The sequence below is a fragment of the Mesorhizobium sp. WSM2240 genome (genome assembly GCF_040438645.1).
Taxonomy (GTDB): Bacteria; Pseudomonadota; Alphaproteobacteria; order Rhizobiales; family Rhizobiaceae; genus Allomesorhizobium.
Window position 1 is genome coordinate 5,164,328 of sequence record NZ_CP159253.1, and the last position, 109,753, is coordinate 5,274,080.

General features: G+C 62.7%; 112 protein-coding genes, 2 tRNA genes and 1 pseudogene (2 of these 115 cut by a window edge). 45 read left to right on the forward strand and 70 right to left on the reverse strand.

Going from position 1 to position 109,753, the window contains the following annotated elements:
* Positions 1–209, reverse strand: partial view of a DNA mismatch repair protein MutS gene (gene mutS / locus ABVK50_RS25695; RefSeq protein WP_353645813.1) — the 5' end (the start) only. Its footprint begins 2,440 nt before the window's first position; 209 of the gene's 2,649 nt are visible here — the first part of the coding sequence; it begins with the start codon at positions 207–209; its stop codon lies off the left edge, out of view.
* Between the two features lie 189 nt (positions 210–398).
* Here mutS and ABVK50_RS25700 point away from each other — a divergent pair, with 189 nt between their 5' ends.
* Positions 399–2,678, forward strand: a complete 2,280-nt coding sequence (locus ABVK50_RS25700) for an NADP-dependent malic enzyme (RefSeq protein WP_353643888.1) — start codon at positions 399–401, stop codon at positions 2,676–2,678.
* Positions 2,679–2,702: 24 nt separating this feature from the next.
* Here the strand turns inward: ABVK50_RS25700 and ABVK50_RS25705 are convergent, their stop codons facing one another.
* Complete coding sequence (locus tag ABVK50_RS25705; protein ID WP_353643887.1) at positions 2,703–4,217, reverse strand: AAA-like domain-containing protein; 1,515 nt, start codon at positions 4,215–4,217, stop codon at positions 2,703–2,705.
* Complete coding sequence (locus ABVK50_RS25710; RefSeq protein ID WP_353643886.1) at positions 4,214–6,781, reverse strand: AAA family ATPase; 2,568 nt, start codon at positions 6,779–6,781, stop codon at positions 4,214–4,216. Before ABVK50_RS25710 ends, ABVK50_RS25705 begins: the two co-directional genes overlap by 4 nt.
* A 187-nt stretch (positions 6,782–6,968) precedes the next feature.
* Here ABVK50_RS25710 and ABVK50_RS25715 point away from each other — a divergent pair, with 187 nt between their 5' ends.
* From ABVK50_RS25715 to gndA, 3 genes are all read left to right on the forward strand, one after another.
* Positions 6,969–7,856, forward strand: a complete 888-nt coding sequence (locus tag ABVK50_RS25715; RefSeq protein ID WP_353643885.1) for a hypothetical protein — start codon at positions 6,969–6,971, stop codon at positions 7,854–7,856.
* 244 nt (positions 7,857–8,100) lie between these two features.
* Positions 8,101–8,532, forward strand: coding sequence for a Fur family transcriptional regulator (locus ABVK50_RS25720; protein ID WP_353643884.1), 432 nt, complete (start codon positions 8,101–8,103; stop codon positions 8,530–8,532).
* A 55-nt stretch (positions 8,533–8,587) separates the two neighbouring features.
* The gene (gene gndA, locus ABVK50_RS25725; RefSeq protein WP_353643883.1) at positions 8,588–10,009 is read left to right on the forward strand and encodes an NADP-dependent phosphogluconate dehydrogenase; all 1,422 of its coding nucleotides are present in this window, start codon (positions 8,588–8,590) and stop codon (positions 10,007–10,009) included.
* Here the strand turns inward: gndA and ABVK50_RS25730 are convergent.
* On the reverse strand, positions 10,006–11,055 hold the full coding sequence (locus tag ABVK50_RS25730; protein ID WP_353643882.1) for a LacI family transcriptional regulator: 1,050 nt from the start codon (positions 11,053–11,055) through the stop codon (positions 10,006–10,008). The two genes, gndA and ABVK50_RS25730, sit on opposite strands and share 4 nt — an antisense overlap.
* 353 nt (positions 11,056–11,408) lie before the next feature.
* Here ABVK50_RS25730 and ABVK50_RS25735 point away from each other — a divergent pair, with 353 nt between their 5' ends.
* The 7 genes from ABVK50_RS25735 to mgrA all read left to right on the forward strand — a co-directional run bounded on the left by ABVK50_RS25735 (position 11,409) and on the right by mgrA (position 18,700).
* Positions 11,409–12,647: an ABC transporter substrate-binding protein gene (locus ABVK50_RS25735; protein WP_353645812.1), complete on the forward strand. Its 1,239-nt coding sequence runs from the start codon at positions 11,409–11,411 to the stop codon at positions 12,645–12,647.
* A gap of 67 nt (positions 12,648–12,714) precedes the next feature.
* Positions 12,715–13,617: a sugar ABC transporter permease gene (locus ABVK50_RS25740; protein WP_353643881.1), complete on the forward strand. Its 903-nt coding sequence runs from the start codon at positions 12,715–12,717 to the stop codon at positions 13,615–13,617.
* Between the two features lies 1 nt (position 13,618).
* Positions 13,619–14,560 (forward strand): carbohydrate ABC transporter permease, encoded by a 942-nt coding sequence (locus ABVK50_RS25745; protein ID WP_353643880.1) that lies wholly within the window; start codon positions 13,619–13,621, stop codon positions 14,558–14,560.
* Positions 14,561–14,564: 4 nt separating this feature from the next.
* Positions 14,565–15,653: an ABC transporter ATP-binding protein gene (locus tag ABVK50_RS25750; protein ID WP_353643879.1), complete on the forward strand. Its 1,089-nt coding sequence runs from the start codon at positions 14,565–14,567 to the stop codon at positions 15,651–15,653.
* A 38-nt stretch (positions 15,654–15,691) separates the two neighbouring features.
* Entirely contained in the window at positions 15,692–16,438 is a 747-nt protein-coding gene (locus ABVK50_RS25755; protein WP_353643878.1) for a sugar phosphate isomerase/epimerase, read from the forward strand.
* Positions 16,439–16,450: 12 nt separating this feature from the next.
* Positions 16,451–17,593, forward strand: coding sequence for a Gfo/Idh/MocA family oxidoreductase (locus ABVK50_RS25760; RefSeq protein ID WP_353643877.1), 1,143 nt, complete (start codon positions 16,451–16,453; stop codon positions 17,591–17,593).
* Between the two features lie 60 nt (positions 17,594–17,653).
* On the forward strand, positions 17,654–18,700 hold the full coding sequence (gene mgrA, locus ABVK50_RS25765) for an L-glyceraldehyde 3-phosphate reductase (RefSeq protein WP_353643876.1): 1,047 nt from the start codon (positions 17,654–17,656) through the stop codon (positions 18,698–18,700).
* A gap of 16 nt (positions 18,701–18,716) precedes the next feature.
* On the opposite strand, the gene ABVK50_RS25770 is transcribed toward mgrA, so the two are convergent.
* From ABVK50_RS25770 to ABVK50_RS25785, 4 genes are read right to left on the reverse strand one after another with little or no spacing between them, the layout of a single operon-like run.
* Complete coding sequence (locus ABVK50_RS25770) at positions 18,717–19,691, reverse strand: NAD(P)-dependent oxidoreductase (RefSeq protein ID WP_353643875.1); 975 nt, start codon at positions 19,689–19,691, stop codon at positions 18,717–18,719.
* Between the two features lie 3 nt (positions 19,692–19,694).
* Positions 19,695–20,411, reverse strand: coding sequence for a FadR/GntR family transcriptional regulator (locus tag ABVK50_RS25775; protein ID WP_353643874.1), 717 nt, complete (start codon positions 20,409–20,411; stop codon positions 19,695–19,697).
* Entirely contained in the window at positions 20,408–21,583 is a 1,176-nt protein-coding gene (locus ABVK50_RS25780; RefSeq protein WP_353643873.1) for a mandelate racemase/muconate lactonizing enzyme family protein, read from the reverse strand. The genes ABVK50_RS25775 and ABVK50_RS25780 overlap by 4 nt, the downstream gene beginning before the upstream one ends.
* A 22-nt stretch (positions 21,584–21,605) precedes the next feature.
* On the reverse strand, positions 21,606–22,493 hold the full coding sequence (locus ABVK50_RS25785) for a sugar phosphate isomerase/epimerase family protein (protein WP_353643872.1): 888 nt from the start codon (positions 22,491–22,493) through the stop codon (positions 21,606–21,608).
* A gap of 384 nt (positions 22,494–22,877) precedes the next feature.
* On the opposite strand from ABVK50_RS25785, the gene ABVK50_RS25790 reads away from it, so the two are divergent.
* From ABVK50_RS25790 to ABVK50_RS25810, 5 genes are all read left to right on the forward strand, one after another.
* Positions 22,878–23,939: a sugar phosphate isomerase/epimerase gene (locus ABVK50_RS25790; protein WP_353643871.1), complete on the forward strand. Its 1,062-nt coding sequence runs from the start codon at positions 22,878–22,880 to the stop codon at positions 23,937–23,939.
* Between the two features lie 147 nt (positions 23,940–24,086).
* Positions 24,087–25,259, forward strand: coding sequence for a Gfo/Idh/MocA family oxidoreductase (locus ABVK50_RS25795; RefSeq protein WP_353643870.1), 1,173 nt, complete (start codon positions 24,087–24,089; stop codon positions 25,257–25,259).
* Between the two features lie 180 nt (positions 25,260–25,439).
* Positions 25,440–25,754, forward strand: a complete 315-nt coding sequence (locus tag ABVK50_RS25800) for a metalloregulator ArsR/SmtB family transcription factor (RefSeq protein WP_353643869.1) — start codon at positions 25,440–25,442, stop codon at positions 25,752–25,754.
* The gene (locus ABVK50_RS25805) at positions 25,751–26,137 is read left to right on the forward strand and encodes an SRPBCC domain-containing protein (RefSeq protein ID WP_353643868.1); all 387 of its coding nucleotides are present in this window, start codon (positions 25,751–25,753) and stop codon (positions 26,135–26,137) included. Before ABVK50_RS25800 ends, ABVK50_RS25805 begins: the two co-directional genes overlap by 4 nt.
* A 38-nt stretch (positions 26,138–26,175) precedes the next feature.
* Positions 26,176–26,793: an ATP-dependent Clp protease proteolytic subunit gene (locus ABVK50_RS25810; protein ID WP_353643867.1), complete on the forward strand. Its 618-nt coding sequence runs from the start codon at positions 26,176–26,178 to the stop codon at positions 26,791–26,793.
* A 5-nt stretch (positions 26,794–26,798) separates the two neighbouring features.
* On the opposite strand, the gene ABVK50_RS25815 is transcribed toward ABVK50_RS25810, so the two are convergent.
* A complete protein-coding gene (locus tag ABVK50_RS25815; RefSeq protein ID WP_353645811.1) occupies positions 26,799–28,388 on the reverse strand; it encodes a peptide chain release factor 3 in 1,590 nt (529 codons plus the stop codon).
* A 109-nt stretch (positions 28,389–28,497) separates the two neighbouring features.
* On the opposite strand from ABVK50_RS25815, the gene ABVK50_RS25820 reads away from it, so the two are divergent.
* The gene (locus ABVK50_RS25820) at positions 28,498–28,815 is read left to right on the forward strand and encodes a metalloregulator ArsR/SmtB family transcription factor (RefSeq protein WP_353643866.1); all 318 of its coding nucleotides are present in this window, start codon (positions 28,498–28,500) and stop codon (positions 28,813–28,815) included.
* On the forward strand, positions 28,812–29,297 hold the full coding sequence (locus tag ABVK50_RS25825; RefSeq protein ID WP_353643865.1) for an SRPBCC family protein: 486 nt from the start codon (positions 28,812–28,814) through the stop codon (positions 29,295–29,297). The genes ABVK50_RS25820 and ABVK50_RS25825 overlap by 4 nt, the downstream gene beginning before the upstream one ends.
* Before the next feature lie 32 nt (positions 29,298–29,329).
* Here the strand turns inward: ABVK50_RS25825 and ABVK50_RS25830 are convergent, their stop codons facing one another.
* Positions 29,330–30,430: a DNA alkylation repair protein gene (locus ABVK50_RS25830; RefSeq protein ID WP_353643864.1), complete on the reverse strand. Its 1,101-nt coding sequence runs from the start codon at positions 30,428–30,430 to the stop codon at positions 29,330–29,332.
* Positions 30,431–30,664: 234 nt separating this feature from the next.
* Between ABVK50_RS25830 and dut the strand changes: the two genes are divergently transcribed.
* The 3 genes from dut (at position 30,665) to ABVK50_RS25845 (ending at position 33,253) form a co-directional block, all read left to right on the forward strand.
* Positions 30,665–31,138, forward strand: coding sequence for a dUTP diphosphatase (gene dut, locus ABVK50_RS25835; protein WP_353643863.1), 474 nt, complete (start codon positions 30,665–30,667; stop codon positions 31,136–31,138).
* A 122-nt stretch (positions 31,139–31,260) separates the two neighbouring features.
* Entirely contained in the window at positions 31,261–32,067 is an 807-nt protein-coding gene (locus tag ABVK50_RS25840) for an isocitrate lyase/phosphoenolpyruvate mutase family protein (protein ID WP_353643862.1), read from the forward strand.
* Positions 32,068–32,251: 184 nt separating this feature from the next.
* On the forward strand, positions 32,252–33,253 hold the full coding sequence (locus ABVK50_RS25845) for a proline racemase family protein (RefSeq protein WP_353643861.1): 1,002 nt from the start codon (positions 32,252–32,254) through the stop codon (positions 33,251–33,253).
* A gap of 4 nt (positions 33,254–33,257) precedes the next feature.
* Here the strand turns inward: ABVK50_RS25845 and ABVK50_RS25850 are convergent, their stop codons facing one another.
* Entirely contained in the window at positions 33,258–34,001 is a 744-nt protein-coding gene (locus ABVK50_RS25850) for a sulfate transporter family protein (protein ID WP_353643860.1), read from the reverse strand.
* Between the two features lie 166 nt (positions 34,002–34,167).
* Here ABVK50_RS25850 and ABVK50_RS25855 point away from each other — a divergent pair, with 166 nt between their 5' ends.
* Together ABVK50_RS25855 and ABVK50_RS25860 are read left to right on the forward strand one after the other, a co-directional pair.
* A complete protein-coding gene (locus ABVK50_RS25855) occupies positions 34,168–35,160 on the forward strand; it encodes an adenosine kinase (RefSeq protein WP_353643859.1) in 993 nt (330 codons plus the stop codon).
* Between the two features lie 68 nt (positions 35,161–35,228).
* Positions 35,229–35,864: an HAD family phosphatase gene (locus tag ABVK50_RS25860; RefSeq protein WP_353643858.1), complete on the forward strand. Its 636-nt coding sequence runs from the start codon at positions 35,229–35,231 to the stop codon at positions 35,862–35,864.
* 23 nt (positions 35,865–35,887) lie between these two features.
* On the opposite strand, the gene ABVK50_RS25865 is transcribed toward ABVK50_RS25860, so the two are convergent.
* The 7 genes from ABVK50_RS25865 to ureC all read right to left on the reverse strand — a co-directional run bounded on the left by ABVK50_RS25865 (position 35,888) and on the right by ureC (position 41,249).
* Positions 35,888–36,652 (reverse strand): class II aldolase and adducin N-terminal domain-containing protein, encoded by a 765-nt coding sequence (locus tag ABVK50_RS25865; protein ID WP_353643857.1) that lies wholly within the window; start codon positions 36,650–36,652, stop codon positions 35,888–35,890.
* Positions 36,653–36,721: 69 nt separating this feature from the next.
* On the reverse strand, positions 36,722–37,360 hold the full coding sequence (ureG, locus tag ABVK50_RS25870) for an urease accessory protein UreG (protein ID WP_353645810.1): 639 nt from the start codon (positions 37,358–37,360) through the stop codon (positions 36,722–36,724).
* The gene (locus tag ABVK50_RS25875) at positions 37,354–38,025 is read right to left on the reverse strand and encodes an urease accessory protein UreF (RefSeq protein WP_353645809.1); all 672 of its coding nucleotides are present in this window, start codon (positions 38,023–38,025) and stop codon (positions 37,354–37,356) included. Before ABVK50_RS25875 ends, ureG begins: the two co-directional genes overlap by 7 nt.
* Positions 38,018–38,578 carry an urease accessory protein UreE gene (locus tag ABVK50_RS25880; protein ID WP_353643856.1) on the reverse strand — a complete coding sequence of 187 codons (561 nt, stop codon included), beginning with the start codon at positions 38,576–38,578 and terminating at the stop codon, positions 38,018–38,020. The genes ABVK50_RS25875 and ABVK50_RS25880 overlap by 8 nt, the downstream gene beginning before the upstream one ends.
* Positions 38,578–38,766 (reverse strand): hypothetical protein, encoded by a 189-nt coding sequence (locus tag ABVK50_RS25885; protein WP_353643855.1) that lies wholly within the window; start codon positions 38,764–38,766, stop codon positions 38,578–38,580. The genes ABVK50_RS25880 and ABVK50_RS25885 overlap by 1 nt, the downstream gene beginning before the upstream one ends.
* Positions 38,766–39,356: a hypothetical protein gene (locus ABVK50_RS25890; protein ID WP_353643854.1), complete on the reverse strand. Its 591-nt coding sequence runs from the start codon at positions 39,354–39,356 to the stop codon at positions 38,766–38,768. Before ABVK50_RS25890 ends, ABVK50_RS25885 begins: the two co-directional genes overlap by 1 nt.
* A gap of 180 nt (positions 39,357–39,536) precedes the next feature.
* Positions 39,537–41,249, reverse strand: a complete 1,713-nt coding sequence (ureC, locus tag ABVK50_RS25895) for an urease subunit alpha (RefSeq protein ID WP_353645808.1) — start codon at positions 41,247–41,249, stop codon at positions 39,537–39,539.
* Between the two features lie 176 nt (positions 41,250–41,425).
* Here ureC and ABVK50_RS25900 point away from each other — a divergent pair, with 176 nt between their 5' ends.
* Positions 41,426–41,800 (forward strand): hypothetical protein, encoded by a 375-nt coding sequence (locus ABVK50_RS25900; protein ID WP_353643853.1) that lies wholly within the window; start codon positions 41,426–41,428, stop codon positions 41,798–41,800.
* A 180-nt stretch (positions 41,801–41,980) separates the two neighbouring features.
* Positions 41,981–42,475 carry a hypothetical protein gene (locus tag ABVK50_RS25905; RefSeq protein ID WP_353643852.1) on the forward strand — a complete coding sequence of 165 codons (495 nt, stop codon included), beginning with the start codon at positions 41,981–41,983 and terminating at the stop codon, positions 42,473–42,475.
* Positions 42,476–42,523: 48 nt separating this feature from the next.
* Here ABVK50_RS25905 and ABVK50_RS25910 read toward each other — a convergent pair whose 3' ends face one another.
* From ABVK50_RS25910 to ABVK50_RS25930, 5 genes are read right to left on the reverse strand one after another with little or no spacing between them, the layout of a single operon-like run.
* Positions 42,524–42,829 (reverse strand): urease subunit beta, encoded by a 306-nt coding sequence (locus ABVK50_RS25910; RefSeq protein WP_353643851.1) that lies wholly within the window; start codon positions 42,827–42,829, stop codon positions 42,524–42,526.
* 5 nt (positions 42,830–42,834) lie between these two features.
* Complete coding sequence (locus ABVK50_RS25915) at positions 42,835–43,413, reverse strand: HupE/UreJ family protein (protein WP_353643850.1); 579 nt, start codon at positions 43,411–43,413, stop codon at positions 42,835–42,837.
* A gap of 29 nt (positions 43,414–43,442) precedes the next feature.
* The gene (locus ABVK50_RS25920) at positions 43,443–43,700 is read right to left on the reverse strand and encodes a DUF1272 domain-containing protein (protein WP_353643849.1); all 258 of its coding nucleotides are present in this window, start codon (positions 43,698–43,700) and stop codon (positions 43,443–43,445) included.
* 10 nt (positions 43,701–43,710) lie between these two features.
* Positions 43,711–44,013, reverse strand: a complete 303-nt coding sequence (locus tag ABVK50_RS25925; RefSeq protein WP_008834299.1) for an urease subunit gamma — start codon at positions 44,011–44,013, stop codon at positions 43,711–43,713.
* A gap of 15 nt (positions 44,014–44,028) precedes the next feature.
* Entirely contained in the window at positions 44,029–44,868 is an 840-nt protein-coding gene (locus ABVK50_RS25930) for an urease accessory protein UreD (RefSeq protein WP_353643848.1), read from the reverse strand.
* A 209-nt stretch (positions 44,869–45,077) separates the two neighbouring features.
* On the opposite strand from ABVK50_RS25930, the gene ABVK50_RS25935 reads away from it, so the two are divergent.
* From ABVK50_RS25935 to ABVK50_RS25945, 3 genes are all read left to right on the forward strand, one after another.
* Positions 45,078–45,332, forward strand: coding sequence for an acyl carrier protein (locus ABVK50_RS25935; protein ID WP_008834297.1), 255 nt, complete (start codon positions 45,078–45,080; stop codon positions 45,330–45,332).
* A 1-nt stretch (position 45,333) separates the two neighbouring features.
* Positions 45,334–46,557: a beta-ketoacyl-[acyl-carrier-protein] synthase family protein gene (locus tag ABVK50_RS25940; RefSeq protein WP_353643847.1), complete on the forward strand. Its 1,224-nt coding sequence runs from the start codon at positions 45,334–45,336 to the stop codon at positions 46,555–46,557.
* A gap of 116 nt (positions 46,558–46,673) precedes the next feature.
* Positions 46,674–47,378, forward strand: a complete 705-nt coding sequence (locus ABVK50_RS25945) for a glutathione S-transferase N-terminal domain-containing protein (RefSeq protein ID WP_353643846.1) — start codon at positions 46,674–46,676, stop codon at positions 47,376–47,378.
* Positions 47,379–47,392: 14 nt separating this feature from the next.
* Here ABVK50_RS25945 and ABVK50_RS25950 read toward each other — a convergent pair whose 3' ends face one another.
* From ABVK50_RS25950 to ABVK50_RS25960, 3 genes are all read right to left on the reverse strand, one after another.
* Positions 47,393–47,845, reverse strand: coding sequence for a hypothetical protein (locus ABVK50_RS25950; RefSeq protein ID WP_353643845.1), 453 nt, complete (start codon positions 47,843–47,845; stop codon positions 47,393–47,395).
* 82 nt (positions 47,846–47,927) lie between these two features.
* On the reverse strand, positions 47,928–48,536 hold the full coding sequence (locus tag ABVK50_RS25955; RefSeq protein ID WP_353643844.1) for a nucleoside triphosphate hydrolase: 609 nt from the start codon (positions 48,534–48,536) through the stop codon (positions 47,928–47,930).
* A 41-nt stretch (positions 48,537–48,577) separates the two neighbouring features.
* Positions 48,578–50,329: a methyl-accepting chemotaxis protein gene (locus tag ABVK50_RS25960; protein WP_353643843.1), complete on the reverse strand. Its 1,752-nt coding sequence runs from the start codon at positions 50,327–50,329 to the stop codon at positions 48,578–48,580.
* 264 nt (positions 50,330–50,593) lie between these two features.
* On the opposite strand from ABVK50_RS25960, the gene ABVK50_RS25965 reads away from it, so the two are divergent.
* The gene (locus tag ABVK50_RS25965; protein ID WP_353643842.1) at positions 50,594–51,406 is read left to right on the forward strand and encodes a D-alanyl-D-alanine carboxypeptidase family protein; all 813 of its coding nucleotides are present in this window, start codon (positions 50,594–50,596) and stop codon (positions 51,404–51,406) included.
* A 174-nt stretch (positions 51,407–51,580) separates the two neighbouring features.
* Positions 51,581–51,657, forward strand: a tRNA-Arg gene (locus ABVK50_RS25970).
* 87 nt (positions 51,658–51,744) lie between these two features.
* Here the strand turns inward: ABVK50_RS25970 and ABVK50_RS25975 are convergent.
* The 5 genes from ABVK50_RS25975 to ABVK50_RS25995 form a co-directional block, all read right to left on the reverse strand.
* Complete coding sequence (locus ABVK50_RS25975; RefSeq protein ID WP_353643841.1) at positions 51,745–51,936, reverse strand: hypothetical protein; 192 nt, start codon at positions 51,934–51,936, stop codon at positions 51,745–51,747.
* Between the two features lie 65 nt (positions 51,937–52,001).
* Complete coding sequence (gene minE, locus ABVK50_RS25980; protein WP_353643840.1) at positions 52,002–52,268, reverse strand: cell division topological specificity factor MinE; 267 nt, start codon at positions 52,266–52,268, stop codon at positions 52,002–52,004.
* On the reverse strand, positions 52,265–53,080 hold the full coding sequence (gene minD, locus ABVK50_RS25985; protein WP_353643839.1) for a septum site-determining protein MinD: 816 nt from the start codon (positions 53,078–53,080) through the stop codon (positions 52,265–52,267). The genes minE and minD overlap by 4 nt, the downstream gene beginning before the upstream one ends.
* A gap of 32 nt (positions 53,081–53,112) precedes the next feature.
* A complete protein-coding gene (minC, locus tag ABVK50_RS25990) occupies positions 53,113–53,856 on the reverse strand; it encodes a septum site-determining protein MinC (RefSeq protein ID WP_353643838.1) in 744 nt (247 codons plus the stop codon).
* A 133-nt stretch (positions 53,857–53,989) separates the two neighbouring features.
* Complete coding sequence (locus tag ABVK50_RS25995) at positions 53,990–55,138, reverse strand: acyltransferase family protein (RefSeq protein ID WP_353643837.1); 1,149 nt, start codon at positions 55,136–55,138, stop codon at positions 53,990–53,992.
* 198 nt (positions 55,139–55,336) lie between these two features.
* Between ABVK50_RS25995 and ABVK50_RS26000 the strand changes: the two genes are divergently transcribed.
* A complete protein-coding gene (locus ABVK50_RS26000) occupies positions 55,337–56,113 on the forward strand; it encodes a metallophosphoesterase (RefSeq protein ID WP_353643836.1) in 777 nt (258 codons plus the stop codon).
* 15 nt (positions 56,114–56,128) lie between these two features.
* Here ABVK50_RS26000 and ABVK50_RS26005 read toward each other — a convergent pair whose 3' ends face one another.
* The 9 genes and pseudogenes from ABVK50_RS26005 to ABVK50_RS26045 form a co-directional block, all read right to left on the reverse strand.
* A complete protein-coding gene (locus ABVK50_RS26005) occupies positions 56,129–58,417 on the reverse strand; it encodes a polysaccharide biosynthesis tyrosine autokinase (RefSeq protein ID WP_353643835.1) in 2,289 nt (762 codons plus the stop codon).
* Positions 58,418–58,632: 215 nt separating this feature from the next.
* The gene (locus ABVK50_RS26010) at positions 58,633–59,529 is read right to left on the reverse strand and encodes a UTP--glucose-1-phosphate uridylyltransferase (RefSeq protein WP_353643834.1); all 897 of its coding nucleotides are present in this window, start codon (positions 59,527–59,529) and stop codon (positions 58,633–58,635) included.
* Between the two features lie 49 nt (positions 59,530–59,578).
* Positions 59,579–60,541: a glycosyltransferase family 2 protein gene (locus ABVK50_RS26015; RefSeq protein ID WP_353643833.1), complete on the reverse strand. Its 963-nt coding sequence runs from the start codon at positions 60,539–60,541 to the stop codon at positions 59,579–59,581.
* Positions 60,531–61,481 (reverse strand): glycosyltransferase, encoded by a 951-nt coding sequence (locus ABVK50_RS26020; RefSeq protein WP_353643832.1) that lies wholly within the window; start codon positions 61,479–61,481, stop codon positions 60,531–60,533. The genes ABVK50_RS26015 and ABVK50_RS26020 overlap by 11 nt, the downstream gene beginning before the upstream one ends.
* On the reverse strand, positions 61,478–62,464 hold the full coding sequence (locus ABVK50_RS26025) for a glycosyltransferase family 2 protein (protein ID WP_353643831.1): 987 nt from the start codon (positions 62,462–62,464) through the stop codon (positions 61,478–61,480). Before ABVK50_RS26025 ends, ABVK50_RS26020 begins: the two co-directional genes overlap by 4 nt.
* 38 nt (positions 62,465–62,502) lie before the next feature.
* The gene (locus tag ABVK50_RS26030; protein ID WP_353643830.1) at positions 62,503–63,678 is read right to left on the reverse strand and encodes a glycosyl transferase family 1; all 1,176 of its coding nucleotides are present in this window, start codon (positions 63,676–63,678) and stop codon (positions 62,503–62,505) included.
* 23 nt (positions 63,679–63,701) lie between these two features.
* Positions 63,702–64,451, reverse strand: a complete 750-nt coding sequence (locus ABVK50_RS26035) for a glycoside hydrolase family 16 protein (RefSeq protein ID WP_353645807.1) — start codon at positions 64,449–64,451, stop codon at positions 63,702–63,704.
* 226 nt (positions 64,452–64,677) lie between these two features.
* Positions 64,678–64,980: a hypothetical protein gene (locus ABVK50_RS26040; protein ID WP_353643829.1), complete on the reverse strand. Its 303-nt coding sequence runs from the start codon at positions 64,978–64,980 to the stop codon at positions 64,678–64,680.
* A gap of 147 nt (positions 64,981–65,127) precedes the next feature.
* Positions 65,128–65,316 (reverse strand): annotated as a pseudogene (locus tag ABVK50_RS26045) (hypothetical protein); the annotation flags it as partial.
* Positions 65,317–65,392: 76 nt separating this feature from the next.
* Here ABVK50_RS26045 and ABVK50_RS26050 point away from each other — a divergent pair.
* Together ABVK50_RS26050 and ABVK50_RS26055 are read left to right on the forward strand one after the other, a co-directional pair.
* Positions 65,393–66,352: a glycosyltransferase family 2 protein gene (locus ABVK50_RS26050; protein WP_353643828.1), complete on the forward strand. Its 960-nt coding sequence runs from the start codon at positions 65,393–65,395 to the stop codon at positions 66,350–66,352.
* A gap of 12 nt (positions 66,353–66,364) precedes the next feature.
* A complete protein-coding gene (locus ABVK50_RS26055; protein WP_353643827.1) occupies positions 66,365–67,315 on the forward strand; it encodes a polysaccharide pyruvyl transferase family protein in 951 nt (316 codons plus the stop codon).
* Here the strand turns inward: ABVK50_RS26055 and ABVK50_RS26060 are convergent.
* Positions 67,306–68,307, reverse strand: coding sequence for a glycosyltransferase family 2 protein (locus ABVK50_RS26060; RefSeq protein ID WP_353643826.1), 1,002 nt, complete (start codon positions 68,305–68,307; stop codon positions 67,306–67,308). The two genes, ABVK50_RS26055 and ABVK50_RS26060, sit on opposite strands and share 10 nt — an antisense overlap.
* A gap of 145 nt (positions 68,308–68,452) precedes the next feature.
* Positions 68,453–68,749 (reverse strand): exopolysaccharide production repressor protein, encoded by a 297-nt coding sequence (locus ABVK50_RS26065; RefSeq protein WP_353643825.1) that lies wholly within the window; start codon positions 68,747–68,749, stop codon positions 68,453–68,455.
* Between the two features lie 611 nt (positions 68,750–69,360).
* Between ABVK50_RS26065 and ABVK50_RS26070 the strand changes: the two genes are divergently transcribed.
* The 4 genes from ABVK50_RS26070 to ABVK50_RS26085 are packed head-to-tail and all read left to right on the forward strand — an operon-like array spanning position 69,361 to position 73,676.
* The gene (locus ABVK50_RS26070; protein WP_353643824.1) at positions 69,361–70,041 is read left to right on the forward strand and encodes a sugar transferase; all 681 of its coding nucleotides are present in this window, start codon (positions 69,361–69,363) and stop codon (positions 70,039–70,041) included.
* Between the two features lie 24 nt (positions 70,042–70,065).
* Positions 70,066–71,340 carry a polysaccharide biosynthesis/export family protein gene (locus ABVK50_RS26075; protein WP_353643823.1) on the forward strand — a complete coding sequence of 425 codons (1,275 nt, stop codon included), beginning with the start codon at positions 70,066–70,068 and terminating at the stop codon, positions 71,338–71,340.
* Positions 71,341–71,367: 27 nt separating this feature from the next.
* Positions 71,368–72,645, forward strand: a complete 1,278-nt coding sequence (locus ABVK50_RS26080) for an O-antigen ligase (protein WP_353643822.1) — start codon at positions 71,368–71,370, stop codon at positions 72,643–72,645.
* Positions 72,642–73,676: an acyltransferase gene (locus ABVK50_RS26085; RefSeq protein WP_353643821.1), complete on the forward strand. Its 1,035-nt coding sequence runs from the start codon at positions 72,642–72,644 to the stop codon at positions 73,674–73,676. Before ABVK50_RS26080 ends, ABVK50_RS26085 begins: the two co-directional genes overlap by 4 nt.
* Here the strand turns inward: ABVK50_RS26085 and ABVK50_RS26090 are convergent.
* From ABVK50_RS26090 to ABVK50_RS26125, 8 genes are all read right to left on the reverse strand, one after another.
* Positions 73,565–75,403: an ABC transporter ATP-binding protein gene (locus ABVK50_RS26090; RefSeq protein WP_353643820.1), complete on the reverse strand. Its 1,839-nt coding sequence runs from the start codon at positions 75,401–75,403 to the stop codon at positions 73,565–73,567. The genes ABVK50_RS26085 and ABVK50_RS26090 overlap by 112 nt on opposite strands.
* A 52-nt stretch (positions 75,404–75,455) precedes the next feature.
* Complete coding sequence (locus ABVK50_RS26095) at positions 75,456–76,400, reverse strand: acetamidase/formamidase family protein (RefSeq protein WP_353645806.1); 945 nt, start codon at positions 76,398–76,400, stop codon at positions 75,456–75,458.
* Positions 76,390–78,015: an ABC transporter substrate-binding protein gene (locus ABVK50_RS26100; RefSeq protein WP_353643819.1), complete on the reverse strand. Its 1,626-nt coding sequence runs from the start codon at positions 78,013–78,015 to the stop codon at positions 76,390–76,392. Before ABVK50_RS26100 ends, ABVK50_RS26095 begins: the two co-directional genes overlap by 11 nt.
* Before the next feature lie 41 nt (positions 78,016–78,056).
* On the reverse strand, positions 78,057–78,977 hold the full coding sequence (locus ABVK50_RS26105; RefSeq protein WP_353645805.1) for an ABC transporter permease: 921 nt from the start codon (positions 78,975–78,977) through the stop codon (positions 78,057–78,059).
* Positions 78,974–79,864 carry an ABC transporter permease gene (locus ABVK50_RS26110; protein WP_353643818.1) on the reverse strand — a complete coding sequence of 297 codons (891 nt, stop codon included), beginning with the start codon at positions 79,862–79,864 and terminating at the stop codon, positions 78,974–78,976. The genes ABVK50_RS26105 and ABVK50_RS26110 overlap by 4 nt, the downstream gene beginning before the upstream one ends.
* Entirely contained in the window at positions 79,861–80,460 is a 600-nt protein-coding gene (locus ABVK50_RS26115) for an ANTAR domain-containing protein (protein ID WP_353643817.1), read from the reverse strand. Before ABVK50_RS26115 ends, ABVK50_RS26110 begins: the two co-directional genes overlap by 4 nt.
* On the reverse strand, positions 80,457–81,635 hold the full coding sequence (locus ABVK50_RS26120) for a transporter substrate-binding domain-containing protein (protein ID WP_353643816.1): 1,179 nt from the start codon (positions 81,633–81,635) through the stop codon (positions 80,457–80,459). Before ABVK50_RS26120 ends, ABVK50_RS26115 begins: the two co-directional genes overlap by 4 nt.
* 207 nt (positions 81,636–81,842) lie before the next feature.
* Positions 81,843–83,129, reverse strand: a complete 1,287-nt coding sequence (locus ABVK50_RS26125; RefSeq protein WP_353645804.1) for a Tm-1-like ATP-binding domain-containing protein — start codon at positions 83,127–83,129, stop codon at positions 81,843–81,845.
* A 359-nt stretch (positions 83,130–83,488) separates the two neighbouring features.
* Here ABVK50_RS26125 and ABVK50_RS26130 point away from each other — a divergent pair, with 359 nt between their 5' ends.
* Together ABVK50_RS26130 and ABVK50_RS26135 are read left to right on the forward strand one after the other, a co-directional pair.
* Positions 83,489–84,061 (forward strand): FecR domain-containing protein, encoded by a 573-nt coding sequence (locus ABVK50_RS26130; RefSeq protein ID WP_353643815.1) that lies wholly within the window; start codon positions 83,489–83,491, stop codon positions 84,059–84,061.
* 3 nt (positions 84,062–84,064) lie between these two features.
* A complete protein-coding gene (locus ABVK50_RS26135) occupies positions 84,065–85,963 on the forward strand; it encodes an adenylate/guanylate cyclase domain-containing protein (protein ID WP_353643814.1) in 1,899 nt (632 codons plus the stop codon).
* 70 nt (positions 85,964–86,033) lie between these two features.
* Here ABVK50_RS26135 and ABVK50_RS26140 read toward each other — a convergent pair.
* From ABVK50_RS26140 to ABVK50_RS26160, 5 genes are all read right to left on the reverse strand, one after another.
* A tRNA-Leu gene (locus ABVK50_RS26140) sits at positions 86,034–86,118 on the reverse strand.
* A gap of 102 nt (positions 86,119–86,220) precedes the next feature.
* Positions 86,221–86,841: a 2,3-bisphosphoglycerate-dependent phosphoglycerate mutase gene (locus ABVK50_RS26145; protein ID WP_353643813.1), complete on the reverse strand. Its 621-nt coding sequence runs from the start codon at positions 86,839–86,841 to the stop codon at positions 86,221–86,223.
* A gap of 47 nt (positions 86,842–86,888) precedes the next feature.
* Positions 86,889–87,701: a 4-hydroxy-tetrahydrodipicolinate reductase gene (gene dapB, locus ABVK50_RS26150; protein WP_353643812.1), complete on the reverse strand. Its 813-nt coding sequence runs from the start codon at positions 87,699–87,701 to the stop codon at positions 86,889–86,891.
* On the reverse strand, positions 87,698–89,614 hold the full coding sequence (locus ABVK50_RS26155; RefSeq protein WP_353643811.1) for an ABC transporter ATP-binding protein: 1,917 nt from the start codon (positions 89,612–89,614) through the stop codon (positions 87,698–87,700). Before ABVK50_RS26155 ends, dapB begins: the two co-directional genes overlap by 4 nt.
* Positions 89,615–89,697: 83 nt before the next feature.
* Complete coding sequence (locus ABVK50_RS26160) at positions 89,698–90,723, reverse strand: glucokinase (RefSeq protein ID WP_353643810.1); 1,026 nt, start codon at positions 90,721–90,723, stop codon at positions 89,698–89,700.
* A 256-nt stretch (positions 90,724–90,979) separates the two neighbouring features.
* Between ABVK50_RS26160 and ABVK50_RS26165 the strand changes: the two genes are divergently transcribed.
* On the forward strand, positions 90,980–91,243 hold the full coding sequence (locus tag ABVK50_RS26165) for a hypothetical protein (RefSeq protein ID WP_353643809.1): 264 nt from the start codon (positions 90,980–90,982) through the stop codon (positions 91,241–91,243).
* A 6-nt stretch (positions 91,244–91,249) separates the two neighbouring features.
* Here ABVK50_RS26165 and mepA read toward each other — a convergent pair whose 3' ends face one another.
* From mepA to ABVK50_RS26185, 4 genes are all read right to left on the reverse strand, one after another.
* Positions 91,250–92,329, reverse strand: a complete 1,080-nt coding sequence (gene mepA, locus ABVK50_RS26170) for a penicillin-insensitive murein endopeptidase (RefSeq protein ID WP_353643808.1) — start codon at positions 92,327–92,329, stop codon at positions 91,250–91,252.
* 110 nt (positions 92,330–92,439) lie between these two features.
* Positions 92,440–93,351, reverse strand: coding sequence for an SDR family oxidoreductase (locus tag ABVK50_RS26175; RefSeq protein ID WP_353643807.1), 912 nt, complete (start codon positions 93,349–93,351; stop codon positions 92,440–92,442).
* Complete coding sequence (queG, locus tag ABVK50_RS26180) at positions 93,348–94,526, reverse strand: tRNA epoxyqueuosine(34) reductase QueG (protein ID WP_353643805.1); 1,179 nt, start codon at positions 94,524–94,526, stop codon at positions 93,348–93,350. Before queG ends, ABVK50_RS26175 begins: the two co-directional genes overlap by 4 nt.
* The gene (locus ABVK50_RS26185; RefSeq protein WP_353643804.1) at positions 94,507–95,199 is read right to left on the reverse strand and encodes a glutathione S-transferase family protein; all 693 of its coding nucleotides are present in this window, start codon (positions 95,197–95,199) and stop codon (positions 94,507–94,509) included. Before ABVK50_RS26185 ends, queG begins: the two co-directional genes overlap by 20 nt.
* Positions 95,200–95,348: 149 nt before the next feature.
* Between ABVK50_RS26185 and ABVK50_RS26190 the strand changes: the two genes are divergently transcribed.
* Positions 95,349–96,155: an undecaprenyl-diphosphate phosphatase gene (locus ABVK50_RS26190; RefSeq protein ID WP_353643803.1), complete on the forward strand. Its 807-nt coding sequence runs from the start codon at positions 95,349–95,351 to the stop codon at positions 96,153–96,155.
* Between the two features lies 1 nt (position 96,156).
* Here ABVK50_RS26190 and ABVK50_RS26195 read toward each other — a convergent pair whose 3' ends face one another.
* From ABVK50_RS26195 to ABVK50_RS26205, 3 genes are all read right to left on the reverse strand, one after another.
* Positions 96,157–96,924 (reverse strand): sulfite exporter TauE/SafE family protein, encoded by a 768-nt coding sequence (locus tag ABVK50_RS26195; RefSeq protein WP_353643802.1) that lies wholly within the window; start codon positions 96,922–96,924, stop codon positions 96,157–96,159.
* Positions 96,925–96,939: 15 nt separating this feature from the next.
* Positions 96,940–97,914, reverse strand: coding sequence for a complex I NDUFA9 subunit family protein (locus ABVK50_RS26200; RefSeq protein WP_353643801.1), 975 nt, complete (start codon positions 97,912–97,914; stop codon positions 96,940–96,942).
* Between the two features lie 159 nt (positions 97,915–98,073).
* Complete coding sequence (locus tag ABVK50_RS26205; RefSeq protein ID WP_353643800.1) at positions 98,074–98,526, reverse strand: DoxX family protein; 453 nt, start codon at positions 98,524–98,526, stop codon at positions 98,074–98,076.
* Between the two features lie 179 nt (positions 98,527–98,705).
* Between ABVK50_RS26205 and ABVK50_RS26210 the strand changes: the two genes are divergently transcribed.
* Positions 98,706–98,903 (forward strand): CsbD family protein, encoded by a 198-nt coding sequence (locus ABVK50_RS26210; protein WP_353643799.1) that lies wholly within the window; start codon positions 98,706–98,708, stop codon positions 98,901–98,903.
* 36 nt (positions 98,904–98,939) lie between these two features.
* On the opposite strand, the gene ABVK50_RS26215 is transcribed toward ABVK50_RS26210, so the two are convergent.
* From ABVK50_RS26215 to ABVK50_RS26245, 7 genes are all read right to left on the reverse strand, one after another.
* The gene (locus tag ABVK50_RS26215) at positions 98,940–100,022 is read right to left on the reverse strand and encodes an ABC transporter ATP-binding protein (protein WP_353643798.1); all 1,083 of its coding nucleotides are present in this window, start codon (positions 100,020–100,022) and stop codon (positions 98,940–98,942) included.
* A gap of 78 nt (positions 100,023–100,100) precedes the next feature.
* Positions 100,101–101,207 carry an ABC transporter ATP-binding protein gene (locus ABVK50_RS26220; RefSeq protein WP_353643797.1) on the reverse strand — a complete coding sequence of 369 codons (1,107 nt, stop codon included), beginning with the start codon at positions 101,205–101,207 and terminating at the stop codon, positions 100,101–100,103.
* Positions 101,204–101,431, reverse strand: a complete 228-nt coding sequence (locus ABVK50_RS26225; protein WP_353643796.1) for a hypothetical protein — start codon at positions 101,429–101,431, stop codon at positions 101,204–101,206. The genes ABVK50_RS26220 and ABVK50_RS26225 overlap by 4 nt, the downstream gene beginning before the upstream one ends.
* Positions 101,428–102,387, reverse strand: coding sequence for a carbohydrate ABC transporter permease (locus ABVK50_RS26230; protein ID WP_165022628.1), 960 nt, complete (start codon positions 102,385–102,387; stop codon positions 101,428–101,430). Before ABVK50_RS26230 ends, ABVK50_RS26225 begins: the two co-directional genes overlap by 4 nt.
* A 1-nt stretch (position 102,388) precedes the next feature.
* Entirely contained in the window at positions 102,389–103,294 is a 906-nt protein-coding gene (locus ABVK50_RS26235; protein ID WP_353643795.1) for a sugar ABC transporter permease, read from the reverse strand.
* Positions 103,295–103,365: 71 nt separating this feature from the next.
* A complete protein-coding gene (locus ABVK50_RS26240) occupies positions 103,366–104,676 on the reverse strand; it encodes an extracellular solute-binding protein (RefSeq protein WP_353643794.1) in 1,311 nt (436 codons plus the stop codon).
* 348 nt (positions 104,677–105,024) lie between these two features.
* Complete coding sequence (locus tag ABVK50_RS26245; RefSeq protein WP_353643793.1) at positions 105,025–105,669, reverse strand: TetR/AcrR family transcriptional regulator; 645 nt, start codon at positions 105,667–105,669, stop codon at positions 105,025–105,027.
* Between the two features lie 89 nt (positions 105,670–105,758).
* On the opposite strand from ABVK50_RS26245, the gene ABVK50_RS26250 reads away from it, so the two are divergent.
* The 3 genes from ABVK50_RS26250 to ABVK50_RS26260 are packed head-to-tail and all read left to right on the forward strand — an operon-like array spanning position 105,759 to position 108,243.
* Entirely contained in the window at positions 105,759–106,955 is a 1,197-nt protein-coding gene (locus ABVK50_RS26250) for a Tm-1-like ATP-binding domain-containing protein (protein ID WP_353643792.1), read from the forward strand.
* A gap of 8 nt (positions 106,956–106,963) precedes the next feature.
* On the forward strand, positions 106,964–107,833 hold the full coding sequence (locus ABVK50_RS26255) for a phosphoenolpyruvate hydrolase family protein (RefSeq protein WP_353643791.1): 870 nt from the start codon (positions 106,964–106,966) through the stop codon (positions 107,831–107,833).
* Positions 107,830–108,243, forward strand: coding sequence for a cupin domain-containing protein (locus ABVK50_RS26260; RefSeq protein ID WP_353643790.1), 414 nt, complete (start codon positions 107,830–107,832; stop codon positions 108,241–108,243). Before ABVK50_RS26255 ends, ABVK50_RS26260 begins: the two co-directional genes overlap by 4 nt.
* A 615-nt stretch (positions 108,244–108,858) precedes the next feature.
* Here ABVK50_RS26260 and ABVK50_RS26265 read toward each other — a convergent pair.
* Positions 108,859–109,753, reverse strand: partial view of a Xaa-Pro peptidase family protein gene (locus tag ABVK50_RS26265; protein ID WP_353643789.1) — the 3' portion only. The gene runs 290 nt beyond the window's last position; only the last 895 of its 1,185 coding nucleotides appear in the window; its start codon lies off the right edge, out of view — the gene reads right to left on this strand; its stop codon occupies positions 108,859–108,861.

A 109,753-nucleotide genomic window follows, 5' to 3' on the forward strand; every position in this document is an offset into this window, starting at 1 on the left:
TTCTGCAGATAGTCGTCGGCCGCATGCACCGGCACGCCGCACATCGGTATGTCGTGGCCCTGGTGCTTGCCGCGCTTGGTCAATACGATGCCCAGCGCCCGGCTGGCGATCTCGGCGTCCTCGAAGAACATCTCATAGAAATCGCCCATGCGGTAGAACAGCAGGCAGTCCGGGTTCGCCGCCTTGATCTCGACGAACTGCTCCATCATCGGCGTCGCCGCGCCGACTGCCGCCGGCGCGCTGCCCTCGATGCGTATCGGCGTTTCGTCGTTCACCCTGTCCCCGAAAAAAGAAGCTTCCCCTGCTTGGCGCTTTACGGCGGCGAAGTGTAGCCTTAATCCCGAACGCTCCACAAAAAGAAACGAAAATACCCCAGGGGAAGGGACCTGCTCGAAACCATGGCCAAGAAAACCGAAAGTGCCGGTCCGTCCGTCAGCGCGCAGGAGGCGCTGGAATTCCACGCAATGGGCCGCCCCGGCAAGCTGGAAATCAACCCGACCAAGCCGATGGCCACGCAGCGCGACCTGTCGCTGGCCTATTCGCCGGGCGTCGCCGTGCCGGTCAAGGCGATCGCCGAGGACCCGTCCCGCGCCTTCGACTACACGGCGCGCGGCAACATGGTCGCCGTCATCTCCAACGGCACCGCCATTCTCGGCCTCGGCAATCTCGGCGCGCTCGCCGCCAAGCCGGTCATGGAGGGCAAGGCGGTGCTGTTCAAGCGCTTCGCCGACGTCGATTCCATCGACCTCGAGGTCGACACCGAGAATGTCGACGAGTTCATCAACTGCGTGAGGTATCTCGGCCCCTCCTTCGGCGGCATCAATCTCGAAGACATCAGGGCGCCCGACTGCTTCATCATCGAGCAGCGCCTGCGCGAATTGATGGACATCCCCGTCTTCCACGACGACCAGCACGGCACCGCCATCATCTCGGCCGCCGGCCTGATCAACGCGCTGCATCTGACCGGCCGCGACATGAAGACCGCGAAGCTCGTCTGCAACGGCGCCGGCTCGGCCGGCATAGCCTGCATCGAGCTCATCAAGTCCATGGGCTTCTCGCCCGAGAACGTCATCCTGTGCGACACCAAGGGCGTGGTCTACCAGGGCCGCGAGGAGGGCATGAACCAGTGGAAGTCGGCGCATGCGGTTAAGACCGACGCGCGCACCCTGGCCGAGGCGCTCGACGGCGCCGACATCGTCTTCGGCCTCTCCGCCAAGGGCGCGCTGACGCCCGCGATGATCCAGTCCATGGCGAAAAACCCGATCATCTTCGCCATGGCCAATCCCGATCCCGAGATCACGCCGGAGGAAGTCGCCGAGATCCGCACCGACGCCATCATGGCGACCGGCCGCTCCGACTATCCCAACCAGGTCAACAACGTTCTCGGCTTCCCCTACATCTTCAGGGGAGCACTTGATGTCCGCGCAACTACCATCAATGACGAGATGAAGGTCGCCGCGGCCCGCGCGCTGGCCGAGCTCGCCCGCCAGGACGTGCCGGACGACGTCGCCGCCGCCTATCAGGGCATGCGCCCGAAATTCGGTCCAAACTACATCATCCCGGTGCCGTTCGACCCGCGCCTCATCTCGGCCGTCCCGGTGGCCGTCGCCCGCGCCGCCATGGATTCGGGCGTCGCCCGCAGGCCGATCCTCGATCTCGACAAATACGCGCAGGAGCTTTCCGCCCGCCGCGATCCGATCGCCTCGACCCTGCAGCGCATCTACGACCGCGTGCGCCGCCAGCCCAAGCGCGTCGTCTTCGCCGAGGGCGAGGAGGAGCAGGTCATGCGCGCCGCCGTCTCCTACGCCAACCAGCGGCTCGGCACCGCCATCCTGGTCGGCCGCGAGGATCGCATCAAGGAGACAGCCGGCCATGCCGGCGTCGAGCTCGACCGGCCGGGCATCGAGATCATCAACGCCCGCCTGTCGCGGCGCAACGCCATCTATGCCGACTATCTCTACGAGCGCATGCAGCGCAAGGGCTTCCTGTTCCGCGACTGCCAGCGGCTGATCAACAACGACCGCAACCATTTCGCCGCCTGCATGCTGGCGCTGGGCGACGCCGACGCGGTCGTCACCGGCGTCACCCGCAACTATTCCACCGCGCTCGACGATATCCGTCGCGTCATCGAGGCCAAGCCCGGCCACCGGGTCATCGGCGTGTCGATCGCGCTCTGCCGCGGCCGCACGGTCATCGTCGCCGACACCGCCGTCCACGACATGCCGAATGCCGAGCAGATCGCCGACATAGCCGAGGAGGCGGCGGGTTTCGCGCGCCGCATGGGCTACGAGCCGCGCGTGGCCATGCTCGCCTATTCGACCTTCGGCCATCCGCCCGGCGAGCGCTCCGAGCGCGTTCAGGAAGCGGTAAAGATCCTCGACAAGCGCCGCGTCGATTTCGAATATGACGGCGAAATGGCGGCCGACGTCGCGCTCAACGCCAAGGCGATGCAGCAATATCCGTTCTGCCGCCTGTCCGGCCCGGCCAACGTCTTAGTCATGCCGGCTTTCCATTCGGCCAGCATCTCGACAAAAATGCTTCAGGAACTCGGCGGCTCGATGGTCATCGGCCCGCTTCTGGTGGGGCTCAACAAGCCGGTGCAGATCGTGTCGCTCAACGCCAAGGATTCCGACATCGTCAACATGGCGGCGATCGCTGCGTATTCGGCAGGGGCTTGAGGGAATACTGTGGGAGCAGCCCTGCTATGGAGACTGCATATCTCTTATGACGCTTTGAAGCAGACCTCCCGCGGCCAGCGCTTCGGGTTTAAGCTTCTCTTCCTCCAAATAGCTGGCCTTCATGAGTGCCGGGTGGACATAGTTTCTCATATTGCGAAGCGCCTCTGAGACTTCTAGCGGGCCTCTTACCCCGTTCATCTGTCGCGCAACCCTCATGAGATTGGCCAGTGACCACGAAGACGGATCCGTCTCGACCTCAAACCGGCTAAACGAAAGCGGAGGCCGTGCAGCCTTTGCCGCCGCAATAGCTGCCGCCAAATTGGGAGCTGGTTGTTTAGACAGCCAGAAGATTAGAAGCCCTTCAATTGCAATTCCGAACCCTACCAACGCAAGCCTAAAATGCCCGGCATTGGCCGCAGCCACGGCGCCGTCGTAAGCCCTAGTACAGATTTCTCGATCTTTTTCATCGGTTACAAACGACAGTCCGCTTCCGATCGGATAGAACAATTCGCTTTTGATCTCGGTCGAGGGAAGATCGGGTCGGAACTGCGGTGTCTGTGCGAGATACTCATACAAGGGATTGCGAAATACCAAGTGAGGCCCATCTCGACGTAAAAGACCTAGGACAATCAAATGTCTATAATCAGCGTTCGTCGGATCGTTTTGGATTTTCGATTCCGCCGCCGCCTTTGACGCGATTAAGGCGAGTGCCGGGTCGCCGATGACAGTTCGAAATAGCCAATTCGTATGCTCATTTCCGGTCACCTTTAACGCCGCACAGGCATCGAAGATGCCCTGTTCCTGACCTACAGGGTCAAGGCCTTCAACTGTGGATAACAGTGTTTGTACGAGATGAGGCTGCCCTCCTACCAACTCAAAAATCTTACTAGCAATTCCGTCAATAGCGCCCGGTGCGACCACTAGCTCAACCAGAGCTTTGACGCCCGCCAGCCCGAGGTCGTCAGTATCGATCCTCTTGCTGACATTAAATGGAGAGTTTGCAGGGTTGTCGATTAAAGATTCCTGCCGAAAGGTGCCTGCAAAGAGGAACTGCAAGCGCTTTTCGATTGCTCCGGCGTGGCAGAATGCCGCCTCGTTTTTCATGGCACGCATCTGACCGAAAAAGCCACTTCTTAGCTGAGGATCACGGACTGCCGAGGCTTCGTCGACGAGAATGACAATCGGCCCTTCGCCGGGCGGCGCGGCCGCCTCCAGCCAATCTCGTAGTGTCGGCGATTGGGTTGCTGGCTTTGCTAGCGTCGTGCCAAATCCTCGAGCGACAGAGCGGGCGAATTGCTCAAGCAACTCAGCAAATGTGATCGTCGGAGGCAGCGATTGCAGGTCAACAAATGCGCAAGCAAACCCCGCATCCGCCAATCCCTTCCGAATCCGCAATAAAGCGGATGTCTTCCCGTGCTGCCGAGGTCCCAATAAGAGCACCCACTCGCGGGCTAGAAGCGTCTTGAGGGCTTCTGTCTCGAACGTTCGAGGCACATAAAATGGCGAGTCCATCGGTACTGGGCCATTCAGAGATGTCATTGCAGATCTCCGCTTAGATAAGGGAGGATGGCTGCATCCGGCCCTCCATAGAATTCCAGCGCCTCTTTAAACCAATGGGCCTTCATCATGAAGCCGTCATTGGTCCTTTGAATGACCCCGTATAACTCAAGCATATAAAGGGCCAGACGTAATCGGGGTGGTTCAACCACCTTATCAATATCGATTAGCTTCGCATGCAACTCAGCATTCGATAAGGGTTGGCTGATGAGAAGTATACTGATAATTTTTTCGAGTTTTGTCGCCTGCCCCCAATAAGTCTCTAAGTACTGCTCAGCATACTCGAATTCACCCGAAACCGTGTATATGTCTGCCGCATTCACCGAAGCGCTGGTTCGTTCCCGTTGATTTACCACGGACACTACTTTGTCCCCCAGTAATTGGAGGAGCTCCGGATGGCCGTCACTTACGTGCCATGCTGCATCGGCAAACCCCTCCTTTTCAGGGAGCGCAACACCAAGTGCCTCAAATGGCTGCGTAATCAGCGCGTCCGCTGCTCCCTTTGACAGCTGTTGAAGCATAAGAGGTTTACAAAAATTCCAGTGCGGAGAGCTGGCGTCCGACATTCGACTTGCAATTGTTCGTTCACCTGAAAACACAAACTGTGCTAATCCTTGCTGGGAAATCGAACGGCACGCCCGAAAAAACGCTTCGGGCACTTCATCATTGCTCCTTTGAGCATCCCACTGCAGCAGCTGGTCAATCTCGTCTAAAAGCAAAACGATGGAGCGGCCTGAGCCGTCATCCAAACGTTCGATCAGTGAAAAGAGGTGTTGAGGTCTAAACTGTGTGGGAAGCTTCACTTCCCAGGCACGTTGCGCCATCTGGCCGAAATCTTCCCAGGTTCGAACTGTCTGGCAATCCCCGAAGAAGGGTCTAAGGTCAGCACTTTGTAGCCGCGTCTGGCAATGGCGAAGCAGGGAGGTTTTGCCGATGCGCCGACCACCCAAAAGAGCTACGCTGTTAGTTGGCAACGTGCTCAAAAGGCTAGCTTCCTCCTCCTCTCGCCCAAAAAACACACGAGAAGGTGTTGCTCCGCGAACTACGAAGGGGCTGAGCTTCCTCAAGTCCGTCTGCTGTAGCAGCAACTCGCGTAATGCTTCTCTAGGGCTCTGTCGCGCCGAAGCAATTCCCGCACACTGCTGCATGCCTATCACTACCAACGTGACTGGCAGGAAAGTCTGAGCGTCACGAATGATTCGCTCTGCGGTTGGACCAATCAAGTCTTGAACAAGTAGGATACCCACTTTGGATTCTGGGCTCAATTGAAGGGCTATTTTGGATAGGTCTTGCAGTTCATTGGCAGTAGGAAGAGCCCTTTGGGCTAAGACGGTAAATGGGGTAGATAGAACTAGATCATCTCTCAATTCGGCAGTGACTGCGGAAAGGTCGCGGTCTTCGCGGATTAGCAGCGCTCCAAATAGTTCCAACGCCGACTCTATTGCTGAGTTGCTTTCAAAAAAAACCGCCAGTCGGCGGAAGGATGATACAAGCTTTGACCGTGCCCAAGCTAACTCCCGTCCGTCAGGCGAAAGACTCAAAAGCTCTTCGCCGGGTTGAGATGCGTATTGAGCAAGTGCCTGTTTACCTCTGTCCTCAGGCACGGGAAGGCCTTCTACCCGTGCGCTAACCCCATCATTTAGCATGCCTACGATCAGCCGCCTTAGATCAGCTGCGTTCACGTCCGGCGGAGGCGGAGGTGGGGCTAATTCCCGCAAGGCATCCTCCATCCCGCCGAGGATCATTTGGCGGAGCGTCATCGTATGAGGCACGCCGAGGAACAATTGCCGCAAAACTCTTTCAGGCATGGTTCGCATTGCCAGACCGTCGGCAATTAGCATCAACGACATGCCACTGGTTTTCAGTGCAGAGTTCAAGTTCGGATAGACTGTCTGCAGTTCTCGGCTCTGGCGCCCACCGCTCGCCGTTTGAAACGTGCTGGCGACTGCCACCCGCGGATGGCCATTTACCGATACGACGTATTCGCTATACCGACGCACCTGATATGGTAGCGAGCCCGAATCGGAGATCGATAAACTCCATGTGCCTTCGCTGTTAATCGCGGCGATCGAGTTATTTAGCGCAGTTTCGATTCGTCGTTTGATCTTAGCATCAACTCGAAAGCGCCGTCGAGCGGCGTCAGCCGATATTTGAAGAATTAGCAAAAGGCGCCTCACGTCTGTGACGCCATCAAGTAACGCCGGCAGCCCGAGTTCAATCAGTATGCTGGCAGCTGCCACGGCGGAGCTATGGTCGCGTGGTGGTGAGTTGGGAGCCGGCAAACTTCTACCGTCCTCAAGAGAAATCGCTGCCGAAATAGAGAGAATATCCAAGAGAACTTTGTAGAGGCGTGGATGGCTTAACAGAGTCGTAGCAAGTCGTTCGGCGTCTAAACGTTTAGCAGCGGCAGCAGATAAGGCGGCGGCCTCCTCGCGATATGAATCAACGGCCTCAAAAGTAGACTCCAAGTCTAAGATGTCGCCCGGTGCATATAAATCGGCCGCAACATTCCGACGAAATTCTGCGACACGGTCCTCGACCCGCATGGTTGGCATCTTTGAAAATCCCGTGGAACCTCACAGTCCCAAGGAATGGTAGGTTGTCAAGCATGCTCCTCTTGGTTGCGGCCGCTTGGCCCTGCGGGCGCTTCTCGGCGAGGCTGCAAAAAATTGGCGAAAATTCTTGTCCACCCCCTCCCCATCCCGCGCGAAAATCCCTTGAAAGGAGGCGGCGATGGACTGGAATGCTGCGATCGAGAAAAACCGTGAGGCGCTGAAGCGCGTGCTGGCCATGCTCGTCGGCATGGCCGGGCTGCGGGGACAGTTTACTTTCTTTCCGCAGAATGACGCTGCGGCTTCGGGGCTGGCGCAGGCGGAAAAAAGTAAACTCTCCCCAGCGCCAACCCTGCCGCGCCATCTTCACCGCGCCGTGCTGCGCCTGCTGCGCCCGGCCGAAGCGGCGGCGCGGCGGCTGATCATCGTGGCCGCGCGCGGGATCGTCGTCGCCTTGCCGCCGGCCCGCCCGTACACGCCGAAACTGGCCGCGATCCCGCGCACCGGCGTCGGCACCGGCATCGTGATGCCGCGCAACGTCCCTCATCCTGAGGTGCGAGGCGAAGCCGAGCCTCGAAGGAGGCTCTGCCTGCCGCTCTTCGATCCGCTGCCACGATGGGGCGGCAGCAAGCGGCCGGCGGCGAGCGGGGTTCCGCGCATCTGCCTCCCGGGTCTGACGGAACCGTTTCCCGTTGCCGGCGCGCCCGCGCCCGACGACCCGGTCGACGCCACGCGTCTCAATCTGCGTCTGCAAGCGCTCGGCCGCGCGCTGGAAGACCTGCCGCGAGAGGCAAGGCGTTTTGCCCGCTGGCGGGTACGGGGCCGCGACGCCGCAGGCGCGCAAAATGGAAAAAGTCCGGATGCCGCAGGCGCGCAAAATGGAAAAAGCCCGGACGCCGCAGGCGCGCAAAACAGGAACCACGGTGCCGGCCCGTTTCGCCGCGTCTGGCCGTTGCGTCCCGGCCGTCCGCCCGGCGGGCGGCGCCGGCCCGACCATGAGGTCCACGACATCTTGAACGTCGTCCACGGCCTGGCTTTCTGGGCTCTGCAGCGCCCCGACACGTCCTGACGCAAGCGGCCGGCGCCGAGTGCAAGGAATGGGGAGGGATCAATGGCCAGGGCCGGAAGGCAGCGTGGCGATGGAGGCGTTCGTGCCGGGGACAGTTTACTTTCTTTCCGCGGAAAGGTGGCTGCAGTCGAAGCGTTCGCGCGGGCGGAAAAAAGCAAACTGTCCCCTGCGGCACGAGGCGAGGTGGGGCGTTTAGCGCCCCCGACTCTTTGCAACTGACTGTCATCTGGCGCATAGTCGAACCATGGCGAAAACGAAGAATCAGAATCCCGACTACGAAAAAATGCTGCGCAAGGCGGGGGTCAGGATCACCCGTCCGCGGCGCATCATTCTCGGCATATTGTCGGACGCGGGCGACCATCCCGACGCGCTCGAGATCTTCCGCCGCGCGGTCGCCGTCGACGGCAGCATCTCGCTCTCCACCGTCTATCGCACCATGAAGCTGATGGAGGGCATGGGCGCCATCCACCGCCACGCCTTCGAGGGCGGGCCGTCGCGCTTCGAGCAGGCCGGCGGCGACCATCACGACCACCTGATCGACATCGAAAGCGGCGACGTCATCGAGTTCAAGTCCGACCGGATCGAACAGCTCCAGGACGAGATCGCCAAAAGGCTCGGCTACGACATCGTGCACCACCGGCTCGAACTCTACGGCCGCAAGCGCCGTACCGGTTGACGAGGCGCGCCCGGCGCGTCAATCATCGCCGCCGCAATCACAAGGAGCCGGACAAATGCAGGAAGCCGAAATCGGCCTGATCGGGCTCGGCGTCATGGGCTCCAATCTGGCGCTCAACATCGCCGAGAAGGGCCACCGCATCGCGGTGTTCAACCGCACCCATGCCCGCACCGAGGCCTTCGCCGCATCGGCCGGCAGCCTGCGCGGCATGGTCGTGCCCTGCGCATCGATCGAGGAGCTCGCCGCCGCCATCCAGCCGCCGCGCCCGGTCATCATCATGGTTCAGGCGGGAAAACCGGTCGACGAGCAGATCGCCTTGCTGCGCGGCGCGCTTTCGGCGGGCGACATCATCATCGACGCCGGCAACGCCAATTTCCGCGATACGGTGCGGCGCTTTTCCGAGCTCGAAGGCTCCGGGCTGACCTTCATCGGCATGGGCGTTTCGGGCGGCGAGGAGGGCGCGCGCCACGGCCCGTCGATCATGGTCGGCGGCACGCCCGAATCCTGGGCCCGCGTCGAAAAGATACTCACCGACATTTCGGCCAAATACGAGGGCGAGCCCTGCGCGGCCTGGCTGGGCCCCGGCGGCGCCGGGCATTTCGTCAAGACCATCCACAACGGCATCGAATATGCCGACATGCAGATGATCGCCGAGATCTACGGCATATTGCGCGACGGGCTCGGCATGCCGGCCAGGGAGATCGGCGCGGTGTTTTCCGGCTGGAACCGCGGCCGGCTGAACTCTTATCTCATCGAGATCACGGCGGAAGTGCTCGCCACTGAGGATCCGCAGACCGGCCAGCCCATGGTCGACATCATCCTCGACCGCGCCGGCCAGAAGGGCACCGGCAAATGGTCGGTTATCGAGGCGCAGACGCTCGGCGTCTCGGCCACCGCGATCGAGGCAGCGGTCTCGGCGCGCATATTGTCGTCGATCAAGACCGAGCGCGAGGCGGCCGAGCGGGTTTACGGAAGCGGCGGCGTTTCGGCCTTCGCCGGCGAGCGCGAAGCGGTGCTGCGCGATCTCGAGCTTGCGCTGCTCGCCGGCAAGGTAGCCGCCTATGCGCAGGGGTTCGCCGTCATGGACGCGGCGTCGAAGGAATTCGGCTGGAACCTGCCGCTGCCTACCATCGCAAAGATCTGGCGCGCCGGCTGCATCATCCGCTCGCAATTTTTGGGCGCCATCGCCGAGGCTTTTGCCGGCGGCGCGGTGTCCAACCTGCTTATGACACCCGCCTTTGTGGATATGATGAAGGAGGCGCATCCTTCATTGAGAAGCATCGTGGCGCGCGCCTCCGAATCCGGCCTGCCCGTGGCGGCCCTGTCTTCCGCGCTCGCCTATTTCGACCTCTACCGCCAGGGCCGCGGCACCTCCAACCTCATCCAGGCGCAGCGCGACTTCTTCGGCGCGCACGGCTTCGAGCGCATCGACGCGGCCGGCGCGCATCACGGCCCGTGGGGGAGCGGAGCGAGCTAGAGCGCCGACGGCTCGACCGCCTGCGGCACCGAAAGGCTTTGCAGCGATTGCGGGGCCTTCCCGCCGATCCAGCCCAGCACCGAGCGCGCCAGTTCGCGGCCGGCGAGCCGGAAATCCTCGTTGATGAGGTGCAGCTCGGGCCGGAACAGATGCAGGATCGGCGACGACTGTTTTGACACCACGTCGACATCGCGCCCGAGCTTCAGCCCGGCATCCTCTATGCCCGCCACCAGCGCCAGCGTCGCCGCCGCCGCGCTGCTGACGAAGCCGTCCGGGCGGTTCTCGCGGCGCACCAGCTGCGCCGTGCGGGCGCGGATCTGCTCCATCGAATGGTCGATCGACACCGTGTTGAACGGGATTTCGCCCGCCCCGGTCTCAGACAGCGCGTCGGCGAACCCGTCCACCGTATGCTGGTGATAGGTCAGTCCCTGCGGCGGCGTCAGCAGGGCCAGCCTGCGCCGGCCAAGGCTTGCCAGCCGCCGCACCGCCTCGACCGCGAAGGCGTGATTGTCGAAATCGTGGAACGGGTGCGCCAGCCCGGTTTCGGTGCGGCCGTGGGTGGCGAAGGGAAAATTGCGCTCGACCATGTAGCGCACGCGCGGGTCGTCCGGCTGTGTGCGCGAAATGATGATGCCGTCGGCCGATCCGGTTTCGACCACATAGCGCACAGGATCCATCGGATCCTGGACATGCGAATAGGGCGTCACGATCAGATGGTATGGGGTCGCCGCCAGCACCTCCGAGACGCCGTAGATGATATCCGACACGAAGCTCATGATCTGCTCGTCGGTGTTGAGCACCAGGCTGATGACGTTGGTCTTGCCGGTCCTGAGCCTGACGCCGGCGCGGTTCGGCCTGTAGCCGACCTGCCGGGCGACGAGCTGCACCCGCCGCCGCGTCTCCTCGCCGATCTCCGGCGCATCCTTCAGCGCGCGCGAAACCGTGGTGACGCCCAACCCGGTCATGAAGGCGATCGTCTTCAAGGTTGGGCGCCCGGCCTCGTCGGGCCGGAGCGTCTCGTTATCGTGCAGCACTTCCTTGTCCATGGCCCCCGCCTACCAGCCATCCGTCAAAAGCGACAAACGCGGCAACAGCCTGTAGCATGGACCCGGCCGCGCAGTTTCGCAAGTATCTGAAACGTTACAGATTGTTCGGGCGCTCGGCGGGTCGTTAGGTGCGGAGTCTCCCGCGATCCTGAGCGGATGGGTTGTAGTGGATGACGCAGCGCAGCAAAGAACTGCTGCGCTGCAGCACCATTTCGCCGAATAAGCATTAAATTCGCGGCACGAAAAAAAGAGACTTCGAATGCGATAGGCCGTTGCGTCGGAGTTCGCATTCGCTTAGCGTGTAACCTGTAACGTTTCAGATTCAGGGAGGAACAGCGATGCGTTATAGGCAGATGCGTTATAGGCACATGACCGCAATCCTTGCGGCGACCGTTGCATTGAACTTCGCGGCGCCGGCATCCGCCGTCGATCTCGAAGTCACCCACTGGTGGACGTCCGGCGGCGAGGCCGCGGCCGTTGCCGAACTCGCCAAGGCCTTCAATGCTACGGGCAACAAGTGGATCGACGGCGCCATCGCCGGCGGCGGCAACACGGCGCGCCCGGTCATGATCAGCCGCATCACCGGCGGCGACCCGATGGCGGCGACGCAGTTCAATCACGGTCGGCAGGCGGAGGAATTGGTCGAGGCCGGCCTGATGCGCGATCTCACCGATCTCGCCACCAAGGAGAACTGGGCCGAGATCGTTCGTCCGAAGAGCCTGCTCGACGGCTGCACGCTCGACGGCAAGATCTATTGCGCCCCGATCAACATCCATTCCTGGCAGTGGCTGTGGCTCTCTAACAAGGCCTTCGAGGATGCCGGCGTGCCGGTGCCGAAGAACTGGGACGAGTTCGTCGCGGCCGCGCCGGCGCTCGAACAGGCCGGCAAGATCCCGCTCGCCATCGGCGGTCAGCCATGGCAGACGACCGGGGCCTTTAACGTGCTGATCCCGGCGATCGCCGGCAAGGATATCTTCCTGAAGGTTTACCAGGACAAGGATGAGACGGTAGCCGCCGGGCCTGAAATCGCCAAGGTATTCAAGGCCGCAGACGATGCACGCAAGATGGCGGCAAAGTCGAACGTCCAGGACTGGAACCAGGCCACCAATCTGGTCATCACCGGCCAGGCCGGCGGTCAGATCATGGGCGACTGGGCGCAGGGCGAGTTCCAGGTGGCCGGTCAGGTGGCCGGCAAGGACTATACCTGCCTGCCGGGGCTCGGCGTCAACGAACTCATCTCGACCGGCGGCGACGCCTTCTACTTCCCGAAGCTGGACGATGCGGACAAGACCGCCGCCCAGGAAGTCCTGGCCTCAACGATGATGAATCCCGCAACGCAGGTTGCCTTCAACCTGAAGAAGGGCTCCGTGCCGGTGCGCGGCGATGTCGACATCACGGCCGCCAATGACTGCATGAAGAAGGGCCTCGAGATTCTGGCCAAGGGTGACATCATCCCCGACACCAATCAGCTGAATACTGAGGACACCAACAACCAGCTCAACGATCTGTTCGTGGAGTTCTGGAAGACACCGTCGCTGACGCCTGAGGAGGCGCAGAAGCGTTACGCCGAGATCATCGCCGCGGCCGACTAGCCGAGCACACGTATAGCGGGCCGACCCGAGCACGGGCCGGCCTGCTTTCGCGCAACCGGAGCACGAGATGAGCATCGACGAGAGCGCGGCCATGCGCCGCCCCAGCCAACTGTTCAGGAATCTCAACGCCAAGATCGCGTCGATTCCGATGATCCTCACCGCCCTCGTCATTTTCGTCGGCGGCACGCTCTGGACGGTCCTCTATTCCTTTACCAATTCGCGACTGCTGCCAAGGCTGAATTTCGTCGGCCTCGACCAGTATGAGCGCCTCTGGTCGACGCCGCGCTGGCTGACCTCGATCGAAAACCTTCTTATCTACGGCATCCTTTCGCTGATCTTTTCACTGGTCATCGGCTTCCTGTTGGCCGCCCTCCTTGACCAGAAGATCCGGTTCGAGAACACGTTCAGGTCGATTTTCCTCTATCCCTTTGCGCTTTCCTTCATCGTCACCGGCCTCGTCTGGCAGTGGATTCTCAACCCCGACTTCGGCGTGCAGCACATCGTGCGCAGCCTCGGCTGGGAGAGCTTCACCTTCAATCCGCTCTACGACCAGCAGATCGTCATCTACGGTATTCTGATCGCCGGGCTGTGGCAGGGGACAGGGCTCGTCATGTGCCTGATGCTGGCCGGGCTGCGCGGCATCGACGAGGATATCTGGAAGGCAGCGCGGGTGGATGGCATTCCGATGTGGAAGACCTACCTCTTCATCGTCATCCCGATGATGCGGCCGGTGTTCATCACCACCCTGGTCATCATCGCCTCGGGCATCGTGCGGGTCTACGATCTCGTCGTCGCGCAGACCAGCGGAGGCCCCGGCCAAGCCTCCGAGGTGCCGGCGAAATATGTCTACGACTACATGTTCGCCGCCCAAAATCTCGGTCAGGGTTTTGCCGCCTCTACCATGATGCTGGTGACTGTCGCGGTCATCATCGTGCCGTGGGCCTATCTCGAATTCGGGCGGAGGCGATAAAATGTCCAATCCCACCACGCTTGCGGCGACCGTCGCCGGAGCCGATGCCGTCGCCGGCAGCCTGAGCGGCCCGCATGGGCCGAAACCTCGCGTCGCCTTCTCCCGCCGCAACATCATCATCTATGGCGCGCTGATTTTCGCGGCGGTCTACTACCTGCTGCCGCTCTATGTGATGGTCGTCACCTCGCTCAAGGGCATGCCGGAGATCCGGGTCGGCAACGTCTTTGCGCCGCCGCTCGAGATCACTTTCGAGCCCTGGGTGAAGGCCTGGGCGACCGCCTGCACCGGCCTCAACTGCGACGGACTGTCCCGCGGCTTCTGGAATTCGGTGCGCATCACCGTGCCCTCGGTCTTCCTGTCGATCGCCATCGCCTCGGTAAACGGCTACGCGCTCGCCAACTGGCGCTTCAAGGGCGCCGACATCTTCTTCACCATCCTGATCGTCGGCGCCTTCATTCCCTATCAGGTGATGATTTATCCGATCGTGATCGTGCTGCGCGAGATCGGCCTCTATGGCAGTCTGTGGGGACTGGTCATCGTGCACTCCATCTTCGGCATGCCGATCCTGACGCTGCTCTTCCGCAACTATTTCGCGTCTCTGCCGGAGGAGTTGTTCAAGGCGGCGCGCGTCGACGGCGCAGGGTTCTGGGGCATTTATCTCAGCATCATGCTGCCCATGGCGCTGCCGATCTTCGTGGTCGCCATCATCCTGCAGGTCACGGGCATCTGGAACGACTTCCTGTTCGGCATCGTCTACACCAAGCCCGATACCTATCCGATGACCGTGCAGCTTAACAACATCGTCAACTCCGTTCAGGGCGTGAAGGAATATAACGTCAACATGGCTGCGACCCTCATCACCGGCCTGGTGCCGCTCGTGATCTACTTCATCTCAGGGAAACTGTTCGTGCGCGGCATCGCCGCCGGCGCTGTGAAGGGCTGATTGCATGACCAGTGTTATCGTGCACGACGTGTCCTTGAATTTCGGCACCGTCGAAGTGTTGAAATCGCTCAATCTCGACGTTCCGGAAGGCGAGTTCCTGGTTCTTCTCGGGCCGTCCGGCTGTGGAAAATCCACGCTGCTCAACTGCGTGGCGGGTCTGCTCGACGTCTCCGCCGGCCAGATATTCATTAACGGCAAGAACGTCACCTGGGAGGAGCCTAAGGACCGCGGCATCGGCATGGTCTTCCAATCCTACGCGCTTTATCCGCAGATGACCGTCAAGGGCAACCTGACGTTCGGGCTGAAGAACGCCGGCGTCCCTAGGGATGAGATCGAAAAGCGCATCGCGCGGACGGCCGACATCCTGCAGATCGAGCCGCTTCTCGATCGAAAGCCATCCCAGCTTTCCGGCGGCCAGCGCCAGCGCGTTGCCATCGGTCGCGCTCTGGTGCGCGACGTCGATGTGTTCCTGTTCGACGAGCCGCTGTCCAATCTGGACGCCAAATTGCGCTCTGAACTGCGCGTCGAGATCAAACGGCTGCACCAGAAGCTGGCCAACACTATGATCTACGTCACCCACGACCAGATCGAGGCGATGACGCTTGCTGATCGCATAGCGGTCATGAAGGGCGGCGTCATCCAGCAGCTGGACGCGCCGCAGCAGATCTACAACCACCCGGTCAATCTCTTTGTCGCAGGCTTCATCGGCTCGCCAGGCATGAATTTCCTGGAGGGCGAACTGGAGATCGGCGCAGGCGCCAAGGTCAAGATCGGAGATGCTACAGTGCCGGTCGACCGCTACAAGTTCAACGGCAGCGGAACCCCGCCTGCAGGCCCCATGGTGCTCGGCATCAGACCCGAGCACATCGCCTTCGGCGATGCCGCCGACGCGATGCCGTTCGCGCAGGAAGCCGAAATCGAGATCGTCGAGCCTATGGGTTCCGACACGCTGGTCTGGACGAAGCTCGGTGGCCGGGATCTCGCCTTCCGAGTGGAATCGGAAAGGGCGTTGAGAACCGGCGACCGCGTCAGGATCGGCTTCGATCCCGCGCGCGCCTCGCTGTTCGACGCCGCGACCGGCAACCGCATCTGACATTCACCCCAATCAAAGCAGCACACGGGAAAGCCAAGATGGACTGGTCATTTCAACTCTATAGCGCGCGCAATTTTCAACCCTGGAGCGGAGTGCTCAAGAAGCTGGCCGAGCTCGGCTACAGGCAGGTCGAAGGATATGGCGGCATCTATGACGACCCGGCAGGCTTGCGTGCCGAACTCGACGGCAACGGGCTGACGATGCCGAGCGGACATTTCTCTATCGACATGCTCGAGAACGATTTCGCCGGCGCGGCCGCACTCGCCAGGACACTTGGAATGGGCATCATGGCCTGCCCCTATCTGATAGCCGACCAGCGGCCTTCGGACGCGGCCGGCTGGCAGGCGTTCGGCAGGAGACTGGCCGCCGTCGGCAAGGAGGCGAACAAGGCCGGCTTCCAGTTCGCCTGGCACAATCATGATTTCGAGTTCGTCCCGCTGGCCGACGGCAGCGTCCCGCAGCAGCACATACTCGACGCGGCGCCCGACATTGGCTGGGAGATCGACGTGGCTTGGGTCATTCGCGGCGGCGCTGATCCGATCGACTGGATCGACCGCTACGCCTCGCGCATCGTCGCCGTGCACGTCAAAGATATCGCTCGGCCGGGAGAGGCCGCCAACGAGGACGGCTGGGCCGATGTCGGCCACGGCACCGTCGGCTGGCGTAGCCTGATGCAGGATTTGCGAAGCAAGACCAAGGCGACGGTCTACGCCATGGAACACGACAATCCGAGCGACTTCGAGCGCTTCGCCAAGCGCTCGATCGACGCCGCAAAGACATTCTAGGAGCATTCGGAAATGGCAAGAAAACTGGGGGTCGGGGTCATAGGCTGCGGAAACATTTCCAAGGCCTATTTTTCCCTAGCGCCATTGTTCAAGGGCATCGAGATGCGCGCCTGCGCCGATATCAATCAGGAATCGGCAAAGGCGCGCTCCAAGGAATTCGGTCTGCGTGCCGAGACGGTGGACGGGCTCTTGAAAGCCGACGATGTCGACATCGTCGTGAACCTCACCATACCTGCGGCCCATTACGACGTGTCGAAGCAGATCCTCGACGCCGGCAAGCATGTTTATTCGGAAAAGCCGTTCGTGCTCTCGCTCAAGGACGGACAGGACCTGAAGAAACGCGCGGAGAAGCAAAATGTGCGCATCGGCTCCGCCCCCGACACGTTCTTCGGCGGCTCGCACCAACTGGCGCGCAGCCTGGTCGATTCCGGAAAGCTCGGAAAGATCACCAGCGGCACCTGTCATGTGATGAGCCACGGCATGGAGCACTGGCATCCCAATCCGGACTTCTTCTTCGTCGAGGGCGGCGGACCGATCCTCGATCTCGGACCGTATTACATCTCGAACCTGATCCAGCTCATCGGGCCGGTGAAGCGGGTCGCGGCGCTGACCTCCATCCCGGCTGCCGAGCGCACGATCACATCCAAGCCCCGAGCCGGCGAGAAAATCCCGGTCACCACGCCGACGACCATCCACGCTTTGATGGAATTCGCGTCCGGCGCTGCCGTGACATTCAACGCGAGCTGGGATGTCTGGCTGCACGGGCATTCACCGATGGAGCTTTACGGCGAACTGGGCACGATGCACGTGCCCGATCCCAATTTCTTCGGCGGTGACGTGCGCTTCAGCAAGGGCCCAAAGCCGGTCAAGAAAGTGCCCAAATGGGATCACCCGTTCGGCGTGCCCAACCAGATGCACTCGATGGGCATGATGGCAAATTATCGTACGGTGGGTCTGGCCGACATGGCTATCGGCATCATGGAAGGCCGGCCGCATCGCTGCTCGCTGGACGCTGCCTTGCACGCCATCGACGTTATGACCGGCATCCTGAAATCGGGCGAGACGGGCAAATTCGTCGAGATGCAGACGAGTTGCGAACGCCCGGCCGCAGTCGGCATAAGGGAAGCGAAGGCGCTTCTCGCCAAGCGGAAATAAGGCTATCGGAGGAGCGCGCTTGCGCGCTCCCCTTCCGCCGTCCGACCAGGAACCGAGAATATGAAATGGCATCCGGCTGAAAACCGCTACGAAACCATGCGCTACAACCGCTGCGGAAAATCCGGGCTAAAATTGCCCGCGATCTCGCTCGGCCTGTGGCACAATTTCGGCGAGGACACGCCGCACCGCACCAAGCTTGCGATCTGCCGCAAGGCCTTCGACCTCGGCATCACGCATTTCGATCTCGCCAACAACTACGGTCCGCCGCCCGGGTCGGCTGAGATCGCTTTCGGTGAAATATTGCTCAGCGATTTCGCCGGCTATCGCGACGAGATGATCATCTCGACCAAGGCCGGCTACGACATGTGGCCCGGACCCTATGGCGAGTGGGGCAGCCGCAAATATCTGCTGGCGAGCCTCGACCAGAGCCTGAGGCGCATGGGTCTCGACTATGTCGACATCTTCTACTCGCACCGCTTCGATCCGGAGACGCCGCTGGAAGAAACCATGATGGCGCTGGACCAGGCGGTCCGGTCCGGCAAGGCGCTCTACGCCGGCATCTCGTCCTACAATTCGCAGCGCACGCGCGAGGCGGCCGCCATATTGCGGGACCTTGGCACGCCGCTCCTGATCCACCAGCCCAGCTATTCGATGATCAACCGCTGGGTCGAGGATGACGGGCTCCTTGACACGCTCGATGGCATCGGCATTGGCTCGATCGTCTTCTCGCCGCTGGCGCAGGGCATGCTGACCGCCAAATATCTCGACGGCATTCCGCAGGAAAGCCGGGCCGCGCAGGGCAAGTCGCTCAGGCAGACATTCCTCAACGACCACACGATTTCGAACATCAGCGCGCTCAACGCCATCGCAGAGAAGCGCGGGCAGACGCTCGCGCAGATGGCGCTGGCCTGGGTGCTGCGCAAGGGCCGCGTCACGTCGGCGCTGATCGGCGCCAGCCGCCCCGAGCAGGTCGAGGATTGTGTCGGCGCGCTGAAATCCCCGGATTTCAGCGATCAGGAACTGGCCGAGATCGACCAGCACGCACGCGACGCCAACATCAATTTATGGGCCAAATCGGCGGAACGCGAAGGTCCGGCGCGGAAATAGCGCCGCGGGTCGGGATTTAATCGGGAAACCGCCGCCTGTAGTGCTCGACCGCTTCGGGATTGCACAGATTGACCGGGAGCCCGCCGCCGAGCACCCGGATCGCCTCCTCGGCCGCGCCGACGCCCATCCGCATCATGCTTTCCTCGGTGATGCCGGCCAGATGCGGCGTGACGATCACATTGTCGAAGGAAAAATAGGGATGGTCGGCCGGCAGCGGCTGCGTGGCGAAGACATCCAGCGCCGCGCCGCCGATCTTCCTGCCGGCCAAGGCTTTCAGGAGCGCGGCGTCGTCGATAACGGGGCCACGCGATACGTTGACGAGCAATGCGTCCGGCTTCATCTGCCGGATGCGATCCTGACTGATCAAACCGGTGGTCTCCAAAGTCAGCGGACAGCAAAGCACGATGATGTCGCTTTGCCGGACGAGGTCGTCGATATTGGCGAATGCCACGTTTTCGGGCAGGTTCCTGCGATCGCGGGTATTGGCGATCACCTCCAGGCCAAAGCCGAACCGTGCGATGTGGGCGACTTCGGTGCCGACATTGCCCATGCCGATGATGCCCATGGTGCGGCCGGCCAGTTCGCCGGCCGAATTGGCGTGGTTGCGCCCCGCGAGCCAGCCTTTTGCCCGCAGGTCGCGGTCCATGGCGCGAAATCGCCGGAGCAGGGCCAGCGTCACGAGGAAGACATGCTCGGCGACGGAGCGCGCGTTGACGCCAGGCACGTTGGCGACCAGCACGCCTGCATTCGTTGCGGCCTCGACCGGAATCATGTCGAGCCCGGCCCCGTGCCGGATCGCTGCGCGCAATCCCGGCGCGCGCTCGAACAGCAAGGCCGGCAGCGGCGCGCGCACGATGATGATCTCGGCATTCGCCGTTTCGCGCGCCAGCGTCTCGGCGTCCGGCGCCGAAGCGACTACGAACTCGCCCGCTTTGGACAGCATGTCCGTCGCCTGGCGGTGCAGTTCATGCGTGGAAAAGATGACCGCCACGGTTCAGGCCGTCTCGAGCGCCGGGTCAGGCGGTTCCGCTCCCATGCCGCTGATCAGACCCTTCCAGTAACTCTCCGCCCCCTGCAAATGGGCGCTCATCAGCGCCTGGGCAAGATTGCCGTCGCGCCTGAGCAGTGCATCGAAAATCTGCAGGTGCTCGGCATGCGACCTCTGCCCGCGCGCCGGGTCGTTGAAATAGATCGGCAGCCTCTGCTCGCCCATGACATAATAGATGCTGCAGACCTTGTAAAAAACGCTGTTCTTGGTGGCCCGCACGATCTCCAGGTGAAAGTCCCGGTCTTCCTTGGCCAGGCCCTCGCCGGCCGCTAATCGCTCCTCCGAGGCGCGGAGAATTTCGCGCAGGCGCTCGTAATTCTCCTCGGTGGCCCTGCTGCAGGCGAGCTCGGCCGCCTTGATCTCATGAATCTTGCGCAACTCGACCGTCTCGTAGATTTGGATCGGGTCGAGCGGCACGCCGGCCTTGGCGAACAGCGCCATGGCCTCGACGCTGGCCTGGCGCGTGGTCAGGTAGATGCCAGATTTGGCGCGCCTTTCGACGATGCGCATGGCTTCCAGTATCGCCAGCGCCTCGCGGATCTGGCCGCGGCTCACCGAAAAATGGTCCGCGAGCTCGCGCTCCGAAGGGGTGCGTCCCGTCTCGGAATTCGAACAGGAGAACAGATAGGCTGCGAGTTCCGCGAGCAGGTTCTTGTCTTTCATTGTCGTACGCTCTGTGCGTGGGCCTCCAGGAACCGCTTTGAGACCGTGAAGCCCAGCCCCGGAGAATCCGGAATGGCGACCATGCCGTCTTCGATCCGTACCGTCTCCTCGACCAGATCATGGATCATCGGGTTGGCGCCGACCGAATATTCGATGGTGAAGCTGGCTGGCGATGCGGCGCAGACATGCAGACCGGCGAAGAAGCAGGGCGCCCCGGCCCACAGATGCGGCGCCAGCCGCAGGTTGAACGCACTGGCGATGGTGCCGATCTTCATCGCCTCGCTTATGCCGCCGCAGAAGGCGGGATCGGGCTGGAAGATGTCCGCTGCTTTCAGGACCGCGAGGTCGCGGAAGGCGTAGCGCGTCGCCTCGCTTTCGCCGACTGCGACGGGAATACTGGAGGCGGCGCGCACCTCCGCCATGCCGGCCTTGTCGTCGGCGATCACCGGCTCCTCGAACCAGGCGAGATCGCAGTCCGACACCGATTGGGCGAAGCGTTTGGCTTCGGCGACCGTGTAGGTGCCGTGGGCATCGACCATCAGCTCGACTTCCGGCCCGAGCGCGGCTCGGGCGGCGCGGACACGGGCAGCCGAGATGTGCGAAGCGCCGTCCATCGCGCCGACGCGCATCTTCACGCCCCGAAAGCCTCCCTGGTCGACATAGGACTGGAGCTGTTCGCCGATCTTGTCGGCGGCAGCCCAGCCGCCGGAAGCATAGGCCGGCATGCGGTCGAGCTTGCGGCCGCCGAGTAGCCGCCAGACCGGCTGGCCGAGCGACTTTCCGAGAATGTCCCACAGCGCAATATCGACCGCGCTGATCGCCGCGATCGACAGCCCGCGGCGTGCAAGTTGCGGCATGGCATGGCCTGACGCCGCCGCGGTTTCGTGGCGCACGCCATTGTAGAGCATTTCCCAGATGACGCCGATGTCGCCGGCATGCCGGCCGATCAGTTGCGGCCCGACTTCATGGTTCAGCATGTGAACGAGCGCGCCATAAGAGCCGGCGCTGCCCGCGGCGTTCTTGCCCTCTCCCCACCCGACCAGGCCGTCATCGGTTTCGATGCGCAGAATGGCGGCGTCGAACGTCCGCACCTGGCCGAAATCGCTGCGATGCTGGCGGCTTGCTTCGATGGGCACCCTGACCCACCAGGCTTGGACCTGTTTGATGCGCATCCAGTTGCCGGACCTTCGCCCCTTACCTGATCAACGGCAGGATGGTTTCTGCCGTGATGCGCATCTGGTCGGTGTAGAACTTTTCCGTCAGCACGCTGGAGCCGTGGTCCTGGATGAACTTCAGCTGCTCGGGCGAGATGTCGACGGGATTGCGCTCGACCATTTCCGGGTAGCGGTTGGCCGGGGTGCGGTCGACCGGAGCGACGAATTCGTTGGTGAGAGCGCCGTCGTAGCCAATGTCCTTCAGCACGTGGACGATTTTCTTCCAGTCGATCGTGCCAAGCCCGGCGGCAAAGCGGTTGTTGTCGGCAATATGGAAGTCGAACAGGCGCTTGCCGGCTTTGCGGATAGCCTCCTCGACGTCGAACTCCTCCATGTGAAGATGGTATGCGTCGAGGCAGACGCCGCATTCAGGGCTGACCGCGTCGGCCAGCGCCAACGCCTGTTCGCCGCGGTTGAAGAGGTAAGTCTCGAACCGGTTGAGCGGCTCGATCGCGACACGCACGCCGACCTTCTGGGCGTGGGCGAAGCATTCCTTGGTGGCGTCGACCACCCATTCCCACTCTTCCTCCTCGGTGCCGTCAGGCACGACCTTGCCAACCGTCGCGGGTACGAGCGTGATGATCTCGCCATCGAGTTCGCTCACCATTGTCAGCACGTCCTTGACGTACTGTACGGAGCGCTCGCGCTGACCCTGGTCCCTGGCGGCAAGGTTGCGCTCGCCAAGCATCAACGTGACCGCGCCCCAGCAGCGTATTCCGTATTCCTTCAAAAGCTTGCGCGTCTCGGCCGGCTTGTATTGTTCGGGCTCGCCGGAAATCTCGATCGACTCGTAGCCAAAATTCTTGATCCGCCTGAGTGTGACTTCCAACGGCTCGGCTCGCATCCAGTTATGCGTCGAAAGATGCATGTTTCTCTCTCCCGGAACTTACCTGCATTGCTTTCACCAAGCGGTGAAAGCATGATTTCCTCCCGAACGGGACGCCAGCCGATCAGACGAACTGGTTCTACCAATTGGGTATATGGCGATATCTAACGCATTTCCAATGTCGTCGCAAGGCGAGCTCAAGTGAGCCGCTTGCCTAGTGTCAAATAGCTGATAACAAAGGAAAATGTGCGGGATTAGCCGCTTGCCGCGGCTTCATTCCGGAAGAACAGCCGGCTTGACCGGCTCTCAGGATTTGGTATTACCAGAGAGGTAATCGAGAACGGCATTTGATCTCATAGTTGCGAATGGCCCGGCCTGTTGCGGCCGTCAAGGATATTCGCTGGTTGATTTGGAAGGGAGTGAGGCATGGCGGCGACGATGAAGGGTCCGGGAATATTTCTGGCGCAATTCGCGGGTGATGCGGCTCCTTTCAATTCGCTGAAGAGCATAACCAAATGGGCCGCAGGGCTGGGGTACAAGGGCGTCCAGATCCCGACCTGGGACGGGCGCCTGTTCGATCTGAAGAAGGCGGCGGGCTCGAAGGACTATTGCGACGAGGTGAAGGGCGTCTGCTCCGAGGCCGGTGTCGAGATCACCGAATTGTCGACGCATCTCCAGGGCCAGCTCGTCGCCGTGCACCCAGCCTATGACAGCCAGTTCGACGGTTTTGCGCCGCCGGAAGTACACGGCAATCCGAAGGCTCGCCAGCAATGGGCGGTCGAACAGATGCTTTTCGGCGCGAAGGCTTCAGAAAATCTCGGCCTCAAGGCATCGGTGTCGTTTACCGGCGCTCTCGCTTTTCCCTACCTCTATCCATGGCCGCAGCGCCCGGCCGGCCTGATCGAAGAGGCGTTCGCCGAACTCGGCAAGCGTTGGAAGCCGATCCTCGACGCCTATGAGGATGCCGGCGTCGATATCGGCTACGAGATCCATCCCGGAGAGGATGTGTTCGACGGTGCGACTTTCGAGATGTTCCTCGACGCGGTCGGAGGCCACAAGCGCTGCAACATTAACTACGATCCTTCGCATTTCCTCCTGCAGCAGCTCGATTATCTGGCCTTCATCGACATCTATCACGAGCGCATCAAGGCCTTCCATGTCAAGGACGCCGAGTTCAATCCGGACGGCCGGCAGGGCGTCTATTCCGGCTATCAGGGCTGGGTCAACCGCGCCGGCCGGTTCCGCTCGCTCGGCGACGGCCAGGTGGATTTCGGCGGCATCTTCTCGAAACTGGCGCAGTACAATTACGACAGCTGGGCGGTGCTCGAATGGGAATGCTGCCTGAAGCATCCGGAGGATGGCGCGGCCGAAGGCGCGCCTTTCATCCAGCACCACATCATCCGGGTGACGGAAAGGGCATTTGACGATTTCGCCGGGGCCAAGCCCGACCGGGCCGCGCTCAGGAAGGTGATGGGGATCGAAGATTAAGCGCGGGGGCGCTGGGTGGCGGATGAGGAGGCGACCGGGGGCGTCTCCTCATCCGGCCTCTCTCGGATTGATTTAATCGCGGCAAGCGCAGCAAAAATAGGCCGGGGACGACGGCCCGGCAAATACATTAGCGGAGAGACAATAAGCATGGTCGGCGCATCGAAGACTGAAACCGTATCCGGACCGATCCGCTATGGCATGGTCGGCGGCGGGCAAGGCGCCTTCATCGGCGCCGTGCATCGCATCGCCGCCCGGATGGATGGCGAGTTCCAGCTTGTCGCCGGCGCGCTGTCGTCCGATCCGGAACGGGCCAAGGCCTCCGGCGCCGAAATCGGTCTTGATCCCGAGCGCAACTACGCTTCCTTCCAGGAGATGGCAAAGGCAGAAGCCAAGCGGCCGGACGGCATCGAGGCCGTAGCCATCGTCACGCCGAACCACGTTCACTATCCCGCTGCGAAAGCCTTTCTCGAAGCCGGCATCCACGTCATCTGCGACAAGCCGCTGACCTCGACGCTGGCCGATGCGAAGAAGCTCGCGGCGTTGGTGGAAAAGACCGGCAAGGTGTTCGTGCTCACGCACAATTACACTGCCTATCCGATGGTGCGGCAGGCGCGTGAAATGGTCCAGAAAGGCCTGCTCGGCGAAATCCGCGTCGTCCAGGCGGAATACCCGCAGGACTGGCTGACCGAAGATCTTGCCGCGACCGGCCAGAAGCAGGCGGCGTGGCGCTCCGACCCCAAGCGGTCGGGTGCCGGCGGCGCGACCGGCGACATCGGCACGCACGCCTACAATCTGGCGCGTTTCGTCACCGGGCTCGAACTCGACAGCCTGTCAGCCGATCTCGACGCCTTCGTGCTGGGCCGAAAGCTCGATGACAACGCCCATGTCATGCTGCGTTTCGCGTCGGGAGCCAAGGGCATGATCTGGGCGAGTCAGGTGGCCCCTGGCCATGAGAACGGACTGAAGCTGCGTGTCTACGGGACCAAGGGCGGCATTGAATGGGTGCAGGCCGACCCCAACTATCTCTGGTACACGCCGTTCGGCCAACCGAAGCAGCTGATCACCCGCGCCGGCGCCGGCGCGAGCCCGGCCGCCGCCCGGGTGACTCGTGTTCCGTCGGGTCATCCGGAAGGTTATCTAGAAGGCTTCGCCAACATTTATACGGAGGCGGCCAAGGCCATTCGCGCCGCACGCAAGAAGAATAGCAAGCCGCCCCGCGACGTAATTTTCCCGACGGTTCAGGACGGCGTCGAAGGCGTCGCCTTCGTCGAGGCCTGCGTCAGATCGTCGAAGAAAAACGCTGCCTGGACAAAGCTCTAGAGTACGATCCCGAAAGGCAGACTTTCGGGACAGATCATGCGGCTGACAAGTTCCACAGGGGGTGGGGCGGGCGGACCGGGGTAGGAGCGATCCTGCCCCCGGTCCGCTTTTTGCTGCACCGAATTCCCCCAGCCAAAATATCCGCTTGCACAACTCATAAGTAAATGCTTATCTGTTGGCATGAGCGAGACAGACATCTTCCGTGCCTTGGCCGATCCGACCCGCCGTGCGGTGCTCGAGCGTCTCGCCGGCGGCGAACTCAACGCGACGGAAATCCGCAACGGGCTCGACATGTCGCAACCGGCCGTATCGCAGCATCTCGCCGTGCTGCGCCAGGCGGGGCTGATCAGCGAGGAGCGCGCCGGGCGTAATGTGCGCTACCGGCTTCGCGCCGATGGCCTTTCGCCGCTGCATGACTGGCTCGGACGTCACCGCGCCTTCTGGCCGGAGCGCATCGACAGGCTGAAGACACTGCTCAAGGAGATGGACCAATGATGCCTGCGCCCAAGCCGGACGAAGCCGTGACGTTCGAGTATGAACTCGACGCCTCTCCCGAAAAGGTCTGGCGGGCGCTCACCGTGCCCGAGCTTCTCGCTCAATGGCTGCCGGGCGGCAGCCCGGCGCAGGATGATGCGCCGAACAAAGGCCGCTTTTCCGCTATCGAGACAATCGAATCCAAGCCGCTCGAAATGGTCCGTTACGGGCTGCGCGAGGCCGGCGCCGAGGCCGGGCTCGAGGGCAGCACCGTCACCTTCGAACTGCGCCCGACGGCAAATGGCGGCACGTGGCTGCGGCTGGTGCATGTCGCGACCGACGCGCGGCCGCGCATCCGCGCCCCGGCCGCCAACGGCAATGTGCTGATGCGCGCCGCCGCCTAGTCCCGCAATCAAATCGCTATCTCGAAAGGAATTCGCGCATGCGCGACATGATGAATCTCGTCCCTATGGTCGTCGAGCAATCGAACCGCGGCGAACGCTCCTTCGACATTTTCTCGCGGCTCCTGCGAGAGCGCATCGTTTTCGTAACCGGCACGGTCGAGGACGGGATGGCCTCGCTGATCTGCGCGCAGCTTCTGTTCCTGGAATCGGAGAACCCGAAGAAGCAGATCTCCATGTACATCAATTCGCCGGGCGGCGTCGTCACCAGCGGGCTGGCGATCTACGACACCATGCAGTTCATCTCGAGCCCGGTTGCGACGCTGTGCATGGGCACCGCGCGGTCGATGGGCGCGTTCCTGCTGATGGCCGGCGAGGCGGGCCTGCGCGCGGCGCTACCCAATTCGAGCATATTGGTGCACCAGCCGTCAGGCGGCTTCCAGGGCCAGGCGTCCGACATCGAGCGGCACGCCGAAGACGTGCTGAAGACAAAGCGCAGGCTGAATGAGCTTTATGCCAAGCACTGCGGCAGGAGCTATGGCGAGGTCGAACGCAAGCTCGACCGCGACCACTTCATGACTGCCGAGGAGGCGAAGGAGTGGGGCATCGTCGACCATATCCACACCAGCCGCGATGTGCCTGCTTTGCCGGCCTTCTGAGCCCCTTACGCCGCCTCACGCACCTGATAGTCCTTGACCGCCGTGAAGCGGATCGCCTTGCAGCGCTCCGCTTCATAGTTCAGCGAAAAGGCGTGCTGGGCCAGAAATACCGGGTCGTCGTCGAGATCGCGGGCGATGTCGCCGCGATGCGCGTCGATGAAGCGGTGCAGTTCGGCCGAGCTGTCTGCGGCGATCCAGCGGCAGATGGAAAAGCGCGACATTTCGAAGTCGACCGGCAGCGTGTATTCGATTTTGAGCCGCTCCTTCAGCACGTCGAGCTGCAGCGCGCCGACAACGCCGACGATCGCCGGCGAGCCATCTTCCGGCGAGAACAGTTGCACAACGCCCTCCTCGGCCATCTGGTGCAGCGCCTCTTTCAGCTTCTTGGCTTTCATGGCGTCGCCGAGACGGACGCGGCGCAATATCTCCGGCGCAAAGTTCGGCACGCCCCGGAACAGGATGTCTTCGCCTTCGGTCAGCGTGTCGCCGATACGCAGCGTTCCATGGTTGGGAATGCCGACCACATCGCCGGCATAGGCCTCGTCGGCGGTGACGCGGGTGCGAGCGAAGAAGAATTGCGGCGCCGACAGGCTCATCGGCTTGCCGGTCCGCACCAGCTTCGCCTTCATGCCGCGCTCGAGCTTGCCCGAGCAGATGCGAACGAAAGCGATGCGGTCGCGGTGGTTGGGGTCCATATTGGCCTGGATCTTGAACACGAAGGCCGACATGTCCTGTTCGGTCGCCTCGACCTTGCGGGTGTCGGCCTCCTGCGCGCGCGGCGCGGGGCCGTAATCCGCCAGTGCCTCGATCAGGTCGCGCACGCCGTAATTGCGCAGCGCCGAGCCGAAATAGACCGGCGTCAGGTGGCCTTCGCGGAAGGCGTCATTGTCGAAAGGCCGGCAGGCCCCGCGGGCAAGCTCCAGCTCCTCGATGAAGGCTTCGCGCTCATTGTCGGGCAGCAGGCCGGCGACCCGGTTGGAATCCGGTCCGTTGACGGGAGTACGCTCCTTCTCCGCGTCGCCGCGGCGCACGGCATTCTGCGCCAGGTGGTAAGTGCCGGCAAATGTCTTGCCGCGGCCGATCGGCCAAGTGATGGGCGCGGTGTCGAGCGCCAGCTTCTGTTCGATCTCGTCGAGGATTTCGAACGGATCGCGGCTCTCCCGGTCCATCTTGTTGACGAAGGTGACGATCGGGATGTCGCGCAGCCGGCAGACCTCGAACAGCTTCAGCGTGCGCGGTTCGATACCCTTGGCGGCGTCGATGACCATGACCGCGCTGTCGACCGCGGAGAGCGTGCGATAGGTGTCGTCGGCGAAATCCTCGTGGCCCGGCGTGTCCAGGAGGTTGAAGACTGTGTCGTCATATTCGAAGGTCATCACCGAGGTGACCACGGAGATGCCGCGCTCGCGCTCGATCTTCATCCAGTCGGAACGCGTCTGGATGCGGTCCTTCTTGGCCTTCACCTCGCCGGCGAGCTGGATGGCGCCGCCGAACAGAAGCAGCTTTTCCGTGAGCGTCGTCTTGCCGGCGTCCGGGTGCGCGATGATCGCGAAAGTGCGGCGGCGCGCTACCGCCTGCTTGATGTCTTGAGCCATGTCAGGATTCCGGTGAATGGCGGCTATATAGCCATGCGCATCGGCCATGTCGAGAAACGCGCCCGCCGTCGCCATTGACATTATAATCAGCTTACACTTATGATAAGTCATGGCTGATAATTCGGCGCAGATGGCCGCTCTCGGCGACGCGACACGCAGACATATCTTCGAGCTGATCGCGGAGCGTCCGCGCTCGGTCGCCGAGCTGACGCGAGCCATGCCGGTGTCGCAGTCCGCGGTGTCGCAGCACCTGAAGGTGCTGAAGGAGACGAGTCTGGTGCGCATCGAGCCGAAGGGCGCCAGCAACATCTATCACATCGATCCGGCCGGTCTCGGCATGATGCGGGCCTGGCTCGACCGATTCTGGAGCAAGACTCTGGCGGCCTACAAGCTGGCCGTCGAGCAATCACCGGAGGAGTCAGAATGAACACGCAAATACCAATTACGGCCGTGAAGCAGTCAGTCGTGGTCGAGGCTTCGATCGAGCGCGCGTTCAAGGTCTTCACCGAGGACTTCGGCAGTTTCAAACCCCGCGAGCACAACATGCTCGCCGTCCCGATCGCGGAGACAGTGTTCGAGCCTTGGGTCGGCGGCCAAATCTACGACCGTGGCGTCGACGGCAGCGAGTGCCGCTGGGCGCGGGTGCTGGCCTACGAGCCACCCCAACGAGTGCTGCTCAGCTGGGACATCAGCCCGCGCTGGCAGATCGAGACTGATCCGGACAAGACCAGCGAGTGGGAGGTGCGGTTCACTGTTGAGACGGCGAACCGGACCCGCGTCGACCTTGAGCATCGGAAGCTGGAACGCCACGGCCAAGGCTGGGAAGGCGTACGCGAAGGTGTTGCTGGCGACCGGGGCTGGCCGCTTTACTTGCAGCGGTTCGCCGACCTGTTCGGCCGGCAAGTGTGAAGTTGCCGGTTGACGGGAGTGGAGGCAATCGCTCAGATCGTCAGGTCGAAGCCGCTTTCCGCCACCGCTTCGCCATTCACCATCAGTTCGACGCGATGGAAGCCCGCATTGTGCTTGCGCGTGGTGAAGTCCCTGACCGTCTGGCTGATTGCGAGTTCGCATTCGCCGCCTGGCAGAAGCTCGGTCTCCTTGAGCTTGAACACCTTTCGCGAGACGCCGTTCTTCTTGGGATAATGCACGGCATAGTCGATGACGAGCCGCTGCGCAGCTTTCGAGGTCGAGCCCAGCCTCGCCCGGGTCGTGATGCGCTCGCCAAGCTTTATCTCCGCCGGCTCCACGGCAAAGGCCTCGACCTTGATCTCGGCCTTGCCTGTCGTGCCGATCAGCGCAAGTGCTCGGCTGTCGCCCTTCTTGATCAGCGTCCTGAGCGCATGGCGCACGATCCAGGCCGTGCGCTTGTCTCCGAGATCCCAGCCGGCCGCCCGCTCGACCAGAATGTCCGGATGGTCCTTGCCGATGTCGTTCAGATGATTGGCAACGGATTTGCGCACATAGAGGCTCGGATCGGCTTTCAGCAGTTCCAGAATGGAGCCGGTCGGAGAAGGGTCGGCGATAAGGTTCTTGAGCTGAAACGACCAGGGAAGGCGTGGCCGCGAACCCTCGCTGGCGAGCCGGCGGACATGTTCGTTTTCGTCCTCCGCCCAGTTGCGCATGACAGCAATCGTCCGGTCGAAATCGGCGACAAGAAAATGCCGGATCGCGAACTCCGATGAGCCGAAGCGTGTGAAAAACTTTAGTGCGCCAAGCGACAGGTCGAAATGTTTCAGCCCGTAGAGTGCGACGAATTCCGAAAGCGTGATCGCTGCGAAATTATGGCCTATGCGCGGCGCGAGGTCCTTCAGAATCGGCAACGCTTCGGGAAAATCATGCGGCAGCGTCTCCTGCAGGCTGACGGCGGTCTGGCGCATCCGCTGCATGATGCCCAGTTCGTCGAGCCTGGCCGTCGCCAGTTTCAGGAAGCGCTCGCCGTCGAAGCGCGGCCAGACGGCCGCGGTTTCCTTCGCGATGTGGCTGAGCCGCTCGCGGTTGAAAATCTCCTTCAGCGCCGGCGCGGCCTCTGTCGAATCTGCCATCGTTGCCTCGTCCTTCGCAGACGGAAACTACACGCTCCTGCTGACAAAGGCTGTCAGGACGATCGGGCTTCGAACAGAAAAATTTGGAGTGGCCGCGGCCTTTTCCTCCGCTATCGGATGTTCTGCCGTGGTCATGGAGGAGGATGGAGGAGACGAAGGTGGCACGGTGAAAATTCGCTCCATGCCCTACTTGCCAGTTGACGCGGCAGCATCCGAGCACGATAGAACCGCTTCATGGAAAGCCCGGACCGAAAACGACCAAAGCTAGCTATCGTCCGCCTGCCGCACGGCGAGGATCTGCCGCTGCCGGCCTATGAGACCGCCGGTGCGGCCGGAATGGATTTGCGAGCGGCGGTGCCGGAAGACCGGCCATTGCTTATTCTGCCCGGCAGGCGCGCGCTGGCGCCGACCGGGCTTGTCTTCGAAATTCCCGACGGTTTCGAGGGGCAGGTACGTCCGCGCTCCGGCCTCGCCTTCAAGCATGGCATCACCTGCCTCAACACGCCCGGCACCATCGACAGCGACTATCGCGGCGAGATCATGGTGCTGCTGATCAATCACGGCGACGAGGCATTCGCCGTCACCCGCGGCATGCGCATTGCTCAGATCGTCTTCGCCCCGGTGACCCGTCTCGGTACCGAGGAGCGCGGCCTTGCCGGCGCAACCGGACGCGGCGCCGGCGGCTTCGGTTCCACCGGAACGGCCTGACGCCGGCCATCAGTTCGGCGGCAGATGTCAGGAGTGATCCAGCTCCCGCCGATTCCGGCTTTGCGCAGTGGCGGCGTCGGCACTACCGTCCAGCCTGACTCGGCCAATCGGAGATTAGGACCATGGACAAGGGCGCTACATTCAGGCGGCTGCACGACAGCACGTTCGTCATTCCCAATCCCTGGGATATCGGCACGGCAAAATTCCTGGCATCACTGGGGTTCAAGGCGCTGGCGACAACCAGCGCCGGCTACGCCTTTTCACGCGGCTTGCCGGACGGCGGCGTCGGGTTCGAGGCGATGATCGACCATTGCAGAGAATTGGCGTCGGCGACCGATCTGCCGGTTTCGGCCGATCTCGAAAAGGGCAAGGGCGACAGTCCGGAAAGTGCTGCCGAAACGATCTTCGCGGCCGAGGCTGCGGGGTTGTCCGGATGCTCGATCGAGGACCACACCGGCGAGCCGGGCAAGCCGATCTACGAATTTTCACATGCGGTCGAGCGGGTCGCGGCGGCGGTCGAAGCGGCTCGATCCCTGAAACGCGATTTCGTGTTCACGGCCCGCGCCGAGAACTTCCTCTGGAACCGCCCCGACATCGACGACACGATCAGGCGGCTCCAGGCTTTCGAGCAAGCCGGCGCCGACGTGCTCTACGCGCCCGGCATCGGCGACATCGATGCCATCCGGATCGTCTGCTCGGCGGTCGGCAAGCCGGTCAATGTGCTGGCCACTCCGAATTTCACCGTGAGAATGCTGGCTGAAACCGGCGCGCGGCGAATATCGCTGGGTTCCAAGCTGACGACGGTGGCATTCGGCGCTCTTGAGAAGGCGGCGCGGGAAATGCTCGATGCCGGCAGCTTCGAATTCTCGAGGCAGGGAGTCGCTTTCGGCGACCTCCAGGCGCTGTTTTCGAAGCGTGATAAAAACTGACAGGATTCGTGAACGAAATCGCTTCGTCCGCGTTTTCCGTGACGCAGGGCTAGGGCGGCGACATTCGGTTCGGCCGCCGAGTTGCGGATCATTCTCGCGGCTGGACGAGGCGGCGCAGGCGCCTGAAAGGGCTGCCGCGCCGCTTTCGCTTGACAAGTTCCGTTCGCCCTACATGCATGCGGGCATGGAAAAACTGACCGTCGTCGACATGCACACCGGGGGCGAACCGCTGAGGATCGTCACCGGCGGCTATCCGCCCATCCCGAGCGGCACGATCCTCGAAAAGCGCGCTTGGGTGCGCGATAATCTCGATCATCTGCGTAAAATCCTGATCTTCGAACCGCGCGGCCATTACGACATGTATGGCGCGCTGCTGGTCGAGCCGAACCTGCCGGACGCCGACCTTGCAGTGCTGTTCATGCACAATGAGGGCTATTCCACCATGTGCGGCCACGCTATCATCGCGCTCGGCCGCTACGCAGTCGACCAGGGCCTTGTCACGGCCCTCGAGCCCGTCACCACGGTCAATATCGAGTGCCCGTGCGGCATGGTTGTCGCCTCGGTCGAGATGAAGGACGGCAGGGCGGGCGCGGTATCGTTCGAAAGCGTGCCGGCGTTTCTGTTCGCGCGAGACCAGGCGGCGTCGCTCGACGGCTACGGCGAGACCGGCTTTGACATCGCCTATGGTGGGGCTTTCTACGCGCTTGCCGATTGCCGGCAGTTCGGCCTCCAATTCGGCCGGAGCCGCGCGCGCGATTTCGTTGATGCGGCCACCGCGCTGACGGAGAAGCTGAAGGCCGAATTCCCGCTATCGCATCCGGACCATGGCGACCTCGCCTTTCTCTACGGGACAATCCTGACCGATGGCGGCGACGGCTCCGGGGGCCGACCGACCAAAAATGTCTGCGTCTTTGCCGATGCCGAGGTCGACCGGTCGCCGACCGGCTCGGGCGTGACCGCCCGCCTCGCCGCAATGTACGCCGAGGGGCAAATCGCCATCGGCGAGACGCGGGTGTTCGAAAGCATCGTCGGCTCGCAATTCACCGGCACGGTCGCCCGCACGGCCAATGCAGGGCAGCATGATGCGATCATCGCGCGGGTGGGCGGGCAGGCATTTTACTCCGGGAAAGCGGAATTCATCGTCGAGGACGACGATACTTTGGGCCGCGGTTTCCTGATCCGCTGAACTCTCAGGCGGCCCGCCGGACCGTCGCGGAGGCGGGTTTGGGAAAATCCGGGTCGCTCGCCGAGACCATCTTGTGCAGGTGCACCATCATCGCCGCCGCGAATAGTGGCGTCAAAAGGTTGAGCAGCGGCACGGCCAGGAACGCCGCGACGACCAGTCCGGCCAGGAATACAGTCCCGGCGTAGCGGCGGCGCAGCGCTTTTGCTTCGGCTTCCGGCCGGAAGCGCATTGCGGCGAATTCGAAGAACTCGCGTCCGAGCAGATAACCATTGACGACGAAGAACGCGCCGATGTTGACGCCGGGAATAAGCAGCAGGAGCAGCGCCACAAGATTGCCGAGGATGACGACGCCGAAGAATTTCAGCGACATGATCATCGCCGGAATAACCGGCATTGCGCGGCCGGGCGGGTCGGCGGGGTAGTCGCTTTGCTCGACGACAGCGGCGACGTCGTCGAGAAACAGGCCGGCGATGATGGCCGTTACTGGCGCCACCAGCAGCGCCAGCCCCAGCGCCAAGCCGATCCCGGCGAGTATGGCGGCGATCAGTTCGAGCCAGCCCGCCCAGTCCGGAAAGCCGGGCAGCAGCATGTCGATCCACGGCAGGGCCAGCCAATCGAACAGTTCCTTCAGCCCGAACCACACCCCCGCAAGCACGAGCAGCGTCAGGCCGAGCGTCTTGACGAATACCGACCGGAATTCGGCGCTGAACAGCCGGCTGAATGCGGCGCGCGCGGCGTCAATGATCATGCTTTGGACCTCTCCTTCCGTGCTGAAATAAGCGCGAGGCCCGCCGCCCGCAAGAATCCGGGCCATCCGCCGTCGAAAGTGGTTCCACTTTTCAGGGTCATGCGCTAGACCCGCCCGCGGCCAGCGTGCCAGATGCCGGAAGCGCCGGCCAATCGCGGAGACCTTGATGAGCCAGTATGACGTGCTTTGCATCGGCAACGCCATTGTCGACATCATCGCCCAGTGCGACGAAGCCTTCCTGATTGAGAACGGCATCATAAAAGGGGCCATGAACCTTATCGACATGGAACGAGCCGGCCTGCTTTACGGCCGCATGGGTCCCGCCATCGAGGCGTCGGGCGGCAGCGCCGGCAACACCGCCGCCGGCGTGGCGAGCTTCGGCGGGCGGGCTGCCTTTTTCGGCAAGGTCTCGAAGGATGCGCTCGGCGACATCTATTATCACGACATCCGCGCCCAGGGCGTAGCCTTCGACACCAAGCCGCTCGACGGCGAACCGCCAACGGCGCGCTCGATGATTTTCGTCACTCCCGACGGCGAGCGTTCGATGAACACCTATCTCGGCGCCTGCGTCGAGCTCGGCCCGGAGGACGTCGAGGCCGATAAGGCGCGCGGGGCGAAGGTCACCTATTTCGAGGGCTACCTCTGGGATCCGCCGCGCGCCAAGGAGGCGATCCGGCTCACCGCCTCGCACGCCCATGCCGCCGGCCGCGAAGTGTCGATGACGCTGTCCGACCCGTTCTGTGTCGATCGTTACCGCGGCGAATTTCTCGACCTGATGCGCTCGGGAACCGTCGACATCGTCTTCGCCAACAGCCACGAGATCAGATCGCTCTACCAGACCGCGTCCTTCGAGGCCGCACTTGCCGCGATCCGTAAGGACTGCAAGATCGCGGCTGTCACCCGCTCGGAAGAGGGCTCCGTAATTGTGCGCGGCGACGAGACCTTCGTCATCGACGCGATCGGCATCGACGAACTCGTCGACACGACGGGGGCCGGCGACCTCTATGCGGCGGGCTTCCTGCACGGCTACACCACCGGCCGGAGTCTGAAGGAATGCGGTGACCTCGGCTCGCTGGCGGCTGGCCTGGTCATTCAGCAGGTCGGCCCGCGCCCCCGGCAGAACCTGCGCGAAGAGGCGCAAAAGACAGGGCTGGTCTAGGCGTCGTCCATTCCCGGTTTATCTCCCTAGCCAAACCTTCTAGAAAATCGCCGAAAAGGACGAGATGCATGAAGCCTAAGGCGGTCTACTGGGATATGGACGGCACGCTGATCGACAGCGAGCCTTTGCACGAGCAGGCGTTGATCGCGGTGCTGACGAGCCTCGGCATCACGCCGCCCGCTGATCTGCATGACCGCGTGATCGGAATTGCGGCGAGGCCGGTCTACAATATGCTGCGCGAGGAGTTCGGGCTTGCCCTGCCGTTCGACGACTGGATCCTTCGCAAGTATGTCTACTACATGGAGCACGCGGCCCAGCTGAAGCCGCGACCGGGCGCCGTGGAGATATACCGCGACCTGAAGGCGCTCGGGGTCGCACAGGCGGTGGTGTCCAATTCCGACAGGCTGATCGTCGAGACCAATCTGCGCATGCTCGGCATCGACGCGCCAGCCATCAAGACGGTGACCCGCAACGACGTGCGCGCCGGAAAGCCCGATCCCGAGCCGTTCCTTCGCGCCGCCTATCTGACCGAAATAGACCCGGCGGAAAGCTGCGTCATCGAAGACAGCCAGCCCGGCGCCACGGCAGGCGTGGCTGCCGGCATGCGCACGCTCTTCTGGCCGCAGCAGCCTATGACAGCGCCGGCGGGCGTGGTTCGCGTGGAAAGCCTGGAAGCATTGCGGGCCTATCTGGAACTTGACTGACGGTTCGCCCGGCGCGGGAACGATCAGTTGCGATAGGCGGGTTCCTGCTCGTCGAGGATCGCCTTCAGCTCCGATAGATGCCGCTCGGCCTGGCCGGGATAATCGTCCATCTCGCTTGCCGCTTTTTCGGCGACCTCGTCGGAAAGCACGCGCAGCGGCCGGCCGGTCCATAGAGCCTTGATGTAGGTCTCGCAGGCCCGCTCGAAATAGTAGAGCTGGTTGAAGGCGTCGGCGATGGTTTTGCCGATCACCATGACGCCGTGATTGCCCATGACCATCACCTTGATCTTCGGATCGGCCAGGAGCTTCGAGCAGCGCTCGCCCTCTTCTTCGAAAGCGAGCCCGCCATAATGGCCATCGACGACATGGCGGTTGAAGAACATCGCCGAATTCTGGTCGATCGGCGGAAGAGTGGAATCGGCGAGCGAAGCCAGCACCGTCGCGTGGATGGAATGGACATGCATGACGCAGCGTGCATGGCGGCAATTGCGGTGGACCGCGCCGTGCAGCCCCCAGGCTGTCGGGTCGGGCGCATTCGGCCCGCTCATCGTCTCGGGATCGTTGGCGTCGATCAGAATCATATCGCTCGCCTTGATGCGCGAGAAATGCACCTGGTTCGGGTTCATCAGGAACTGCGAGCCGTCATCGTTGACCGCCAGCGAAAAATGATTGGCCACCGCCTCATGCATGTTCAGCCTCGCAGTCCAGCGGAAGGCGCAGGCGAGGTCGACGCGCTCTTCGTAGAAGGGGAGATCGGTGCGGGGTTCGTGCAAACGGGCGATGGTCATGGGTCTATCCTCATTCCCGCAGATGATGCCGCCCCGCAGCGCCAGCGGCAATCCGCATTCGCCGTAAGGTCAGCCGGTTTTGCGTTCGTGGCCTAGGCGTAGCCCGCCATTGTCGACAATGAAATCAGTCACCGCCTGCAGTCCCTTGCCGCGCGAGAGATCGGTGAATCCGAACGGCCGCTTGCCGCGCATGCGGGCAGCATCCTTTTCCACCTCCTCGAGATCGACGGCCACATAGGGCGCGAGATCGCTCTTGTTGATGACGAGGAAGTCCGAGCGCGTGATCGCCGGACCGCCCTTGCGCGGGATGTCGCCGCCCTGGCAGACCGAGATCACGTAAAGCGTGAGGTCGGCGAGGTCTGGCGAAAACGTTGCTGCAAGATTGTCGCCCCCGGATTCGATGAAGATCACGTCGAGATCGGGGAATTTCCGGTTCAGTTCGGCGATTGCCGCGAGATTGATCGAGGCGTCCTCTCGGATCGCGGTATGCGGGCAGCCGCCGGTCTCGACGCCCACGATACGCTCCTCCGGCAGCGCCTGGAGGCGGGCCAGCATCATGGCGTCTTCACGCGTGTATATGTCGTTGGTGACGACGGCGACCGAGAATTCGTCGCGCATCGCCTTGCAGAGCTTTTCGGTGAGGGTCGTCTTGCCCGACCCGACCGGCCCGCCAATGCCGACGCGCAACGGTCCATTCTTACTCATGATCTGAACAGCCTCGAATATTGGGTTTCGTGTTTCATCGCCATTACGTCGGAGACGAATGTCGCCGAGCCGAGATCGTCAAGTGTGGAGCGGGCGGCTCGGTTCGCGGTGGTCACGACCAGCGGTTCTAGCGCCGCCACTGTTTGCATGGCGCCGCCCTGGCCGGTGACGCCGAGCCTGATCGCTGCCTGGACGAGATTGGAGGAGAACGCTTGCAGCCAGGCCGCCAATGCGTCCTTGAGCGGGATTTCGTGGCCGCCGGCAACCGCGCCGACCGCCACGCAGTAGGGGCAGTCTTCGGGCAAGCGCTGCAACACAGGATGCCGCCAGCCGGAGGCGGCGGCGAGGAATGCCCCGCCCTGCAGCATGGTCTCCGTATGGCGCTCGGCCGATCCGGCCAGCGCTTCGGCGAGTTGCGCCAGATCCGTAATGTCGCTGCCGGACCGTGCGCGGCGCCAGGCTTCGGCGAACAGCATCGCGTCGTTCCAGCCGGAACCTGCTTCAAGCAGCGCGGCCAGCCAGGTTTCCAGCTCAGCCCGATCCGAGATGAGCCCGTCGTGAATCGCCCGCTCCAGCCCGTGACTATAAGCGAAGCCTCCGACCGGAAAGGCCGGCGAGAGCCAGGTCATCAGGCGCAGCAAGGCCAGATTTCCCGGATGTTCAGTCATGCGAATGCGCGTGGCCATGAGAGGCCGAAGCTCCATGTCCATGATCAGGGCCAGGATGGTCTTGGCTATGGCCATGGTCATGGTGGTGGTGACCACGCCGGTGCCCGGCGCCGGAATATGCGCCGCGCGCCGGCCTGAAGATCTCGACGGTATCGGCAACCGACGCGCCGAGCCCTTCGAGCATGGCCTTGATGACCGGGTCCGGCAAAATGAGTATCCGCTGTTCCTCGATCTGCGCGGCAAGGTGGCGGTTGCCGATGTGCCAGGCGAGTTCGGTGAGTTGCACCGGGCCGGCCGCGCGGATTTCATAGAGTTCTTCCTCGGCGGCGATGATCTCCACATGGCGGCCATCATTGAGGACCAGCACATCCTGATGCTCGAGGACCACCGGATCGGGCAGATCGACCAGCAACCTGTCGCCATGGACGAGTTCGATGACCTTGCGCCGCAAATGGCGCTCCTCGCTGGTCAGCACAGCGAGATCGAAGGGCAGCGGCCGGCCGGGATCGCCGAGAATGCCGGCCGCGCGGATGAAGGAAGCGGCGCGCAGCATCAGAACGGGCGTCCGCTGGCTTGCGGCCTCTCGCGGGGTTCGGGCGAGCGCCGCTCGATGTGGACGAATTCATAAGGCGCTTCGAGTTCCTCCAGCATCTGGAGAACACGGGAAACGCGCGAACGGCGCGAACCGACGGCCTGATACGTGCTTTTCAGTTTTTCCTCCTGCGGGTTCAGGCCGGCCATCAGCCGAGTGTGTCGAACAGCCTGAGGATCCAGACTATCTGGTAGACGAGCGTGAAGGCAACGAAAGCCATATGGAAGCGGCGGTTGGACGTCCAGATCGCGGCTATGCACAGAGCGACGAAGAGCGGCGTGCGGATCAGGTATTCGACGCCGAAGGCGGCAAAATGCGCTCTTCCCTTGATCAGCGTGTCGACGATATCGAGGATGTAGGTCGTCGCCAGCAGGCCGAAGAACCAGCCCCGGCGCGCGAAGAAGAAGTCCTCGTAGCTCGCATAGTCCTGCATCGAATCGGGAAACAGGAGAGCGCAGAGCAGGAAGAGTACGATCGCGTAGCCGATGATGAAGAAGTAGATTTCGAAGGTCCAGTGTCCGATCCGGAACAGCCCGAACTCCCACCACCAGAAGTGCACCAGCGTAAGCAGCAGCGAGGCCACCCAGGCCAGATGCACGGGATAAAGCCTGTAACTGCCCGGATGCTGCACGATGCGCGCTACGCCGGAGAGGAGCCGCGTGACGCCGAGACCGATCACCATGCCCATGACGATGCGGATATGCGGGAAGATTTCGTGGGCTGCGGGGAGCGGTTCCATAGGCTTCAACGGGCCCATTCGGCGGGAAGTCCATGCGAACGGAGGCATGACCTAACAACGGTCTGTTCGCGCACCAGCTTATCCGGCGGCCATGCCGCGCCGCAACCTGCCGAAAAGAACAACTTGCGCGACCTTCTCGCTTTGCAAACCTCGCATTATGCAAGCGACTGCCAGGCACCCTCAAAACAGAAAATACCGCTGCGCCATCGGCAGCACGGTCGCCGGCGGGCAAGTGAGAAGCTCGCCGTCGGCTCGGACCTCGTAGGTTTCCGGATCGACCTCGATGTGAGGTGTCGCATCGTTCAGCACCATGGAGCGCTTGCCGATGCCGCCGCGGGTGTTTTCGACCGCGACCATCTCTTTGTCGACGCCGAGCCTGCCGCGCAGGCCCGCATCTAGCGCCGCCTTCGACACGAAGGTAACCGACGAGTTGGTCATCGCCTTGCCGTAGGCGCCGAACATTGGCCGGTAGTGCACCGGCTGCGGCGTCGGTATGGAGGCGTTCGGGTCGCCCATCGGGGCGGCCGCAATCGTGCCGCCGATCAACACCATGTCGGGTTTCACGCCGAAGAAGGCAGGGTTCCACAGCACGAGATCGGCGCGTTTGCCGACTTCAATCGAGCCGATCTCCTTGGACAGGCCATGCGCGATGGCTGGATTGATCGTGTATTTGGCGATGTAGCGGCGAACGCGGAAATTGTCGTTGTCGCCCGTCTCCTCCGGCAGAGGCCCACGCTGCCGCTTCATCTTGTCCGCCGTCTGCCAGGTGCGGATCGCCACCTCGCCGACGCGGCCCATGGCCTGACTGTCCGACGAGATGATCGAGAAGGCGCCGATGTCGTGCAGGATATCTTCCGCCGCGATGGTCTCCTTGCGGATGCGGCTTTCGGCGAAGGCGATGTCTTCCGGGATGGAAGGCGACAGATGATGGCAGACCATCAGCATGTCGAGATGTTCGGCGATGGTGTTTTGCGTATAGGGCCGCGTCGGGTTCGTGGACGAGGGAATGACGTTCTGCAATCCGCAGACCTTGATGATGTCGGGCGCGTGGCCGCCGCCCGCGCCCTCGGTGTGGAAGGCGTGGATGGTGCGGCCCTTGAGGGCGGCGACGGTGTTTTCGACGAAGCCCGACTCGTTCAGCGTGTCGGTGTGGATCATCACCTGCACATCATAGGCATCGGCAACGGAAAGGCAGCAGTCGATCGCGGCCGGCGTGGTTCCCCAATCCTCGTGCAGCTTGAGCGAGCAGGCGCCGCCGAGCACCATTTCCTCGAGCGCTGCCGGCAGCGAAGCATTGCCTTTGCCCGACAGGCCGATGTTCATAGGGAAGGCGTCGAAGGACTGGATCATCCGGGCGATGTGCCAGGGGCCGGGCGTGCAGGTAGTGGCGAGCGTGCCATGCGCCGGGCCGGTGCCGCCGCCGAGCATCGTCGTGATGCCCGACATCAGCGCCTCCTCGATCTGCTGCGGGCAGATGAAATGGATATGCGCATCGAACCCGCCGGCGGTCAGGATGCGGCCTTCGCCGCCGATGATTTCGGTGCCCGGCCCGATGATGATGGTCACGCCGGCCTGCGTATCCGGATTGCCGGCTTTGCCGATAGCCGCGATGCGCCCGTCCTTGAGACCGATATCGGCCTTGTAGATGCCGCCGGCGTCGACCACGAGAGCGTTGGTGATGACCGTATCCACGGCCCCTTGCGCCCGGGAAACCTGGCTCTGGCCCATGCCGTCGCGGATGACTTTGCCGCCGCCGAACTTAACTTCCTCGCCATAGACGGTGAAGTCGCGCTCGACCTCGATGAAGAGTTCGGTGTCGGCGAGCCGGACCTTGTCTCCTGTCGTTGGACCGAACATGCGCGCATAGGCGGCGCGGGAGATCTGGGCCATCAGAAACACCTCTCGAACAACGGCGGACGGAGCGCCGGCGACTCAACCGGGCTCCACATTTCCGACACGGTATGACCACGGAACAACCCAATGAGCGGCAGCTTGTGACCCCATTCGGCGTGTGGGGTAGGGACGATGCCCCCAGATGATCGTTTGCCAACCGATGGAAGGGAAAATCCATGCGCATGATTACGATTCTGGCAGCGGGCGTCACGCTCGCCTTCGCCGTGCCGGCCAACGCGCAAGCTCAGGCCACGCAACCTCCAGCCGAAGCTCCGGCTACCGCGCCTGAAGCTCCCGGCGGCGCCCAGACGCAGATCCGCAGCGTCAATATCGTCGATATGACCGAACTGCCCGAGGCGACGCAAACGCAGGTCAACGAAGTGGTCGCGCAGGGGGGAGAAGCGAGCCTTCAGCAACTGCGCACCACGATCGACGCCAATCCGGAGATCAAGTCGGCCTTGGAGGCAAAAGGCCTCACATCCGCAAATGTCATCGCGGCCAGCATGGGACCCGAAGGCGCCCTCACTCTGGTCACCAAGAAGGCCGGCTGACGACATCCGACAGCAGAATTTGTGAACCATCTTGCCGGCGGCCGCCCTGAACCAGGGCTTGGCGTCGGCAGGGTGTGTCTGATAAACAGCCGCGTCGCCGGAACTTCGGTCGAGCAAGCGCCGTTGTGTCCCTTTGGCCCGCCGCCAGGCGGGCGTCATATCTACCGCATGGAACAGATGATGACGACGATCTCGATGCCCGACAGCAAATGGCTGCATGCGGCGGCCGCGGCAGCCTTCCTGGCTGCGTCCGTGCCGCAGACGGCTCTGATGGCGCAAGGACTGGAAAGCCCCGAAGCCATCGAAACGATCATCGGCACGGAGGTTCAAGAGGAGGAATCCCAGGCGACCGCCGATTCCGGCAAGGTCATCGCCGCGATAGAAAAGACCGGCGAGAGCATCGCCACCGTCCGCAAGACCTCCAAGCTCGACAAGGTGGATATCGTCTTCCTGTCGGACGCCGTGGCGACCGAGGGCGGTCCGCCGCCGGAGATTGAGGCCAAGATCAAGGAGCACGAGGAGGAGATTGCGGAGCTTCGCAAGGAGCTCGAAGGCAACGCCATGCTCTATCACGCTATCGATTCGCGGCAGATCCTGCTTCGCGACGTGCTCGCCGTCGAATTCGACGACAAGAACGGCGTCGTCATCTACGCCGCCGCCAAGCCGGCGGGCTGAGGACCGCATCCGGCTGCTTGCTCTGGAATGGCAGGCGAACCCGGCCACCTACAGCTTTCCCATGATCTTCTGCTGGAAACCATAGACCTCGCGCTTGCCGCCGAGCGGCACCAGCGTCACGTCACGCTCCTGGCCCGGCTCGAAACGTACCGCTGTTCCAGCAGCGATATCGAGCCGCGTGCCACGCGCCTGCTGCCGGTCGAATCTGAGCGCCTCGTTGGTCTCGAAGAAATGGTAGTGGCTGCCGACCTGGATCGGGCGATCGCCCGTATTGGCGACCTTCAGCGTGACCGCCGGCAGGCCGCTGTTGAGCTCGATCATGCCTTCGCCCGTGATGATTTCGCCCGGGATCATCACGCTCAGCCCACTATAACGAGCCACAGGCCACCGACTGCGGCAGCTCCGCCTGCAATTCGCGTGGCCAGGCGCCCGGCCCCGCCACCGAACAGGCGCGCAAGGCTGATGCCCGTCACGTGCAGCAGTGCCGTCGAGAGCGCAAAGCCGACGCCAAAGGCTATTGCGCCGGCCGATCCCAGTTCGCCGCCATGGGCGTGGCCATGGAACACGGCGAAGAAGCCGACCATCGCCATCGCAATTCCCGCCGGCACGCTCAGCGCCGTTGCGGCGAGCAGGCCGATAATCACGACGGAAGCGAGGACGACCGGCTCCACAAAGGGCAGCGTTACGCCCAGAAGCGCGGCAGCGAAGCCGATCGTCATCGCGCCGACAAAGGCCAGCGGCGCCAGCCATAGTGCGCGGCCGCCAAGCAGCGCCGCCCACAGGCCGACCGCTACCATTGCAAGTACATGGTCGAACCCGAACAACGGGTGCGACAGGCCGGCCATCACCGAGCCGTGCTCGGCGGGATCGAGATGGGCAAAGGCGGGCGCGACACCTGCGCCCAGCGCCGCCAGCACGATCGCAATCCGTTTCATCATGTCTACCGTCTCCCTGTATTGATCGAAGCTCACGCCACCTTGCGAGCCGGGCCGCAGCCTTCGGCGTTCAGCACGCGCCGGGTCGAGGCCGGATACTTCTTCAACATCGCTGCCGGTCGCACCGGCCGGCGTGAAAAGTCGCCGCCGCAGTTTGGGCAGACGCCGCCAAGCACGCCTTCCGCGCAGGCGGCGCAGAAAGTGCATTCGAAGGTGCAGATCATCGCGTCCCGCGCGTCGGGCGCGAGATCCGTGTCGCAGCATTCGCAGTTCGGGCGAAGTTCGAGCATTTCAGTCCCCTCATCTGATCGGTTCGTGCACGGTGACCAGCTTGGTTCCGTCCGGGAACGTCGCCTCGACCTGCACGTCATGGATCATCTCGGCGATGCCTTCCATCACATCCGCCCGCGTGACGACATGCGCGCCGGCTTCCATGAGTTCGGCCACGCTGCGCCCGTCGCGCGCGCCCTCGACCACGAAATCGGTTATCAGGGCGATCGCTTCCGGGTGGTTCAGCTTGACGCCGCGCTCGAGCCGCTTGCGCGCCACGATTGCGGCCATGGCGACGAGCAGCTTGTCCTTTTCGCGAGGCGTCAGATTCATGCGTCGACGAATTCCCTAAAGTGACCAAGTTTTGGGCAATCCTGCCCGCCCGTTGAGCAGTTCCACCAGCGGCATCAGCCGCTTGCGAAGCGAGTAGCTGTCCTGATCGTAGAGCCTCGCAAGAAGCTTGCCAGATTTTCCGACCTGCCATGCGCTGACGCCGCCCTTCTCGCCAACCAGGCCGTGCACGGCTTCGACCTGGCCCGCCGCGCCGGGCGATATGAGGAGCACGGTCGCGAAAGCTACCGCGCCATTGCCGGCAGCCCTTCGCCGCAAAGTCGCGGCGACTTGCGGGCCGATCGCGAAATCCTCGGCATGGATCAGCCGGCCGTCGCAGACGATGCGCCAGCGGTCGCGGAAAACCCCTTGCGCGACTTGTTCGCCCATGGCGAGCCGGCCGAAAACAGTCGCCTCGACGACAAGCGCTTCTGCGTCGCAGGCCAGATCGATATCGAGCCTGCGAGAGAAGGATGAGCGGTCGAAGAGGATCGTTTCCTGTGGCAGCCAGGCGATGCGTCCGCCGGCAGCAACGGAAATCTTCGCCGAAAGCTCGGCCCTGCCGGAAAGAGCGCGGTAGACCTTTTCCGACGCCTGCGTTGTGACAGCGCACGACGCATCCGCGCCGATATCCACCTCCCAGGCAATGCGGTCGCCGCCGGTCAATCCGCCGGCGGTATTGATGAGGATTGCCTCCAGATGGTCGCCCTGTGTGAACGGCATGCGGACCTTGGCGGCGCCTTCCTGGTAGAGCCGCGACAGGCGGGTTTTGCCGTTCAGCCGGCTAACGGAAAGCCGGCCCTTCGCGGCTACGCGCTGGGGGGAAATGTCGTCTTCGCGACTGGTTTCGGCCGGCATGGTCAACCTCATGGGTCGCAGCTTCGTCCCGCCGCGCGTCATTGTCGAGATATCGCTTGTTGCTTCGCTGGCATTCGGTTTCTATAGAGTAGCAGGTTACTTGCCATCTTTTCGCCTCAGCGGCGTCAAAATGCCGGAAGCCGGACTGCTAGCGATAAAAGAACGATCCGGCGCCGATAGGGGAAACGCAGAAATCTTGGAAAGGCGCAATGGCTGACCAGCTCGCTCAGGACATCATCGACAAGATCAAGGCACACGCCGAGCCGGATGGCGGAGAAATCACGCTCAAGACCGAATTGACCGAACTTGGCATCCACTCGCTCGAGCTGACGGAGATCATCTTCGATCTGGAGGAGGCCTACGGGATCGAAATCGAGATGAATACGGTCGAAGCTTGGAGCACGCTGAAGAATGTTGGCGACATGGTCGAGGCCGTGCGCGGCCTGATCGCAAAACAAGCCTGACATGACGCGAAAGCGCATTGTCATCACCGGCATTGGCGGGCTGTGTTCGCTCGGCGTCAGCGCGCCGGAGATATGGGCCTCGATGCGTGCAGGCCGATCTGGCATAGGCGAGATCACCAACGCTCCGCTTTACGAGCTGAAGGTGCGCATCGGCGCGGAGATCAAGAGCCTTCCCGAAAACGTGCTTGACCGAAAACGGACCGTCACGATGGACCGGTTCAGCCTGCTTGCGGCGTTGGCGGCAGGTGAGGCGATCCGGAACGCGCGGCTCGATGTCGCCGAAGCCGACGGTTCGCGCATCGGCGCAGTCGTCGGCACCGGCATATACGGCGCCGACACGGCCGAGGTGAACTACCGCGCCGTGCTGCTGGAGGGCAGATCGCGGGCGGAAATCTTCACAGTGCCGAAAATAATGCCTGGCGCGCCGGCCGGACAGGTCAGCATGGTGAATGGCCTGCGCGGCCCGGTTTTCGGCGTATCCTCGGCCTGCGCCTCGTCTAATCACGCATTCGCATCCGCAGTCGATCAGCTTCGCCTCGGCCGCGCCGATGTGATGATCGCCGGCGGCACTGATGCGCCGCTGGTCTATGGCGTCCTGAAGGGCTGGGAGGCGCTGCGGGCTTTGGCGCGCGAGACTTGCCGGCCGTTTTCGGCCGATCGCGACGGCTTGGTGATCGGCGAGGGCGCGGGCATGGCAGTCCTCGAAACCTTGGATCACGCAATGGCGCGGGGCGCGCCGATTCTGGCCGAGCTTTCGGGCGTCGGCATGTCGGGAGACGCCACCGACATCGTCGCTCCGACCGTCGAAGGGCCCGTCTCAGCGATGGCCGCCTGCCTCGCCGATGCCGCCCTGGCTCCGGAAGAGATCGACTACATCAACGCCCATGGAACCGGCACCAAGGCCAACGACCAGATCGAGACGGCGGCCATAAGGCGCGTCTTCGGCTCCCATGCCGACCGGCTTTCGGTTTCGTCGACCAAGTCGATGCACGCCCATTGCATGGGTGCGTCCGGCGCTCTGGAGATGATTGCCTGCGTCATGGCGATACGCGACGGCGTCGTCCCGCCCACCGCCAATTTCCGCGAGCGCGATGCCGATTGCGATCTCGACGTGACGCCGAATGTCGCCAAGGTGCGGCCGGTGCGGGCGGCGATCAGCAACGGCTTCGCATTCGGCGGCACCAATGCGGTGGTGGCGTTCAAGGCATGTGAGGACCGGCACTAACGAGCCGTTGCTGTGCGACAGCGCTTTCCTGCCCTTGCCGAGAAGGTTCCGCGCGCCTAATTGCAGCGGACCTTCCAGTGGCTATTCCCGCCAAAATCTGCCCGAGGATCCCCGCAATGACCGATCTGTCCGCGTTTCCGATCGCTGCCCGCTGGCCGGCGAAGCACCCCGACAGGCTGCAACTTTATTCCTTTCCGACGCCCAACGGTGTGAAGGTTTCGATAGCGCTGGAGGAACTGGGCATTCCCTACGAGGCTCACGCCGTCAACATCTCGAAAAACGAGAGCTGGACGCCGGAATTCCTGTCGCTCAATCCGAACGGGAAGATACCGGCCATTCTCGATCCGAACGGCCCCGGCGGAAAGCCGCTGGCATTGTTCGAGTCCGGCGCGATCCTGCTCTACCTCGCCGATAAGACCGGAAAGCTGCTGCCTTCCGATCCGATACTGAGATACGAGACTATCCAGTGGGTGTTCTTCCAGATGGCAGCGGTCGGCCCGATGTTCGGCCAGGTCGGGTTCTTCTACAAATTCGCAGGCAGGGACATCGCCGACAAGCGGCCGCTCAATCGCTATGCCGACGAATCGAAGCGGCTGCTCGGCGTACTGGAAACGCGGCTGACCGGGAGGGAATGGCTGATGGGCGAGGATTACACGATCGCCGACATCGCCCATCTAGGCTGGGTCCGCAATCTGATCGGGTTTTACGACGCCGGTGAGCTTGTCGGCATCAAGAACTTCCCCAATGTGCTGGCTTGGTTGGATCGAGGCCTGGCGCGACCGGCGACGCAGAGGGGACTCAACATTCCACCCCGCGAGTAGCGGCTGGAGGTGGTTCAACCGCGCTTCGACTTGGCCTTCTTATCGTCCTTGCCGAGCACCGACGCAGCAAGCGCAACTGCCCCTTCTGCGGTAGATTTCACCCGGCGAACGACCTTTTTCGCGATCGAGGCTCCGCCGCTCGAAGTCTTTGCGGATTTTGGGGTCTTGGCGCCGCTGCCCGTCGCGGCTTTCGAACCGCTCGTCGCGGCTTTGCTCTTTGCTCCGGCGGTCTTGGACGCCTTGCTGGCCGAGCCTGATTTGCCGCTCGACGTCTTGGCCGGCGTGGGCGATTTCCTGGCGGCGGGCGCCGTCGAAGAGGCCTTGCTGGCGGGCTTGGTCTTCTTTGCGTCTTTCGAGCGTTCCGCTGTGGCTGCGCCGGCGCCGGTTTTCGAGTCCGTCGCTTTGCCCGATTTCGCCGCCGGTTTCTTCGCCGCGTCCGATTTTGAGGATGCCTTCTTTTCAGCCATGGTCGTGCTCCTCATGCGGCCCAACTGCCGCATGCCAACAATGTATGGCTGTGCATTCGGTTCCGCCGCCCGCCTCGCGCCGTCAAATCACCAGGTCGGCCTGCCTTCGCCGGGCCAGCACCCTGTCGATGTTCGGCATGTCGTTCGACGCGATCCAGGCGCGGGCCTCTTCGTCCGATTTGCCGTGCTCATGCCAACGTTGCATCAGGCGGCGTTCGAGCTCTGAGCGCGGCACGTCGACGAACAGGCTGAAATCGAAAAGCGGCGTCAGGCCCGACCAGGGCGCTTCATCGAGCGTCAGGTAATTGCCTTCCACGAGGATGAATTTTACCTCCGCCGGAATGATCGCCGCCGCCGCTCGCGACAATTCCATCGTGCGATCGAACACCGGTATTGCGATATCCGGCTCCATTGCGCGGATGCGCTTCAGCAAGGTCTCGAAGCCGGAATAGTCGAATGTCTCCGGCGCGCCTTTGCGCCCGCGCAGCCCGCGCTTTTCCAGCACCGCATCGTCGAAATGGAACCCGTCCATCGGTACGACGGCGGCCGAGCCTTCGGGCAGTAGGTCGTGCAGTTGTGCCGAGAGCGTCGACTTGCCTGCGCCTGGCGGCCCGGCAATGGCGACGACGAAGCGGCGCTGCCCGCCGGCGCGCTTGAAGATGGTGGCGGCGATATGTGCAATTTCCGACATGGGATCTTCCTGCCGCGCCGGTTCGGCGGCGCTGCCGGCGCTCAGCGCCGGAACTCGCGCACCGGCGACTGTGTTCCGTCCGAATAGGTCACCTGGACCGACATCGAGCTTATATCCTTGCTGATTTCGAAATAAGGCCGGTAGTCGTGTGGGATCGCATACGGATCCTTTTCGTCGCAAGGAGGTATGTCGATGGTCTTGTCGAGAGCGGCCCCGTTGAAGCTGTAGCGCACTTCCTTGATCGCGCAACGGTAGGAAAGCATGTGGGTGAAATAGACATAGCCCGCATTGCTGCCGGCGTCGAAGGCGATCCACGACGTCCAGAACTGGTCCAGGATCTGCTTGTTGCCTTCCGATAGCGCCGCTTGCGGATCGAAGCGGATCTCGAACGGACCGGTCTCGCGGCCCCGCAGGTCCAGATATTTTATGGCGATGACGTCGGCGGCTGTCCTGTCCGGCACCACAAAGCTCGGATTGGGCATCGGTTTTCCCGTGGTCTGATCGTTCAGCGCCAGAAACCCGGTTTCTGTGAAGGCGCCCTCGCCGCCCAGCCGCCAGGAGATTGCAGTGGCCGGCTCCGGCAGCGAAACGGTTATCATCCATTCCTGGTTGGACCGCATCGGGGTAAGCCTGGGCATGAAGCGCGCGGGATCGAGAACATCGCCGAGTGCGGCGAGCCGGCTGCGCGAGCGCTCCAGCCAGTCGGCCAGAAGCGTATGGTCGATGAAATGGGAAAGCAGACCGCCATCCTTTTCGTAGGCCGTGAACCTGGCCAGGGCGGTCGCCTCGCTGCGCTTGTCGGCCAGCGTTTGCACGCCGAGCCGGTCCTCGGAAAACTCCTCCGACAGGGCGAAATAGGCTGGCGGGTAATCCGGATTGGCGGCGATGAAGGCGTTCAGCCTTTCGATGCGTTGCGCGCCTTCGAACTGCGTGGCGTGGACAAGCTTGAGCGCCAGCGTCTTGTTCCTGTCGGTGAGCGCGCCCAGCACCTCGCGTGCGCCGGCCTTGCCGTCCTGGACCCTGAGCAGCGTTGCGAAGCGCATATAGGGATCGACCGCATCCACGCCGAACCCGGCGAATGCCAAATAGGATTTCCGCGCATTGAGCATGTCGCCGGAAAGCTCGTGCACCCTTGCATTGTGATAGAATTCGTCGGGGCGCTCGGGGTCGGCGATCACCCCGCCCTGCGCGGCCAGAACCTTGAAACCGTCGGCTATCGCGTCGATCGACACGGCGATCTGTTCGGTGGTCGCCTGCAGCTTGTCCGCCTGCTCCTGCTGCTTTGCCTGGTTCGCGGCGATCTCCTCGGTCTTCTGTTCGACCTTTTCCGTGGTTTGCTGGACCTCTTGCGTCGTTTGCTTGACCGTCTCGACGGTCTTCGCCGTTTCGGTCACCGTCTGCTCGATTCTTTCGACGCTTGCCGCAACTATTCCCATCGACTGCTGCAGCCCGGCAATGGCCGGGACGAGGCCCGCCAGCACGCCGTCCTCGGCGTCGCTTGCCTGCTGCAGGGCGAACAGGCCGCCGGCTATCGCAGCAGTCGTCGACGCAAATACCAGGGCCGGCAACGCCGTTGCGGCAAGGACCAGCCGGAAGGCGATCGCCGCCGCGAGAACCAGCGCTGCAACTGCGGCCGCAAGCGCGATATAGGCCGCGAACGGAGCAAGTGGACTGAGGATGTCGGCCACGAATCCGCCGACCACACCAAGGCCGCCCGCCCATTTGCCGGTGCGGCTGAGCGATGCCCGCAGAAGCGAAGTACCTGCTCCGCCAATTTCGATGCTGCCCGACATCGCGACACCCCCCGGTCAAGATCACGAGCCGCGACCTTAGCCGCGAATTTCAACTCTGGGAAGAACGCCCCGGGCCATGGACCATTGGCATGCGCCCTCGAAACGGAGCCGCTTCCAGATGGCCGCATCTTGGTCTAGGTTCTTCCAACTGCGTCGCGGGGGGATCGCGGCGGCGGGTCGCCATCGTCCGAACGGGTTTCATCCTTGCGAACCACATTCCAGCTTCCAGCCGGCTCATTTCACAAGGCGGCAATCACTTTAGCGATGTTTGTGCTGCTTGCCGCTTGCTCGACGACAAGCACGCTCGAAGTGCCTCCACCGATAACGGCTCAGACTTCGCCGAAATATGCGGCAATCGTGGTGGACGCCAATAGCGGCGCCATCCTGTTCCAGGCGAATGCCGACCAGCCGCGCTATCCGGCCTCGCTGACCAAGATGATGACGCTCTACATGCTGTTTGAGGCTCTCGAGACCGGCCGCATCTCGCGCGACACGCTCATTCCCGTTTCGGACTACGCCAGAGGGCGGCCGCCGACAAAGATGGGCTTCAAGCGCGGCCAGTCCGTCGATGTGGATACTGCGATACGCGCGCTTGCGGTGAAGTCGGCCAATGACGTGGCGGTAGCCGTGGCCGAGTTCCTCGGCGGCACTGAAGAGCAATTCGCGCAAATGATGAGCGTAAAGGCGCGGCAGCTCGGCATGAGCGGCACCATTTTCCGGAATGCGTCAGGGCTGCCGGACGACCAGCAGCGCACCACCGCGCGCGACATGGCGTTGCTTGGCATGGCATTGCGCCGGCGCTTTCCGTCGCACTATGCGTATTTCTCCAGCACGAGCTTCAGCTATAACGGCCGGACAATCCGCGGCCATAACGACCTTATAGGCAAGGTCGACGGCGTCGACGGCATCAAGACCGGCTATATTCGCGCCTCCGGCTACAATGTCGCAACTTCCGTGAGCCGCGACGGCCGCAGGATAGTCGTCGTCGTCATGGGCGGTGAAAGCGCGAAAAGCCGCAACGACCATGTGCATGAACTCATCGTCCGTTATCTTCCAGGCGCCAGGCCGGGCGTTTAGCTGACCGGCATCGCGAGCTTTGACGGCCGTCCCAAACAGGGCGCTTTGCGGAGAATGGATCGGCTGCGCAGTTGGCCGTTGAAGCCGGCCGCCGCATCGGCTATGAAGCGGCGTCCCGGCTCGCTATTTAGGTCCGGCGACAAGGCTGGAACGCTTCGTTCCGGCTTCGGCCCGGCACCCGTAGCTCAGCTGGATAGAGCGCTGCCCTCCGAAGGCAGAGGTCACAGGTTCGAATCCTGTCGGGTGCGCCAAAATTTAACGCTGCCGAAATCCGGGTTTCCTGCTTGCCTGGTCATCAAGGAGCCTTCGGCTCAACTGAATACCGCGACAGTGCTGCGTTAGAAGCCGGTTGATCGCCCGTCGTGCAGAACTGGCCGGATCGGCATGTTGACTGCCTGTTCGCAGAGTTCCACGTGCCTGGCCAAGGCCTCTTTGGATAAGCACGCGCTGATCGTGCTGATATCGCGCTCCTGGAACTTCGGCATCCGCTGGAGTTCCTTGAGCCGCTCGAGAAGTGCAAGTCGGGTCATGCTCATCTCCTTTGTACGGCGGCCATCGGGCTGCTATCCCGCCGCCGCTCAGTGGCTAGCTGCCGTCAAGCCGCCCGCAGTTTCGCGGACAGGGGGATTTCGACATCGATTTCCAGTGTCGAAACCTTTTCTCCGCGGTCCATCTTCACGGTGACCTTGTCCCGGTCGATCTTCACATGCTTGCCGATGACTGAGAGAATTTCCTCCCGAAGGCGCACCACCAGGTCCGACTGACCTACCGATGACCGCTCGTGGGCGAGCAGAACCTGCAGGCGCTCGCGTGCCTTCGGAGCGGACGAACTCTGCTTGCTGAAGAAGCTGAAGATCCTCATGCCGCCCTCCGTCCGAAAATCTTGCCGAACAGACCGCGCCTTTCGCCCGGAATTGTAATGGGTATGGTTTCGCCTGCGAGCCGGCGTGCGGCGTCGAGATAGGCCAATGCAGGGGCACTGCGACTATCGGCGAGCGTGACCGGTGCGCCGAGGTTGGAGGCGCGCAGGACATCCATGCTTTCGGGGATGATGCCGAGCAGAGGAATAGACAGGATCTCGAGGACGTCATCGACCTTCAGCATGTCGCCGCGCTCGGCCCGGTTTGCATCGTAGCGGGTAAGGAGAAGATGCTTTTCCACCCGTTCGCCGCGCTCGGCCCTGGCGGTCTTGGCGTCGAGAAGGCCAATGATGCGGTCCGAATCACGTACCGACGAGACTTCCGGATTCGTCACGACGACGGCGATATCGGCGTGGCGCATCGCCAGGGTCGCGCCCCGCTCAATTCCAGCGGGGCTGTCGCATATGATCCAATCGAAAGACTTCTTCAACTCGTCCATCACTCGCTTGACGCCCTCTGCCGTCAGATTGTCCTTGTCGCGGGTTTGCGAGGCCGGCAGCAGGTAGAGAGTCTCCAGTCGCTTGTCGCGGATCAGCGCCTGCGGCAGCTTCGCGTCGCCCTGGATGACATTGACCAGATCGTAGACGACCCGCCGTTCCGCGCCCATGACGAGGTCGAGATTGCGCAGGCCGACGTCGAAATCCACGACGACCGTCTTCTCGTTCCTCTGCGCCAGCGCGGCGCCGAGCGCGGCGGTGGAAGTCGTCTTGCCGACGCCTCCCTTGCCCGATGTGACCACTATTACTTTCGCCATCCTCGTCTCCTGTCTGTTGGCCGGCCGCCGGCTCAATTGAGTGTCTTAGCCACGATCGCATCGCCTTCGAGCCAGAGCTGGACAGCCTGTCCGCGAAGCCCGGGTTCCATGTCGTCAGCGGTCTTGTAGAGTCCATCGATCGCCAGAAGCTCCGCCTCGAGCTTGCTGCAGAAGATGCGCGCCGAAGAGTTGCCCACCGACCCTGCCAACGCCCGTCCCCGCAAAGTTCCGTAGACATGGATCGAACCGCCGGCGACGATTTCCGCGCCGGATGCCACTGATCCGACAATGGTCACATCGCCTTCGGGGAATACGATCGACTGCCCGGAACGCACCGGTTGACTGATGATGATCGAGGGCATTGCCCTGACTGGCTGCGGCTCAAGAGCCTGAACGGACGGTTCGGATCTGCCGCGGTCTGCGTCGACGGTCGCTTCTGCCGCCGGAGTTTCAAAATCCGACGCCTCCCGCCCGCCCGTCAGGGCAGGGGGTAGGTCGACGCCGAGCAGCGACGAACGCGCGCCATCGACCGCCAGCACCCGCACGCTGCGGTTACCAAGTTCGCCGATCAGTTCCTTCAACTGCGACCGGTCGATTTCGAGACCTTCGACGTCGAGAACGATCGGCCGTCGCAGGAAAAAGCCCGCCGAACGAGCAGCCAGATCGTCGAGTCGCGCCAGCCAGCCGTCGAAGGGCAGTTCCGGGGTAAGCACGAGCGCGAGGAAGGAGCGGCCTTTAAGGCGGATGGGGCGGGTATCGGTTAGCACTTTGGTCATGTTTGTTAATTTTCCATTGCTTCAGGTCTATGTGGACCATGGTTAACGAATGGTTAACATCCATGCCCCGGAACGGAAAATGGGAAGCGGGGGCGGGTAAACGCCCAGCGTCGAATATCCCGAGCCCTTACCTTCACCGAGCTTCTGCTGGCGCGCTTTCCAGCGTTGCGGCCGAACGGGGTCGCAGGCGGTGGCCGGCATTGAACAGGAAGATCAGCAATGCAGAGCGGTTGATGACGTTCAGACCGATAATTGCGGCGATGACGGCGAGGCAGGGCAGTGTGAAAAAGGTAATCGGGAAGAGATCCGAGCCGTAGTTTCCGAACGCGCGTCGGAAGATGATGCCGCCGAAATTGAACAGGATCGCGTGACTGCAAAACAAGAAGAACGCATATGGCTCGAACCGCATGAACTGTTCGGACAGCGCGGATCGCCGGATGAGTTCGGTCAGCTTCCAGAAACCCGCCGCCATCGTCACGCGCAGCAGCGTGTCGAGAGTAAGCTGCAGTGTATCATTCATCTCGGACAGCAAGATGCGCTCGATGCGGATGGTGAGGAAAACCGCCGCCATGGCAATGAGGCCGATGGCGAGGAAATTCGCGATGCGGTCGATCCCCTCCTCGCTGGCGCTGGCGATGCGCAGCCACATGCCGAGCCCGAAGAACAGCATCAGCTGCGGCCTTTGCAGGATGTAGAGGTCCTCGCCGACCAGCATGAAGGCGACCAGCAGCAGGATGGTCGCGACCGGGAAGCGGCACAGCCCCTGATAGAGGATCGGCGCGAACAGGCAACAGACGAACAGGTCCCGCAGGAACCACAGCGGAACGACAAGCGGCCAGCCGGTCAGAGCGAGGAGCGCATTGGCTACGCCGATCGCGCTGAATTCAGGCATATCCCGCCAATTGCCGGACATGACGCCATAGGCGGCAAGAAGCGCCAGCATAAGCAGGTTCCAGGCGACCAGGGGCACGACGAGCGTCCTAAACTTGGAGACGTCCAACCGCCATGCCCCGGCCTTGAGCAGGCTCGAAACGATGAAATAGCCCGAGACGATGCTGAGCAGTGAAACGGAACTCAGCCCCATCATCCGCGTCAGGATGAAGTAGACAATGTCGAAGAAACCGGCGTCGCGGTCATAAACGTTTTCGGCGATGCCCGCCTGGACGTGCACGAAGGTCATGAAGAAAATGCAGAGGGTGCGCGCGATTTTTATGCGGTCCGACATCATCTTCCCGATTGGCGCGACGGCGTCGCGCGCGGGAGAGGCGGGTTTAACAATCATGGGCATCTCCTCAAACCGGTGGTCGACGGACCGCGTCCGGCGCCGTTACGAGGGCCGACGGCAAGCATCCCCGAAAGCGGACAATGCGGATGGTCCAAATGCGCGAACTGTGGCATTCACACCGTTCGCCGGTTCACGAAATGTGGCGCGCCCGCCGGGAAGGCTGGCGACCGTGGGCAGCAACGATAAGGGCCTTCGATGAGAAAGCTGGCAGGGCTTCTGGGCCTGCACACAAATGCGGACAGGGAGCGCAGACCGCGACTGAGGCTGGATACCGCCGGCATCGCAATCTATGCGGTGGGCGACGTCCATGGCTGTCTCGACCAACTGCTTTCGCTCGAGCGCGCGATCACCGCGGACGGCAAGAATTTGCCGAGCCGCAAGATCATCATCATGCTTGGCGATTATGTCGACCGGGGTCCCGCCTCGTCGCAGGTCATCGACCACCTGCTCGCGTCGCCGCCCGCCGGCTTCGAGCGCATCTGCCTCGCCGGAAACCACGAAGTCGTGATGCTCGATTACATCGACGGGCGGCTGGGGCTGGCGGATTGGATGAGCATGGGCGCGGCAGCCACGCTGCTTTCCTATGGCATCGATCTCGATCGTCTCGTTCAGGTCTACCGATCGAGCCGGCAGATCGACGAGGTGATCAGGAAGACGATTCCGGCCGCCCATATCGCGTTCCTGCGATCGTTGCCGATCCTCGTCGAGGCCAAGCGCTTTATCTTCGTGCATGCCGGTATCCGGCCCGAGTTCGATATCGAGCGGCAGTCGGACTATGACCTCGCCTTCATCCGCTGGGAGTTTTTCGAACGGGCCCATCTGCTCAAGAAGTATGTGGTGCATGGCCACACGCCGGTTGCCGAGGCGAAGCGGGACGGCATGCGCGTCAACATAGACACCGGGGCGGTCTTCGGCGGCAAACTGACGGCGCTCCGCATCTGGCAGGACAGGGGACTTTACCTGACCAGCTGACCGGCCGGGCATTCGTCAGGCCTTTCCGTTCATGCCGACCTGCTCGACATAGTAGGAGGAGTAGCGGTCGAGATACTGCTCCGAGCCGCCAAACGACCCGTAGCGCGCCAGCCTCTTCATGTCCGTCTTGTTGAGGATGATGCCGAGCGTTTTGGCCGCGACCTGCGGTTCTGCCTGCAGCGTGGCGCGAACCAGGGCGCGCGGCGTTGCGCCCCATTCGGCCACCATCACGAAGCCGTCCACCAGCGGAGCGAATGCCTTGGCGTCCACGACCGGTCCGAGCGGCGGCAGGTCGACGATGATGTAGTCGTACGCCGTGCGCGCGTCTTCGATAAGGTCACGCATGCCGGGCCCCGAAAGCAGTTCGCTGGTGTGCGACAGGCGTCCGCGCACAACGGCGGGGATGATGGCGAGCCTGGTCGAGCGGTCCACCATCACGGTGCTTCGCCAGGGCTGGTCGCCGACGATCGCCTCGACCAGCCCCTTATCGGGGGCCAGCGACAGGCCGCGGCTCAGCCCGGGATTCCGGAGGTCGCCGTCGATCAGCAGCGTCCTTGCGCCATGGGAAGCGAGCAGGCCGGCGAAATTCGCTGCAACCGTCGTCTTGCCCTCATGCGGCAGTACCGAGACGAACCCGATCACCTTGCACGGCTTGCCCTGCAGAACGACGTCGCTGGCGATCTTGGCGTTGCGGAGCGTTTCGGCGAACGAGGAGGCCGGCGCGTTGATGGCGACCCGCAATATGCGTGGAGTGACGGAGCCGGATTGTTCCCGCGGCTGCTGTTTTGCGCCGGCGTCGTTCGACTTGCCCGCCGCCGTAAGTCGGGCGCCGACGACCGGAAGGTAGCCGAGGAAGTTGATGTTGAGTGCGGAGCGGACGTCGTCGCCGGTTCGGAAAAACCGCTCGCGAAACTCCTGGAAGGCTCCGACAGCGGCGCCACCGAAGAGCCCCAGCACAAGCGAAAGGCCCAGCACCATGCTTTTGCGTGGGCTCGACGCCGCCACGGGATCGTTGGCCTCCGAGATCACGCGCGCCTCGGCAATGGGAAACGAGCGCTGCTGCGAAGCCTCCTCATGGCGCGCCAGGAAGGCCTGGTAGAGCGTCGAAAGAGCGGCGGACTTCTGCTCCAGTTCGCGCAGTTGCACCAGCGACTGACTGGTTTCCGAACTCAGGCCGGCCATCTGGCCGACATTGTCGCGCAACGAGGTTTCGCGCGCCTTGGCCACCTCGTATTCGTTGCGATAGCTCTCGGTGATCCGATTCAGTTCCTGGAAGATCCGCCCTTCCAGGTCTGCCTGCTCGCGCCGCAGCGCGACCGCCTGGGCATGGTCTTCGCCGAAGCGCGCGGATATCTCCTGCTCGCGTTTGGTGACGTTTAGATAACGCGCCTTGAGGTCGGTGATGACAGCGCTGTTGCCCTTGTCGGAGGGGATCGTCGCATTCCTGACGGCGTTTTCAGGACCGCTGTCGATGATCGACTTGAATTGACTGTAACGCCCGAGTGCATTGGCCGTATCGGCTTGTGCAAGGATAAGCTGGCTGTTCAGATCGGAGAGCTGCTGCTCGGAAATCAGCTCGCCGCGCGCCGAGGTCAGCCCGTTTTCCGCGCGGAACTTTTCAACCTCCAAGGCCGCGGCCTGCGAACTGTCGCGCAATTCGTCGAGCCTTCCCTGAAGCCAGATCGTAGCGCGCTGGGTGGCGTCGAAATTGGCGTCGAGCTGGTCGGAAAGATAGGCCTCCGCATAGGCGCGCGTGATCGCGCCGGCAAGCTTGCGATCATGGGAGCGGAACGCAACGTCGATGACATAGCTGCGCCCGGCCCGCTCGGCTGCGAGCCCGTTTTGCAGAAGCGCCACTGCCTTGCCGATCTTGGCGTTCTCGACCGAAGTGGCGGAAGGCGGCGGATCGAAGGAAAACAGCCCGGTAATGCTCTTTACCTGGCCCTTCGCCCATGTGATCGGCGACCGGGGCGGGTTCAGGAAGGCCTCGTTCTCATGCAGTTTCTCGGCTAGCACGACGGTGCGGGCAAGACGGGCCGACTTCAGAATCTCGACCTCGGTGGAAACCATCGAATCGGCCTGCATACGAACAGGGCCCGTATCCTTCTCCTCCGCGAATTTGGTCAAGCTGTCGTCGAGCAGGATGCGCGTCGCGGCGGTGTATTCCGCCGGCGTGAAGAAAAGATAGAGAACGCCGAGCACAAGGCCGATCGCCGCGCAAAGCACTACGACCCTCGCCTGCCGGATCGCAATCGTGGCCAGCCGCTCCAGGTCGATGAATCGGTCCGCATCCTCCGATGCCATCGACAGTCTGCTCGTCGGCGGAAAGCTTCTCTGATGCATGTTCCTCGCAGGCGTCGCGCGCCACTTTTTCGGTTTCTAGCTGCCGTTCTGGCCGCAAACGCGGCATCAAACATGTTCATCGGGCGAGATGCGGTTCAGGGCCATGCAGCCAGTTCTGGTCTGATCGCGCAGACACAGCCGGACGCCCGGTCCGGCTGTGTCGATCGCTTGCCTGGTCAGGCCGCTTCGGCGGGGCGTTCCTCGGCGGCGATCATTTCGGCTATCGGTCCGAAGACGAGGTCGCGTATGTCGGCGCGGCCGAGCGCGAAGGCCACATTCGCCTGGATGAAGCCTTCCTTCGAGCCGCAGTCGAACATGCGCCCGTCGAACGGATGAGCATGGAAAGGCTGGCTGCCGGCGAGCCGCTTCATGGCGTCGGTGAGCTGGATCTCGTTCCCAGCGCCTCGCTCTTGCGTGCCGAGAAGTTCGAACACTTCGGGCTGTAGAATGTAGCGGCCGTTGATGTAATAGTTGGAGGGGGCAACCGCCGGAGCCGGCTTCTCGACCATCTCGGTCACGGCAAACCCCGTGCCGACGTCCTGGCCCTTGCCGACTATGCCATATTTGTTGGTCTCGGTCGGGTCGCATTGCTCGACGGCGATGACATTGCCGCCGGTCTGCCCGTAAAGCTCCATCGCACCGGCAAGACACCCTCTTTTTCCGAACGATACCATGTCGGGCAGAAGCAGGGCGAAGGGCTCGTCGCCTACGAGATCGCGGGCACACCAGACCGCGTGGCCGAGGCCGTGCGGCGCCTGCTGCCGGGTGAAGCTCACGGCCCCGGCCGGCAGCTGCATCTTCTGCAGCGAAGCGAGCTGTTCGCGTTTTCCCGACTGGGTCAGCGTGTCGAGCAGTTCCGGCTGGATGTCGAAATAATCCTCGATCACGTGCTTGTTGCGCCCGGTGACGAAGACGATGTGCTCGATGCCGGCTTCCAGCGCCTCGTCGACGGCATACTGCACGACGGGACGATCGACCACGGTCAGCATTTCCTTCGGCATGGCCTTTGTGGCCGGAAGGAACCGCGTTCCGAGACCGGCTACCGGTATCACTGCTTTTCTGACTCTTTTCATCTCAGCATCCCTGTGGATCTTGTGCCGCCCCGCCCAATTCCGTGTTCGTCTATCCGGTCTGATCGAGCGCCTTTCCGAAGTGGAAAGGCATGCCCAGCCGCCGCAGCCTGGCTGCTATCGGCATTCTCAGATGCCTGACCGCCATCGGGTCGCGCAGGGCGGCTCTCATCGCCTTCAACGGCGCGCGCTGCTTCAGGTGCTGAACGAGCGTGAGAAAGGATGCAGCCTGCTCAAGGCTGCGGGTGCGCCTCGCCTGCACGGCTTGCGCCGTGGCGTCCAGCGGATGCTCCCGCAGGAATGCTGCGTCGGCCGCCAGCATCGCTTCGACATGGTGCAGTTCCAGCACGCGCGAGATCGATCCCGAGCGGATATGATAAGCGTAGCCCGGCCGGGGATCGACGACGCAGCGGCCGCCACTCGCGAGAGCCGAGGCAAGGAAAATATAGTCCTCGCCGATGCGCAACTGCTCGTCATACCGCAGCGCCTTCTTTTCGATAAAGCGCCGTTCGAAGATCGGCTTCATGTACCCGAACGAGAAAGTCTCCTCGAACAGCAGGTTCGCCGCGATGAAATCGGCAACACCGAGTTCGGGAAATCTTTCGAGCAGCATTGGCGCAAACATGGTCGCTTTCGCGCCGCTCGCCTCCTGCACCACATCGAGATTGTCGACCGCGATCTGGGCATCGAACCTTTCGGCGTGTCGGACCATGCGGCCAAGCCGGTCCGGGTACACCGCGTCATCGGAATCGAGCACCGCGATCCAGCGGCCGCGAGCGACGCCGATCCCGGCGTTGCGCGCGCCGCCGGGGCCTCGGTTCTTTTCGAGCTCGACAACCCGCACCTGTTCAGCCGGAAAGGAGCGGGCGATCTCGACAGTGCGGTCGCTCGAACAATCGTCGACGACCACTACCTCAACGGTCACATCCTGCTGCGCGAGCGCGCTTTCGATGGCGCGCGCGATCGACCGCTCCGCGTTGAATGCCGCAATCACGAAGCTCACGTCAGGCTGCATCGGTGCGCCCTCCTGCCGGCTCGCCGTATTGACGGATTTCGCGGACGCCGAGCAACCCGCTGACCACGCCTGAATGCATGACGCCGCGCAGAATGGAGCGGTTGCGCCTTTCCGGCAGGGCCGCAAAGGCCGCGGCCGCGGCGAAGCAGTAGGCAGCTTTCGCCGCGGCTAGCCCGATTTGCGGCACGGCCGCGAGCCCTTGCCGCTTTTCGCCGACGAGCCGCCCATGGGTCTGACCGACCCTGAACCGGCGCTTGGTCAGCCAGGTGAATTGCGTGCGATTGCGCGGAACCGGCTCATAGACCGTCGCCCGCGGTGCAAAGGCGATCGTGCCGCCCGCCTGGTGCAACTGGGTGAAGTATTCGGTGTCCTCGCCTCCCGTTCGGCCAAGCGCGAGGTTGAAGCGGCGTCCCGCGACATGCGGTGACGCGCAGCGCAGCAGGGCATTGCAGGTGTAGCCTGTGCGGATCTCGCCCTTGACCCAGACCGGGGCGGTCGAATGGAAATCGCCGCGCCTCATCCAGCCCGGCGCATCGTCGGCATAGACGGCGCTCACCGGCCCGAGCACGGCGTCTGCGCCGGTCGCCTCAGCCGCTGCGAGCAATTCCGTCAGCCATTCCCGCGACGCCGTCTCGTCGTCGTCGATGAAAGCAAGAAAATCACCGGTGCTGCTCTCCAGGCAGGCGTTGCGGGCGATGGAGATATTGGACGCCGGGCAGTGCACATAAACGACGTCGAACGGAATCTGCGCCGCCAGGGCATAGACTCTTTCCCGCGCGCTCGGCTCGACATCGTTGTCGGCGACGATGACCCGTATCGCGGTGTTCGCAGGCACGTTCAGCGCGCCTATCGAGAGGAGCGTGTCGTCGAGCTCGCGCCTGCGATAGGTGCAGACGCAGATATCGATCCGCAAAGCCTTATTCGAAGCGTGTTGCGTCATGCCGCCCGGGCCTCGCGGTTCCGGAAGTCGAGGACATGGAGCCAGAATCCGGCCGACCAGGCGAGATGCATGACCATCGCGGAGAAGCCGACGAGCGGACCGTACGGATTGCGCTGGCTGACGGCCATCCACACGCCGTAGCCGAGGCACGCCGCCGCCCACAGGCCGGCCGGTATCAACGCGGCGAGGTTCAGGAACGCCAGCGACATGCCGGCCACGACGGGAAAGACCATCAGCGGAATCATCTGCCGGATCTTCGGCATCGCCCGGTGCTTCAGAATGTTCCTGGCGCGGCCCCTGCCATAGCCGAGATACTGCCGGAACAGGGCCGGCACTGAAGCGCGCGGATAATAGACCATGAATGTCTTGTCGGTCATCCAGATGCGGTGGCCGGCCGCCCGCAGCCGGTAGTCGAGCTCGGCATCCTCATTATGGCTGAAGCTTTCGTCGTAACCGCCGACGGATCGAAAAGCCGAGACACGCATGAGGGCGTGGTGGCCATGGTCGGTCCAATGGCCCTTGGCGCCGTGCCGGTGTGGCGAGCCGCCATTCCCGAGCCTCGAATTCTGGGCCATGGCCGTCGCCTTCTGAAAAGCGCCGAAGCCCTTTGTCGCCATCGAAACGACGACGGAAGCAGCCTGCGTCGCTTCGGCATCCTCGATCAGGCGGTCGCAATAATCGCCGGGATAGTCGCCATGCGCGTCGATCCGGATGAAGCTCTCGAACTGGTCGCCGAATTTCTCGATGGCGAGATTGACCGCCGCGCTCTGGATTTTTTTGGCGTTGTGCAGCAGCGACACCCGAGCATTCGCCGCCGCGATCGTCTGCACGATCTCCTGCGTTCCATCCGTGCTGCCGCCATCGACAACGACGATGTTCATGTCGAGGCGATCCGCCGACGGGCTCAGCCGGTCGATGAGGGCCCCGATATGCGCCGCTTCATTCAGGCAGGGAATCACCACCATGCACGGCAATGCAGGCATGGCGTTCGTCCTCTCTGTACCCATCTCGCACGTCGACATCACGCGACCTGCAACACTGGATCGAATGCAGTGGAACCGGCCAGCGCCTTCAGCCTGTCGACCAGCGCCCGGCAATCGCGGAGATCGCAAGCCCATGTCCCGCGATCCTCGGCCAGGATCTTCTGGCGGGCGGCCGCATAGCTGCCGGCATCCATGCCGGCGAGACGCTCGGCCAACTCCGGAACCGAAGCGTAGTCGAGCAGCACGCCCATGTGGCGATCGGCTAGGAACCGCCCCGTTTCGGTCTGACGCATGGCGATCGGAACCGCGCCATAGAGGCAGCCTTCGTAAAGCCGGTTGGGCAGCAGCCAGGATGAATTCAGCCCTTCCTCGAAGAAATCGATGGCCCAGGAAAAATGCACTCGACCATAGATTCGGGCGAGGTCTTCCGGGTTGCGATAGACGCCTTCGAAGCGGATATGCGGCTCGGCGTCGACAAAGGCGTCGAAATCGGGAAATTCGGAATAGGCCGGGCGGCCGCGCAGGACGACCTCGTACCGACCTCCCATTCGCCGTGTGAAGTCGGCAAGCAAATTCAGCGATTTACGGCAGCGCAACGCGCCGAACCAGCCGATCGTCCGTGGCTCGCCCGAACCGGCAATTTCGGGGCTCTTCACGTCGACAGGCCGGTCCGCAAGTTCCAGCACCTTATTGTGCAGCAGCATGACGGGTGCGTCGATCTGGCCGAGACGCTGAAAATAATCGTGGACAAATGCGGGCGAACTCGTCACCAGGAGCGCGGCATCCCTGCCAAGCGCCCGTTCGGCGCTGCGCATCGCTTTCGAGATATTGTTCTGTCCGAGCAATAGGCGGTGGATGTCGAGGCATTCATAAACGACAGGAATATCGGCTGAGAGCAGCGTCTTGGCCCGCTTCGCCAGCGCCAGCATTTCAAGATTGCGGCCAATGATAATGTCCGGCTTCGGAATGCCTTTCAGCTTGGCCCGCAGCGACAACGCAGCCTTGGCGATCGCGACAAGCCGCTGCGCAAATTTGCCGTCTTTGGTTGGCCCCAGATCGATCGGCGAAAGCCCGTCAACAGCGGCGGTCTCCGGGTGCACGGTCCGGCGGAAGCCGGCCAGCGTTACCTTGGCGCCTCCCGCCTGAAGCATGATCACCCGACGGCGCACGGCCGGATCGGAGAGATCGTGCACGAGATAAAGAACGTGCAGCATGGACATCACCCGCATGCCGCCCGTCAATCCAGCTTGCAAGCAATGGATTCGGGAAACTGGCAGGCCTCGCCGGCCGCGGTGAACGCGACTCGATCGATTTCCGCTGCAACCGGAGCCCCGGGATCGGCAAACGTACCCATCCACGATTTCAGCGTGTCGCTGCCCCACAGGCTGATGTAGATTTTGGAGGCATGGCTCGGCAGTTTGGCCGGGTCGGTCGCTTCGCCGACGAGTTCGCCGTTCACATACCAGGTGATGCGGTCCTTCTCCCAGACGAAGGCATAATCGTTGAAGCCCTGGTCGGCGCCCCTTGGGACATCCACGAGCTTTTCCTCGCCGACGTTCTTGCCGTCGACATACTGGTTGATCTGCACCTTCGAGGGGTTCTTGCCGAGAACTTCGAAATCGATCTCGTCATGCGGCTGCTTGTGGACGGGCCCGATATAGGTGAAGAAGCCGGTGTTCAGGCCTGATCCGGCAGCGGCTTTCATACGGATTTCATAGGTGCCGTAGCCGAAGCGCTTGTTGGTCTGGACTTCCCCGCAGACATAGTCGCGATCTTTCAGCGGCTGTTTGGCGAAGCCGAGCCGAAGCGTGCCGTCGGCTATCTTCACCTGGTCCTTCGACCACGTGCAATTCTGATGATCGCCATTCGACCAGCCATCGGAAACGTACCAGTGCTTCCTGTCCAGGCCGTCGAAATTCTCGACGAAGGATTTTCCCGGAGCGGGCTCTTGCGCCAGCGAAATGGTCGGATTGCATGCGGATGAGATAAGCAGAACTCCGACGCCGAAGATGAGGGAATTGAGATTGATTTTTGTCGTGTTGGTCGCGTTTAAAATCACGTGGCCTACCACCTGTATCTTGGCGGCGTCCTCCCAACGCCGCTGTCTACATCACAGCAAAATGCTGCACTGCACATAGACCGAGGGCAAGATCAGAATGTGACGCTCGCCTGCGATTCCCGGGTGGTCGGCGGTAACTTTTTGTGAGCGTCCGTTAAGCCCGGCTCGCGCGCGCTTCGGCGGCGGAAAGGCTCTCGCCAGCGTTCTCTTGGGAAAATGCCTCCACCTGGCCGTAGAGATCGGTAACGAAACCGATCTGCTTCTCCAGCGATTGGATACGTCCCCTGTAGCGGATCATCGTGTCGGTCATGTCGTCGATCTTCGATGACATTGCGGCCCCGACACGATCGTTTTCCAGCGCCTGTTGGGAAAAGGCGGCGTCGGCGGCCACCTTTTCATAGCGGTCGCGAAGTCCGTTTCGCTCGCGCTCCATTTCGGCGCGAAGGTCCTCGATCATCCGATTGAGCCTCTGCAATCGGCCCGCATCGGTTTCGCGGTCCCGATTCGGGTTTCGGGTTTGAAAGCGGAACAGGGCCATTTGATTCGATCCTTTGTAGTGTCTTGCCGATGAAATCTGTCGGTGATCTTGTGTGACGCGCTACCCGGCAATTGCGACCGCATCCACCCCCTTGCGGTAGACGATAGGAGCGAGAAGCGGCACGGTGACAAACTTCAGCCCGAATATGGTTGTCTTGGACGGGGCGCTCCAGCCGACATTATTCGTTACAGTTTTCAGGTAATTGCACGTGGCATGGACGAGCACCGTATTTTCATGGGTGAGTCTTGTCCTCATCCGGACCCCGAAATGGGCCGCCGATCGGAACGTCATCAATAGCCCGCGAGCCTCCTAAAATTTCATAAGGCGCAAAATGACGAAGTGTACAGTCATCATTCCCTACTATCAGCGAGAGCCCGGCATACTGAGCCGGGCATTGAGGTCGGTGTTCGCGCAGTCGCATCCGTATTTTGATGTAATCGTCGTCGACGACGCCTCGCCATCGCCTGTCGAGGCTGACCTGGAGGCGTATTCGCTGGCCGAACGGGCTAGGATAACCGTGATAAAACAACCGAATGCCGGTCCCGGCGGAGCGCGCAACATGGGCCTCGACCATGTGCCCGCGGACAGCGCCTATGCAGCTTTTCTCGATTCGGACGACGAATGGACGCCCGATCATCTGAAGAACGCGGTCGCCGGCCTGTCACTTTTTGATGCAGACTGTTACTGGGCCTCGATCACGGGCGGCGAAGAATTCCACTATCACTTCGGAGTGTCGGCGCTGGCCGAAGTAACCACGGTCAATCGGCTTTCCGGCGAGCCGCCACTGGTGGAAATCCCGAACCTCGCCGGCGTGATGCTGAAAAACTGGAGCTTTCTCCACCTCTCCTGCATGGTCATCGGCAAGGATCTGTTTCGTAAGGTCCGTTTCGAAGCGGCCTTGCGGCTGGCAGCCGAGGACGTCCTGTTCTTTTACGACTGCGTTCGCGGCGCGAAACGCGTCATACTCAGCGACGGCGTAGGCGCCACCCGCGGCGAGGGCATCAACATCTTTCACGGCCTCGACAGCGATTCGCCGCTCTTTCTCAAGCAGCAGTTCAACACCTGGGTCGCTCTCGACCGCCTTGAGAGCCGCTTTTCCCACGGGCCGGAAGACAAAGCCTCGATCGAGGCCTACAAGCAGACGGCGCGCCGCCAGGCACTGTGGGGGCAGATGCGGCTGGTTCGCCGGCGCAAGGTGCCTCAGTTCGGGCTTCTGGCCGAATGGGCCTGGCGCGATCCCAAAATCCTGCGCAGCGCGGTGGAACTCGCCGTCGCCAAGATCTCCCGATAACGAGGAAACCACATGCAGCCTTATTATTGGGAATCTGCCCACGGCAATTTTGGCGACGACCTTAATCTCTGGCTCTGGGATTTCCTTCTCCCCGGCTTTCGCGAGGTTCACTCCGAAATACTGCTCGTCGGCGTAGGCACCGTTCTCAACGAGGTGCTGCTGCCGAAAGGAACACGCAAACTCGTCGTCGGCAGCGGCTTCGGATACGGCAAGCTGCCGGATTTTTCAGACGCGTCCGAGTGGGATATCCGCTGCGTCCGCGGCCCGCTGACTGCAGGGAAGCTCGGCCTCGACGCCAGCCTCGGCATCGTCGATCCGGCGGTCATGGTCGCCGACATGCCGGAGTTCGCCAACCTGCCCAAGACCGAGGACGCGATCTTCATCCCGCACTGGGAATCGGCGATCGGCGGCATCTGGCCGAAGGTCTGCAAGGCTGCCGGTCTCGTCTATGTGAACCCCTGCGGCGAAGCGAAATCCGTGATTCGGGCAATCGCCCAATCGCGGTTGGTGGTCGCCGAATCCATGCATGCGGCCATACTTGCCGACGCCTTCCGCGTTCCCTGGGTAGCCGTCAGCACTTCGCGGAGCATCAACAGCTTCAAATGGCAGGATTGGGCGGCGACTGTCGACGTCACCTATAGCCCTCGCCACGTGCCGGTTTCCACACGGGCCGAGGCGATCGTCAAGGGCGCGCGCTTTTGGGGTGTGGAGTTCGGCAATAGGGATCCGCTGCCCGATGATCCCAACAAGCGTAGCTTCGACGAGAGCCTCGTCATGGCGCGCAGCGATCCTCGCCCGTCAGCGCTCCGCACGGCGGCAAAGCAGATGTTGGCGGCGCCGTCCACATTTGCGCTGCGCCAGGCGCGCAAGGCTGAGCCGCAGTTGAGCGCAGACGGCGCACTGGCCGGGCGCAAGGAGCGCTTTCGTGAGGTCCTTGCCGGAATACGCCGCGATTATTTTTGAGCGGGCGTCGCGGGCAGCAGATAGCGGAGCGTTGCGGGTTCCACTATGTCCGCTTTGCGGCGCGCCTTGAAGGCTGCGAGCTTGTCGGCCGCCACACCGCCGGCGATCGCCGGCATCGCGGAAGGGTTCGCCAGGGCATAGAGCCCCGCGCGCCAGATTCCCGCCTCGGCTTTGATGTCGAGGAAATGGCGCAGTTCATAGCGCCCGCGAACATGGCGTTCGTGCCTGCGGAGCGCGGCGGCGCCCTCCTTCGGCAGGCCGGGTGTGGCGAGGATTGCCCGATCGGCCTCGTACAACCGTTTCAGGTCGAGCGTTCTGTGCCTGCCGCTTAGCGAATCAGGCCGAATGACTGCGCCATAGCCACATCCATGAACGATCTTGTAGCGCGCGCCGTTCACCAGCGCCCGTGCATAGAGGTCGTAGTCCTCGCCGAGCCGCAATTCCTCTTTGTAGCGAAGTCCGTGGCTGTCGAGAAAGGATCGCCGCATGACGGGCTTGAGGAAACCGATCTCGCCGCGTGAGGCGCCGCGCCTGGAAATATTGCCCTCTATGAAGCCGTGAAGGTCGAGAAGAAGCGGCGCCGATTCGAATTCCGGCACGGCGGGTTCAGCCACGCTGCCCCTTCCATCGATGAAGACGATATTGTCGGCGACGAAGTCCCAGTCATCCTCTCCGATTAGCCTGTCGAAACGACCGGCCAGAAAGAAATCGTCGGCGTCCAGTATAGCGATCAGCGGGGCGGACGAATGGGCGATTGCATGGTTTCTGGCGAAAGCCGGGCCCCTGTTGGCCTCGAGCGAAAGAACCCGCAGGCGGCCGCTGCCGTCATCCGCCGCCCGCGCCGCTTCCGCCGTTCCGTCCGTCGATCCGTCGTCGATAACAACAACTTCGGCGACCCGACCCTCCCGCAGCCCCGATCGGATGGCGCGCGCGATTGTGCCGGACGCATTTTTGGCGGCAATGATGACGCATACGCTGGCGGGGGATGTCATTCACACCTCATCGATCCGTTTCCAGAACAAACGCGCAGCGCGCGGCTGCGCATGGCCGGGTCGGCGGGCTCCGCCTATCGGCTTGAATTGGAAAGTGGATTGTTCGCAACTGCGAAAGGCGATTTCATGACAGGCGAGAGATCGCCTACAGATGGCCTGAGCGCGGTACTCCGGGGATCTGCCTCACCTTGCCGGCGGGGTGGTCTTCTTTCGGCAAATTCTGCAAGGCTTCATCCTTTGCCGCGCTCTCTTCATGCTTGGCGTTGCCGGCAGATCGCCACACCAGGAACAGCACTGCGGCGAAATAACCGACCTGCAGCAAGACAGCGCAGATCAAGGTTTGAATAAACGTCGTCCACAGCGATTGCGTGATCACATAGGTAGTGATCGCAAACACCAGCAGCACTCCAATAAGGCCGCGTAGAAAGAGCACGAAGGACATTTTTATCCTGTCGCGCCGTTCACACGCAGTTCTGCGTTCATAATCATGCGCAAAATTCCTCCCGCCGAAGCGTCCTAGCCCTCGGCGATCAAAATCTCCGGGTTTTTCGAGGGCCAAGCGCCAATACCAAACCGCGCAAGGACATTTATATTGATCCGAAAGGGCATAGGCAACACAGCGCGTTTTCCTTCGCGGGGCTCCGCCGAGCCTCCATTGGTCACACCAATTCATATTGCAGCGCAACTATGGCTTAGCGGCCGCCTCTCTCTGAAGAAAATTCAGGAAATTCAACTGGAAGAATTATTCAGAAAATGTTCAGTTAATTTGGACAAATTCGAACTATGCCTGACAACAATTTTGGCTATGCAAACAAGCTTACGAATTTTTGCTATAGCAGTTGTCGCTGAAATAAATCTGTATTTTAAGAGACGAATATGCGAAACCTCTGATTATCGCCGCTTTGTGACCAACTGTCACAAAATATGATCTGCCGATAGTTCATCGTCCAAATTTCATCACAGACATGACACATCCCTCGGGCTATTGATTTTGTCATGTTGCGCTGCAGCATTTCGCATTGTCCCGACGCTTTTTCATCGTGGAGCAGCAAAATGAAATATCCTGCCAGTTTGGCCAATTTATCATACCGGCTCCGATCGGCTTCCGAGCATCAGCCGCCGATAGGTGGGACGATCAAACGCGGATTCGACATTTTCAGCGCCGCGACCGGAATTCTCCTGCTGAGCCCGCTGTTCCTTATGCTTGCGATGCTGGTCAAGTTTTCGGACGGCGGTCGCGTGTTCTACGGCCACAGCCGGATCGGCCGGAACGGCGATGTTTTTCAGTGCCTCAAATTCCGAACCATGGTGGAAAATGGCGACGAGGTTCTTGCTGCCCATTTCGCCAGGTATCCGCAAAGCCGCGAGGAATGGTTCGCCACCCGCAAGCTGCAGAATGATCCGCGCGTGACTCGCGTCGGTGCGGTGCTGCGCAAGCTCAGCCTCGACGAGTTGCCCCAGATGTTCAACATCCTGCGCGGCGATATGAGCATCGTCGGCCCCAGACCGGTGGTGAAGGACGAACTCGAACTCTACGGCCCGGCTGCGGACTACTATCTGAAATCGCGCCCGGGCCTGACCGGGCTTTGGCAGGTCAGCGGCCGCAATGATGTGTCCTATGGCACGCGCGTCGCCTTCGACCGGCATTATGTCGAGAACTGGTCGTTCATTTTCGACCTCAAGATCATCGTCAAAACGGTTCCGGCCGTCTTCTCGTCCCGCGGCAGCTACTGATTCTTGCTGCCAGAAAGGCTTGTCTTGATAGCCAAATTTGCAAAATCCAGCTTCGCATGGCTCCGCATCGGGCGTTCTCTCCTCACATGCGTGGTGGCGTTCGCCGTCATGCTGGCCGCGATCCCTGCGCAAAGCGGGGAATATCGGCTCGGTACGATGGACAAGCTCCGGATCCGGGTCGTGGAGTGGCAGACGGCGGAAGGCGCGGTTCGCGACTGGCCGACGATCAGCGGCGATTATACAGTCGGCCCCTCGGGCAATATCTCGTTGCCGTTTGTCGGCGAGATGCCCGCCACGGGCAAGACGACATCCGAGATCGCCGGAGCGATCAGCGAGGAGCTGCAGCAGAAATTCGGGCTGCTCGATCGTCCCGATACGTCGGTTGAACTTGCCGAGTTCCGCCCGGTCTTCATCTCCGGCGATGTGCAGACACCCGGCAAATATCCCTACGCTCCCGATCTGACCGTACTGAAGGCTGTCAGCCTAGCTGGCGGAATGCGCCGCGCGGCCGATGCCGGGCAGCGCATCGAGCGCGACTTCATCAACGCTCGGGGCAATTACGATGTCCTCGTCGCCGAGCGCAACGGTCTCCTGGCCAAACGCGCGCGGCTGATCGCCGAAGCCGCCGGACAAGAGGAGATCGAATTTCCCAAGGAACTGCAGGAAACCGACGACGGTAGAAAACTGATGGCGGATGAGACCGCTTTCAAGGCGGCGCGGGAGACGCGGCTGCGCGTGCAGCTCTCGGCGATCGAGGATCTTAAATCCTTGCTTCAGAACGAGGTGGCCTCGCTGGAAAAGAAAATCGCCAGCCAGAACCGGCAGATGGAGCTTTCCCGCAACGAACTGAAAGGCATTGGCAACCTTGCTGACAAGGGGCTGGTGGTGAACGCGCGCGTGCTTTCGATCGAGCGCGCGATCGCGGAACTGGAAGGGAAGGTTCTGGACATGGAAACGGCCGCCCTTCGGGCCAAGCAGGACATAAGCAAGGCCACCCAGAACGCGACGACCCTGCAGAACGATCGGGACGCCGAAATCGCGCAGGAACGCCAGCAGGCGGAAGCCGAAATCGAAAAGCTGAACCTGAAGATCGCCATGTACAGGGACCTGATGGCCGAAGCGATGGCCCAGGATCCTAAGGCCGCACTCAGCACGGGTGGCGACGCCCCGCCTGTGTTCAGTTTTTCCATTGTCCGGGAGGACGGCGAAAAAACGACGGAAATGCCGGCCGACGAGAATACTCCGGTCCTGCCCGGAGACGTCGTCAAGGTCGGCATCGCGCCAATTCCCGCCAATTAGCTGCGCAAGGCTTGCAATGGAACAGTCATGAAGATCGCCAAGGCAAGCCTTGTCGGCCCGGACCACAATTTCTGGTACGGCTTCGTCGCGATCGCCATCTCGGCCTTCATTCTTGCCTACTCGGCGCGCTTCGGCCAGGTCTCGGTGCTTGCCTATTACGCGCTGTGGCTGCCGCTGATCCTCGTCGATTATCGTCATTCGCTCGGGAATTATGCCAGATTCTACTGGATCATCGCCTTCGGCCTTTTCGCCTGCCTTTCGGTGTTCTGGTCTGCGGCGCCCGGCGTCACCGCACGTGCGGGCGTGCAATATTTCTCCCACATCGTCTGTGCGCTGATCGCGGCGCGAACCATGAATGCGAGAACCATGGCGCTCGGCATGCTCGCCGGCGTCTGCCTCGTCATCCTTTATTCACTTGCTTTCGGCGGCTATCACTATGACCCGTTGGACGGCGAATACAGCTTCGTGGGCGCATTCTCGTCCAAGAATCAGCTCGGCTTTTTCGCCTCGCTCGGCATTTATTTCGCTTTTGCCTGCATCTTCATCCTTGGCGAGCGCGGCCTTGCGAGGCTTCTGGCCTTTATTGGCGCTGGACTATCCGGCTACGCGCTGATCGCCTCGCAATCCGCGACATCGATCATCGCCACCGCGGCCACGCTGGGCGTCATGATAGGCCTCAGCCTCATTCTCATGTTTGCTCCGCGCACCAGGAAAGGCTTCCTGGCGGCCGGCATCGTGCTTGCGCTCGGGGTCGCGTTCGTCGGATTGAATTTCGGCGGCATGGACCTGCTTCTGGGCGCCTTCGGCAAGGATGCGACGCTGACGGGGCGAACATATCTATGGGCCGAAGGTCTCGACGCGGCCCGGCAATCTCCGATCGTCGGCGTGGGCTACTATGGCTATTGGGTCCAGGGTTTTGCCGAGGCCGAGCGCCTCTGGGAAGAGTTCTACATCGGTTCGCGCAGCGGCTTTCATTTCCACAACACCTACATAGAAGTGCTGGTCGAACTCGGCTTCATCGGGCTTCTGCTGGCCAGCCTGATCATCGTTCGGGTTTCCGTCGGCCATCTCGTTCGTCTTCTCAACAATCGCGATGATGCGGCCTCGCATGTGATGTTCGGCATCGCATTCATGCTCCTGGTGCGTTCCTTCTTCGAAGTCGACGTGATCCACCCATACGTGATCGGATCGTTCCTGCTCTATTATGCAGCCGGTCTGCTTGCGGCATCGAAATCGACGCACCGAGGCCCGGCGTTGTCTCCTGCGCAGCCGGATTTGCGGCTGCAGGTGCGTCACGCCCAATGAACAGGCTGTATGGCATCCAGTATCTGCGTGCCCTGGCGGCACTGGCGGTGGTCATATTCCACGCGGCGGAGCGCACCGGCGGGCATTTCGCGATCGGCGCCGCCGGAGTGGACGTGTTTTTCGTCATAAGCGGCTTCATCATGTGGGTCCTGTCGCAACGCAAACCCACGAGCCCCGCGCAATTTCTGCGCGACCGCCTGGAGCGCATAGCGCCGGTCTACTGGATTGCAACCGGGGTCATGGTTGCGGGCGCGCTTGCAGGCTTCTTTCCGAACATGAAGCTGACGCTTGGCCACGTGCTCGGCTCCCTGTTCTTCGTCCCGCATCATTCGCCGAGCAATGGCGAAATCTGGCCGGTTCTGGTCCAGGGCTGGACGCTGAATTACGAGATGTTCTTCTACGCGGTTTTCGCCGTCTGCCTGCTGCTACCGTCGAGAATAAGGCTGGTGGCCCTAGCCTCTGTTTTCGTCGGCCTGGCTGGATTCGGCTTGATCCGGAGCAGCGGCAACCCGGTTTTCGCGACCTACACCGACCCGATCGTTCTGGAGTTCCTGATCGGCGCGCTCATAGGCAAGTTGTGGCTGGAGGGCAGAATTCCGTCGCTGGCCACTGGCGCTGTCCTGATCGCAATCGCGCTTCTCGGTTTCGCCTTTGTGGGCGCCACCTATATCGGATTCGGCCCTCTGGCCTTCGGCCCGTTGGCGGCCGCGCTCGTGCTCGGCGTACTCGCGCTGGAAAAAGCCGGCGCGGTTCGTGATCTCCGGCCGATGCGCTACCTCGGCGACAGCTCCTACTCGATATACCTCTGGCACACGATGGCGATTTCGGTCGTCGCCAAGCTTGCCCCGTCGCTGTTGATACCGGCTGCGCCTGCGATGATCCTTGCCGTGGTGGCGGGCGTCACGGTCGGCGTCGGGGCTTACGAAATACTGGAGAAGCCCATCGGCGCGGCTTTCAAGGGCTTTCGCAGCTCCGACCAGACCAAATGGCCATTACCCAGATCCTCCGGCGCGAGGTCGGGAGGCGCATAGTCGAGCGGCCGGACGTTGCTCGGCAGGTCTCCGTCGAAGGGAATGAAGGCGCGGCGCGCCCGGCCGGGATCGACAACGGGGACCGCATCGAGCAGCCGTTTTGTATAGGGATGACACGGATTCTCGAACACCTGCGCGCGCGTTCCCGTTTCGACGAAACGCCCCATATACATGACCGCGACGCGATGACTGATCTGCTCGACAACCGCCATGTCGTGCGAGATGAACAGGTAGGAGATCGCCGTCTCGTTCTGGATGTCCTGGAGCAGATCGAGAACCTGGGCCTGTATGGACACGTCGAGCGCCGATACGCTCTCGTCCGCGACGATGATTTTCGGCGAGAGCGAAAGCGCGCGTGCGATCGCGATGCGCTGGCGCTGGCCGCCGGAGAATTCGTGCGGATATCGTTTCATCTGGTCGGCGGAAAGTCCGACCCGGCGAAACAGATATTCGATCCTATCCTTCAGTTCGGTTCCCGAGGCCAGGCGATGGATGATCAAGGGCTCGCCGACCAGATCGCCGACGCGCATGCGCGGATCGAGCGATGAATAAGGATCTTGGAAAACCATCTGGATGTCCCGCAGGGCGGGCTTCATGGCGGCGCGAGACAGTCCGGCGATCTGCCGGTTCGAGATGTTTATTCGACCGTTCCAGGGCACGAGATTGAGCAGGGCCTTGCCGGTCGTGGACTTGCCGCAACCGGATTCGCCCACCAGCGAAAGGGTCTCGCCGGGCATGATCCTGAAGGAAATGCCCTCCACTGCATGCACCCGCCTCACGGGCCGCTGCAGCACGCCGCCCTTTATGTCGAACCGGACGACGAGATCCTCTACCTCCACTACCGGAACGGTTCCATCGGAGACACGCGAGCCTTCGGCCAAGGTGGCCACGGCCCGTTTCGGGCGGGCCGTGCCCGTCATCTCGCCAAGCCTCGGTACTGCGTCGAGCAACGCTCTTGTATAGTATGCCTTGGGCGTCTCGAAGACTGAACGCAGCGATCCGCTTTCAACCTTGCGGCCGCGGTTCATCACCAGAACGCGGTCGGCCATTTCTGCCACCACGCCCATGTCATGCGTGATGAGGATGACGGACAGGCCGAAGTCGGCCTGCAGCTTGCGGATGAGAGCCAGGATCTGCGCTTGGACGGTGACGTCCAGCGCCGTGGTCGGCTCGTCCGCGATCAGGATTTCGGGATGCTGGGCCAGCGCCATCGCGATCACCACGCGTTGGCGCATGCCGCCCGAGAGTTCATGCGGATATTGGCGGAGCCGACGTTCGGCATCGGGAATCTGCACTTGATCGAGCAAGTGTTTCGCCTCGCGGCGAGCCTCGGCGGCGGGCATGGCGCGGTGCGCCTGGATGGATTCGATGATTTGCCGCCCAATCGAAAGCACGGGGTTGAGCGAGGTCATCGGCTCCTGGAAAACCATGCCGATGTGACGGCCGCGCACATGCCGCATCTCGTTCTCCGAGAGCGCCAGTATGTTGCGCCCGCCGAGGGTAGCAACGCCGGAGGCGATGCGGGCCATCGGCTGAGGCAGCAACTGCATCAGCGACAAGGCCGTCATCGACTTGCCCGAGCCGCTTTCCCCGGCGATGCAAAGCGTCTCGCCGCGGGCGAGATCGAAGGACAGTCCGTCGACCACGGTTTTCGCACCCTCCGGCGTCGCGACCTGGGTAACCAGGTCGCGGACGCTCAAAAGGGAAAGATTGGAGGGTTGGTTCATGTTGCCGCTGTTCAAAAGGACGGGCGGGAGGTAATGTCCCGCTCCGGCCGAGCTATTCGAAGATCACCCGCGGAAAATAGAACGACACCACCCAGTTGGGCATGTCGACGATTTCGCTGATCCGCAAATCGCCGCAGACGGAGCACAGCATGTAGGCATCGACGGCCGCCAGGCCGTGCTGTTTACCAAGCAGATCGATCATGTTCGATACGGCGGCCTTGGCTCCCGACATGAGATCCGGTCCGATCCCGGTCGTGACCTCGTAACCCTTCTCGTCGAGATGGCGCGTCACCGGCCCCGGCGTGGTGAAGCGCGGCATGGAAAGCTTCGCGTCTTTCACGAGATCGATCGTCAGCGCCACGTTCATCGCGCTTTCGATCGCGGTCCCGCATACTTCCCCGTCGCCTTGGGCGGCGTGGGTGTCGCCGATTGAAAACAGCGCGCCGGCTACCTCGACTGGCAGATAGAGCGTGGTGCCTGCGGCGAGATCGCGAATATCGAGATTGCCTCCGACCCGGCGCGGCGGCACCACCGAATGCAATCCGGGCTTGGCCGGCGCAACCCCGATCGTGCCGGCGAACGGTTTCAACGGCACGCGCCCGTTTCGACCGTACAGCGCCGGCGCCAGGGCCGCAGCGTCGTATTTCCACAAATTCAGCGCCGGTTCGGTGAACTGGTCGGCCAGCAGACCGAAGCCCGGAATGTTCGCCGTCCAGCCGAAGCCAGACGGTTCGAACTCGTGGATCGTGATCTTCAGGGCGTCGCCGGGCTCGGCCCCGTCGACGAAGACGGGACCGGTGACCGGATTGACCCTGGAAAAATCGAGGGCGGCGACATCGGCGACCGTACTGTCTGGCTTGAACTGGCCGCCGCCGCTGTCTAGGCACTCGAAGCGGATGGTCGAGCCCGGCGTCACGGTTTGCGCGGGCGGAATCGAATGATCCCACCCGAAATGATGGCTCCTGCCGTGAATGGTATAGTCGCAGTTACTGCACATCTTTTGCATAGACCTGATCGTAGTGGACGGGGATGTGGACGGGATCGACGAACAGTTCGTCCGCTCCCCCGATGCGCGCCGAACGCATCGAGAAGCGTTCCTCGTTGAAGATCGGAGCCCAGGGCGCGTCTTCCATGATCTTCAGGTAGATGTTGCGCCACATCTCCTCGCGTTCCGCCTTCTTCGCCGGATCGACGATCGCGTCGGCCGCGGCTGCTTGGCGGTCGAGGTCCTCATTGCAGTACCAGGACCAGTTCCAGCCGCCCTCCACCGCACCGCCGCAGCCAAGGATCGGACCATAGAAGTTTGAAGGATCCGGAAAATCGGCGATCCAGGCCATGCCGCCCGACCAGATCATCGGCGCGGCTTCAGGCTCACCGCCGGCGGCGATCACGTTGGCCTGCGCCAGCGACTTCACCGAAGCCTTTATGCCGATGGCGGCGAGATCCTGCTGGATTGCCTGCGCGATGCGGGGCTGTGGGTCGGTGTTCATGACGAACAGTTCGGTCTCGACCCCGTCAGCCAGGCCTGCCTCGGCCATTAGGGCTTTCGCCTTCTCGACGTCATAGGGATAACCCTCATAGTCCTTGGCATAGCCCGGCATCGTCGGCGGCAGCGGCTGGTTGGCGGGGACGGCACGGCCATTGATGATGCGTACGATGCGGTCCTTGTTGATCGCCATGTTTACGGCCTGGCGTACCTTCACATCGTCGAACGGCTTGATCTTCACGTTCATCGCGACATAGCCGGTGTGCAACTGGCCGCCCTGGATGACCAGATCCTTGAAGGCGGGATCTTCCGTCACTTCGATGAACTTCGCCGGTGGGATGCCGTCGCCAGGGATGTCGATCTCGCCCTTCTGCAGGCGAAGCAGCGCCACGATCGGCTCCTGGCCAACCTCGAAGGTGATCTGGTCGAGCTTTGGCAGGCCCTTGTTCCAATAATCGGCGAACCGCTCGAAGACGAGCTTCTGGCCGAGCGTCCATTCGGCGAGCTTGAAAGCGCCCGACCCTACCGGATGCTTGCCGAAGTCGGCGCCATGCTTCTCCACCTCCTCCTTGGGAACCACGTGAGCAAAGTTGAGCGCTGCGACGTGCAGGAAGGTGGCGTCGGGCCGCGATAGTTCGAACCTGATCGTATAGGGGTCGACGACGGTGATGCCGGAGAGGCCGTCCGCATTGCCGGCGCTCGCTTCCTCAAAACCCTTGATCGAGCCGAAGAAGCCGGCGCCGGGGCTCTGGGTCACGGGGTTCACGACGCGCTCGATCGAATATTTCACGTCTTCAGCGGTCAACTCGCGGCCATTGTGGAATTTGACGCCCTGCCGTAGCTTGAAGGTGAAGGTCTGGCCGTCCGGCGAGATCTCGTAGGATTCGGCGAGGTCTGGCTTCAGCGTCGTAGTGCCGGGCTCATAGTCCATCAGCCCGTCGAACAGCGACTTGATCATTGACCAGTTCTGCCAGTCATAACCGATCGCCGGATCAAGCGTTGAGACGTCGTCCTTGTAGGTCACCGTCATCGCGCCGCCCTGTTTGATCTCCTGGGAGAATGCGGACGCCGGTAAAGCGACCGCCAGCGCTGCCATGGCGGCGCTCGAAAGAAGCAGTTTTTTCATTGCATGTGTTCCTTTCTCTGGGTTTTCTTGTTTTTGTCGGTTCAGCGAAGCTTGATGCGGGGGTCGACGAGCGGCGCGATCAGATCGGCGAGCAGGTTTCCGATCACGATGGCGAAGGCCGAGACCATCGTGACACCCATGATGATCGGGATGTCGATGCGCTGGATCGCCTGCCAGGCAAGCTGGCCGATGCCCGGCCAGCCGAACACGCTTTCCACCACGACGATTCCGGACATGAAGAGCCCGATATCGATGCCGATCATCGCGATGATGGGCAGGATGGCGTTTGGCATGGCATGGACGAACAGAATCTGCGCCCGCCTCAGTCCTTTGGCGCGTGCGGTGCGGATGTAGTCCTGGCCAAGCACATCGATCAGCGACGAGCGCATCATGCGCGAGTACCAGCCTGCGCCGAGGAAGCCGAGCGTGACCGAAGGGAGGACCAGATGCGCAAACGTTCCGTAGCCGCCGATCGGGAACCATTCGAGCCGCACCGCAAAGACGTAAAGTAGTAGGATCCCGATCACGAATTGTGGCGCCGAGACGCCGACGAAGGAGACGACCATCAGCGAATTGTCGACCGGAGTGCCGCGCCGCAGCGCCGCGATGGCGCCCATGGTGAGGCCGATAGCCAGCTCGCAGGCGATCGCGCCGGCCATCAGGAGCAGGCTGGCGGGCAGGCGAGACCAGATCAACTCCGCCACTTCCGTCTTCTGGAGATAGGAGCGGCCGAGATCGCCCTGCAGCAGGTCGCCGAGATAGCGCAGATACTGCTGGTAAAACGGAAGATTGAGCCCGAGTTGCTCTCGGATGTTCTCGACCGTCTGCGCGGTCGCGCTTCGACCCGCGATCTGGCGGGCAGGGTCGGCTGGGACGAGATAAAGAAGCACGAAAGTGACCAGGCTGATCCCGAGGAGGATCAGCAGGCTTTGCAGCAGGCGGCGCGCGACATAGGCCATCAGTGGTGGCCCTGCTGCGTTGGATCGAGGATGTCGCGCATCGCATCGCCAACGAGGTTGAAGGCGAGTGCCAGAAGCAGGATCGCCACACCGGGGATGAAGACCAGCCAGGGCGCGCTGGAAAAATAAGTCTGGTTCTCGAATATGATGTTGCCCCAGGACGGGATAGGCGGCTGCACGCCGATGCCGAGGAAGCTCAGCGTTGCCTCGAGCAGCACCGTGGTGGCGATGCCGAGCGTCGCCCAGACGATGATTGTCGAGGTGAGATGCGGCAGGATGTGGCGCAGCATGATGCGCAGTGCGCCGGCGCCCATGGCGCGCTCGGCCTGGATGAAGTCGCGCTCGGCCAAGGCGCGGGTCTCGGTGTAGAGAACCCGCGCAATCTGCACCCAGTTTACCATGGCGATGACAAGGGCGACGATCCACAGGCTGGGCGTGAAGATGGCGGCGAGCACGATGGCGAGAAGCAGCGCTGGGAAGGCCATCATGAGGTCGGTGAAGCGCATCAGTACGGCTTCCACCCAGCCCCCGAAATAGCCCGCGATGATGCCGACCATCGAGCCGATGAGCACGGCGATGCCGTTGGCCACAACCCCGATGATCAGCGACGTCCGCGCGCCGTAGATGAGCCTGCTGAACAGGTCGCGGCCGACAAGGTCGGTGCCGAACCAGAAAGTGGAATCCGGCGGCAGCGGCGCGCCCTCGATGCTCAGGCCCTCGAAGAACTGCTCATGCGGGTCGTGAGGAACGATCCAGGGCGCAAAGAGCGCCGCGATGACCACTATCGCGATGACCGCCAGCCCGAAAAGGGCAAGCGGCCGCCTCAACAGCCGCGACAGGATGCTCTGCGTTTGCGGCGAAACCCCGGCACTGCTTTCGAGCGCGCTCATCTTTGCTTCCGCTCGAATTCGACGGCCGCCACCAGCTCCTCGGCGATCAGCTCAATCGCCCGCCTTTCGCTCATCGCCTGCATCCTGAGCTTTTGGAACGCTGCTCTTGACGAGATGTTGTCGCGGACCATCAACAGCGCGGTCGCCTCGGCCACAGCCTCGCGGCTTTGCAGCCGCATCCGCAGGGAAGCGATTTCACCGGCGAGCGCCGTCCTTTGCGCGAATGAATGGCGGGCGATGACAAGCGCACTGTAAAGCCCGGCGCTGCCGATCGGCTTCAGCAACTGCGCGTCGGCGCCCTGGTTTATCGCCCAGGATACCCGGCCGGGCGCTTCCGAGCCGATCAGCACTATGATCGGCATTGGAGCCGCGCCGGGCTGCCATGGAAACTGGGCGTCGTAACCCATATCCGCGTCGATCACGAGCACGTTCCATTCGCTCAGATCGGAGCGCCCCGCTATTTCGGGCCAGCAATGCGTGGCCGATATACCGAGGCGCTCGAACTGGAGCAGAATGGCGTCGACATTGGCGTGGGGCCGGTGGACGACCAAGGCGCGCCAGCCCTCAAAGGACGGAATGGGTCTGACGGCGCTCATCGCACCACCCTCAGAAATCCGGATTTGACATCCTGTTCGGATTGATCGTTCGTGGTCACGCCAAGTCGGGTCCGCGTCAGGAAAGGGTCGGGCTCGATCGCCACGCGTCCTTCGTGCACCACCTCGAATCCGCCGTCGGCCCGGGCGCGAGCGATGTGCGCCGGCATGGCGACGTGGTTGGTCCGCCGGTTGACAAGGATATTCCCGAAGGGGGAGGGCAGGGCTTCGGCCGTCACGGCCGTCAGCACCTGCTCGATTGCGTCGGTGCCGATGCTGCGGATCGCATTGGCGATCATCAGCACGCTTGCATAGCTCTCGGCGAAGAACGCCGTGACCGGCTGGGTGCGGTTCGCAGCGCCGATCCGTTCCAGGAATATTCGATTTTCGTCGGTCTGCAGTGACTGGAAATAGCAGCTGACCGAATAGTGTCCGGCCGCCGCCTCGCCGAGTTCGGCGATCTCGCCCTCATAGAGGTTGCAGCTTATCACCGGACGGTTTTCCGGCCGGAACGAGGAATCCTCCAGGCCCAACGCATGGTAGGCGCGCAGGAAGGCATACGAAGAGGAGCCGATCAAGTTATTGAGGATGAAGTCCGGGCGCTTGGCGCGGATCTCCGTGATCAGATGGGCAATGTCGGGATCGCCGATCGGCACGTAGCGTTCCGCCAGGACGGTACCGCCCGAATGGGTGACGACCTCGCGGGCGATGCGGTTGGTCTCCCAGCCCCAGATGTAGTTGGAGCCGAGCAGCACCGGATCGCGCCCGTAGCGCGGAATGATGTAGTCGAGCAGCGGCAGCAAATGCTGATTGGCGCAGGCAGCGACATAGACGACGTTTTCGCTCGCTTCGAAGCCCTCATAGACGCACGGATACCAAAGCAGCGCATCCATCTTTTCGACGACAGGGATCACTTCCTTGCGGCTCCAGGATGTCGTGCAGCCCACGACATGCCTGACGCCGGCCTGTCCGACCATCTCCCGGCAGAACGGCGCATAGCGGTCCGTATTGCCTTGCGGGTCGCGGATCACCGGGTCGAGCGAGAACGGAAAAGTTCGGTCGCGGTTCACTTCGTCGATGGCGGCCATGGCGCCATTGAATCCTTCCTGTCCCGGCTCCGCATATGGACCCGAGCGCGAGAACAGGATGCCGATCGGAATGACGCTTTCGCCTGCCATCTGAACGCTCAAAAAGCAAAAAAGGCCCCACTCCAGGTTCATTCCCGGAACGAGGCCCAAATGCCAAACATCAATGTCGAAGTTGCGGTCAGTAAAGGCGGTGCAGAAACCCGAGTCAAGCTGTTTCGTGCCGGCTCCCGGCATGGATCCATGCAGCAAATCCGGGCCGTTCAATTAGCGGGTGAAACGCTCCGTCGCGGCCTCGGTTTACGCGTGGGTCTCGAACTTGGTGTTGGCCACCGCACCCCTGCCGGCGGGAACGATTCCCGCCTCGACCCAGCGGTCGAAGATGGCGAGCACGGTGCTCACGAAAGCTTCGCTGTTGATGTGCCCTTCGATCTCGTGCAGTTCGGCCGGCTCGCGGACGGCCAGCCGCATTTCGTCGACGAAGGCGGCAAGCCCGTCGGGGTCGTGCAGCGGCTCGCCATCCTGGTCCCATTGCTGGATGCCGCCGGACGGCAGTACGAAGGCGACCGGGCCTCTCGCGCCGGCGAGCTTGTCGCCGATGGCGCGGGCGATGCGGCGGCGGGCTTCGGTGCCGCAGGTCACCGAAGCGATCAGCCGGTTATGGGCATGGTAAGGACGGCCGGCGAAGATTTCGGGCACCGGCTGCCATGTCGGGAGGTCCACCATGTCGATGGCGCCCGGCGCGACGATCTGGGGGATACCCGCCCGGCCCGCATTCTCAAGCCGGCCGGGGCCGGAATTCACCACCGATCCGTTCAGATAATTGGCGAGTTCCTGCAGGCTGAAATCCATCACCGCCGCAAAACCCTTCCGCGCGGCGATCGATTCCATCGCCCGCCCGCCCATTCCGGTTGTGTGGAAAATAACCACCTCGTAGCCGCGCCGCTCCAGTTCCGGCTTGAGCGAAACCATATAGGTCAGGCAGCTCTTGCCAAGCGAACTCATGGCGATCACCGGCCGGTCCATCACCGGCTTCACGACGTACCGCGCGGCGCCGACCACTGCGCCGCAGGCCTGCGATAGCACCGACTTGCAGGCGCCGTTGAGGCCGTAGAGGCCGCCGGCCCAGAGGATCATCATCAGGTCGGTAGCGACGCGCTCGGGCGGTATCAGATGTGAGTAGGCAATCGTCGACACCACGAATTTCGGCACACCGAGCGGCAGCGCCAGCGCCACGTCGAGCGCCAGATCGGTCCCCATCGTGCCGCCGAGCCCGATGAAAGCGTCTATCTCGTCCTTCTCCTGGAGTTGCCTCGCCAGGCGCGAGGCGCCGAGCGCCATCGCCGTCATAGCCGTGTTCTCGTCGCCGCTGGCGGCGATTGCATCGATGGTGGTTTCTGCCGCGGCGGCGACCGCGTGCTTGTCATAGTCCGGGCGATAGGGAGGCTCGCCGAGAACGCTGGCGTCCATCATGACAGGCACGCCGCCCGCCTTTGCGATGCAGTCGCGCATGAACAGAAGTTCGTCGGCCTTGGTGTCGCCGGTGCCGACGACGAGGATGCGGGGTGCTTTTGTCATGGCCTTCATCTTCAGGATGCCGGGTTTTAGCCGGTTTGCAGCGCGCATTGTACGGTGGCAATCCTGAGGCTTCGCAGAACTTGTCTTCGATGCACCGCGTCATTCATTCTCTTCTCACAACGCCCGCTGGCCCCGCCAGCCGAAATCCTTGCCCCTTGTTCACCCCTCCTCAAACCGATAGCACCGTCCAGCATCGCTTGCACGGCGGGGCAGGACAATCGCCAGCATCGGTTGAATTGTTCCTTTCATGAGAACCGGGCTATACTGACGAATAGAAACATCGGCATTTGCGGCGGACATATCTCGACTGGATTTCTTTTTGAGCCAAGTTCGCTCCAGTCCGTAGCCGGTCGCATTGATGACAGTCGATGCGGGGAAAATATTGCAACAATAGGAGGGAGGTATCTGCCGTGAGTGCGAGCTACCGAGCCATTTGCAGCGCGAGCGCCGTCTTCCTGACGGTGTTCTGGGCGAACGTTGCATTGCCGCAATCCGCTAACCTGGGCTGCAACCTGGAGCAACGGGCCGGCACTTCGAGACAAGTCCTGCGCTGCCCCGGAGGTGTGAGGATCACCGCCGAAGACGGTGCTCGATATTCACTGGCGGACCGCGATCGGGATGGAAACGCCGACGGCGTCATTTTGCGGCGGAAGGCTTTGCTGCTCGAGGTCCCGACTGGGCAGACATCTGGCTTCGTTGTCGTCACGCCGCAGGCGATTGCCGCCGTGCGAGGCACGAAATGGGCGGTCGACGCGCAAAGCGGCAAGACGTCGGTTTTTGTCGTCGACGGTCGCGTCGGCGTTCAACGGCCTAGCTCGAGCGCCAGCGTCCTGCTGGGTCCCGGCGAAGGCGTCGATGTCGAACGCGGAACGACTCCCCTGACCGTCAGGCGCTGGCCGGCGGCGCGCGTGTCCGCATTGATGGCGCGCCTGGGAGAATAAGCCTTGAGGCGCCGGGCGCTCCCGACCCTGATTGCACTCCTCCTGGCAGGGCTTTGGGGTGCTGGTCTGGGATATTTGCACTGGCGCGGGAACGTGTGGTTCCTCGATCGCGTCGAAGCCACCATGGCTGATGTTCGAACGATCATCAGGGGAACGGCAAGCCCGCCTGACTTGATCACGATCGTTGCGATAGACGACGAGGTCGCGAAAGGCGAAGGCTATCCCTTGGGCCGCGCCACGCTGTCTCGCCTCGTCGATGAAATCGCCCGCCTTGATCCGAAAATAATCGCGGTTGACCTGCTGCTCGTCGATCCGAAGGAAAAGCAGGATGACGAGGCCCTGGCGCGATCGCTTGACAGGAGCGCCACCGTGATCGCGGCGGCAGCGGTTTTCGCAGGCGGCAAACAGTGGATACCGCCGCAAGCCGATGGCCCCCTCGGCCGGCTGCCGGATGCAGAAGGATTTCTGATGCCGCTGCAAGCGTTTTCCGACGCCGCCGCGGTTGGCGTGGTGAACGTGGCGACCGACCAGACGGGAACGCCACGGTTCGTTCCGATGCTGTTTCGTTCAGGAGACCTGGTGGAAGCCTCTCTCCCTTTGCGCGTCGCCGCCCTGGCGATCGGAGCAGAGCCTGAGTTCGAACCCAACCGCCTGTTCCTGGGAACGCGGTTGATCCGAACGGATCTCGGCCATCTTCTTCCTCTCGCCTTCTATGGCCCGCGCGGCACCATACCCACCGTCAGCGCCGCGACCGTGCTCGCTGGCCAATTGGACGGCGATGAAGTCCGCAATCGGATCGTCGTGATCGGGGCAACGGTAACCGGAGGCGGAGATGTCTTCCCCACCCCCTTTGATCCGGTGCTCCCGGGCGTCGAGGTGATCTCCACGGCGATCGCCAACCTGATGACCGGCGGCGGTATCGTGAGAGATCGGAATATTCGTCTCGTCGACGCCGGCTTTGCCGTGGTCCTGCCGATGGTCCTCGTCGCTCTCGTGGCCTGGCGGCGCAGCGCGATTGGCCTGGCAGCGGTCATCGGCGTGGTGCTGGCCTGGGCCGCAGTCAACGTAACAGCCTTTTCGAACGGCATATGGCTGAGCGCCGCGCTGCCGATGGCAGCCGCTTTTCCTCCGGCGGTCCTGTTTGGAGGCGCGCAACTCTGGCGCGACAGGGATCGGGCGCAATATTTCGCGACGCAGAGCCGGTTGCTGCAGAAAGTACAAGCGTCGGGTTTGGGCCAGTGGCTGGCAAAGCATGGCGATTTCCTTCAGGAGCCGGTCCGTGAGGATGCGGCGGTCGTGTTCATCGATCTGTCTGGCTTCACCGGCCTGAGCGAGACATTGGGGCCGAACGCCACCCGCGAACTGCTGAGCGCGTTTCACAGGCTGGTCGACGCGGAAGTGACGGAGTGTGGCGGCATCGTCACCAGTTTCATGGGCGACGGAGCCATGATCCTGTTCGGTCTGCCCGAGCCAGCGCCCGACGATGCGTCGAACGCCGCCAGCTGCAGCGTCAAGCTATCGCACCGCACCAAAGCCTGGCTTGCCTCCCTGCCCGCATCCACCTCATCCCGTCTCGGCTACAAGATCGGGGCGCATTTCGGCACCGTCGTCGCATCGAGAATGGGCGGCGAAAGCCACCAGCACATCGCGGCTACAGGCGACACCGTCAATGTCGCCAGCCGGCTGATGGAGGTTGCCGCCGGCCATCTGACCGAACTTGCCGTCAGTGATGAGCTGCTGCGCGTGGCTGGACGAGACTGCGCGCTTTACAAGTCCGGCGCCCTTCAGGGCCCAATCGAAACAAGCATTCGAGGACGCGCCGGCTCACTGGCAATCTGGCTTTGGAAGGATACCGAAGTCGCGACGTCATCGAACGACTGCTCGGACGTAGATCTCGACTAGCTGATCTAGCCGATTACCGGGATCAGCGGCGCGCCGCCGCGCACCAATAGATCAACGACTTGAATGGGAATGGTGCCCAGAAGAGGACTCGAACCTCCACTCCTTGCGGAACACGGACCTGAACCGTGCGCGTCTACCAATTCCGCCATCTGGGCAGCGCCGCTGATGTAAGCGGGCGCGGCTGGCCTGTCAACGCGCGATTTCAAAAACTGCGCGCGGACAGAAGGATAGGTTCTGAAGGCCAGCCGCAGCGCAAGTCAGCCGGCCAGAATCTCCTTCGAAGCGACGGTCGAATCGGCGTTGAGACGGTAGATGATCGGCACGCCGGTGCCGAGCTCCAGCTTGACGATGTCCTCGCCCGAGGTTCCGTCCAGCGCCATGATCAGCGCGCGCAGCGAATTGCCGTGGGCGGCGACCAGCACGGTGCCGCCGCGCAGCACATGCGGCTGCATGTCGTGCAGATAATAGGGCCAGACCCGCGCGCCCGTGTCCTTGAGGCTTTCGCCGCCGGGCGGCGGCGTGTCGTAGGAGCGGCGCCAGATATGCACCTGCTCCTCGCCCCATTTGGCCCGCGCATCGTCCTTGTTGAGCCCGTTCAGATCGCCATAGTCCCGCTCGTTGAGGGCGGCGTCCCGGATCGTCTGCAGGTTTTCCTGGCCGACGGCGTCGAGAATATACTGGCATGTCTTCTGCGCACGCTTCAGCGCGGAGGTGAAGGCGATATCGAATTTAAGCCCGCGCTCCTTCAGCTTCTGGCCCGCCGCCTTGGCTTCCGCATGGCCCAATTCGCTCAGATCCACGTCCCGCCAGCCGGTGAACAGGTTCTTCAAATTCCATTCGCTCTGGCCGTGACGGACGAGCACCAGTGTTCCGGACATGTCTTAACCTCTTGCTTGCCGTAATTCGTGGAGACGGGCGTCTCCGCCTATGAGAGACCGAGAACGTCCCGCATCGAGTAGAGCCCCGGTTTGCGGGTTCGCGCCCAGAGCGCCGCCTTCACCGCACCGCGCGCAAAGATCGTACGGTCCTCGGCATTGTGCGATAGCGTGACCCGCTCGCCGGTACCGGCGAGCACGACCGAGTGGTCGCCGATCACCGAACCGCCGCGAAGCGTAGCGAAGCCGATGTCGCCGGCTCGTCTGGCGCCGGTATGCCCGTCGCGCACCCGCACGCTGTTTTGCGCGAGAGCAATGCCGCGCCCAGCAGCCGCTGCTTCGCCGAGCAGAAGCGCCGTGCCCGAAGGCGCGTCGACCTTGTGGCGGTGGTGCATTTCGAGGATCTCGACATCGAAGTCTTCCGGGTCTAGCGCGCGTGCGGCTTGCTCGACCAGCACGGCGAGCAGATTAACGCCGAGGCTCATATTGCCGCTTTTGACGATCGGCGCGTGACGCGCCGCCGCCGCGATCCTGGCATCGTCCTCCGGCGAGCAGCCGGTGGTGCCGATCACATGGACGATGCGGGCCTGCGCCGCGTATCCGGAAAATTCCACCGTCGCCGCCGGCACGCTGAAGTCGAGCACGCCGTCCGCCCTGGCGAAGACCGGCAACGGGTCGTCGGTGATCGGCACGCCGAGCGTGCCGATGCCCGCGAGTTCACCCGCATCCTTCCCAAGATGGGGAGATCCCGAGCGCTCGATCGCTCCGGCGACGGTGGCGCCTGGAATGGAGTGGATGGTGCGGATCAGCGTCTGCCCCATCCGGCCGGCGGCTCCGACGACAACGAGGCGCATATCGCTCATGCTGTTCTCCCGCGTGCGATCCTGGCAGGCTTGGCCAGCGCGGACGCCGGCTTGGCCGCCTTTTTTATATCATCGACAAGGCCGAGGCCTTTGGCGCTCTGCAGCCGGTGGAAGCGTGAATAGACGCCGTGCGGATTGGCGAGCAGCGACTGGTGCGTGCCCTCCTCGACCAGTCTGCCCTGTTCCAACACCACGATGCGGTCGGCATTGACCACGGTGGAGAGACGGTGCGCGATCACGATCGTCGTTCGCCCTTCCATGACGGTTGCAAGCGCATCCTGCACGCGCGCCTCGGATTCATTGTCGAGCGACGATGTCGCTTCGTCGAGTAGCAGGATCGGCGCCTGCCGCACGATGGCGCGTGCGATCGAGATGCGCTGGCGCTGGCCGCCCGAGAGCGTGACGCCGTTTTCGCCGACCAGCGTGTCGTAACCCTGGAGCTGCTGGTGGATGAACTCGTCTGCCGCGGCCAGTTTCGCCGCCTGCTCTATCTCGGCGTCGGTAGCCGACTCGCGGCCGTAGCGGATATTGTCGCGGATCGTGCCCTCGAACAGATAGGGCTGCTGCGAAACATAGGCGATCTGCTGGCGCAGCGACTGCTTCGTCACCTTCGAAATGTCCTGGCCGTCGATTTCGATTGAACCGCCATCGACGTCGTAAAAGCGCTCAAGCAGCGCCGTCAGCGTCGATTTCCCGGCTCCTGAGGCGCCTACGATCGCCGTCGTCTTGCCTGCCTCCGCGACGAAATCCACGCCATAGAGCACCGGAAGGTTCTCCGCATAGGCGAAGGAGACCTGGTTGAAACGGACTTCGCCCCTTTGCACTTCCAGTTCCGGCGCGCCCGGCGCGTCGCCCTGTTGCGGCTTGAGGTCGAGTATTTCGTAGATCATGCGGGCGTTGACCAGCGAGCGCTCGAGCCCGACCTGCACCCGCGCCAGCCGTCGCGCCGGGTCATAGGCAAGGAGCAGTGCGGTGATGAAGGAAAACACAGCGCCTGGCAGCTGCCCGCCATAGGTCGCGCGGTAGCCGGCATAGCCGATCACGCCGGCTATGGCGAAGCCGGCCAGCATTTCGGCGATGGGACTAAGCCGCTCCGACACGCGGGCGATTTTGTTGGAGCGCGCCTCCGCGGTCGCGATCAGTTTGCTCATCCTGCGCGAAAGCTGATCCTCCATGGTGAACGCCTTGACCACGGCAATGCCCTGGGTGGCTTCCTGCATGGCCCCGATCAGGCGCGAGTTGATCTCCACGGCCTGGCGCGTCACGCGTCGCAAACGCCGCATGAGGTAGCTCACGGTAAAAACCAGCGGCGGCCCGATCAGAAGGGCAATCATCGACAGGACAGGATCCTGGATGACCATCACGCCGACCAGCGCCACCAGCGAGACCAGATCACGCGCAATCGCGGTAAGCGTCGTCCCGAGCAGATCGCGAATGCCGCCGACATTCTGGTTGATCTGGGCGGCGAGCCTGCCGGACCGCATTTCCGTGAAGAAGCCTATGTCGAGCTTCATCAAATGATTGAAGATCCGCTTCTGGTATCGGGCGACGAGATTGTTGCCCACCTTGGCCAGGATCACCGACTGGCCGTAGGTGGCCATGCCGCGAATCATAAAAGCCGCGATGATGGCCACGCAAATCAGCACGATCAGGTCGCTGCGCTGCCGGTAGAAGATCTCGTCAACGACGTCGCGCATCACCCAAGCTGCGAAGGCGGTTGTCGCCGCTATCGAGAGCAGGCAAATCACCGCCCCGGCATAGTGCCAGGCATATTCGCGGCCGTTCTCGGATATAATCCGTCGGATGACCGCGACGATCTCGCCCGGATCCGTCCGGCTCTTGCTTCGGTCCGCCAAATTCAACTGTCCGTCCGCGTTGCTCTTTATGCGGCGCGCCGCATTCGAGACCCTCATAGCGCCATCGACCGGCCTTGCCTATGCCTGCCGGCGGAACATCTGGAACATCATGGTCTGATGCGACATCGCGGCAACGCCGCTCACGCCCGCCACCGCCGCCCTGCTGTCTCGATGCCAAACAGCGCCGGCGCCCGGGCATAGGCGGCCAGGCCTGCCAGCGCCGGCAGGGGATGCGTCATCACATAGACCGGCACCGATTTCAGCAATTCCTTGTGCGGCGCCTTGTCTTCAAAGGCAGTGCGGAAATTGCCGGTCTTCAGCGCCGGCACGATCTTCTGCGCTATGCCCCCGGTCAGGAACACACCGCCCCGGCTCTTGAACACAAGGGCCAGATCGCCCGCCGTCCGACCCAGGCAGGTGACGAACAGGTCGAGGGCTTCCGTCGCCACCGGATCGGACCGGCTGAGCGCAGCGGCCGTGATCTCGGCCGGCGACGGCATTTTCGCTGTTATCCCATCGGCCTTTGCGATCGCCCTGTAGGTGTTGACCAGGCCACGGCCGCATAGGATCTGCTCGCCGGAGACGCGGCCCTCGATCCGCTCGATGTGGGGGAAAACCTGCAGGTCGCGCGGCGTACGCGGACCGATATCCATATGGCCGCCTTCGCCTGGCACCGGTATCCATCTGCCGCAGGCATGAACCAACCCCGCCACGCCGAGTCCGGTCCCGGGCCCGAGCACGACGCGGCTGGCGTTCGGTTCCGGCGCGCCGCCGCCGATTTTTTCCATATGCTCTTTGTCGAGCGCCACCACGGCGAGCGCCTGGGCTTCGAAATCGTTGAGAATGACGATGTCGCTGAGGCCGAGCCCGGCCAGCATCGCCTTCGGCCGCACGATCCAGGGGCAATTGGTCAGCGCGATCTCGTCGCCATCCACGGGGCCGGCAATGGCCAGTACGGCCGAGCGCGGCTTGACCGGCGTCTTGTCCAGAACTGCTGACCGGATGGCGTCGTCGATCGTGGCGAAGCTCGCCGTCTGTACGATTTTTGGCTCGCTCGGCTCGGAATCTGCGTCAAGAACGATGGCGAAACGCGCATTTGTGCCGCCGACATCGCCGATCAGGATCGGAAATTTCAAACCTTGTTCCTCGTCGCCGGAATTCGGCATACTCTAGCGTCCCAATTTGTTCCGGCGGCGGCCGGAGAGGCGGATGCGGCGACTTCCCTAATGCGTCATCTGTCGCGGCTGGGCAATGAACTTGTCTCGCGTCAACCTGCTTTGCCAAGGCCTAAATCGGTTGAAGCCTATAAACGAGGAGCAGTCCCCGCGAAAGAGGCGAGCCGCCCGCTGTTTGCGGCAGGAACGTCTGCTGCCTTCCGGAGTTAGGTCGCGACAGCCGGAACAAGCGAATGGAGGCTACGCAATGAGCGAAGCGAAAACGACCACCAATCACGACGAAATCCGCAAATGGGCCGAAGCCCGCGGCGGCAGACCGTCACGCGTCCGAAATCGCGGCGATGGCGGCATTCTGCGCATCGATTTCGGCGAACCCGAGGAAGAGTTGGAGGAGATCGGCTGGGACAGGTTCTTCGAGATTTTCGACGAGAACCGGCTGGCGTTCCTCCATCAGGACAAGACCAGTGACGGCGGGACCAGCCAGTTCAACAAGTTGGTGAACCGAAGCTAGACCGCGCTAATCTGTCGGCCGCGGACGCGGCAGCGGCGCGCCCAGGTCGGGCGTCGGTGCAAAGGCGCTGGCCGCGATCGGCGGCGCCCCGACGATCATCTCTTTTGTGATGACTTCGGCAGGCGCGGTTTCGGCAGGTGCCTTCGCCACTGCCGTACCGCCTCCGCCGATCGTCACTGCCGCTTCGGACACGGGCGAGGGCGCTTCCAGCACCGCGCGGCATTCCTTCGGCAGGCTGTTCATCGTCATCAAATCGCGTGCTTTCGGCGCGTCGGGGTTCTTGTTGGGCCTCCAGGGTTCTTCTGTGAACCACCAGGCGAGCGAGGCGTCGCAACCGTCTCCGCGCGCGGTTGCCGCCTGCTGCTTGCAACCGTTCGAACCGGGCTGGCAGCCTATCCGGATGTGGAAATGGTAGTCATGACCCCAGAACGGCCGCACCTTGCGCAGCCAGCTACGGTCGCCCTTCACCGTTTCGCACAGCTTCTTCTTTATTCCCGGATGGACCAGGATGCGTTCAACTTCGCCGTAGCTGGCGGCGCGCCTGAGCAGCCGCGCATGCGCCGGCGTCCAGATGCGTTCGTCGACAGTGAGCCCGCCTTCCCTTATTACCGAGATCGCGCTCATATTCTCGCGCTCGGTCGCCGAAAGCCGCCGGTCGGGCATCGGCGTCAGCCAGATGTCCGCATCGAGGCCGATCTGGTGGGAAGCGTGGCCGGTCAGCATAGGCCCGCCGCGCGGCTGCGAGATGTCGCCGAGCAGCAGGCCCGGCCAGCCGTCGGCGACTGCGTCGCGCGAAAGCTTCTCGACTAGCCGGATCATGGTAGGATGGCCCCAGCGTCGGTTGCGCGAAACCCGCATCGCCTGCCAGGTCGGCCCGTCGGTCGCGATCGCCAGCCCGCCCGAAAAGCAGCCCTTTGAGTAGAAGCCATACGATTTGGCGGCCGTGGCGGCGGGCAGTTTCTGGCTGCCGAAAAGGATCTTGGCCAGTTGTTCGGCGCTGACTTGCTGCGGCGCTGCGGAGAACGCCGCAAAGGCAGCGGCGGCCACGATTGCGAGGCGCTTTCCCCATCCAAATGACGATTTCATGCGCATTCCCGCGAATTTTTCGGCCCCGGCGCCAACCTTGAAACCTACTGGTTACCGAAAGATGAATCGGGCGTGTCCCAAATCATACCATGGCCCATGCCGAGTTTCGATCATGACCTTCGGATTGGGCTTCGTGCATCCTCGCGCCCCGCGCCCCTCCAGTTCCCTTCGGTCCACATCGTATCGAATGCCAATTTGTAGTTGGGGAACCGGAAGGCGTAGCCGATCTGCTTGAGAGCAGCGTTGGAGACGCGCTTGTTCTCGCCGTAGAAGGAACGCGCCATCGGAGAAAGCTCCGCGGTTTCGAAGGGGGTTTCCGGCGGCGGCTCGATGCCCATCAGTTCGGCGGCGTATGAAACCACGTCCTGCGGCGGTGCCGGCATGTCGTCAGTGACGTTGAAGACGCCTCCCTGTCTCTGTCCTGCGAGATGCCAGAGCGCGCCGGCGATATCGGCCACATGGATGCGGTTGAACACCTGGTCCTTCTTCACCAGCCGCTTTGCAGTGCCTTCGGTGAGATGGACAAAGGCGTTGCGGCCAGGCCCGTAAATACCGGAAAGGCGCAGAACCGCGACCGGAATGCCGGTTTCACGGCCAAGCTCCAGCCATTCCTGCTCCGCCTTGAACCGCAATGTGGAGCGGCGCGAAACCGGGCGGCATTCGCTGCTCTCATCGACCCAGGCGCCGCCATGGTCGCCATAGACGCCGACCGTGGAGAGATATCCGATCCAGGCGAGCTCTGGCATTTCCGTTGCCATCAGGTCGCGTGCGGCATTGAGCACCGGGTCGCCGGCTTCATCCGGAGCGACCGAGACGATGATATGGCTGACGCCGCGCAGGGCGTCGGCCAGTTCGGGCGTCATCTGGTCGGCAAACAGGTGAGGCTCGATTCCGGTCCGCCTCAGCCGGTCGAATTTTTCGCGTGAGCGCGTCGTGCCGGCGATCTTCATTCCCGGGTCGGGAACCGTTTTGGCAAACGCCTGGCCGGAATAGCCGGCTCCGAAGATGAAGAAGCTGGTCATGCGTGGCTTTTGATCCTTCCGGCGGCTTCGATCGCCCGGTTCCATTCCGAGGTTACGTCGGGATCGCCTTCTCCCACCAGTCTGCCGGCGGCAAGCTCCGCAAATTGGCGCGCGTCCAGGAGCCGCGACAGCGCCCAGACCGCAGCGCCGCGCACCAGCGGCGAAGCGTCGTCGAGATGTTCTCTGCACTGCTCTATCAGCCCGGCGTCGCCGGAATTGCCGGCGGCGATCAGCACATTGCGCAGGAAGCGGTCGCGACCGATCCGCTTGATCGGTGAGCCCGAGAAGAACGCCCTGAACCCCGCATCGTCGAGCGCCAGCAGCTCCGCCAGCGGCGGCTCGCGCAGATCATCGCGTGCGGCAAGCTTCGCCTCCGACGCTGTGCGCGCAAATTTGTTCCACGGGCAGACTGCGAGACAATCGTCGCAGCCATAGATGCGGTTGCCGATCGCATGCCTGAATTCGTGCGGGATCGGGCCCTTGTTCTCGATTGTAAGATACGAGATGCAGCGTCGCGCATCGAGCCGGTAGGGCGCCGGAAAAGCGTCGGTGGGGCAGACGTCTAGGCATGCCCGGCATGAGCCGCAATGGTCTTCCTCCCGCGCGTCCGGCGCAAGCTCGGCGGTGGTGAAGATGCTGCCGAGGAACAGCCATGAGCCATGTTCGCGGCTGACCAGGTTAGTATGCTTGCCCTGCCAGCCGAGCCCGGCCGCCTCAGCCAGAGGCTTTTCCATGACCGGCGCTGTGTCGACGAACACCTTCACGTCGCCGCCGGCCTGCGCCGCGATCTTGCCGGCTATCTGCTTCAGCCGGCCCTTCATCACGTCGTGATAGTCGCGGTTCTGGGCATAGACCGAGATCGCCCCGCGATCGGGCTTTTCGAGCACTTCGCCGGGATCATGGTCGGGACCGTAATTCATTGCGAGCACGATGATCGAGCGCACGTCGGGCCACAGCGTCCTGGGGTTTGCCCGGCGCAGCATGGTTTCTTCCATCCAGCCCATCGAGCCGTGAAAGCCGTCTGCCACGAACTCGGCCAGGCGCACCGGCGCAAGCGGGATCGCGTCGGGTGAAACCACGGCGGCGGCGGCGAAGCCGGCCAGCCGAGCCTCGCGGTAGATCATCTGCCGCAGGCGCGCGCTCCGTTGAGGCTTTTCAGAAATCGAGGTCCGCATAGTGAGACACCGGCGAAAGGCCGCGAACCCGGTCGCCCAGCAGCGGGCGAAACGAGGGCCGCGATTTCACGCGAGTATACCATTCGCGCGCTGCGTTGTGGTCGCGCCAGTCGACTTCGCCGAGGTAGTCGAGCACGGAAATCGTCGCGGCCGCTGCGAGATCGGCATAGGTAATTCGCGGCCCGGCCAGCCAGTGCCGCGTTCCGGCCAGCCAGTTGGTGTACTTCATGTGCTGCCGGATATTGGCGCGCGCGGCCCGGATTGCTCCCGAATCGGGCGAACCGCCGCCCTGCGCCTCCGCCATCATCGGCTTCAGCACACGTTCGCGCACCAGATGCCGCGTCACCTCGCTCTCGGTCTTGGTCAGATACCAGTCGACCAGGCGGCGAATTTCAGCCCGCTCCATCGGATCTTCGGCGAACAGCCGCTTCTCGCGCTTCAGAACGCCGCGGGTCTCGTCGAGATATTCGGCGATCACGCCGGCGCCGACGATCGGTACGTCGCCTTCCGCAAGCAGCACGGGCAGCGTTCCTGCGGCGTTCAGCGCCAGGAACTCCTTGCGCCGTGTCCAGGGCTTCTCCTCGATCAGCGCCAGTTCCTCGCCATACTCGCCGAAGGAAAGACGAACGAAACGGCATGAAGCGAACATCGGATGGTGGAAAAGCGTCAGCATGGTCCTGCGGTAAAAAGTGCGCTGGTCAATTGCCGGCGGCGCGGGTAGAGGTTGGCCCGCCCGATCGACGGGCCGTCACGGGCCCGACCTATAGGGTGAGTTCCGCGTCATGACAAGCAAGCGGCCAACAGCATCCAGCCGAGAGACAGATGGAAAACCAGACGATCGTGGAAGCGCTGCTGCTTGGCATGCTCGAAGGCCTGACGGAATTCATACCCGTGTCCTCGACGGGCCACATTCTCCTGGCCGGGCATTTTCTCGGGTTCAAATCGACCGGCAAGACCTTTGAGGTCCTGATCCAGCTTGGTGCGATCCTTGCCATCCTGACCGTCTATTCCGCCCGGCTGTGGCGGATCGCGTCCGATCTGCCGCATGACCCGAAGGCGCGCCATTTCGTGCTTGGCATCCTCGTCGCTTTCCTGCCGGCGGCGGTGATCGGCGCGCTCGCGCATGGCTTCATCAAGACCGTGCTGTTCGAGACGCCGAAACTCATCTGCATCATGCTGATCATCGGCGGCTTCGTGCTGTTGTGGGTCGACCGTCTGGCGCTGAAGCCGAAATATAGCGACGTGAGGCAATTTCCGCTCTCGCTCTGCTTCAAGATCGGCCTCGTCCAGTGCCTCTCGATGATTCCCGGTACGTCGCGCTCCGGAGCCACCATCGTCGGCTCGCTGCTGATGGGCGCTGATAAGCGCTCTGCCGCCGAATTCTCGTTCTTCCTGGCCATGCCGACCATGGCCGGGGCCTTTGCCTACGACCTGTTCAAGAACCGCGACATACTGTCGTTGGCCGATCTGCCGGTGATCGTGGCCGGTTTCGTCGCGGCGTTTATCATGGCTGTCGTCGTCGTCCGTTCTCTGCTCGACTACGTCTCGAGCCACGGCTACGCGCTGTTCGGCTGGTGGCGGCTGATCGTCGGCGGCGTCGGTCTTGCGGCGCTTTATCTCGTGGGCTGATTCAGAGCAACCCTGCCAGTCCGCGCCGGAGCAGGTCGAGCGCAAGGATGGTGATGCCGATCCGGAACCATCTCTTGAAGGTTTCTTCCGGCATCTTCTCGAGCATTCTCGTGCCGTAGACCGTGCCGAGAAAGCCCGAGGCGATCATCACCGCGATCAAAGGAAGCCAATCGCTGAAGGCGAAGCCGGCAAACCCGAAAACCACGATCTTCAGCGCGTGCTGCACCGTCATGCCTGCCGCATGCGTGGCCACCAGCGCCTTGCGGTCATTGGCGAATATTTGCGCGAAGACCGCCGAAAGAAGCGGTCCGGTAGCGCCGACGAACATGGTCATCAGCGCCAGCGCCGCACTCGCCACGGCGAGACCGGCCTGCCCCAGCCGCTCTATGCCGGGTATTTTCGTCCAGGTCACCGCGATGATGAAGCCGCCAAGCACCAGCTTGAGCAGCGCGTCCGGCAACTGGACGACCAGGAAAGCGCCGCCGATCGCGCCGACGATACTGCCGGCGATGAAGGGGGCTGCGACATCCATGCGGACATTGGCGCGCTGGTGCCAGGCGCGCCCGGTATTGGAGCCGAGCTGCACCGCACCATGCACCGGGATCAGCGCCGCGACCGGAACGAACAGCCCCATCAGAGCAAGCATTGCGACGCCGCCGCCGACCCCGAAGGCGGCGGTGAGCGCCGAGGTGAAAAAACTGGCTGCGACCAGCAGCGCGGCAACAGCGGCGCTCAACCCTTCGGGGAGCAGCGCGGCGAGCGCCTCCACCGCCGCCCGGACCTGTCAGGCTTCGGTCTTCTGCGAAAACTGTCCGGCCGGGCGGTACCGCCAGAGATAGGTCGGCAGGATCGCGGCGGTCGAACGGCCCTGGATGCCGAGGGCGGCCAGCGTGCGCCGCTCCGCCTCGGCTTCCGCCGAGACGATGTTGTCGGTCTTGAGCAGCGTAACCTGGTCGGTGGTCAGGAGCGGCTTGGGCAGCAGGCCGAGGATCGCCCCCTGCAGTCTCGCCAGCCACCACGGCACGGGCACGAGCAGCCGCTTGCGGCCGATTGTTTCCAGCATTTCTTCCATGCACTGTCGGAAGCTCATGATCCGCGGCCCGCCGAGTTCGTAGATCGTTCCGCCCTTGACCTCCCCGTCGACCGAACGCGCAATGGCTTCCGCGACATCGCCGACATAGACCGGCTGGAACTTCGTCTCGCCGCCGCCGATCAGCGGCAGCGCGGGGGAAAACCGTGCCATGTTGGCGAAGCGGTTGAAGAAGCCGTCCTCCGGCCCGAACATGATCGACGGGCGGTAGATCACCGCATCGGGCACGGTTTCGAGGGCGGCGATCTCCCCACGCGCCTTGGTCTTTGCGTATTCAGCCTCGCCTTTGATGTCGGCGCCCAGCGCCGAGACGTGGGTCAGTCCCGCGCCTGTGGAACGTGCTGCCTCCGCGACTGCACGTGCGCCCAATTCCTGCACTGTCGAGAATTTCTGCCGGCCCGTTTCATAGAGAATGCCGACCAGGTTGACGACGTGGTCGGCTCCCTGCACCGCGCGGTCCACCGACCAGCGCACGCGCAGATTTGCCTGTATCGGCTGAATCTGCCCGACATTGCCGAGCGGCTGCAAATGCCCCGCCAGATGCGGCCGCCGGCTGGCGACGCGCACCCGATACCCCCGCTTGGCCAAAGCCTGCACGACATGGCGGCCCAGAAAGCCGGAGCCGCCGAAAACGGTCACGAGCTTCGGGGTTTGCAGTATTTCGGTCATGGCTGGCTCCGGTCGGCTTTCGCCGTGTCTTAATCGGTTTCTCGGCAAAGGCAAAGAGCGCAGATAGGGCATGCCGCGGCGCATCGCGACGCATATGAAAAAGCCTCGCGAAAAGGCTTCGCGGGGCTCTCGACCTTGTACCGGTGAACTGGCCGGAGGCTAGAATTCCCTACCGATTTTGGCGTCGACCGAGTGTCGATTGCCGCCGCGAACCACGAAGAAGAAGAACACCGCAGACCACAGGATCGACTTTTCGGCCCCGGAATAACCTTGGCCCTGCGTGACCCAGTGGAACCAGACGGTCACCAGCAGGACGATCATCGCCGCGAAGGCTGCAGGACGGGTGAGCAGGCCGATCGCGATCAGGATGCCGCCGAAGAATTCAGTGAACGACAGCAGCGGCGACCAGAACGTGCCGGGATAGAACCCAAGCCCTTCGACCATTCCGGCCGCGCCGAAGGGGTCGCCTATCTTGCCCAGGCCGTGAGTGAAAAGCGCCACGCCGGCAACGATGCGAAGGAGCGTTTCGGCGCTGTCGTGCAGGCCAGCATAGACGCCGCGCAAGGCTGGAATAAACAGGCGCTTGCCTGAAGTCTCGGTCGCTATATCCAAAATCCCGTGCTCCCTTTGTTGCAGCGCAAAAACATGGAGCGAAACCGTTCACGGTCAAATCAACAAGGTTTGAAGCGGGAAGCCTGGACTGTCCGCCGGAGCGGAACCCGCGCCGCGAAAAGCCGTTATCCGTTCGAAGCGGCCGCCGGCCGCGGTAGCAATCACGAAAGGAGAACGAGATGAACTGGAATCAGGTCGAAGGAAATTGGGAGCAGTTCAAGGGCAAAGCCCAGAAGCAGTGGGGCAAGCTGACCAACGACGATCTCGACGTGATCAAGGGCAGCCGGAAGGAACTGGCCGGCCGGATACAGAAAAACTACGGCAAGACCGAGGAAGAAGCCGAACGCGAGATCGACGAGTGGCTGACGCGCCACTGATCAGGTCATATCGGGCCGCCGCAATCGCGGCGGCCTTCAGCGCGCGTGCCGGAGGCTGATGCCGCTGGCTTGATCGAACAGCACGACCTTTTGCGGGTTCCAGGCAAAGCGAACCGCCTCTTCCAGCGCCACTTCGGTCCTGGCGGGCACCGTTGCCCGGATGGTTTCGTCGCCGACGCGCAAGGTCAGGATCTTCTCGACACCGTGATTTTCCACGTCATGCACCTGTGCCTCGACTGGCGCGCCGGGCTCCAGATAAATGTCCTCGGGGCGGATGCCGAAGATGAGCGGGCGATCTTCGCCCGCACCGGCTTGGACCGCGCCGGCGTAAGGCAGTTCGAAACGCGTAGGCGCCACAATCGCCCGCCCGCCCGACAGCTTCCCGTCGAGCAGGTTCATGGGCGGCGAGCCGACAGAGCGCGCGACGAAAGTGTTCAGCGGATTGTTGTAGATCTCGTTCGGCGTGCCGGTCTGCACCAGACGGCCGTGGTTTAGGACGCCGATCTTGTCGCCCATCGACATCGCTTCGATCTGGTCGTGGGTGACGAACAGGAAGGTCTCGCCGAGGTTCATCTGCAGGTTTTTCAACTCGGTCCTGAGCGCCTCGCGAAGTTTGGCGTCAAGCGCCGAAAGCGGCTCGTCCATGAGAAAGACGCGCGGCTGGCGCACGATCGCCCGGCCGATCGAGACGCGCTGCATCTCGCCGCCCGACAGCCGGTCTGTCTTGCGCTCAAGGAGGTGTTCGATGCGCAGCGTCTTTGCCGCGCGGGCGACACGCTCCTCGATCTCCTTCGGCTCGATGCGCCGGATTTTCGATTTCAGCGGGAATTCGAGATTCTGGCGCACCGTGTAGCGCGGATAGAGCGAATATTGCTGCAGCACCAGCGCCACGTCGCGCTCGGCCGCGCCCCAGTCGCCGACATCGACGCCGTCTATGAAAATTTGCCCCTCGGTCGGCGTTTCCAGCCCGGCGATGAGCCGCAGCGTCGTCGTCTTGCCGGCCCCGGTCTCGCCCAGCAGTACGAAGAACTCGCCGTCGGCGATCTCGAGGTCGAGCCCCTTCAGCGCGGTGTGGTTCCCGAATTTCTTGGTGATGTTTTTGAGCTGTATATGGGCCATATCAGATCGCACCCTGGCGAGAGATCGCGCTGCTTTTGGTGCGCATGATTCGAGGGGACGTGATGGCGGGCACGCTCATCACAACCTCACTCCCAGCGAATCGCCGCTGGCCGTGTCGAAGAAATGCGCCTGGGACGGATCGATGCGGGCAAAGACCTGGTCGCCGGCCCTGGTGACGAAGCCCGAACGTGTGCGGGCGCGCAGCATCTGCGAGCCGACCTTGAGGTCCACGATGTCGTAAGAGCCCAGCGGCTCGATGATATGCGCCTCGACAGGAAGAAAGCCGTCGCCGGCCTGGTGCGCGACGATGACGCCTTCGGGCCGGATGCCCAGCGAGAGCCCACCTGCCGAAGCCTTGCCGTTCAGCCTGGAGAGCAGTTCCCGCGGAAAAGCAAACCCTTGGTCGGCGCCCTCGACCGTAACCTGGGCGGCGCCGCCGGCCTCGGACACGGATGCGGTGGCGACATTCATAACCGGGCTTCCGACGAACTGCGCCACGAAAAGATTGGCCGGATGGGCATAGACTTCCGACGGCGTGCCGACCTGCTGCAGGATGCCCTCATGCATGATGACGATGCGGTCGGCGAGGCTCATCGCCTCGATCTGGTCGTGCGTGACGTAGATCGTGGTCGAGCCCTGCTTCAGGTGCAGCCGCTTGATCTCGGCCCGCATCTCCTCGCGCAATTTCGCGTCGAGCGCGCCGATCGGCTCGTCCATCAGCATCGCCTTCGGCCGTCTGACCAGCGCCCGGCCGATGGCGACGCGCTGCATGTCGCCGCCCGAAAGCGCGGATGGCCGCTTGTCCAGGAGATGGCTTATCCGCAGCGTCTTGGCTACATCGCGCACCTCGCGGTCGAGATCGGCCTTGCTCGTTCGCGTGGCGCGGAGCGGAAACGCGATGTTCTCGTAAACCGTCATGTGCGGATAGAGCGAGAATGACTGGAAGACGAAGGCTATGTCGCGGTCTGATGCCTTCTTGTGCTGCACCGGCGCGCCGTCGATGAGGATGTCGCCCTCGTCGATCGTCTCGAGCCCTGCGATGGCGCGCAGCGTCGTCGTCTTGCCGCAGCCCGACTGGCCGAGCAGCACGATGAACTCGTTGTCCTCGATCTTCAGGTTCAGGTCCTTGATGACCTGAACAGCGCCGAACCATTTTTGAACGCCGCGGAGCTCGATCTGTGTCACGTGCGACCCTCATGATGATCGGAAACATCGAAGACGCCGTCGTTGTTTTCCTTCTCCACGACTTTGGAGCCGAACCAGTTGGTGAGCAGGAATGTCACCAGTCCTATGATGATGATGGTCAGCCCGTACCGGTGCAGGAAGAAATTCCATGGCTGGCAGAGCGCGACGATGCCGAGAACCATCACGATTTCGGCAATGCGCTGTAGTTTATCGCTGCGGATCATTTGCGGATCGCTCCGAAGGACATGCCGCGCAGCAGGTGATTGCGCAGGAGGAAAGTGAAGATGGCGACCGGCAGCAGGAACAGGAACGTGCCGGCGGCGATCACCGTCCAGTCCGGCAGGCCCGAGCCGACCTGGCTCGGAATGAAGGGCGGCGCGGTCTGGGCGCGGCGATTGGTCATGATCAGCGCGAAGGCGTATTCGTTCCACGCGGTGATGAAGCAGAACACCGCGGTGGCCGCGATGCCCGTCGCGGCTTCGGGAAGCACCACCTTGAAGAAGGCCTGCATGCGGGTATAGCCGTCGACCAGCGCCGCCTCCTCATACTCTTTCGGGATCTCGTCCATGAATCCCTTCATCAGCCAGACCGAGAAGGACAGGTTGAAGGCCGTGTAGAGGATGATCAGGCCCCAATGCGTGTCGTTGAGGCCGACGGCGCGGTACATCAGGAACATCGGGATCGCCACCACCACCGGCGGCAGCATACGCGTCGACAGGATGAAGAAGAGCAGGTCGCCCTCGCCCTTCACCTTGAAGCGCGAGAAGCCGTAGGCGGTGAATGTGCCCATGCCGACGGCGAGCACCGTCGACGTGATCGCCACGATCAGCGAGTTCATGAAGCGGTCGGGATAACCGGAAAGCTGCACCTCGCCGCGGCCCGAACGCACGACTTTCTCGCCGCCGTCCATGATCGTGCGCTCCCACCACGGCGCAGCCTCGTATTCCTCCGGCGAGGGCGCTTCGCGCAGTTGCGAGCGCTTGGTGAAAAGCTTCACGAAGGGCGAAATTTCGGGCGTGAACACGACGGTCGGCGGGATGGTGGTCGCCAGATTGCGCGGCTTGAAGGCCGTTGCGGTGATCCAGTAGATCGGCGCCAGGAAGATCAGCGTGATCAGGAGGACGGCGACGATTGCGACCCGGTTGAGCGCCACTTCGCCCGATGTGCGGACTGCCGCCATCTCAGCGCTCCTTCACCTTGTTGAGATACTTCACGTAGATGTTGGTAATGGCCAGCACCATGATCAGCACGATGTAGGCGAGTGCGCAGGACATGCCCGTCTGCCATTCCTGGAACGCCATCTTGTAGAGCCGGATCGAGATGACCTCGGTCGTCGGCTGGCTGGACAGGATGTAGGCGAGGTCGAAGGTCTTGAACGCTTCCATGGTGCGGAAAATGATCGCGATCATCAGGATCGGCGCGACCAGCGGCAATGTGATGCGGAAGAAGGTATAGAACGGCCCGGCGCGGTCGATCGCCGCCGCCTCGTAGAGATGCTTCGGCACGGCCGACAGGCCGGCGAGCGAAAGCAGCATGACGAAGGGCGACCACATCCAGATGTCGGTGATGGCGATGGCGTAGAGCGCCATGTCGGGATTGGACAGCCATTCGAAATTGCCGAGGCCGAGCACGTAATTGATGACGCCCCAGGAGGGATTGTAGAGCAGCTTCCAGAACAGGCCGACGACGGCCATGGAAAGCATCATCGGCAGGAGCAGCAGCGTCGTTATCAAGCCCTTGAACGGGATCGCCCGGTTCAGCAGCATGGCGACGCCGAAGCCGACAAGAACCTGCCCGGCGACCGAGACGATGACGTATTTCGCGGTGATGGCGAAGTTCGACCAGATGAATGGGTCGTTGAGCAGCGCGCGGTAATTGGCGAGGCCGACGAACCTGGCCGGTGCATTGGTTGAGGCGCGGAAGTCGGTGAACGAATAGCCGAGCGAATAGAGCAGCGGGAAGATGTTGAAGACGATCAGGAAAACGATCGTCGGGATGATGAAGAGGTTGCGGATCGAGATGTCGCTCAGGCCCCGCGAGGCGGCGCGCGATCTCGGATCCAGCGTGGTCATCACTGCAGTCGCCAAAATTCCGCTCCTCTGAGCCGCGGGAAAAGAAAAGGAGGGGGCGCGGTCGCCCCCTCCGGAGCTTCAAACTTTTACTGGCCGCGGCCGTACTTTTTGAAGGTCGCGTTCCAGTCCGCAGCCAGGGCGTCGAGCGCTTCCTTGGCTGTGCCTTGATCCCCGGTGATGTAGGGATAGAGGCGCTGGTTCATCGCGATCAGCAACTCGGCGTATTCCGGCGTCGCCCAGAAATCCTTCACCTTGAACATCGTCTGGTAGAAGGCCTCGTTATACGGTGTCGCTTCGCGGAATTCTTTCGATTCCAGCGTCTTGGCATGGGCGGTGTAGCCGCCGAGTTCCGCCCATTTCTTCTGGGTCTCGTCCTTGATGAACCATTCCAGGAACTTCATCGATTCGTCGATGTTCTCGGAATAGCTGACGACGGAGATGCCCTGGCCGCCGAGCGCCGCGTACTGGTCGCCGTTCGGTCCGGGCGGGTTGGCGAAGAAGCCTGTGCCCTTGGCGTTCGGGTTCGAGGCTTCGTTGATTAGCGCCGGGAAGAAGGCGAAGTAGTTCATGCTCATCGCCGCCAGGTTCTCTGTGATCGCCTGGTTGTTTTCGATGAAGAAGCTCTTGGCCCAGCCCGGAGGGGTGAAGCCGTAGAGTTCCTTGTACGCCTCCACCGCCTTGACGTTCTGCTCGGAGTTGATGATGCCGTCTACTTTGTAGGTGGCATAATCGCCGAGCTCGCCGCCGAAGGAGAAGATGGCGTTCTCGACGCCCATCACCAGCGCGTCATAGGAGTTGTCGGTGTAGATGGCGATGCCGTAGCGCTTCTCGTCGGGCCTATGGAAGAATTCGGCGATGTCGCGAAGCTGCTTCCAGTCCTTCGGCACGTCGAGGTCGTAGCCGTACTTCGCCTTGAACGCTTCCATTTCCTTCGGATCTTCGAACCAGTCCTTGCGGTAGGACCAGCCGACCGCGTCGCCCTCAGCCGGGACCGACCAGTATTTTCCGGAATTCGACGGGTATTCGGCGTAGTACTTCACTGTCGCCGGCGCCATCACTTCCTGGAGGTTGTGCTTGTTGAAGAACTCGGTGAGATCGACATAGTGACCGCCTTCAGAGGCGGCGCCGATCCACTGGGAGTCGCCCACCACCATATCGTACGCCGATCCCTTGGCGTTGAATTCCGTGAAGGCCTTGGTCTGGAAATCGGACCACGGGGTGGTCTCGACGGTAACCTTGACGCCGGTTTCCGCTTCGTACTCGTTGACGAGTTCCTGCAGATAGTTGGCAGGATCCCATTCGGCCCAGAAGATGGTCAGTTCCTGCGCGAAAGCCGATGTTCCGCAGGCGAGAGTAAAGCTGATACCGGCAAGAATGCCGGTTACTGTCTTGCGCATTACAAGTTCCTCCCTGTGTGCACTCTATCGTTGGCAAGCCGGGTTTTTCGCGCCGGCCTGGTAGTTCTCCTCGCCGCTCGCGGTTCAGGCCCTCCCAGGCCATCCTCTTGAACCGATTTAGGGCTTACACCCGACAAGCTCCTCCTTCCCAATCTGGTATTACCAACCTAAAGCTGTCGTCAAGCGGTTTCTTCCTGCTTTTGGGTCGCGTGGAAAAGCCGTTTTACCTCGATTTGGCTTCATTGTCGTTCATTTACGCGACAAAGCCGCGACGAACTCCGCCAGATTGGTGCACCCGGCCGCAGACGTCCGGGCCACATCTGGTAGAACCAGTTCCTTGCCGGGCGCCTAATGCTCTCCCGCGTGTTCACCTGCCGCTCCCCGCACCAGCGTTGCCGCCGCCCATTGCGCGACCGCCCGCGTCTGGTCGCCATCGAGACCCCAAATGTCCTTCAGAACGATCAGGACTTCAACGCCGAAAACCAGTGAAAGCGCCTGCGCCAGTCGATCGACCTGTTCGGGCGGCAGCGCGCCCCGCAGCGGCGCCAGCGCGTCGCGCAGCAGATCGATGCGGTGGCCGCGCGTGAATTGAGGCTCCGCGCCCAGCGTTCCGGCCTGCCGCTTTGCCCACTGCTCGAGCGACAGCTTGAGCGCCGCCTTGAACGTTGCCTCGAATTCCTCGATGCGCGGCAGCGACGTGTCGATGAGGTCGGCGACGCGCTCCGCCGGATCGGTCTTTTCCGAGCGCCAGGTCAGGATCGGCCCGAGCCCCTCGTCGACGACGGCCTGCACCAGAGCGGCCTGGCTCGGGAAATAGCGGTAAGCCGTGGCCCGCGATACACCGGCCGCCTCGGCTGCCTCGCTGACCGACGGTGTCGCGCCGCCCTGCATCAGTCGCGTTGCGGTCTCCAGCATCAGCCGGCGCGTCCGCGCCTTCGGACCGCGCTCCGCCTCATCCACAGCGTTTGTCGATTGTTGACGTGAGACATCCATATCAATACGATACGCGCGTCTCAAAAAATTGCAACGCTCATTTTTGGGCGGAGGCGATGCGGCGAGACGAACCTCGGGAGGAGCGCGCGGTGAAGCGCATTTACGTTGTCGGCACGGCCGACACCAAGGGCGAAGAACTCGACTACCTGGCTGACGCGATCGCGGCTGCGGGCGGAACGCCGCTGCGGGTCGATATCGGCGTCACGACGCCCGCACGGCCTGCGGATATCTCTGCCATCGAAGTGGTGGCCGCTGCTCCCGACAACATCAAATCCGATCTCGCATCGGGCGATCGCGGCCGCGCGGTCGCGGCGATGGCGACCGCCTTCGCCGGCTTCATGAAGACTCGCGACGACATCAGCGGCATCATCGGCATAGGCGGCGGCGGCGGCACCTCGATCGTGACCGCCGGCATGCGCGAACTGCCGCTCGGCCTGCCCAAAATCATGGTGTCCACGCTCGCTTCAGGCGATATCGCCCCCTATGTCGGCGTCTCCGACATCGTCATGATGCCGTCGATCACCGACATGGCCGGGCTAAACCGCATCAGCCGCGCCATCCTGCACAATGCGGCTCAGGCGATCGTCGCCATGGCGGCCAATCCGCCGCCCGTCATGGCGGGCAAGCCGGCGCTCGGCCTGACCATGTTCGGCGTCACCACGCCCTGCGTGATGGCGATCAGCGAGGCGCTGCGCGCCGACTACGACTGCCTGGTTTTCCACGCGACCGGAACGGGCGGGCGGACGATGGAAAAGCTCGCTGATTCCGGCATGCTCGCGGGCGTCGTCGACATCACCACGACGGAGATCTGCGACCTCCTGTTCGGCGGCGTTCTGCCGGCGGGCGAGGACCGGCTCGACGCCATCGCGCGGACGAAACTGCCCTATGTCGGGTCGACGGGCGCGCTCGACATGGTCAATTTCTGGGCGCCGGAAACCGTGCCGGTGCCTTGGCAGGCGCGGCTGCTCTATGAGCACAACCCCAATGTCACGCTGATGCGCACGACCGCCGAGGAATGCCGCGAGATCGGCGGCTGGATCGGCCGCAAGCTCAATGCCTGCGAAGGGCCGGTGCGCTTTCTCATCCCGGAAAAGGGCGTCTCGGCGCTCGACATCGAAGGCGCCGCCTTTTTCGATCCGGAGGCCGACGAAGAACTGTTCGCCGCCATCGAGGCTGCCGTCACGCAGACGCCGCAGCGTCGGATCGAGCGGCTGCCTCTTCACATCAACGACCCGCAATTTGCCGAGGCAGCCGTCGCTGCGTTCCGTGAAATCGCCAGACAATGAGAGCCTGAATGCCCGCAGTCCCACGCCAGCAAATCCTCGAAAAATTCCGCGCCATGGTGGATCGCGGCCAGCCGATCGTCGGCGGCGGAGCCGGCACCGGCATCTCGGCCAAGGCCGAGGAGGCGGGCGGGATCGACCTCATCATCATCTACAATTCCGGCCGTTACCGCATGGCGGGGCGCGGCTCGGCCGCCGGTCTGCTTGCCTATGGCAACGCCAACGAGATCGTCAAGGAAATGGCCTACGAAGTCCTGCCGGTGGTGAAGCGCACCCCGGTGCTGGCCGGCGTCAACGGCACCGATCCGTTCGTCATCATGCCGCTGCTGCTTGCCGAGCTGAAAACGATGGGCTTTTCCGGCGTGCAGAATTTTCCCACCATCGGCCTGTTCGACGGCCAGATGCGGCAGAGCTTCGAGGAGACCGGCATGGGTTTTGGTCTCGAGGTCGACATGATCGCCGAGGCGCACAAGCTCGACCTTCTGACCACGCCTTACGTGTTCAATCCGGACGAAGCGCGCGCCATGGCGCGGGCCGGCGCCGATGTCATCGTCGCGCATATGGGCGTGACCACGGGAGGCACGATCGGCGCGACCTCGGCCAAGTCACTCGACGACTGCCTGGGAGAGATCGACGCGATCGCGGAGGCGGCGCGCTCGATTCGACGCGATGTCTTCGTGCTCTGCCACGGCGGGCCTATATCCATGCCGGAGGATGCAAAATACATTCTGGACCGGTGCACTGGCTGCCACGGTTTTTACGGCGCAAGCTCGATGGAGCGGCTGCCCGCCGAAATCGCCATTCGCCAGCAGACCGAAACATTCAAGACGCTGGCGCTGGGCGCGCCGGCGGCAAACAACAACCGGGGAGGAGCCGCATGACCAAGGAACGGAATTTCGTCTATCCGAAAGAGGTGGACACTTTCGCCTTCGACTGGGGCCGGCTGGCGCTGACGGTGGCGCCGGAGGTCAATGGCGCTTCGCGGTTTTCCGGCGGCGTGGTCGATCTGCAGAAAGGCCAGGGCCATGCCCGGCACAATCATCCGGGCGCGGAGGAAATCATCTTCGTGATCTCCGGAACCGGCGAGCAGATGGTCGAGGATGGAGAGGGCAATCCCGTGGTGAAGAAGGTCGGGCCCGGCTGTACGGTCTATGTGCCCGAAAGCCGCTTCCACTCGACGACAAACACTGGTGACGGGCCGATGCAGCTTTTCGTCGTCTATTCGCCCGCAGGCCCGGAACTCGCGCTGCGCGAACTGCCCGATTTCAAACTGGTGCCGCCCGCCGGCTGAAGGGCCTGCCACACGAGAAAAAGGAAGCGGCAGAAGCCGTAAAGGAAGCTGCTGGGCCCTCTCTGCGTAGCGGCGCTGGCGATTGGCGGTTCCGCTCCTCCTTCGTCATCCCGGCCAATGAGCGAAGCGAGTGCGAGCCGGGACCTATTGGCCCGAACATCGTCGGGCACGGCCTGGTCCTTGCGATGACATGATGCGCGACGTGCGAAAATCAGGACCCGGCCGCGCTGCTCAATGGGTCCCGGATACCTCCGCTTCGCTCCGGTTCCGGGATGACGGCAAGAAGATGCTCCGCGATGGCCCCTCCCGTGGACAAACCACTCGCGAGACCGCGCCACGTTATTTTCACTTTAGGAGGCACGGCCTCGCGCCCCGCTTCCCGACTACCTCCTCGCAAATGAGGAGCGTTCTTTGAAAATGGCCAGGGCGGAAACGCAGCGTGGCGATGGAGAAGTGCGAGCCGGGCACAGTTTACTTTCTTTCCGCAAAAAGGCGGCGGCAGTCGACAGGTTCGTGCCGGCGGAAAAAAGTAAACTGTCCTGCGGCAGACCGGGCGTGGCGACGGAGAAGCTTGCCCGCCCCTCCCAGAAGGGGAGGAGGAGGAAGAAAACGCTCTCACGTCCCGCCTCGGTTCCACCCCCTCCCGCGGTCGCCGAACATCTCGTAGCCGCCGTCCTTCACCGCGACAGTGTCCTCGAGTTTGATGAAGCCGCGCGTCGGATGCAGCATTGTGGTCTCGACCGACAGCACCATGCCCGCCTCCAGCGGCCGCGCGGCGTCCACGCCCTCATAAGCGACCGGGTGATTGGTCATCAGGAACGGCGCCTCGTGGGTGATGAGCCCCATTCCGTGCGCGAAAAAGTCGGTGAAGGCCGCGCTCGGCGAGGACTTCAGCACGCTTTCGGCATGGGCGATCATGTCGCCGCCCAGAACGCCGGGCGCGATCCTCGAAAAGGCGGCCTGCTGCACCGCTTCAATCTCCGCCAGCAGATCCTGCAATTCTTGGTCAGGCTCCCCGAGCACCGCCATGCGGCAGAGATCGCCGATATAGCCGTGATAATTGCCGCCGGAATCGAGCGACAGGACCTCGCCAGGCTGCCAGGCCTGCGGCGACACCGCGCGATTGTGGCTGGAACCCAGCGTCAGCAGCGCGTACTCGAAGGTCAGTCCGCGATTGGTCTCCTCGCGGCGAAGCGCATCGACGATCTGCCGCTTGGTCGAGCCCGGCCCCTGACTCGCAAACACCGCCAGCATGGAATCGGTGATCAGTTCCGACGCGATGCGCAGCATTTGGAGCTCCTCCGGCGTCTTGAGCGCCCGCATCCGCTCCAGCATCGAGGTGGCGTCGACCAGCCTTGCCCCGTCGAGCCCCTGCAACACGCCATGCGCGTCCGCCGGCAGGAAGGGCGGCTCGATGCCGATGCGCGCATCGGCCTTGCCGATCTTCTTCAGGTGCTCGACTGCAAGACCGGCCGCGTCCATCGTGCCCCAGGTCGCGGTGTGGACCACC

What these genes read in the sequence shown, in the direction of transcription:
- ABVK50_RS25700 (WP_353643888.1), top strand. Translation starts at nt 399, where the DNA reads ATGGCCAAGAAAACCGAAAGTGCCGGTCCGTCCGTCAGCGCGCAGGAG.
- ABVK50_RS25705 (WP_353643887.1), bottom strand. Translation starts at nt 4,217, where the DNA reads ATGACATCTCTGAATGGCCCAGTACCGATGGACTCGCCATTTTATGTG.
- ABVK50_RS25710 (WP_353643886.1), bottom strand. Translation starts at nt 6,781, where the DNA reads ATGCGGGTCGAGGACCGTGTCGCAGAATTTCGTCGGAATGTTGCGGCC.
- ABVK50_RS25715 (WP_353643885.1), top strand. Translation starts at nt 6,969, where the DNA reads ATGGACTGGAATGCTGCGATCGAGAAAAACCGTGAGGCGCTGAAGCGC.
- ABVK50_RS25720 (WP_353643884.1), top strand. Translation starts at nt 8,101, where the DNA reads ATGGCGAAAACGAAGAATCAGAATCCCGACTACGAAAAAATGCTGCGC.
- gndA (WP_353643883.1), top strand. Translation starts at nt 8,588, where the DNA reads ATGCAGGAAGCCGAAATCGGCCTGATCGGGCTCGGCGTCATGGGCTCC.
- ABVK50_RS25730 (WP_353643882.1), bottom strand. Translation starts at nt 11,055, where the DNA reads ATGGACAAGGAAGTGCTGCACGATAACGAGACGCTCCGGCCCGACGAG.
- ABVK50_RS25735 (WP_353645812.1), top strand. Translation starts at nt 11,409, where the DNA reads ATGCGTTATAGGCACATGACCGCAATCCTTGCGGCGACCGTTGCATTG.
- ABVK50_RS25740 (WP_353643881.1), top strand. Translation starts at nt 12,715, where the DNA reads ATGAGCATCGACGAGAGCGCGGCCATGCGCCGCCCCAGCCAACTGTTC.
- ABVK50_RS25745 (WP_353643880.1), top strand. Translation starts at nt 13,619, where the DNA reads ATGTCCAATCCCACCACGCTTGCGGCGACCGTCGCCGGAGCCGATGCC.
- ABVK50_RS25750 (WP_353643879.1), top strand. Translation starts at nt 14,565, where the DNA reads ATGACCAGTGTTATCGTGCACGACGTGTCCTTGAATTTCGGCACCGTC.
- ABVK50_RS25755 (WP_353643878.1), top strand. Translation starts at nt 15,692, where the DNA reads ATGGACTGGTCATTTCAACTCTATAGCGCGCGCAATTTTCAACCCTGG.
- ABVK50_RS25760 (WP_353643877.1), top strand. Translation starts at nt 16,451, where the DNA reads ATGGCAAGAAAACTGGGGGTCGGGGTCATAGGCTGCGGAAACATTTCC.
- mgrA (WP_353643876.1), top strand. Translation starts at nt 17,654, where the DNA reads ATGAAATGGCATCCGGCTGAAAACCGCTACGAAACCATGCGCTACAAC.
- ABVK50_RS25775 (WP_353643874.1), bottom strand. Translation starts at nt 20,411, where the DNA reads ATGAAAGACAAGAACCTGCTCGCGGAACTCGCAGCCTATCTGTTCTCC.
- ABVK50_RS25780 (WP_353643873.1), bottom strand. Translation starts at nt 21,583, where the DNA reads ATGCGCATCAAACAGGTCCAAGCCTGGTGGGTCAGGGTGCCCATCGAA.
- ABVK50_RS25785 (WP_353643872.1), bottom strand. Translation starts at nt 22,493, where the DNA reads ATGCATCTTTCGACGCATAACTGGATGCGAGCCGAGCCGTTGGAAGTC.
- ABVK50_RS25790 (WP_353643871.1), top strand. Translation starts at nt 22,878, where the DNA reads ATGGCGGCGACGATGAAGGGTCCGGGAATATTTCTGGCGCAATTCGCG.
- ABVK50_RS25795 (WP_353643870.1), top strand. Translation starts at nt 24,087, where the DNA reads ATGGTCGGCGCATCGAAGACTGAAACCGTATCCGGACCGATCCGCTAT.
- ABVK50_RS25800 (WP_353643869.1), top strand. Translation starts at nt 25,440, where the DNA reads ATGAGCGAGACAGACATCTTCCGTGCCTTGGCCGATCCGACCCGCCGT.
- ABVK50_RS25805 (WP_353643868.1), top strand. Translation starts at nt 25,751, where the DNA reads ATGATGCCTGCGCCCAAGCCGGACGAAGCCGTGACGTTCGAGTATGAA.
- ABVK50_RS25810 (WP_353643867.1), top strand. Translation starts at nt 26,176, where the DNA reads ATGCGCGACATGATGAATCTCGTCCCTATGGTCGTCGAGCAATCGAAC.
- ABVK50_RS25815 (WP_353645811.1), bottom strand. Translation starts at nt 28,388, where the DNA reads ATGGCTCAAGACATCAAGCAGGCGGTAGCGCGCCGCCGCACTTTCGCG.
- ABVK50_RS25820 (WP_353643866.1), top strand. Translation starts at nt 28,498, where the DNA reads ATGGCTGATAATTCGGCGCAGATGGCCGCTCTCGGCGACGCGACACGC.
- ABVK50_RS25825 (WP_353643865.1), top strand. Translation starts at nt 28,812, where the DNA reads ATGAACACGCAAATACCAATTACGGCCGTGAAGCAGTCAGTCGTGGTC.
- ABVK50_RS25830 (WP_353643864.1), bottom strand. Translation starts at nt 30,430, where the DNA reads ATGGCAGATTCGACAGAGGCCGCGCCGGCGCTGAAGGAGATTTTCAAC.
- dut (WP_353643863.1), top strand. Translation starts at nt 30,665, where the DNA reads ATGGAAAGCCCGGACCGAAAACGACCAAAGCTAGCTATCGTCCGCCTG.
- ABVK50_RS25840 (WP_353643862.1), top strand. Translation starts at nt 31,261, where the DNA reads ATGGACAAGGGCGCTACATTCAGGCGGCTGCACGACAGCACGTTCGTC.
- ABVK50_RS25845 (WP_353643861.1), top strand. Translation starts at nt 32,252, where the DNA reads ATGGAAAAACTGACCGTCGTCGACATGCACACCGGGGGCGAACCGCTG.
- ABVK50_RS25850 (WP_353643860.1), bottom strand. Translation starts at nt 34,001, where the DNA reads ATGATCATTGACGCCGCGCGCGCCGCATTCAGCCGGCTGTTCAGCGCC.
- ABVK50_RS25855 (WP_353643859.1), top strand. Translation starts at nt 34,168, where the DNA reads ATGAGCCAGTATGACGTGCTTTGCATCGGCAACGCCATTGTCGACATC.
- ABVK50_RS25860 (WP_353643858.1), top strand. Translation starts at nt 35,229, where the DNA reads ATGAAGCCTAAGGCGGTCTACTGGGATATGGACGGCACGCTGATCGAC.
- ABVK50_RS25865 (WP_353643857.1), bottom strand. Translation starts at nt 36,652, where the DNA reads ATGACCATCGCCCGTTTGCACGAACCCCGCACCGATCTCCCCTTCTAC.
- ABVK50_RS25875 (WP_353645809.1), bottom strand. Translation starts at nt 38,025, where the DNA reads ATGACTGAACATCCGGGAAATCTGGCCTTGCTGCGCCTGATGACCTGG.
- ABVK50_RS25880 (WP_353643856.1), bottom strand. Translation starts at nt 38,578, where the DNA reads ATGCTGCGCGCCGCTTCCTTCATCCGCGCGGCCGGCATTCTCGGCGAT.
- ABVK50_RS25885 (WP_353643855.1), bottom strand. Translation starts at nt 38,766, where the DNA reads ATGGCCGGCCTGAACCCGCAGGAGGAAAAACTGAAAAGCACGTATCAG.
- ABVK50_RS25890 (WP_353643854.1), bottom strand. Translation starts at nt 39,356, where the DNA reads ATGGAACCGCTCCCCGCAGCCCACGAAATCTTCCCGCATATCCGCATC.
- ABVK50_RS25900 (WP_353643853.1), top strand. Translation starts at nt 41,426, where the DNA reads ATGCGCATGATTACGATTCTGGCAGCGGGCGTCACGCTCGCCTTCGCC.
- ABVK50_RS25905 (WP_353643852.1), top strand. Translation starts at nt 41,981, where the DNA reads ATGACGACGATCTCGATGCCCGACAGCAAATGGCTGCATGCGGCGGCC.
- ABVK50_RS25910 (WP_353643851.1), bottom strand. Translation starts at nt 42,829, where the DNA reads ATGATCCCGGGCGAAATCATCACGGGCGAAGGCATGATCGAGCTCAAC.
- ABVK50_RS25915 (WP_353643850.1), bottom strand. Translation starts at nt 43,413, where the DNA reads ATGATGAAACGGATTGCGATCGTGCTGGCGGCGCTGGGCGCAGGTGTC.
- ABVK50_RS25920 (WP_353643849.1), bottom strand. Translation starts at nt 43,700, where the DNA reads ATGCTCGAACTTCGCCCGAACTGCGAATGCTGCGACACGGATCTCGCG.
- ABVK50_RS25925 (WP_008834299.1), bottom strand. Translation starts at nt 44,013, where the DNA reads ATGAATCTGACGCCTCGCGAAAAGGACAAGCTGCTCGTCGCCATGGCC.
- ABVK50_RS25930 (WP_353643848.1), bottom strand. Translation starts at nt 44,868, where the DNA reads ATGCCGGCCGAAACCAGTCGCGAAGACGACATTTCCCCCCAGCGCGTA.
- ABVK50_RS25935 (WP_008834297.1), top strand. Translation starts at nt 45,078, where the DNA reads ATGGCTGACCAGCTCGCTCAGGACATCATCGACAAGATCAAGGCACAC.
- ABVK50_RS25940 (WP_353643847.1), top strand. Translation starts at nt 45,334, where the DNA reads ATGACGCGAAAGCGCATTGTCATCACCGGCATTGGCGGGCTGTGTTCG.
- ABVK50_RS25945 (WP_353643846.1), top strand. Translation starts at nt 46,674, where the DNA reads ATGACCGATCTGTCCGCGTTTCCGATCGCTGCCCGCTGGCCGGCGAAG.
- ABVK50_RS25950 (WP_353643845.1), bottom strand. Translation starts at nt 47,845, where the DNA reads ATGGCTGAAAAGAAGGCATCCTCAAAATCGGACGCGGCGAAGAAACCG.
- ABVK50_RS25955 (WP_353643844.1), bottom strand. Translation starts at nt 48,536, where the DNA reads ATGTCGGAAATTGCACATATCGCCGCCACCATCTTCAAGCGCGCCGGC.
- ABVK50_RS25960 (WP_353643843.1), bottom strand. Translation starts at nt 50,329, where the DNA reads ATGTCGGGCAGCATCGAAATTGGCGGAGCAGGTACTTCGCTTCTGCGG.
- ABVK50_RS25965 (WP_353643842.1), top strand. Translation starts at nt 50,594, where the DNA reads ATGTTTGTGCTGCTTGCCGCTTGCTCGACGACAAGCACGCTCGAAGTG.
- ABVK50_RS25975 (WP_353643841.1), bottom strand. Translation starts at nt 51,936, where the DNA reads ATGACCCGACTTGCACTTCTCGAGCGGCTCAAGGAACTCCAGCGGATG.
- minE (WP_353643840.1), bottom strand. Translation starts at nt 52,268, where the DNA reads ATGAGGATCTTCAGCTTCTTCAGCAAGCAGAGTTCGTCCGCTCCGAAG.
- minD (WP_353643839.1), bottom strand. Translation starts at nt 53,080, where the DNA reads ATGGCGAAAGTAATAGTGGTCACATCGGGCAAGGGAGGCGTCGGCAAG.
- minC (WP_353643838.1), bottom strand. Translation starts at nt 53,856, where the DNA reads ATGACCAAAGTGCTAACCGATACCCGCCCCATCCGCCTTAAAGGCCGC.
- ABVK50_RS25995 (WP_353643837.1), bottom strand. Translation starts at nt 55,138, where the DNA reads ATGATTGTTAAACCCGCCTCTCCCGCGCGCGACGCCGTCGCGCCAATC.
- ABVK50_RS26000 (WP_353643836.1), top strand. Translation starts at nt 55,337, where the DNA reads ATGAGAAAGCTGGCAGGGCTTCTGGGCCTGCACACAAATGCGGACAGG.
- ABVK50_RS26005 (WP_353643835.1), bottom strand. Translation starts at nt 58,417, where the DNA reads ATGGCATCGGAGGATGCGGACCGATTCATCGACCTGGAGCGGCTGGCC.
- ABVK50_RS26010 (WP_353643834.1), bottom strand. Translation starts at nt 59,529, where the DNA reads ATGAAAAGAGTCAGAAAAGCAGTGATACCGGTAGCCGGTCTCGGAACG.
- ABVK50_RS26015 (WP_353643833.1), bottom strand. Translation starts at nt 60,541, where the DNA reads ATGCAGCCTGACGTGAGCTTCGTGATTGCGGCATTCAACGCGGAGCGG.
- ABVK50_RS26020 (WP_353643832.1), bottom strand. Translation starts at nt 61,481, where the DNA reads ATGACGCAACACGCTTCGAATAAGGCTTTGCGGATCGATATCTGCGTC.
- ABVK50_RS26025 (WP_353643831.1), bottom strand. Translation starts at nt 62,464, where the DNA reads ATGCCTGCATTGCCGTGCATGGTGGTGATTCCCTGCCTGAATGAAGCG.
- ABVK50_RS26030 (WP_353643830.1), bottom strand. Translation starts at nt 63,678, where the DNA reads ATGCTGCACGTTCTTTATCTCGTGCACGATCTCTCCGATCCGGCCGTG.
- ABVK50_RS26040 (WP_353643829.1), bottom strand. Translation starts at nt 64,980, where the DNA reads ATGATCGAGGACCTTCGCGCCGAAATGGAGCGCGAGCGAAACGGACTT.
- ABVK50_RS26050 (WP_353643828.1), top strand. Translation starts at nt 65,393, where the DNA reads ATGACGAAGTGTACAGTCATCATTCCCTACTATCAGCGAGAGCCCGGC.
- ABVK50_RS26055 (WP_353643827.1), top strand. Translation starts at nt 66,365, where the DNA reads ATGCAGCCTTATTATTGGGAATCTGCCCACGGCAATTTTGGCGACGAC.
- ABVK50_RS26060 (WP_353643826.1), bottom strand. Translation starts at nt 68,307, where the DNA reads ATGACATCCCCCGCCAGCGTATGCGTCATCATTGCCGCCAAAAATGCG.
- ABVK50_RS26065 (WP_353643825.1), bottom strand. Translation starts at nt 68,749, where the DNA reads ATGTCCTTCGTGCTCTTTCTACGCGGCCTTATTGGAGTGCTGCTGGTG.
- ABVK50_RS26070 (WP_353643824.1), top strand. Translation starts at nt 69,361, where the DNA reads ATGAAATATCCTGCCAGTTTGGCCAATTTATCATACCGGCTCCGATCG.
- ABVK50_RS26080 (WP_353643822.1), top strand. Translation starts at nt 71,368, where the DNA reads ATGAAGATCGCCAAGGCAAGCCTTGTCGGCCCGGACCACAATTTCTGG.
- ABVK50_RS26085 (WP_353643821.1), top strand. Translation starts at nt 72,642, where the DNA reads ATGAACAGGCTGTATGGCATCCAGTATCTGCGTGCCCTGGCGGCACTG.
- ABVK50_RS26090 (WP_353643820.1), bottom strand. Translation starts at nt 75,403, where the DNA reads ATGAACCAACCCTCCAATCTTTCCCTTTTGAGCGTCCGCGACCTGGTT.
- ABVK50_RS26095 (WP_353645806.1), bottom strand. Translation starts at nt 76,400, where the DNA reads ATGTGCAGTAACTGCGACTATACCATTCACGGCAGGAGCCATCATTTC.
- ABVK50_RS26100 (WP_353643819.1), bottom strand. Translation starts at nt 78,015, where the DNA reads ATGAAAAAACTGCTTCTTTCGAGCGCCGCCATGGCAGCGCTGGCGGTC.
- ABVK50_RS26110 (WP_353643818.1), bottom strand. Translation starts at nt 79,864, where the DNA reads ATGAGCGCGCTCGAAAGCAGTGCCGGGGTTTCGCCGCAAACGCAGAGC.
- ABVK50_RS26115 (WP_353643817.1), bottom strand. Translation starts at nt 80,460, where the DNA reads ATGAGCGCCGTCAGACCCATTCCGTCCTTTGAGGGCTGGCGCGCCTTG.
- ABVK50_RS26120 (WP_353643816.1), bottom strand. Translation starts at nt 81,635, where the DNA reads ATGGCAGGCGAAAGCGTCATTCCGATCGGCATCCTGTTCTCGCGCTCG.
- ABVK50_RS26125 (WP_353645804.1), bottom strand. Translation starts at nt 83,129, where the DNA reads ATGAAGGCCATGACAAAAGCACCCCGCATCCTCGTCGTCGGCACCGGC.
- ABVK50_RS26130 (WP_353643815.1), top strand. Translation starts at nt 83,489, where the DNA reads ATGCGGGGAAAATATTGCAACAATAGGAGGGAGGTATCTGCCGTGAGT.
- ABVK50_RS26145 (WP_353643813.1), bottom strand. Translation starts at nt 86,841, where the DNA reads ATGTCCGGAACACTGGTGCTCGTCCGTCACGGCCAGAGCGAATGGAAT.
- dapB (WP_353643812.1), bottom strand. Translation starts at nt 87,701, where the DNA reads ATGAGCGATATGCGCCTCGTTGTCGTCGGAGCCGCCGGCCGGATGGGG.
- ABVK50_RS26155 (WP_353643811.1), bottom strand. Translation starts at nt 89,614, where the DNA reads ATGAGGGTCTCGAATGCGGCGCGCCGCATAAAGAGCAACGCGGACGGA.
- ABVK50_RS26160 (WP_353643810.1), bottom strand. Translation starts at nt 90,723, where the DNA reads ATGCCGAATTCCGGCGACGAGGAACAAGGTTTGAAATTTCCGATCCTG.
- ABVK50_RS26165 (WP_353643809.1), top strand. Translation starts at nt 90,980, where the DNA reads ATGAGCGAAGCGAAAACGACCACCAATCACGACGAAATCCGCAAATGG.
- mepA (WP_353643808.1), bottom strand. Translation starts at nt 92,329, where the DNA reads ATGAAATCGTCATTTGGATGGGGAAAGCGCCTCGCAATCGTGGCCGCC.
- ABVK50_RS26175 (WP_353643807.1), bottom strand. Translation starts at nt 93,351, where the DNA reads ATGACCAGCTTCTTCATCTTCGGAGCCGGCTATTCCGGCCAGGCGTTT.
- queG (WP_353643805.1), bottom strand. Translation starts at nt 94,526, where the DNA reads ATGCGGACCTCGATTTCTGAAAAGCCTCAACGGAGCGCGCGCCTGCGG.
- ABVK50_RS26185 (WP_353643804.1), bottom strand. Translation starts at nt 95,199, where the DNA reads ATGCTGACGCTTTTCCACCATCCGATGTTCGCTTCATGCCGTTTCGTT.
- ABVK50_RS26190 (WP_353643803.1), top strand. Translation starts at nt 95,349, where the DNA reads ATGGAAAACCAGACGATCGTGGAAGCGCTGCTGCTTGGCATGCTCGAA.
- ABVK50_RS26200 (WP_353643801.1), bottom strand. Translation starts at nt 97,914, where the DNA reads ATGACCGAAATACTGCAAACCCCGAAGCTCGTGACCGTTTTCGGCGGC.
- ABVK50_RS26210 (WP_353643799.1), top strand. Translation starts at nt 98,706, where the DNA reads ATGAACTGGAATCAGGTCGAAGGAAATTGGGAGCAGTTCAAGGGCAAA.
- ABVK50_RS26215 (WP_353643798.1), bottom strand. Translation starts at nt 100,022, where the DNA reads ATGGCCCATATACAGCTCAAAAACATCACCAAGAAATTCGGGAACCAC.
- ABVK50_RS26225 (WP_353643796.1), bottom strand. Translation starts at nt 101,431, where the DNA reads ATGATCCGCAGCGATAAACTACAGCGCATTGCCGAAATCGTGATGGTT.
- ABVK50_RS26230 (WP_165022628.1), bottom strand. Translation starts at nt 102,387, where the DNA reads ATGGCGGCAGTCCGCACATCGGGCGAAGTGGCGCTCAACCGGGTCGCA.
- ABVK50_RS26240 (WP_353643794.1), bottom strand. Translation starts at nt 104,676, where the DNA reads ATGCGCAAGACAGTAACCGGCATTCTTGCCGGTATCAGCTTTACTCTC.
- ABVK50_RS26245 (WP_353643793.1), bottom strand. Translation starts at nt 105,669, where the DNA reads ATGGATGTCTCACGTCAACAATCGACAAACGCTGTGGATGAGGCGGAG.
- ABVK50_RS26255 (WP_353643791.1), top strand. Translation starts at nt 106,964, where the DNA reads ATGCCCGCAGTCCCACGCCAGCAAATCCTCGAAAAATTCCGCGCCATG.
- ABVK50_RS26260 (WP_353643790.1), top strand. Translation starts at nt 107,830, where the DNA reads ATGACCAAGGAACGGAATTTCGTCTATCCGAAAGAGGTGGACACTTTC.